90 protein-coding genes and 5 pseudogenes (2 of these 95 cut by a window edge) are annotated in these 115,343 nt (G+C 59.7%); 48 read left to right on the forward strand and 47 right to left on the reverse strand.

Going from position 1 to position 115,343, the window contains the following annotated elements:
- The 3 genes from RY113_RS14110 to RY113_RS14120 all read left to right on the forward strand — a co-directional run.
- On the forward strand, window positions 1–408 hold the final stretch of the coding sequence (locus tag RY113_RS14110; RefSeq protein ID WP_315915065.1) for a GNAT family N-acetyltransferase. The gene continues 2,268 nt to the left of window position 1, outside the view; only the last 408 of its 2,676 coding nucleotides appear in the window; its start codon lies off the left edge, out of view; the stop codon is at window positions 406–408.
- Window positions 409–485: 77 nt separating this feature from the next.
- The gene (locus RY113_RS14115) at window positions 486–1,166 is read left to right on the forward strand and encodes a DUF5998 family protein (RefSeq protein WP_315915066.1); all 681 of its coding nucleotides are present in this window, start codon (window positions 486–488) and stop codon (window positions 1,164–1,166) included.
- Window positions 1,102–2,406 (forward strand): alkaline phosphatase family protein, encoded by a 1,305-nt coding sequence (locus RY113_RS14120; RefSeq protein WP_315915068.1) that lies wholly within the window; start codon window positions 1,102–1,104, stop codon window positions 2,404–2,406. The genes RY113_RS14115 and RY113_RS14120 overlap by 65 nt, the downstream gene beginning before the upstream one ends.
- Before the next feature lie 371 nt (window positions 2,407–2,777).
- Here RY113_RS14120 and sepH read toward each other — a convergent pair whose 3' ends face one another.
- A complete protein-coding gene (gene sepH, locus RY113_RS14125) occupies window positions 2,778–4,112 on the reverse strand; it encodes a septation protein SepH (protein WP_315915070.1) in 1,335 nt (444 codons plus the stop codon).
- A gap of 259 nt (window positions 4,113–4,371) precedes the next feature.
- Between sepH and RY113_RS14130 the strand changes: the two genes are divergently transcribed.
- On the forward strand, window positions 4,372–4,632 hold the full coding sequence (locus tag RY113_RS14130) for a DUF4193 family protein (RefSeq protein WP_315915071.1): 261 nt from the start codon (window positions 4,372–4,374) through the stop codon (window positions 4,630–4,632).
- A gap of 69 nt (window positions 4,633–4,701) precedes the next feature.
- Here the strand turns inward: RY113_RS14130 and RY113_RS14135 are convergent, their stop codons facing one another.
- On the reverse strand, window positions 4,702–5,178 hold the full coding sequence (locus RY113_RS14135; RefSeq protein ID WP_315915072.1) for a DUF3093 domain-containing protein: 477 nt from the start codon (window positions 5,176–5,178) through the stop codon (window positions 4,702–4,704).
- A 95-nt stretch (window positions 5,179–5,273) separates the two neighbouring features.
- On the opposite strand from RY113_RS14135, the gene dut reads away from it, so the two are divergent.
- Genes dut through RY113_RS14155 form a run of 4 tightly spaced genes read left to right on the forward strand, consistent with a single transcriptional unit; the run spans window position 5,274 to window position 7,702 of the window.
- Window positions 5,274–5,792, forward strand: a complete 519-nt coding sequence (gene dut, locus RY113_RS14140; protein ID WP_315915073.1) for a dUTP diphosphatase — start codon at window positions 5,274–5,276, stop codon at window positions 5,790–5,792.
- Between the two features lie 45 nt (window positions 5,793–5,837).
- Entirely contained in the window at window positions 5,838–6,647 is an 810-nt protein-coding gene (locus RY113_RS14145; protein WP_315915074.1) for a DUF3710 domain-containing protein, read from the forward strand.
- 2 nt (window positions 6,648–6,649) lie between these two features.
- A complete protein-coding gene (locus RY113_RS14150; protein ID WP_315915076.1) occupies window positions 6,650–6,988 on the forward strand; it encodes a hypothetical protein in 339 nt (112 codons plus the stop codon).
- A 27-nt stretch (window positions 6,989–7,015) separates the two neighbouring features.
- A complete protein-coding gene (locus tag RY113_RS14155; protein ID WP_315915157.1) occupies window positions 7,016–7,702 on the forward strand; it encodes a DUF3159 domain-containing protein in 687 nt (228 codons plus the stop codon).
- A gap of 37 nt (window positions 7,703–7,739) precedes the next feature.
- On the opposite strand, the gene RY113_RS14160 is transcribed toward RY113_RS14155, so the two are convergent.
- The gene (locus RY113_RS14160; protein WP_110106097.1) at window positions 7,740–8,399 is read right to left on the reverse strand and encodes a TrkA family potassium uptake protein; all 660 of its coding nucleotides are present in this window, start codon (window positions 8,397–8,399) and stop codon (window positions 7,740–7,742) included.
- 1 nt (window position 8,400) lies between these two features.
- Entirely contained in the window at window positions 8,401–9,072 is a 672-nt protein-coding gene (locus RY113_RS14165; protein WP_315915077.1) for a TrkA family potassium uptake protein, read from the reverse strand.
- A 223-nt stretch (window positions 9,073–9,295) separates the two neighbouring features.
- Between RY113_RS14165 and RY113_RS14170 the strand changes: the two genes are divergently transcribed.
- The 8 genes from RY113_RS14170 to RY113_RS14205 all read left to right on the forward strand — a co-directional run bounded on the left by RY113_RS14170 (window position 9,296) and on the right by RY113_RS14205 (window position 22,850).
- Window positions 9,296–11,266 (forward strand): APC family permease, encoded by a 1,971-nt coding sequence (locus RY113_RS14170; protein WP_315915079.1) that lies wholly within the window; start codon window positions 9,296–9,298, stop codon window positions 11,264–11,266.
- A gap of 15 nt (window positions 11,267–11,281) precedes the next feature.
- Window positions 11,282–12,718, forward strand: a complete 1,437-nt coding sequence (locus RY113_RS14175; protein WP_315915082.1) for a TRAM domain-containing protein — start codon at window positions 11,282–11,284, stop codon at window positions 12,716–12,718.
- 8 nt (window positions 12,719–12,726) lie between these two features.
- On the forward strand, window positions 12,727–15,345 hold the full coding sequence (locus RY113_RS14180) for an HAD-IC family P-type ATPase (protein WP_315915084.1): 2,619 nt from the start codon (window positions 12,727–12,729) through the stop codon (window positions 15,343–15,345).
- A gap of 68 nt (window positions 15,346–15,413) precedes the next feature.
- Window positions 15,414–18,239 carry an aconitate hydratase gene (locus RY113_RS14185; protein ID WP_315915085.1) on the forward strand — a complete coding sequence of 942 codons (2,826 nt, stop codon included), beginning with the start codon at window positions 15,414–15,416 and terminating at the stop codon, window positions 18,237–18,239.
- A 237-nt stretch (window positions 18,240–18,476) separates the two neighbouring features.
- Window positions 18,477–20,468: a 1-deoxy-D-xylulose-5-phosphate synthase gene (gene dxs / locus RY113_RS14190; protein WP_315915087.1), complete on the forward strand. Its 1,992-nt coding sequence runs from the start codon at window positions 18,477–18,479 to the stop codon at window positions 20,466–20,468.
- Window positions 20,465–21,046: a DUF402 domain-containing protein gene (locus RY113_RS14195; RefSeq protein ID WP_315915089.1), complete on the forward strand. Its 582-nt coding sequence runs from the start codon at window positions 20,465–20,467 to the stop codon at window positions 21,044–21,046. The genes dxs and RY113_RS14195 overlap by 4 nt, the downstream gene beginning before the upstream one ends.
- Entirely contained in the window at window positions 21,043–21,711 is a 669-nt protein-coding gene (locus RY113_RS14200) for a hypothetical protein (protein ID WP_315915090.1), read from the forward strand. Before RY113_RS14195 ends, RY113_RS14200 begins: the two co-directional genes overlap by 4 nt.
- Window positions 21,712–21,860: 149 nt before the next feature.
- Entirely contained in the window at window positions 21,861–22,850 is a 990-nt protein-coding gene (locus tag RY113_RS14205; protein WP_315915091.1) for an aldo/keto reductase, read from the forward strand.
- A gap of 69 nt (window positions 22,851–22,919) precedes the next feature.
- Here RY113_RS14205 and RY113_RS14210 read toward each other — a convergent pair whose 3' ends face one another.
- From RY113_RS14210 to RY113_RS14255, 10 genes are all read right to left on the reverse strand, one after another.
- Entirely contained in the window at window positions 22,920–23,372 is a 453-nt protein-coding gene (locus tag RY113_RS14210) for a Rieske (2Fe-2S) protein (protein WP_315915092.1), read from the reverse strand.
- 232 nt (window positions 23,373–23,604) lie between these two features.
- On the reverse strand, window positions 23,605–25,749 hold the full coding sequence (locus RY113_RS14215) for a 3-hydroxyacyl-CoA dehydrogenase NAD-binding domain-containing protein (RefSeq protein WP_315915093.1): 2,145 nt from the start codon (window positions 25,747–25,749) through the stop codon (window positions 23,605–23,607).
- On the reverse strand, window positions 25,746–26,987 hold the full coding sequence (locus RY113_RS14220) for an acetyl-CoA C-acyltransferase (protein WP_315915094.1): 1,242 nt from the start codon (window positions 26,985–26,987) through the stop codon (window positions 25,746–25,748). Before RY113_RS14220 ends, RY113_RS14215 begins: the two co-directional genes overlap by 4 nt.
- A 268-nt stretch (window positions 26,988–27,255) precedes the next feature.
- Window positions 27,256–28,614, reverse strand: a complete 1,359-nt coding sequence (locus RY113_RS14225) for an HRDC domain-containing protein (protein WP_396334249.1) — start codon at window positions 28,612–28,614, stop codon at window positions 27,256–27,258.
- Between the two features lie 210 nt (window positions 28,615–28,824).
- The gene (locus RY113_RS14230) at window positions 28,825–29,403 is read right to left on the reverse strand and encodes a DUF3000 domain-containing protein (RefSeq protein ID WP_315915096.1); all 579 of its coding nucleotides are present in this window, start codon (window positions 29,401–29,403) and stop codon (window positions 28,825–28,827) included.
- Window positions 29,404–29,510: 107 nt separating this feature from the next.
- The gene (locus tag RY113_RS14235) at window positions 29,511–30,590 is read right to left on the reverse strand and encodes a low specificity L-threonine aldolase (protein WP_315915097.1); all 1,080 of its coding nucleotides are present in this window, start codon (window positions 30,588–30,590) and stop codon (window positions 29,511–29,513) included.
- Window positions 30,591–30,606: 16 nt separating this feature from the next.
- The gene (locus tag RY113_RS14240) at window positions 30,607–31,332 is read right to left on the reverse strand and encodes an SDR family oxidoreductase (RefSeq protein WP_315915098.1); all 726 of its coding nucleotides are present in this window, start codon (window positions 31,330–31,332) and stop codon (window positions 30,607–30,609) included.
- 18 nt (window positions 31,333–31,350) lie between these two features.
- Window positions 31,351–32,751 carry a DUF6421 family protein gene (locus RY113_RS14245; protein WP_315915099.1) on the reverse strand — a complete coding sequence of 467 codons (1,401 nt, stop codon included), beginning with the start codon at window positions 32,749–32,751 and terminating at the stop codon, window positions 31,351–31,353.
- A 214-nt stretch (window positions 32,752–32,965) separates the two neighbouring features.
- Entirely contained in the window at window positions 32,966–33,391 is a 426-nt protein-coding gene (gene msrB, locus RY113_RS14250) for a peptide-methionine (R)-S-oxide reductase MsrB (protein ID WP_110106109.1), read from the reverse strand.
- Window positions 33,392–33,405: 14 nt separating this feature from the next.
- Window positions 33,406–33,897, reverse strand: coding sequence for a hypothetical protein (locus RY113_RS14255; protein WP_315915100.1), 492 nt, complete (start codon window positions 33,895–33,897; stop codon window positions 33,406–33,408).
- Window positions 33,898–34,017: 120 nt separating this feature from the next.
- On the opposite strand from RY113_RS14255, the gene RY113_RS14260 reads away from it, so the two are divergent.
- Window positions 34,018–35,235 (forward strand): S9 family peptidase, encoded by a 1,218-nt coding sequence (locus RY113_RS14260; protein WP_110106111.1) that lies wholly within the window; start codon window positions 34,018–34,020, stop codon window positions 35,233–35,235.
- A 130-nt stretch (window positions 35,236–35,365) separates the two neighbouring features.
- Here the strand turns inward: RY113_RS14260 and RY113_RS14265 are convergent, their stop codons facing one another.
- The 12 genes and pseudogenes from RY113_RS14265 to RY113_RS14315 all read right to left on the reverse strand — a co-directional run bounded on the left by RY113_RS14265 (window position 35,366) and on the right by RY113_RS14315 (window position 47,427).
- Window positions 35,366–36,412 (reverse strand): DUF2252 domain-containing protein, encoded by a 1,047-nt coding sequence (locus RY113_RS14265; RefSeq protein ID WP_110106112.1) that lies wholly within the window; start codon window positions 36,410–36,412, stop codon window positions 35,366–35,368.
- Window positions 36,413–36,431: 19 nt separating this feature from the next.
- Window positions 36,432–36,578: pseudogene (locus RY113_RS18525) on the reverse strand (DUF2252 family protein); the annotation flags it as partial.
- Window positions 36,579–37,222: 644 nt separating this feature from the next.
- Window positions 37,223–37,495 carry a hypothetical protein gene (locus RY113_RS14270; protein WP_245932179.1) on the reverse strand — a complete coding sequence of 91 codons (273 nt, stop codon included), beginning with the start codon at window positions 37,493–37,495 and terminating at the stop codon, window positions 37,223–37,225.
- Window positions 37,496–37,868: 373 nt separating this feature from the next.
- Window positions 37,869–38,687, reverse strand: coding sequence for an aconitase family protein (locus tag RY113_RS14275; protein ID WP_315915101.1), 819 nt, complete (start codon window positions 38,685–38,687; stop codon window positions 37,869–37,871).
- Window positions 38,688–38,720: 33 nt separating this feature from the next.
- Window positions 38,721–38,894, reverse strand: coding sequence for a hypothetical protein (locus RY113_RS14280; protein ID WP_315915102.1), 174 nt, complete (start codon window positions 38,892–38,894; stop codon window positions 38,721–38,723).
- 43 nt (window positions 38,895–38,937) lie between these two features.
- Window positions 38,938–39,159, reverse strand: coding sequence for a hypothetical protein (locus tag RY113_RS14285; RefSeq protein WP_315915103.1), 222 nt, complete (start codon window positions 39,157–39,159; stop codon window positions 38,938–38,940).
- 108 nt (window positions 39,160–39,267) lie between these two features.
- Entirely contained in the window at window positions 39,268–40,017 is a 750-nt protein-coding gene (locus tag RY113_RS14290) for a succinate dehydrogenase/fumarate reductase iron-sulfur subunit (RefSeq protein ID WP_315915104.1), read from the reverse strand.
- Window positions 40,014–41,954 (reverse strand): fumarate reductase/succinate dehydrogenase flavoprotein subunit, encoded by a 1,941-nt coding sequence (locus RY113_RS14295; RefSeq protein WP_396334247.1) that lies wholly within the window; start codon window positions 41,952–41,954, stop codon window positions 40,014–40,016. Before RY113_RS14295 ends, RY113_RS14290 begins: the two co-directional genes overlap by 4 nt.
- Window positions 41,954–42,673 carry a succinate dehydrogenase cytochrome b subunit gene (locus RY113_RS14300; protein ID WP_179442403.1) on the reverse strand — a complete coding sequence of 240 codons (720 nt, stop codon included), beginning with the start codon at window positions 42,671–42,673 and terminating at the stop codon, window positions 41,954–41,956. Before RY113_RS14300 ends, RY113_RS14295 begins: the two co-directional genes overlap by 1 nt.
- Before the next feature lie 67 nt (window positions 42,674–42,740).
- Window positions 42,741–43,997: an FAD-dependent oxidoreductase gene (locus tag RY113_RS14305; protein WP_315915106.1), complete on the reverse strand. Its 1,257-nt coding sequence runs from the start codon at window positions 43,995–43,997 to the stop codon at window positions 42,741–42,743.
- A 36-nt stretch (window positions 43,998–44,033) separates the two neighbouring features.
- On the reverse strand, window positions 44,034–45,872 hold the full coding sequence (locus RY113_RS14310) for a molybdopterin-dependent oxidoreductase (RefSeq protein WP_315915107.1): 1,839 nt from the start codon (window positions 45,870–45,872) through the stop codon (window positions 44,034–44,036).
- Between the two features lie 91 nt (window positions 45,873–45,963).
- Window positions 45,964–47,427 (reverse strand): sugar porter family MFS transporter, encoded by a 1,464-nt coding sequence (locus RY113_RS14315; protein WP_315915108.1) that lies wholly within the window; start codon window positions 47,425–47,427, stop codon window positions 45,964–45,966.
- A gap of 338 nt (window positions 47,428–47,765) precedes the next feature.
- Here RY113_RS14315 and RY113_RS14320 point away from each other — a divergent pair, with 338 nt between their 5' ends.
- The 7 genes from RY113_RS14320 (at window position 47,766) to mgtA (ending at window position 56,239) form a co-directional block, all read left to right on the forward strand.
- A complete protein-coding gene (locus RY113_RS14320) occupies window positions 47,766–49,643 on the forward strand; it encodes a transketolase (protein ID WP_315915109.1) in 1,878 nt (625 codons plus the stop codon).
- Window positions 49,644–49,674: 31 nt separating this feature from the next.
- Window positions 49,675–50,736 (forward strand): transaldolase, encoded by a 1,062-nt coding sequence (gene tal, locus RY113_RS14325; protein WP_110106122.1) that lies wholly within the window; start codon window positions 49,675–49,677, stop codon window positions 50,734–50,736.
- An 85-nt stretch (window positions 50,737–50,821) separates the two neighbouring features.
- Window positions 50,822–51,310, forward strand: coding sequence for a PRC-barrel domain-containing protein (locus tag RY113_RS14330; RefSeq protein WP_110106123.1), 489 nt, complete (start codon window positions 50,822–50,824; stop codon window positions 51,308–51,310).
- A gap of 464 nt (window positions 51,311–51,774) precedes the next feature.
- Entirely contained in the window at window positions 51,775–52,044 is a 270-nt protein-coding gene (locus tag RY113_RS18530; RefSeq protein ID WP_354211997.1) for a hypothetical protein, read from the forward strand.
- Window positions 52,045–52,076: 32 nt separating this feature from the next.
- Complete coding sequence (locus RY113_RS14340; RefSeq protein ID WP_245932155.1) at window positions 52,077–52,838, forward strand: diacylglycerol kinase family protein; 762 nt, start codon at window positions 52,077–52,079, stop codon at window positions 52,836–52,838.
- Window positions 52,839–53,100: 262 nt separating this feature from the next.
- The gene (locus RY113_RS14345; protein ID WP_315915110.1) at window positions 53,101–53,610 is read left to right on the forward strand and encodes a universal stress protein; all 510 of its coding nucleotides are present in this window, start codon (window positions 53,101–53,103) and stop codon (window positions 53,608–53,610) included.
- Window positions 53,588–56,239 carry a magnesium-translocating P-type ATPase gene (mgtA, locus tag RY113_RS14350; protein WP_315915111.1) on the forward strand — a complete coding sequence of 884 codons (2,652 nt, stop codon included), beginning with the start codon at window positions 53,588–53,590 and terminating at the stop codon, window positions 56,237–56,239. Before RY113_RS14345 ends, mgtA begins: the two co-directional genes overlap by 23 nt.
- Before the next feature lie 1,013 nt (window positions 56,240–57,252).
- Here mgtA and RY113_RS14355 read toward each other — a convergent pair.
- The gene (locus RY113_RS14355; protein WP_110106127.1) at window positions 57,253–58,899 is read right to left on the reverse strand and encodes an AarF/ABC1/UbiB kinase family protein; all 1,647 of its coding nucleotides are present in this window, start codon (window positions 58,897–58,899) and stop codon (window positions 57,253–57,255) included.
- A gap of 429 nt (window positions 58,900–59,328) precedes the next feature.
- Here RY113_RS14355 and RY113_RS14360 point away from each other — a divergent pair, with 429 nt between their 5' ends.
- The 3 genes from RY113_RS14360 to RY113_RS14370 are packed head-to-tail and all read left to right on the forward strand — an operon-like array spanning window position 59,329 to window position 64,679.
- Window positions 59,329–59,877, forward strand: a complete 549-nt coding sequence (locus RY113_RS14360) for a hypothetical protein (protein ID WP_315915112.1) — start codon at window positions 59,329–59,331, stop codon at window positions 59,875–59,877.
- Window positions 59,819–62,164, forward strand: coding sequence for a phosphoketolase family protein (locus tag RY113_RS14365; protein ID WP_315915158.1), 2,346 nt, complete (start codon window positions 59,819–59,821; stop codon window positions 62,162–62,164). The genes RY113_RS14360 and RY113_RS14365 overlap by 59 nt, the downstream gene beginning before the upstream one ends.
- Window positions 62,154–64,679 (forward strand): plasma-membrane proton-efflux P-type ATPase, encoded by a 2,526-nt coding sequence (locus RY113_RS14370; protein WP_315915113.1) that lies wholly within the window; start codon window positions 62,154–62,156, stop codon window positions 64,677–64,679. The genes RY113_RS14365 and RY113_RS14370 overlap by 11 nt, the downstream gene beginning before the upstream one ends.
- Window positions 64,680–64,812: 133 nt before the next feature.
- Here RY113_RS14370 and RY113_RS14375 read toward each other — a convergent pair whose 3' ends face one another.
- The 4 genes from RY113_RS14375 to RY113_RS14390 all read right to left on the reverse strand — a co-directional run bounded on the left by RY113_RS14375 (window position 64,813) and on the right by RY113_RS14390 (window position 69,818).
- Complete coding sequence (locus RY113_RS14375) at window positions 64,813–66,090, reverse strand: beta-phosphoglucomutase family hydrolase (protein ID WP_315915114.1); 1,278 nt, start codon at window positions 66,088–66,090, stop codon at window positions 64,813–64,815.
- Window positions 66,087–68,477 (reverse strand): glycosyl hydrolase family 65 protein, encoded by a 2,391-nt coding sequence (locus tag RY113_RS14380; protein ID WP_315915115.1) that lies wholly within the window; start codon window positions 68,475–68,477, stop codon window positions 66,087–66,089. Before RY113_RS14380 ends, RY113_RS14375 begins: the two co-directional genes overlap by 4 nt.
- Entirely contained in the window at window positions 68,474–68,782 is a 309-nt protein-coding gene (locus RY113_RS14385; protein ID WP_315915116.1) for a DUF488 family protein, read from the reverse strand. Before RY113_RS14385 ends, RY113_RS14380 begins: the two co-directional genes overlap by 4 nt.
- An 871-nt stretch (window positions 68,783–69,653) precedes the next feature.
- The gene (locus RY113_RS14390; protein WP_315915117.1) at window positions 69,654–69,818 is read right to left on the reverse strand and encodes a hypothetical protein; all 165 of its coding nucleotides are present in this window, start codon (window positions 69,816–69,818) and stop codon (window positions 69,654–69,656) included.
- 384 nt (window positions 69,819–70,202) lie between these two features.
- On the opposite strand from RY113_RS14390, the gene RY113_RS14395 reads away from it, so the two are divergent.
- The 10 genes from RY113_RS14395 (at window position 70,203) to RY113_RS14440 (ending at window position 79,251) form a co-directional block, all read left to right on the forward strand.
- Window positions 70,203–71,183, forward strand: coding sequence for a 1-phosphofructokinase family hexose kinase (locus tag RY113_RS14395; RefSeq protein ID WP_315915159.1), 981 nt, complete (start codon window positions 70,203–70,205; stop codon window positions 71,181–71,183).
- 307 nt (window positions 71,184–71,490) lie between these two features.
- Window positions 71,491–71,991: a hypothetical protein gene (locus RY113_RS14400; RefSeq protein ID WP_315915118.1), complete on the forward strand. Its 501-nt coding sequence runs from the start codon at window positions 71,491–71,493 to the stop codon at window positions 71,989–71,991.
- Window positions 71,991–72,917 carry a hypothetical protein gene (locus RY113_RS14405; protein ID WP_315915119.1) on the forward strand — a complete coding sequence of 309 codons (927 nt, stop codon included), beginning with the start codon at window positions 71,991–71,993 and terminating at the stop codon, window positions 72,915–72,917. Before RY113_RS14400 ends, RY113_RS14405 begins: the two co-directional genes overlap by 1 nt.
- Entirely contained in the window at window positions 72,904–74,223 is a 1,320-nt protein-coding gene (locus RY113_RS14410) for a V-type ATPase 116kDa subunit family protein (RefSeq protein ID WP_315915120.1), read from the forward strand. Before RY113_RS14405 ends, RY113_RS14410 begins: the two co-directional genes overlap by 14 nt.
- Window positions 74,220–74,663 carry an ATP synthase subunit C gene (locus RY113_RS14415; RefSeq protein WP_315915121.1) on the forward strand — a complete coding sequence of 148 codons (444 nt, stop codon included), beginning with the start codon at window positions 74,220–74,222 and terminating at the stop codon, window positions 74,661–74,663. The genes RY113_RS14410 and RY113_RS14415 overlap by 4 nt, the downstream gene beginning before the upstream one ends.
- Window positions 74,660–74,950, forward strand: coding sequence for a hypothetical protein (locus RY113_RS14420; RefSeq protein WP_146213032.1), 291 nt, complete (start codon window positions 74,660–74,662; stop codon window positions 74,948–74,950). Before RY113_RS14415 ends, RY113_RS14420 begins: the two co-directional genes overlap by 4 nt.
- Window positions 74,947–75,468: a V-type ATP synthase subunit E family protein gene (locus RY113_RS14425; protein WP_315915122.1), complete on the forward strand. Its 522-nt coding sequence runs from the start codon at window positions 74,947–74,949 to the stop codon at window positions 75,466–75,468. The genes RY113_RS14420 and RY113_RS14425 overlap by 4 nt, the downstream gene beginning before the upstream one ends.
- Window positions 75,456–77,204 carry a V-type ATP synthase subunit A gene (locus RY113_RS14430; protein ID WP_315915123.1) on the forward strand — a complete coding sequence of 583 codons (1,749 nt, stop codon included), beginning with the start codon at window positions 75,456–75,458 and terminating at the stop codon, window positions 77,202–77,204. The genes RY113_RS14425 and RY113_RS14430 overlap by 13 nt, the downstream gene beginning before the upstream one ends.
- The gene (locus RY113_RS14435; protein ID WP_315915124.1) at window positions 77,201–78,649 is read left to right on the forward strand and encodes a V-type ATP synthase subunit B; all 1,449 of its coding nucleotides are present in this window, start codon (window positions 77,201–77,203) and stop codon (window positions 78,647–78,649) included. Before RY113_RS14430 ends, RY113_RS14435 begins: the two co-directional genes overlap by 4 nt.
- A 2-nt stretch (window positions 78,650–78,651) precedes the next feature.
- On the forward strand, window positions 78,652–79,251 hold the full coding sequence (locus tag RY113_RS14440; protein WP_315915125.1) for a V-type ATP synthase subunit D: 600 nt from the start codon (window positions 78,652–78,654) through the stop codon (window positions 79,249–79,251).
- A 196-nt stretch (window positions 79,252–79,447) separates the two neighbouring features.
- Here the strand turns inward: RY113_RS14440 and RY113_RS14445 are convergent, their stop codons facing one another.
- Window positions 79,448–79,987: a flavodoxin family protein gene (locus RY113_RS14445; protein WP_110106142.1), complete on the reverse strand. Its 540-nt coding sequence runs from the start codon at window positions 79,985–79,987 to the stop codon at window positions 79,448–79,450.
- A 1,003-nt stretch (window positions 79,988–80,990) separates the two neighbouring features.
- On the opposite strand from RY113_RS14445, the gene RY113_RS14450 reads away from it, so the two are divergent.
- Window positions 80,991–81,443: a universal stress protein gene (locus RY113_RS14450; protein ID WP_110106143.1), complete on the forward strand. Its 453-nt coding sequence runs from the start codon at window positions 80,991–80,993 to the stop codon at window positions 81,441–81,443.
- Window positions 81,444–81,564: 121 nt separating this feature from the next.
- Here the strand turns inward: RY113_RS14450 and RY113_RS14455 are convergent, their stop codons facing one another.
- Complete coding sequence (locus tag RY113_RS14455; RefSeq protein ID WP_110106245.1) at window positions 81,565–82,035, reverse strand: pyridoxamine 5'-phosphate oxidase family protein; 471 nt, start codon at window positions 82,033–82,035, stop codon at window positions 81,565–81,567.
- 829 nt (window positions 82,036–82,864) lie between these two features.
- Here RY113_RS14455 and ppsA point away from each other — a divergent pair.
- Window positions 82,865–85,285, forward strand: coding sequence for a phosphoenolpyruvate synthase (gene ppsA, locus RY113_RS14460; protein ID WP_315915126.1), 2,421 nt, complete (start codon window positions 82,865–82,867; stop codon window positions 85,283–85,285).
- A gap of 525 nt (window positions 85,286–85,810) precedes the next feature.
- Here the strand turns inward: ppsA and RY113_RS14465 are convergent.
- A complete protein-coding gene (locus tag RY113_RS14465) occupies window positions 85,811–86,041 on the reverse strand; it encodes a hypothetical protein (RefSeq protein ID WP_315915127.1) in 231 nt (76 codons plus the stop codon).
- A gap of 1,111 nt (window positions 86,042–87,152) precedes the next feature.
- Window positions 87,153–87,814: pseudogene (locus tag RY113_RS14470) on the reverse strand (VIT family protein).
- 658 nt (window positions 87,815–88,472) lie between these two features.
- Between RY113_RS14470 and RY113_RS14475 the strand changes: the two are divergent.
- Window positions 88,473–89,018, forward strand: a complete 546-nt coding sequence (locus RY113_RS14475) for a universal stress protein (protein ID WP_245932159.1) — start codon at window positions 88,473–88,475, stop codon at window positions 89,016–89,018.
- Between the two features lie 113 nt (window positions 89,019–89,131).
- Here the strand turns inward: RY113_RS14475 and RY113_RS14480 are convergent.
- Window positions 89,132–89,386, reverse strand: a pseudogene (locus tag RY113_RS14480) (hypothetical protein); the annotation flags it as partial.
- Between the two features lie 987 nt (window positions 89,387–90,373).
- On the opposite strand from RY113_RS14480, the gene RY113_RS14485 reads away from it, so the two are divergent.
- Together RY113_RS14485 and RY113_RS14490 are read left to right on the forward strand one after the other, a co-directional pair.
- Entirely contained in the window at window positions 90,374–90,814 is a 441-nt protein-coding gene (locus tag RY113_RS14485; protein ID WP_315915128.1) for a hypothetical protein, read from the forward strand.
- 44 nt (window positions 90,815–90,858) lie between these two features.
- On the forward strand, window positions 90,859–91,254 hold the full coding sequence (locus RY113_RS14490; RefSeq protein WP_211315119.1) for a cytotoxic translational repressor of toxin-antitoxin stability system: 396 nt from the start codon (window positions 90,859–90,861) through the stop codon (window positions 91,252–91,254).
- 481 nt (window positions 91,255–91,735) lie between these two features.
- Here RY113_RS14490 and RY113_RS14495 read toward each other — a convergent pair whose 3' ends face one another.
- From RY113_RS14495 to RY113_RS14505, 3 genes and pseudogenes are all read right to left on the reverse strand, one after another.
- Window positions 91,736–91,957 carry a helix-turn-helix domain-containing protein gene (locus tag RY113_RS14495; RefSeq protein WP_110106147.1) on the reverse strand — a complete coding sequence of 74 codons (222 nt, stop codon included), beginning with the start codon at window positions 91,955–91,957 and terminating at the stop codon, window positions 91,736–91,738.
- Between the two features lie 405 nt (window positions 91,958–92,362).
- Window positions 92,363–93,166 carry a heliorhodopsin HeR gene (gene heR / locus RY113_RS14500; RefSeq protein ID WP_315915129.1) on the reverse strand — a complete coding sequence of 268 codons (804 nt, stop codon included), beginning with the start codon at window positions 93,164–93,166 and terminating at the stop codon, window positions 92,363–92,365.
- A gap of 229 nt (window positions 93,167–93,395) precedes the next feature.
- A pseudogene (locus RY113_RS14505) lies at window positions 93,396–93,638 on the reverse strand (DUF4158 domain-containing protein); the annotation flags it as partial.
- Between the two features lie 1,648 nt (window positions 93,639–95,286).
- Here RY113_RS14505 and RY113_RS14510 point away from each other — a divergent pair.
- Both RY113_RS14510 and RY113_RS14515 read left to right on the forward strand, forming a co-directional pair.
- Window positions 95,287–95,955 carry a hypothetical protein gene (locus tag RY113_RS14510; RefSeq protein WP_315915131.1) on the forward strand — a complete coding sequence of 223 codons (669 nt, stop codon included), beginning with the start codon at window positions 95,287–95,289 and terminating at the stop codon, window positions 95,953–95,955.
- A 205-nt stretch (window positions 95,956–96,160) separates the two neighbouring features.
- On the forward strand, window positions 96,161–96,913 hold the full coding sequence (locus RY113_RS14515) for a hypothetical protein (RefSeq protein WP_315915132.1): 753 nt from the start codon (window positions 96,161–96,163) through the stop codon (window positions 96,911–96,913).
- A gap of 604 nt (window positions 96,914–97,517) precedes the next feature.
- On the opposite strand, the gene RY113_RS14520 is transcribed toward RY113_RS14515, so the two are convergent.
- From RY113_RS14520 to RY113_RS14540, 5 genes are all read right to left on the reverse strand, one after another.
- Window positions 97,518–98,063, reverse strand: coding sequence for a hypothetical protein (locus RY113_RS14520; RefSeq protein ID WP_315915133.1), 546 nt, complete (start codon window positions 98,061–98,063; stop codon window positions 97,518–97,520).
- Window positions 98,064–98,765: 702 nt separating this feature from the next.
- On the reverse strand, window positions 98,766–99,068 hold the full coding sequence (locus tag RY113_RS14525; protein ID WP_315915134.1) for a hypothetical protein: 303 nt from the start codon (window positions 99,066–99,068) through the stop codon (window positions 98,766–98,768).
- 4 nt (window positions 99,069–99,072) lie between these two features.
- On the reverse strand, window positions 99,073–99,822 hold the full coding sequence (locus RY113_RS14530; RefSeq protein WP_315915135.1) for a cell wall-binding repeat-containing protein: 750 nt from the start codon (window positions 99,820–99,822) through the stop codon (window positions 99,073–99,075).
- 107 nt (window positions 99,823–99,929) lie between these two features.
- A complete protein-coding gene (locus RY113_RS14535; RefSeq protein ID WP_315915136.1) occupies window positions 99,930–100,808 on the reverse strand; it encodes a hypothetical protein in 879 nt (292 codons plus the stop codon).
- Window positions 100,809–101,698: 890 nt separating this feature from the next.
- Window positions 101,699–105,022 (reverse strand): ATP-binding protein, encoded by a 3,324-nt coding sequence (locus tag RY113_RS14540; RefSeq protein ID WP_315915137.1) that lies wholly within the window; start codon window positions 105,020–105,022, stop codon window positions 101,699–101,701.
- A gap of 1,605 nt (window positions 105,023–106,627) precedes the next feature.
- Here RY113_RS14540 and RY113_RS14545 point away from each other — a divergent pair.
- On the forward strand, window positions 106,628–107,299 hold the full coding sequence (locus RY113_RS14545) for a hypothetical protein (RefSeq protein ID WP_315915138.1): 672 nt from the start codon (window positions 106,628–106,630) through the stop codon (window positions 107,297–107,299).
- 184 nt (window positions 107,300–107,483) lie between these two features.
- Here the strand turns inward: RY113_RS14545 and RY113_RS14550 are convergent, their stop codons facing one another.
- A complete protein-coding gene (locus RY113_RS14550; RefSeq protein WP_315915139.1) occupies window positions 107,484–108,527 on the reverse strand; it encodes a DUF4238 domain-containing protein in 1,044 nt (347 codons plus the stop codon).
- A 277-nt stretch (window positions 108,528–108,804) separates the two neighbouring features.
- On the opposite strand from RY113_RS14550, the gene RY113_RS14555 reads away from it, so the two are divergent.
- Window positions 108,805–109,311, forward strand: coding sequence for a GNAT family N-acetyltransferase (locus tag RY113_RS14555; protein WP_315915140.1), 507 nt, complete (start codon window positions 108,805–108,807; stop codon window positions 109,309–109,311).
- Window positions 109,312–110,286: 975 nt separating this feature from the next.
- Here the strand turns inward: RY113_RS14555 and RY113_RS14560 are convergent.
- Window positions 110,287–111,651, reverse strand: a complete 1,365-nt coding sequence (locus tag RY113_RS14560) for a hypothetical protein (RefSeq protein WP_315915141.1) — start codon at window positions 111,649–111,651, stop codon at window positions 110,287–110,289.
- Between the two features lie 130 nt (window positions 111,652–111,781).
- Here RY113_RS14560 and RY113_RS18535 point away from each other — a divergent pair.
- Window positions 111,782–111,970: pseudogene (locus tag RY113_RS18535) on the forward strand (zinc-ribbon domain-containing protein); the annotation flags it as partial.
- 42 nt (window positions 111,971–112,012) lie between these two features.
- Entirely contained in the window at window positions 112,013–113,305 is a 1,293-nt protein-coding gene (locus tag RY113_RS14565; RefSeq protein WP_315915142.1) for a zinc-ribbon domain-containing protein, read from the forward strand.
- Window positions 113,306–113,619: 314 nt separating this feature from the next.
- On the opposite strand, the gene RY113_RS14570 is transcribed toward RY113_RS14565, so the two are convergent.
- Window positions 113,620–115,343: the 3' portion of a DUF262 domain-containing protein gene (locus tag RY113_RS14570; RefSeq protein ID WP_315915143.1), read on the reverse strand. Its footprint extends 124 nt past the window's final position; 1,724 of the gene's 1,848 nt are visible here — the last part of the coding sequence; its start codon lies beyond the right edge, outside the window; its stop codon occupies window positions 113,620–113,622.

A 115,343-nucleotide genomic window follows, 5' to 3' on the forward strand; every position in this document is an offset into this window, starting at 1 on the left:
CAGAGCATGGCAGAAGTGGGGCAGTCATGCACACTGCGCGCCATTGAAGATCCATTGTTGGGACCGGTGGTTTCCTTCGGCTTGTCCGGGGACGCCGTCAACCTCCTCGATGACTGGGCGCACAGGGTGCCGCCCCTTTCCGCCTGTGACTCGGCGGACCTGATCCGCTCGCCCAGGGCCGCCGTGAAACTTTTCGGCTATGAGGGGCTGCCAGCAGGAAATATTTCTGCCTTGGAAGACTTGGTGGCGCGTGTTGCCATGCTCAAGGATGAACATCCAGAAGTGGCGCTCATAGAATTCAAACCCATCCTTGTGGGACCCACCACGGTGACCGTGTTGGCCGTGGACGTGCGGATCGGAAACTCCGCCCAACGCACTGACAGTGCCAGACGCGCCATGAGGTCCTAGGTGGTTAATTCCACGGTGTTGAGCAGTTTCACGGCGTCAGTTCGCAACGCTCCGTGCAAAGTGCGAAAATAAGGACCATGAACAGCTTTGGAGCAGGTGTACCGGCCAACATCAAGGGCCGCGATTTGGAATCAGCGTTACAGCGCTCTGGTTTTTATCCCCGGCTGGTTGCCGACGTGGTCAATGATGCTTTGGATAATCAGGAGCCGCTGTCCCACCTGGTACATCTGGAAACCCACTTTGACCGTACTGAAGTGCACCGGCACATTACCGTTTTGGTACTGACCCCAGAAATGTTGGTGATCACGCACGTTGATGATCACCAGCTAGATGACTCTGGAGAGCAGATGGTGGCACAGGTCTCCACGGAGTCGGTTCCCGTCAGCCAGATCAAATCGGTGGTACTGAGCTACATTTACGCTCAACCTCAGGATTACAGAAGCTCCGATCAGGCCCGTGAGCTGACCTTGTCAATTGCCTGGTCCGGGGGCCAGCGGGTGGAAATGGGACCGGCGTCGTGCGGGGACGCCGAATGCGATGCCGACCATGGCTACTCGGGAAGCATCGCCCAGGAAGACATCGCCTTGCGCATCAGCGCCGAGGCTGAGGGCCTGCAGGCCGTGGCGGATGCCAAAGCCTTCGCCCGCGCCCTGCGTGCCGTGAACACCAGGACCGGTACGCCAGCTCATCTCGATGCGGGACCCGGCCGGTTCCCTGCCTTCGGCGCACGATTGGCTCGCTCCCATCACCGCCGATAACGCCGTGGGTGTCCCCGAGACCACGCTCACCAGCAAATCCCTCCTTGCCAGCCAGCCAACATTGCCGGCCGCACCCGAGTACGGCAAAGCCAGCATTGGTGATGTCCTGACCAGTGCCGCTGCCGTGCTTGGCGCGGAGTCCTACAACAACGTGTTGAGACTGCCCACTGCCCGGCGGATCTGCGTGGTCTTGGTCGATGGGTTGGGGAAGTCACTGCTAAAGAAGCGCGCCTCCCATGCGCCGTTCCTCCGCGGGGTCATGGCCGCCGATTCCGGTGGCGAACACCCCCGTACCCTTCACGCTGCATTTCCCAGCACCACAGCCACCTCGTTGACGGCACTGGGTACGGGGGCAGTACCGGGTCAACACGGCATGGTGGGGTATGACGTCCTTGATCCACGCCAGGACAAGGTGGTGAATCTGCTGGGCAACTGGGACGGTGGCGTAGACCCGCTGCTGTGGCAACCAATTCCAACAGTCTTTCATACACTGCCACAAGACGTACCAGCCACCACCGTCAGCCTGCCCAAGTTTGCCGACTCAGCCATGACACGCGCGGCCCTGCGAGGAAGCAACTTCAAGGGCGCCACCTCCACCCACGCGAGAGTGGAAGCGGCGGCCGCGGCATTGGCGGCCACACCCAAAGCACTCGTCTATCTCTACTGGAGCGAACTAGATAAGGCAGGGCACGCCTACGGCGCAGACTCGCCCCAGTGGGAGAGGCAATTGGAAGAGCTCGACGCCGGCATGAAACGTCTAGCGGCAACGGCGCCTTCGGACACCCTGATCCTGTTGACGGCCGATCACGGGATGATTGACATCCCCTACTCAGACCGGATTGACTATTCTGTTTTCCCGGACTTGGTGGAGAACGTCCGTCACACCGCCGGGGAACCCCGGATGGTCCACTTGTACCTTGAACCCGAAACAACCGAGGAAAGCCGGGACCGGCTCGTGGCTGCCTGGCTGGAACACTTCCGGAACAAAGCATGGGTACTGACCAAGGAACAAGCCATCACGGCAGGTTACTTTGGCACAGTGAGCGAGAGCGTCAGCGCACGCATTGGTGACGTGCTGGTCCTGGCCCGTGAATCAGTGGCATTCTATGATCTGCGCCGCGTTCGCGTCCAAGCCATGGGAGTGGTTGGCCAGCACGGCTCCATCACCAAAGCCGAAAGGGAAGTGCCGCTACTGCGGATCCCGGTCACAGAGAAAAAGGCCAAGGGCAAACGCCGCTAGTCCCCACGCCCTCCCACTGTTCGCAAGCTCGCAGCGGGTCCCTCGGGCGCGTGGCCCCACCCACACCCCGTCCGCCAACCCGTCACGCGCAAGCTCGCAGCGGGTCCCTCGGGCGCGTGGCCCCACCCACACCCTCTCCGCCACTACACTGTTCGCAAGCTCGCAGCGGGTCCCTCGGGCGCGTGGCCCCACCCACACCCTCTCCGCCACTACACTGTTCGCAAGCTCGCAGCGGGTCCCTCGGGCGCGTGGCCCCACCCACACCCTCTCCGCCAACCCGTCACGCGCAAGCTCGCAGCGGGCGCAGCAACGCAAAACCGCCCCCGGCCGCCAGGAGTTCGGCAGCCGGGAGCGGTTCGGTGGATCAGGATTCAGTCACCCTTGGTGCCAAAGACAATCTCGTCCCAGCTGGGCACGCTGGACCGTTTGGGTTTGGCCGCAGCCTTGCGTTCCAGGCGTGCGGCAACTTCGCTATCGCTGGGCCCACTCTCAGCGGCTTCGAGAGGCCCAGCGGAGGGAGCCCTGTACTCAGACGACTCGGGGGCTGCCGGCTCCTGGAGCGGCTTCAGACGGGCCAACGGCTCGCCGGAAAGGACAATCTCCCGGGTCTCAGTACTGACCTCGGCAACACTGCCAACGTGCGTGTCCTCAACCAATCGGGGTGCCAATTGCAAAAAAGGCATCTTCTTCACTTGATCGCTGGGGGAGTCCGTGCCCTGGGTGGTGCTGGCGGGCTCCTGCGTATCCGTGGTTAGAGAGTAACGGGCTTCATCGCGAGGGTGAGCGCCAGGAACGTGGGTTCCCAGCATGGCTGCGAGTTCGTCGTCGCCGTCCTCGTCAATGCCCAAACGAACACCCCTGCGGGAACGGAGCATGTCCAAGAAACCGTGCCCGGAGTAGCCGGTACTGGAGTCCTGTTCCTTGACGACGGCTTCGGAGGAGGCGTCGGGGGAGTGCTCGGGTTCGGCGCCATCGCCGCCGTCAAAGCACTCTGGCGAGTGCGGATCCGCAACGGCCTCCGCCTCAACATCGAACGGTTTGTCGGCAACGGCACTGAGCCGGCGCTCCGGCACAGGGCTGTCCAACGGCTCAAGTTCACTGAGCTGCTGTGCCCAGCGGTTGGCGTTCTTCAAGGACTTGCGTCCGGCGTGGAAGCTCCACAAGGCGGGAGGGGCTTGGCCAATGCTGCTGGCAGCCCATTCGGTGCCTGGCTCAAAGTCTGCGCTGATGGTCCAGGCACCGGCGTGGTCACGCCAAGCATCCCATCGCAGCGAGGCCTTCTCGATGCCGAAAGCGGAGAGACGGTGAAGAACCATCTCCTCGAGCGTGGTGGGTTCCTGAGCCATGGAGGAGGAGTAGTTTTCCGTGTGCTGCGTGGAAGTTGCTACAGAAACAGCTCGGGCCTGGTTGGCAATGTACTCACGTTCCGCCAAGACGGGACCTTCATAGCGGCGCACCTGTTCAAGCGTCAGCCCCGACTGGTCAGCGACGTCGCTGGCGTTGGATCCGGCACGGATCAGTGACTGGATTTCGCGCGGAGTCATGCGAGCACCGGGCTGGTTAAGCCTGGGTGCGCGTTGGCTGGTCCGGCCCACGGCTGTGCGCAGTGCCTCATCCAGGGGGAGTAGGTAATTGTCCCCATCAGGACCACTGAGCAGCAGATGTTCGCCGTCGTCGTGGACACCCACCAGCCGTAAATCAGCCATGCCGTCCTCCAAAAATTTCTTATTAGTTCAGTTCAAGACTTTGCCACCGATGCGTGGCAAATCCTACTACCGCGCTAGGCGTGGCGTGAGATGGCTACGATTTTGGTCAAGTTTTTCCCGCTAGCGCATTCATAGAGGGTCAAACTTAAGCCTGCTGCGAACTCGGCAGCTCTGTTGGGCAGTAGAGCCGCTGCCTTCCTTTAGGGTGTTTGCTGTATTAATCCAGAGTTGCATCTGGCCACAGAGTGAGGGAACAGACATGAACACCGGCACCCGCCAGCACCACAGGGCCCCCCGCGCCACCGCTTCGCCGGTAGCGGTGATCGACCTGAGCGAGAGTGAGCTTGCCGAAAGTTACGAACTGCCCGGTGGCGAGCACGCTCCTGACGACCAAGCCCTGGAGATCCTGACCGAACAGGCAGACGAGTTTACCTGTAGCAGCTGTTTTTTTATCAGGCACCGCTCCCAGCTGGCCAAGGAAAGCAAGAACCTCATGTACTGCCGGGACTGCGAAGGATAGGCCGCGTTATGGCAGAAAAATACCCCGGGAGAATGCTCAACGCGCAGTTTTCCCGGGGTATTTCTCTAGTTAGCGGCCAGCTCGCAGCGCCGCCGCCAGGTGTTCAGGGTTGCGAGAGGACGCCAACCAGTAGGGGGTCCTGTCATTCGGGTCCGTGATTTCAATCTTCACCACGGGCTTGATCCAGCCGCGGATGCACAGATACGCCAAGCCGTTGAGTTTGATGCCGCGCTGATCGGTGGCGTCGTCGCCGAAGTAGACGCTGACTTCTCCCACAAATTGCCGCTCAATCTGTGCCCGGCCTACCTGCAGGGTCTCCGGTGTGACGGCGATGGTGGGGGTGGTTGTCACCAGCACCAGCGTCTGCAGGGCCAGCAACACGACAAATGCCACGAAGCCCGCCGTGGGGCTGATGGGAATGAAGATCAGGATTCCTGCACACGAGAGACCCAGCACAATCACCCAACCCCAGAAATTTGGCCAGAGCTTTTCGGTGTAGTTTGCCGTGGCTGCGTAGGTGGAGCTTTGTGGCGATTGAGATGACATGGGTCAAGCTTTTCATCTTTCGCCCCGTAATTCACCTTGAGGTGCCCTTATTGCCCGCAGGCGGGAGCCACGGCTTCAAGATAGAGTGTTCTGTTGTGACCCATGAGACTTTTGATGCCAACCCCGCCACCGATCTTCAGAGCTCCGTAGTTCAAGTGCAGTTGCACATGCTCGACGCCGGGATTGAACCTCCCAGCTACGCCCACCCGGGCGATGCTGGAGCGGACCTGCGCAGCCGCATTGATCTGGTGCTGGCCCCGGGGGAGCGTGTGCTTGTCCCAACAGGAGTGAGCATCGCGTTGCCCTTTGGTTTTGTTGCCTTGATCCACCCACGTTCCGGGTTGGCTGCCAAACATGGCCTGACCATTGTCAACAGTCCTGGAACTGTTGACGCAGGGTACCGCGGAGAGATTTCCGTGACCCTGCTGAACACCGATGCGCATCATTCCATCTCCCTGTCACGGGGCGATAGAATTGCACAAATGGTGATTCAACGCGTGGAAACCGCCCAGTTCATTGCCGTGAACGAACTCGCCGATTCGGTGCGAGGCACCGGTGGCTTCGGCTCAACCGGCGGTTTTTCCCCGTCCACGAATCCACCAGCACCCAACTAACTGCTGATCCGCAGTTTCCATCCTTGACAAGGAGTCTTAATTCCCATGGCTTTTGGGTTTGGTAAGAAAAATAAGAGCAGTTCCGAGGCTCCGGTGCCTTTTGTCTCCGAAGCTGACACACAGGACGCCGAGAACGCTGGCACAGAAATAGCAGATGCAGAAGTAGCACAGCCATCGGCTGATGCTGTTGCGCTGCCTCCGGACCCGGCAGACACGGTGTACGAGAGAGATCTCCATGGCCCCCTCGATGCTGACGAGATCGAGACCACGGACGGTTACGTGGATCTGGGCGCATTGATGGTGACCCCGTTGGAGGGCCTCTCGCTTCGCCTTGAAGTTGAAGAGAACACCCAGCGCGTTATTGCGGTCACCTTGGATTTGAACGGTTCCAGCCTGCAGCTCCAGGCGTTTGCGGCCTCACGTTCGGAGCCCCTGTGGCGAGACATTCGTGAGCAGATTGGCCTCTCGGTGGGTGCACAGGGCGGCGAAATTGAGATTCTCGACGGTACCTTCGGTAAGGAAGTGTTGGCGAAGGTACCTGCCCAGAGTGATGATGGCAGCCGGGGATTCCGGGTTGCCCGCTTCATTGGTGTTGACGGCCCGCGCTGGTTCCTCCGCGGCGTCTTGGGCGGTGCTGCAGCTGTTGATAGCCAAGCTGCGCTGCCTTTGGAAGACTTGTTCCGTGGCGTGGTTGTAGTCCGCGGCGAGGTGCCCTTGCCTCCGCGCGATCTCTTGCTCCTGCGCCTTCCCAAGGACGCCATGGCCTCCGCACCCGCTACCAGCGGCCCGGACATGGGCTCTGCTCAAGGTGGTTCCCCGCTGGAGCGCGGTCCGGAAATCACCACGATCGGTTAGCCTTGGCCACTACTGAGCAAGGTGACTGGCCGGCAGCAATCCCCATTGCGGAACTGCCGGCCCGCGGCAGGGCGGTGTGCGGGGGAATCATCGACGCCGTTACGATCCCCCCGGCCACAGCCACACCCGCTTTCACGGCGATTCTCAGCGATACGGATTTTCACCGCGCGGCCCAAGGTCCAGGCAACCACCGTCTGCGGATCGTGTGGCTAGGACGACGGCGTGTCCCCGGCATTAGCGCCGGCGTTCGGCTCCGTGTTGAGGGTATGGTCTCCCTGCGCGAGGGACTGCCCACCATGTACAACCCACGCTACGAGATCATTGGAATTCAGGAGAGCTAGTTGAGTCAGCAGAGCCCCGAAGAAAATATGCCAGATCCCAAGCCGAGTGGCGGATTTGCCGAGATTGCCCAGGAAATGGCGGCGAAAAGTACACTGGTCCGTAAGGAAAACGGCCACATAGATCTCCTCGCCGCAGCCGGTGGCATCAGAGGCATTGCCGAAAGTGTCTTGCCGGGGCTGGTGTTCTTGGTGGCTTTCACCGTGACCCGGGATTTGACTATTGCCCTGGTGGGATCGGTGGCCATGGCTGCCGTGTTCCTGGTGACCCGGCTGATCCAGCGCACTCCCTTGACACAGGCGCTGGCCGGAATTGCCGGCGTCGCGCTATCAGCTTTTTTGGCAATGAAAACCGGCAAGGCCGAGAATTTCTATACTGTGGGTTTCTACACCAACGCCGCCTACATCGCCGCCATGGTGGTCTCCATCGCAGTCCGCTGGCCGGTTCTTGGACTATTGTTCGGCTACGCCCGCAATGAGGGTGTGCGCTGGCGGACGCAACCAGAACGGCTCCGCGCCTACCGTGTGGCCACGTGGATTATTGTGGCTGTCATGGGTGCCCGGCTTCTGGTGCAACTGCCGCTGTACTTTGCCGGGCAAGTGGATGCGCTCGGAGCCATGCGCTTGATCATGGGTGTGCCACTTTATGCCTTCGGGCTGTGGATCGCCTGGCTGGTCAGCCGCCCCGTCACCGAGAACAAGTCCACAGAACTCTAGAGACAAGTCCGGGCGCCGGGGCAGGGCAGCAGCGCAGTTAGCGGGCTACCAGCAGGGTTCGTAGTTCATTTTCGGCCGCAATGGTGGTGATGAAGAACAGCTCATCTCCGGCTTCCACCACATCATCCGGGCTGGGCGTGATGGGGGCTTCATCGCGCAAAATAGCCACGAGCGAGGAATCGTGTGGCCACATGATGGCTCCCACGGTTGAGCCAATCACGTGCGAGTCACCAGGAACCGTGAACTCCACCAGAGATGCCACACCGGTTTGCAACGTCAGTAGCCGGACCAGGTCTCCGATCTCCACGGCCTCTTCTACGAGTGCTGTCATCAGGCGCGGAGTGTTGACGGCCACGTCCACACCCCAGGAATCATCGAACATCCAGTCATTCTTGGGATTGTTGACCCGGCCCACTGTGCGGCCCACACCAAATTCAGATTTGGCAAGCAGTGAAACCACCAGGTTGACTTTGTCATCACCGGTGGCCGAAACCACCACATCAGCCTCTTCCAACTTCGCTTCACGTAGGGTGCTGATTTCGCAGGCGTCGCCCACCAGCCAGCGGGCGCCGCGCAGCCCGCTCTTGCCAATCACTTCAGGTTTGGGATCGATCAGTAGGGTCTCATGACCGTGGGACAGCAGTTCCTTGGCAATGGAACAGCCCACGCTGCCGGCACCGACAATGACAACAAGCATATTAAAACTCCTTCACGGGTGCTGCTGCCAGGATGCGCGCAACTTCTGTTACGCGGGCGCTGGCCACCATGGCATGGACGGTGTCGCCCTGTTGGTAGCTGGTATCAGGGCCGGGCAAAATGCCCTCCCCGAAGCGGGTCAAGTAGGCTACCCGAACGTTCGCGGCTTTCTCCATATCCACAAGGTGACAGCCAATCCACTGCGCGTTTGGCGAGAGCTCACACAGCAGCAGGCGCCCGGACGGTTCACGGAAGTCGCCCTTGATGGCAGTCTCCGGCAGGATGCGCCGCAGCACCTGATCTGCACTCCACCGCACGGCAGCCACCGTGGGGATGCCTAGGCGCTGGTATATCTCGGCCCGGCCGGGATCGTAGATCCTTGCCACCACGTGTTCCACATGGAAAGTTTCCCTGGCCACGCGAGTAGCGAGAATATTTGAGTTATCGCCACTGGAAACAGCGGCAAAAGCGTAGGCTTCCTCAATGCCGGCCTGCTTGAGGGTGTCTTGGTCAAAACCGACACCTGTGATCTTTCGGCCACCAAAACCGGTGCGTAGACGCCGGAACGCTCGTTCATCCTGGTCAATAATTGCCACCGAATGGCCCGAGTCCTCTAATGTATGGGCCAAGGTTGCACCCACTCGTCCGCAACCCATGATCACGAAATGTGCCATTGACGCTCCCTGATGTGGCGGGCCCGGAATTTTTTTCCAGGTTCCGCTTGTATGCATGGCTTTTCTAAGCCTTGCGGATAACAATTTCATGCTCTGCAGGGCCCCGCGGTCAAGTCCGGCTCGAAGCCGATGGCGCATCCTGGCGTGTCACTAGTGTGTCATGGTGGCGACCCGGCACCCGGATAGGGGCGCTGGTGCCGTCACTGGTGCTAGCGTTACCCGCGTGCTGAATTTTTTCAACGCGTTCAAGCGGGTTCTTGTGGGCCGCCCGTTCCGCAGCGATACGCTGCATCACACGCTGTTGCCCAAACGTATTGCCCTGCCGGTTTTTGCCTCCGACGCATTGTCCTCTGTGGCGTATGCCCCGGATGAAATATTGCTGACCCTGGCACTGGCGGGGGTGGCGGCCGTGGCGCTTTCTCCCTGGGTGGGCTTGGCCGTCATGGTGGTGCTGCTAACGGTGGTTGCCTCCTACCGCCAGAACGTTCACGCATACCCCTCAGGCGGTGGTGACTATGAGATCGCCACCGTCAACTTGGGAAAGAATGCCGGCCTCACAGTGGCCTCCGCGCTCATGGTGGATTATGTGCTGACCGTGGCCGTGTCCATGTCATCGGCCGCTAACTACCTAGCCACCGCCATTCCTGGCTGGCATGGAACCCAAACGGTGATCGCCGTGGTGGGTGTCATCATCTTGGCACTGGTGAATCTGCGCGGCATTCGCGAAGCGGGCTCGGTCTTTGCCGTGCCCACCTACATTTTCATGTTCTGCATCTTCGCCATGACCGCGGCGGGTCTGTTTCAGGCGGCTACGGGCACGCTGGGCCGGGCGCCGTCGGCCGATTTTGAGATTGTTCCCGAAGCCGCCTTCAACCAGGGTCTGGTGGGACTGGCCGGTGCCTTCTTGCTCCTGCGAGCCTTCTCCTCCGGCGCCGCAGCTCTTACAGGTGTTGAAGCCATCAGCAATGGGGTGCCCAATTTCCGCAAGCCCAAGAGTAAAAATGCTGCCACCACCCTGCTGCTGCTCGGGGCCATCGCTGCGGGCATGATGGCTAGCATCTTGTTCCTGGCCAACGCCACGGGCGTTCATATTGTGGCTGATCCGCACACCGAATTCTTAGTCAATGGAGTAGCTCCACCTGCTGACTATGTTCAAAACCCTTCCATTAGCCAGATTGCGGCCACCATATTCGGTGCCGGGTCCATCCCGTTTTTCATCATTGTGGCTGCCACAGGCACCATCTTGGTGTTCGCCTCCAACACGGCGTTCAACGGGTTCCCAGTGCTTGCTTCCATCCTCGCCAAGGACGGCTACCTGCCCCGCCAGCTGCGCACCCGCGGAGACAGGCTTGCGTTCAGCAACGGCGTGCTGCTGCTAGCTGTTGGCGCACTGGTTCTCATTATTGCCTTCAACGCCGATGTGACCCGGCTGATTCAGCTCTACATTGTGGGCGTTTTCATCTCCTTCACGGCCAGCCAGTTGGGCATGGTGCGGCACTGGAGCCGAGAATTGCTCAAGGTCAAGGACAAGACCATACGGTTCAAAATGATGCGTTCACGGGTCATTAACTCTCTTGGTTTCTGTATGACGTTGACGGTGCTGATCATTGTTCTGATCACCAAGTTTGAACAGGGAGCCTGGATTGCGCTACTCGCCATGGCGGCCCTGTTTGCTGTCATGGCAAGCATCCGCAAGCATTATGACAACGTGGCCCGTGAGCTGGCGGTGGAGACAGACTCCGCCACTAAGGCGCTCCCAGCCCGGATTCACGCTGTGATTTTAGTCTCGCACGTGCGCAAGCCTGTCATGCGTGCTATTGCTTTTGCCCGTGCTTCCCGGCCCTCCACGCTGGAAGCGATCACGGTGGATCTGGACCCCGCAGAGACGGAAGCGACCATTGCGGATTGGGAGCGGCTGCGCATCCCGGTACCGTTGACTGTGTTAGCGAGCCCGTACCGGGAAACGCTAACGCCGCTGATCAACCACATCAAGGCCATGCGCAGGGATTCCCCGCGCGATTTGATTGTGGTGTACATCCCGGAATACGTGGTGGGCAAATGGTGGGAGCAGCTGGTGCATAACCAGACTGCCCTGCGTATTAAGACGCGGTTGCATTTTGAACCCGGCGTGGTGGTGGCCAGTGTGCCTTGGCAGCTGAAGTCCTCCACTGACGCGAAGAAGTACCAAGAGTAGAAGAGCGTAGAGCACATGAGTGAGCCCACCAGCAGTCCCCGACTGAGCGTTACCGTAGGGCCAGTGGCCCATGGCGGCCATTGCGTCGCCCGGCATGAGGGTCGCGTCATTTTTGTGCGCCACGGAATTCCCGGCGAAACCGTTGAGATCACGCTGACTGAGAACGAACCCGACGCCAAATTCTGGCGCGCCGACGTCACCAATGTTGTGGTGGCCTCACCCGATCGCGTAGCCCACTTTTGGCCCGAAGCTGACTCCTTGCGGGCTGGCGCGCGCTCCACAGCGCCCGTGGGGGGAGCCGAATTTGGCCATATTTCACGGTCCGGCCAGCTTGCCCTCAAAACCGCTGTGGTGCGCGAACAGCTCGAACGCTTGGGCGGGATCGCCACGGAGCAGCTCGATTCATTGTTCAGCGCCGGGGTGGAAGATGTCGATGCGGACGGCACTGCTGATCAGCGCTCCGGCCTGGGCTGGCGGACCCGCACAGGATTCGCTGTGACCCGCTCCGGCAAGCTGGGCATGCACGCGCACCGCTCGAACACCATTGTGCCCATCCATGACATGCCACTGGCCCTGCCTGCCATCAACGAGCTCCGTCTGTGGGAACTGGACTTCACCGGCATTGAGCGGATAGAAGTTGCCGCTCCCGCTAATGGCTCAGGCGTACTGGTTTTGCTGGCACCGGAGCCCACCTTGAGCGAAAAGGCTGCCGGGGCCGCTGTCAAACGGGTCGCACGCGCCTTGGCTGCCCTTGAAAACGCGCCCTCGGTGGCCCGTTGGAACCCGGAAAACAGTGCCATTGAGGTGCTCAATGGGCGCGGCTGGGTCAAGGAAACCACAGACGACCACGAATTCCGGGTCACGGGCGACGGCTTCTGGCAGATTCACCGCCGTGCCCCCAAAGTTCTCACGGATGCCGCTCTGGGCGCCTTGCTGCAAGGCGGATACTTAGATGATGGCGCCGATGTAGCGGACCTCTACGCAGGAGCAGGCCTGTTCACGGCACCCCTGGCTGATGCTGTGGGCCCGGAGGGCAGCGTGCTTTCCGTGGAAGGATCCGCCGGCACAAGCCGCGACGCACGCAAGAACCTGCACGCCAGCGAGCAGGTAGAGATTTCGCAGGGCCGGGTGGAGCGAATCCTGGGCACCTCCTCCAGGGGTTCACATACCCCAGCAGGACAGCGCCGCCGGTTTGACGCCGTGGTGCTTGACCCGCCCCGTGCAGGTGCCGGAAAAGCTGTGGTCCGGGCACTGGTTGCCACCTCGCCGCGAGCCATTGCCTACGTGGCGTGCGATCCGGCCGCGTTTGCCCGCGACGTCAAGTACTTTGCCAATGCCGGATGGGCGCTGGCATCCTTGCGGGCCTTTGACCTGTACCCGCACACGCACCACGTTGAAACTGTGGCCCTATTGGTGCCAGTGAAGAGCCTCCCTCAACCGTCAGACGCCTAGGAACCCACGTGAAGCAGCAGGCCCGCAAGGAAATGGCGGCCCAGCAGGTCAAGGTTGTACAGAACCACAAGCTGGCCCGCCGGGACCTGACCCGCAACAAACCCAAAGGTACGTTGATTGCCGAACGGCGTGAGGCACACCGCCGCGCCGCCATGGCAGCGGCGCGCGCTGCTCTGGCTCCGGTTGACCCCGCACGCCTGGCCACGAATGGTCTGGACGCGGCTCAGGTCCGGGAACGTCGGCTGGCTGAGCTCAGCAATGCTGTGGCGCATGAGAGCAGCCGCAGCATTTGGGCCATTGTGCGGGCCAATGTCTTCACTTTGTTCAATACGGTGTTGGGCAGCGCTCTGTTTCTCGTGTTACTGGTGGGGGACCCGCGGGATGCGTTGTTTGGGTTCATTGTGGTGGCCAATGCCGCCATCGGAGTGGTGCAGGAGTACCGGGCCAAACGCACGCTGGACAGGCTCGCCGTCCTGCACGCCCCGCGGGCTCGAGTACTCCGGGACGGGGCGGAGGTTGCCATTGCCGTAGCTGACGTGGTTCATGATGATGTGCTGTTGTTGCGCACGGGGGATCAAGTCCCGGCGGATGCCACCATCCTGGCGGCAGACGCCTTAGAAATTGATGAATCGCTGCTGACGGGGGAGGCAGATCCCGTCATCAAAATTTCTGGTGACACAGCATTGTCCGGCTCGGCTGTTGTGGCCGGGTACGCCAGTGCACGCGTCCACGGGGTGGGCGCCGAGTCCTACGCTTCGGTGTTGACCGCCGAGGCGCGGCGTTTCTCGCTGGTGAACTCTGAGATCCGCAACTCCATCAACCGCATCATCTTGTACATTGCGTGGGCCTTGATCCCTATCATTTTGCTCGTCATCAATGGTCAGATGAGTGCCCATGGTGGTTGGACCCAGGCCATAGCGTCGGGCCAATGGCGCATAGCCGTGGTCAGCGCAGTGGCAAGCATTGTGGCCATGATCCCTGAAGGGCTGGTGCTGTTGACCAGCATCTCCTTCGGCATGGCCGCCGTGAGTCTGGCCCGGCGCCAAGTGCTGGTCCAGGAGTTGCCGGCGGTGGAAGGACTGGCCCGTGTGGACATGGTGTGCCTAGACAAAACCGGGACCCTGACCGAAGGGCACATGGAACTGGCCAGCACCACTGTCTTTTCCGCCGTTCCCGGCTGGGAAAAAGTCCTGGCCTGGCAAAGTGTCCACCCCAACGCGAATGCCACGGCCCTGGCCCTTGCTGGCAGCTACCGGGACGGGCTGGCGCAGCTTCCCCTCTCCGAGGTGCATTTCAGCAGTGCCCGCAAGTTCAGCGCCGTCACCTTTGGGGCCGGCCCTGCGGCGGGAGAATGGGTGCTGGGCGCCCCGGAGGTGGTCCTGGCAGCCGGGCTCCACCGGGAGGCGTTAGCGGCCGCAGATGAAGCGTCTGGCAGTGGGCTGCGCGCTGTCATCCTTGCCCACCGGGATGTGAAGGAGCCGGCCCACCGGGAGGTACAGGAGCAGGCGGCCCATCCGGCGTCGGACGCTTCCTTCAGCCTTGCGGACCTGACGCCTGTGGCGCTGCTGGTGTTCCGTGAACGGGTCCGCCCCGATGCCGGGGCCACGCTGGAGTACTTCCGGGAGCAGGGTGTGGAGCTGAAAATCATCTCAGGAGATAACCCTCGAACGGTTGCCGCGGTGGCCCGAGATGTTGGGTTTAGCTTCGAGGGTGACGGATATGACGCACGGCAGCTCCCGGATGACGTGGATGCCATGTCCCTGGTTCTGGAGCGTGAAAGCGTCTTTGGCCGGGTCACTCCGGAGCAGAAAAAGGCCATTGTGCTGGCTCTGCAGAGCCGCGGGCACGTGGTGGCCATGACCGGCGACGGCGTCAATGACGCCCTCGCGTTGAAGCACGCCGACATTGGGATCGCCATGGGCAGCGGCGCTGCCGCCACCAAGGCCGTGTCCCGGCTGGTGCTCCTGGATGGGCAGTTCTCGCACCTTCCCTCGGTGGTTGCAGAAGGCCGGCGGGTGATTGCCAATGTGGAGCGAGTGGCCAATTTGTTCCTCACAAAAACCACCTATGCGATCATCATTTCCATCACGATTGGCATCTTGATGTGGCGGTATCCTTTCCTGCCGCGCCAGCTGTCCATTGTGAGCTCCATGACCATTGGCATCCCCGCGTTCTTCCTGGCTCTACTGCCCAATGCCCGGCGCTATCAGCCTGGATTTCTCCGGCGAACACTCATGTTCGCGATTCCCTCCGGCACTATTGTGGCCGCCTGCATCATGGCCGTGTACTGGTACGCGAGTGCCTTCCCGAATTCGGCATTGAGCGGGGAACACCTGATTCGCGAGGCACAAACCGCTGCCACCATGACGGTGCTGGTGGTGGCGCTTTGGGTGTTGGGGGCGCTGGCCCGGCCCTTCGATAAATGGCGGGCATTGTTGGTGGCCGCCCTGGTGGTGGGGCTTGTGTTGATCATGGCAGTGCCGTTCGCCCGCAACTTCTTCGCCCTCGATATCCCAAGTGGTGGGCTGTTAGCGGCTACTATTGCGGTAACTGCCGCAGGATGCGTAGCTGTTGAACTGCTCTACCGTTTTTTGAAGAAGCGTGGAGCAGTTTCAGAGCGTGAGTAAGGGGTGCCTAACTGGCATCCTGTCCTGTGCGTGACAAAGATAAAAGTAGTGGCGAGAGGAGTCCATCGATGACTAATGTGGACAGCTTCGGTTCAAAAGGCGTACTTAATGTAGGCGGAACCGATTACGAGATTTTCCGACTGAACTCGGTAGAAGGCGCCAAGAGCCTTCCGTTCAGCCTCAAGGTATTGCTGGAAAACCTGCTTCGTACCGAAGACGGTGCAAACATCACAGCCGAGCACGTTCGTGCGTTGGCAGGTTGGGATCCGAACTCGGAGCCCGATACCGAAATCCAGTTCACCCCGGCCCGCGTCATCATGCAGGACTTCACAGGAGTTCCTTGCATTGTTGATTTGGCCACCATGCGTGAAGCAGTCAAGGACCTCGGCGGCGATCCCAGCCGAGTCAACCCGTTGGCTCCGGCCGAGATGGTCATTGACCACTCCGTGCAGATTGACGTCTTCGGCAACTCAGGTGCTGTTGAGCGCAACATGGACATTGAATACCAGCGCAACGGTGAGCGTTACCAGTTCCTGCGCTGGGGACAGACCGCTTTTGAAGACTTCAAGGTTGTTCCCCCGGGCATGGGTATTGTGCACCAGGTCAACATTGAGTACTTGGCCCGCACCGTGATGACCCGCGAGGTGGACGGCGTCTTGCGCGCCTACCCGGACACGCTGGTTGGCACCGACTCACACACCACCATGGTCAATGGCCTGGGTGTGCTGGGTTGGGGTGTTGGTGGCATTGAAGCCGAGGCGGCCATGTTGGGACAGCCCGTCTCCATGCTGATCCCGCGCGTTGTAGGTTTCAAGCTGACCGGTGAAATCCCGGCCGGTGCCACCGCAACTGATGTGGTTTTGACCATCACCGAGCAGCTGCGTAAGCACGGCGTTGTTGGCAAGTTCGTGGAGTTCTACGGTGAAGGTGTTGCGGCTGTGCCGTTGGCCAACCGCGCAACCATTGGCAATATGAGCCCGGAGTTCGGTTCCACGGCTGCCATGTTCCCCATTGACAGCGTCACTGTTGATTACCTGCGCCTGACCGGCCGCAGCGAAGAGCAGCTTGCTCTCGTTGAGGCTTACGCCAAGGAGCAGGGCCTCTGGCACGATCCTTCAGTTGAGATCGCGTTCTCCGAGTACCTCGAGCTGGATTTGTCCACGGTGGTTCCCTCCATCTCTGGCCCCAAGCGCCCGCAGGACCGCATTGAGCTGACCAACGCCAAGGTTCAGTTCCGCTCGGATCTGAACAACTACGTTGCTGCTGATGCACATGCTGAAGGCAACACAGTTGATGAGTCCTTGGAAGAGTCCTTCCCAGCCTCGGACGCCCCGTCCTTCACTCACCCGGACACGCACCAGCATGACACCGAGCGCACGCTCGTTTCCGCTGCTAGCGGTGCTAACGGCCGTCAGTCCAGCCCGATTCACGTCAAGAACGAATCAGGCGTTGAATTCGAGCTGGATCACGGTGCAGTCTCAATCGCCTCGATCACCTCTTGCACCAACACCTCCAACCCTTCAGTGATGCTCGCTGCCGCCGTATTGGCTCGCAACGCCGTCAACAAGGGCCTGGTGTCCAAGCCGTGGGTCAAGACCAGCGTTGCCCCGGGCTCAAAGGTTGTCACCGACTACTACGAGAAGTCAGGTCTGGTGCCGTACCTGGAGAAGCTGGGCTTCTTCACAGTGGGCTACGGCTGCGCAACCTGCATTGGTAACTCCGGTCCGTTGGACACAGAAGTTTCGGCAGCCATTGCCGAAAACGATCTGTCCGTGACCGCTGTTCTCTCGGGTAACCGCAACTTTGAAGGCCGCATCAACCCGGACGTGAAGATGAACTACTTGGCTTCACCGCCATTGGTCATCGCGTACGCACTGGCCGGCACCATGGACTTCGACTTTGAAGCCGATGCCTTGGGTCAGGACGCCGAGGGCAACGATGTCTTCCTGAAGGACATCTGGCCCAACCCGGTTGAGGTCCAGGAAGTCATGGATGCCTCCATTGACCGTGAGATGTTCACGAACTCCTACGCCACCATCTTCGACGGTGACGATCGCTGGAAGGCCCTGGAAACTCCTGAAGGCAACGTCTTCGAATGGGATCCCAAGTCAACCTACGTTCGCAAGCCACCGTACTTTGATGGCATGAAGGCAGAAGCTGATCCGGTAGAAGATATCACCGGGGCACGCGTGCTGCTCAAGCTGGGCGATTCCGTCACCACGGACCACATCAGCCCCGCAGGTTCCTTCAAGTCCGAGACCCCGGCTGGCCAGTACCTGTTGGCCAACGGGGTGGAGCGCAAGGACTTCAACTCCTACGGTTCACGCCGTGGCAACCATGAGGTCATGATCCGCGGTACCTTCGCGAACATCCGCATCCGCAACCAGATCCTGGACAACGTTGAGGGTGGCTTTACCCGCGACTTTACCCAGGCTGATGGCCCGCAGGCTTACGTCTACGATGCCTCCGTTAACTACCAGGCCGCCGGCACACCGCTGGTTGTTCTGGCTGGTAAGGAATACGGCTCCGGGTCCTCACGTGACTGGGCAGCCAAGGGCACCGCGCTCTTGGGCGTCAAGGCTGTTGTTGCCGAGAGCTACGAGCGCATCCACCGCTCCAACCTCATTGGCATGGGTGTCCTGCCGTTGCAGTACCCGGCCGGGCAGAACGCTGCTTCCCTGGGCCTGAACGGTACGGAAACCTTCTCCGTAGCAGGCGTGACGGAGCTGAACAACGGCACCACGCCTAAGACGCTCAAGGTCACTGCTGTGAGCGAAGACGGCACCACCGTAAGCTTCGATGCCGTATTGCGGATCGACACTCCCGGTGAAGCAGACTACTACCGCAATGGTGGAATTCTGCAGTACGTGCTGCGCCAGATCACGGCAAGCTAGTAAGAGTGAGCAGTTGGTACTAAGGATTAATTGGTACTTACAGTGAGCTAGCGTTCAAGGGGCGGGCAGCCGGGAAACCGGAGGCCCGCCCCTTCGTGTTTTTGGCTTCCAATCCGATCATTTCGGTGCAGAATATAGTGCCTGGAACATTCATCCCGGAGTTCGTCCGGGCCACGCACACGTAAACCAGTCAGACGCGATATTGTTAGATGTTATCTGTGCACCGAGGAGGTACCCATGGGACTTTTAGAAACCATCACGCATCCGCGTGACCTGAGCCGGCTCAGTGAGCATCAAATGGAGGAGCTGGCCCAGGAGATCCGGGGCTTCCTCATTGCGAACGTGTCCCAAACAGGCGGCCATCTTGGCCCCAACTTGGGTGTTGTTGAGCTGACCCTTGCCATCCACAGGATCTTCGATTCACCCCGTGACAGCATTATTTTTGACACGGGCCACCAGTCGTATGTGCATAAACTACTGACGGGTCGGCAGAATTTCTCCACCTTGCGCCAGCAGGGCGGGCTGTCCGGGTATCCGGACCGGGGCGAATCTGAGCATGACATCGTAGAAAGCTCCCACGCCTCCTCATCCTTGTCCTGGGCCGATGGAATTGCCCGGGCCCACCAGCTCAAGGGTGAAAACGATCGCTACGTAGTGGCCGTCATTGGTGACGGGGCACTCACAGGCGGCATGACCTGGGAAGCCATTAACAACATTGCCGCAGATAAGGACCGCAAGGTTGTCATAGTGGTCAATGACAACGGCCGCTCCTATGCGCCCACCGTTGGCGGGGTCGCCGATTACCTGGCCTCACTTCGCCCCGCCATTGACCAGGTGCGTACCCACAAGAAGTATGAAGCGTCCATGGACTGGGGTAAGAAGCGTTTGCAGGACGGCAACGCTGCCGGCCGTTTCGTTTACAAGAGCCTGCACGCTGCCAAAAAAGGCGTCAAGGATTGGTGGGCCCCTCAGGGCCTCTTCGATGATCTCGGCATGAAGTATGTGGGTCCGGTGGATGGCCACGATGAAAAAGCCATGGAAGCTGCGCTGCAGCTGGCCAAGAACTATGCAGGGCCCGTCATTGTGCACGCCTTCACGGAGAAGGGCCGCGGCTACGCACCGGCCCGTGCCGATGTCAACGATCAATTCCACGCCGTGGGCGTCATCAATCCGGAAACAGGGGCCTCTGTAGAGCAATCCAGTGGAAAGTCCTGGACGGGTGTGTTTGGCGAGGAAATCACCAAGATCGCCGAGGAACGCGAAGACATTGTGGCCATAACAGGCGCCATGCTGCTCCCCGTTGGCTTCGCCGCGTTAGCTGCAAAGTTTCCCGAACGTGTCATCGATGTTGGTATCGCAGAACAACATGCACTGACCATGGCCGCCGGCATGGCCTTTGGTGGACTGCACCCGGTGGTAGCCATTTACGCTACGTTCTTGAACCGGGCCTTTGACCAGCTCCTGATGGACGTTGCCCTGCACAAGGCCGGTGTCACAATTGTGCTGGACCGGGCCGGTGTCACAGGCCCTGACGGTCCCAGTCACCATGGCATGTGGGATTTGTCCATGCTGCAGATAGTGCCAGGTCTCCACCTTGCCGCCCCCCGGGATGCGCAACGTCTCCGGGAAGAACTTCGTGAGGCGGTAGCCATTTCGGATGCACCCAGCGTGGTGCGTTATTCCAAGGGTAAGGTGGGCCCGGAAGTTGCGGCCATTGAGCGTTTGTACGACGGCGTTGATGTCCTGTCCCGCTCACAACACGAGATGCCAGGTGCCGCCAAAGAACCCCAGGCAGATGTCCTGATAGTCAGTGTTGGCTCTATGAGCGAACTCTCCCTTGATGTCGCCGCACGGATTGGTGCCCAAGGAATTAGCTCCACTGTGGTTGATCCACGCTGGGTTCTGCCCGTGCCGCGCTCCATTGTGCAGCTGGCCTCACAGCACAGAATAGTCATTGTGGTTGAAGACGGGGTCCGTGCTGGTGGTGTCGGTTCCCGCATCCGCCAAGAATTACGTGCCGCAGGGATAGACACCGCCCTGAATGAGGTGGGTCTGCCGGTGGAATTTTTGGCACACGGTTCGCGCGAGCAAGTCCTAGAACGTGTGGGACTGACGGCACAGCGGGTGGCCCAGGACGTCGTCGAACAGGTCCTTGGCACGAAGGTGCCCTTTGCGCGGCCGCTGCCCGGTGAAGTTGCTCCCCGCACGGGACAGATGCCGATCCTGTGACGGAAGCCTTTCACACTACGCTCCAGGGCCCGGATGTACCCGTGCCTGGGGACTTAGTGGTTGCCCGTAACCGCAAATATGACGGCACAGCCCACTGGGTTGTCCCGGGACGCCACCTTGGCACGGATGAGCATGGGCACTGGATTTTCCAAGGCACGCATGAATTCATTTCCCGGCCCGGTGCTGCCCTGTACACCGAATCGGATGCCATTTTTTTGATCCCGCATACCGGGGATTGGGTGGCCACCTTCTTCGATGACGGGCACCCAAACGGCGTGGAACTGTACATTGATTTGGCACTGGATCTGCAGTGGCACCGCATTCGCCCCTCCGTTATTGAGTTCCACATGATTGACATGGACCTTGACGTGGTGCGCACCAAGGGCCGCGGATTGTTTGTTGATGACCGCGACGAATTTGCCCAACACACTGTGAAGTTTTCCTATCCGCAGGAACTCTGCACACGTATGGAGACCGCCACGGGCGCACTTACGGACGCCGTGGCGGCCTGCCACGCCCCATTCGATGGCCGCGACGCGGCCTGGTTCACCCTTGGAAGGACGCTGCAACCAGCATGAGCGAGACTATGAACACCGAGCAGCACAATGAGACCATTTTGGCGGGCCTTGACCCCAACATTGTGCGTATGTACAAACGCGACGACGCCGGAACGCTGATTTTCCGTGAGGCGTGGGTTGACGCTGGGGGAGCCGAGGAGACTGACGCCGCGGAGGGTAGCGAGCACGGCGCATTCTTCGTTGTCAACCATGGCACCGTGGGTCATGTCAGCACGTCCAAGGAGGCCGCTGTTAACTCCTTGGAAGAGGCCGAAGCCATGCTCGCGGCTTTTTCCGAGCAGTGCACCGAAGACGGCTATGCTGTCCTTTCCCGTGAAGAGCAGGTGCTGGTGGTGGCGCAGTTCGCGCTCAAGAGTGACAAGGTCAGTGATCGTGATAAGCACCTGGCTCACCGGGCCAAGGACGCTCTGACGCCACACTTGGCGTGGCGCGGCAGTGGTGTCTTGGAGAAGCTGGAGTTCACGGCGGCAGGGCACGGCTTGGGCAAGCTGAACATTTACATTGTGGCTCCCGACGCTGCACGCGCCGTAGCTAACATCAAGGTGTGCATCCGTGAAGAAAAGCTTGACTTCACGAAGCTGACAGTGGCCACCGGCCCCATTGATGACCCCTCGGCGCTGCGTGCCAAGCACAGCGCCACAGGAGGAACAGCCTTCTCGCTATAACCGCTACCCCGCCAGCCAACGGTCGGTTAGTTTAGGGGCGTTTATTCTGGACGCTCCCTCACCTTCTTGAGGGAGCGTCCTTTTTGGGTGCGGAAGATCAACCGAGCGTTGCCTGTGGTGGTGGGTGTTGCTTTGACTATTGTTGAAGCATGAGTGAAAATCACAATGAATACCGCCAAGTAGGACGCTCCGGGCTGACAGTTTCCACCGTGGGCTTGGGCTGCAACAATTTGGGCCGAGGGGGAACAGCGACGCAGACGCAGGAGGGTAGTGACGCCGTCGTGCATGCAGCACTGGAGGCAGGCATAACCCATTTTGACGTAGCGGACGTCTACGGGATGACGGCCGGGCTCAGCGAAACAATGCTCGGCAGAGCACTCGGCCGGCGCCGGGGTGAGGTGGTTGTGGCCACTAAATTTGGTATGGATGCCCAGGGCGCCAACGGTTTCGGAGGGGGTGCGCGCGGTTCGCGGAAGTACATCGCGCAGGCGGTGGAAGCCTCGCTGCGGCGCTTGAACACCGACTATATCGATCTGTTTTATTACCATACCCCCGATGGACTCACCCCGATGGCTGAAACACTCTCAGCGCTGGATGACCTGATCCATGCCGGAAAAGTTCGCTACATTGGCCACTCCAACCTGGCCGGTTGGCAGATCGCCGATGCCGAATACACTGCCCGTGTGGCTGGCACACAGCGTTTTGTGGCTAGTCAGAATCACTACAATCTCCTTGACCGCCGGGCAGAGCAGGAAGTGACCCCGGCCGCCGAGGCTTACGGGCTCGGTGTCATGCCCTACTTCCCGCTTGCGAATGGGCTGCTGACTGGAAAATACAAGGGCGGCGCGGTGCCGCAGGGCAGCCGGCTCTCGCACACACGCCAGCACATGGTGGCAGAGGCAGAGACGTCCCAATTCCAGGCGTTCAGCGACTTTGCGGCTGCCCGGGACCTGACGGAAGTACAGGTCGCATTCTCCTGGCTGGCAGCACAGGCATCGGTTGCCAGTGTGATTGCAGGGGCCACGAAGCCCGAGCAGGTACAGGAGAACGCGCGTGCCGCATCGTGGAAACCAACCGTGCAGGATCTCGCCGAACTCGATCTAATCTTCCCGAAAACGCCCAAGGTGGCACTCTTCTAGGGCGCATGGGGGTGTGCAGCTCTAGGCGTAGCGAGTGGGCGCGACGCCTCAGCCGGGCGTCCGTGGCCTCTAGACAGAAACAGTGATCCATTCACCGTCAATGCTGGCAGCGTACCGGGGCAGCGGGGCCTTCGCCGGGCCGGAGACAACCGTGCCGTCACTTCCCTTAAAGATGCTTCCATGGCAGGGGCATTTGAAGTCCTCGCCACTGGGAGCCACTTTGCAGCCTGCATGAGTGCAGATATCGGAGTAGGCAAGGACGGTGGCCTCGTCGGGGCGGAACAGCATTACCTCCACCTCACCGGCCGTTGCCGCCGCGGAGCCGCCAACAGGCAATTCGGCAATTTTTCCCACCTCGTAGGGTGTGCCGCCCGTGGGAATCTCTTCCGGGGCCTGGCCCTTGCCCTTGGTGTTGCTGACAGAGGGTGCGCAGCCAGCAAGGGCCAGTGCGCAGGCGGCGCCGGTGACGGCAGTGGTAGCTCGCAAAGTGGAGCGGCGGGTCAGGGAAGGCTCAACAGTCATAGAGTCATTCTTTCAGGCCGCGCTGTGAGAATGCCAAACGGCCACAGTTATCAGGTAGGGGTTCCCCGAGGGAACGGCGAATACCTCTCCGTTCGGGAGAAAACACGTCAAGTGGTTTGACAATGGTTCCTTCTTTCTAGGGACGGCTCCGGTCCCTCACCTTGGCAAGGTGAGGGACCGGAGCCGTACTGGGTAGAAGCTGTGCTGGTGAGTGAGGCAAGCAACCGGTGAGTTACACCACCGGGTGGAACGGCTTCCCGTTGACCCGCTGGGAGGCGCCCACCCGGTCTAGGTACGGGGTGATCCCGCCCAGGTGCATGGGCCAGCCAGCGCCGAGGATCATGCACAAATCAATATCCTCCGGCCCGGCCACCACGCCTTCGGCGAGCATGAGCCCGATTTCTTCGGCCAAAGCGTCCTGGGTTTTGCGCAGCAACTCGTCCCCCGAAGAAGGGGAATTGCCGAAGCTCAACAGGGCCAGGGTCTGGGCCGGGATGGCGAGAGAACCATCCTCATTCTTAACCCAGAGCGCCTTGATACCCGCATCGATCAGGGCCTGCTGGTTGGCGGAGACGTGGAAGCGGTCCCCGAAGGCGGCATGCAATGACTCCGTGACGTGCTGCGCCACCGGAATGCCCACCATGGCTAGCAGCGTGAACGGGGTCATGGGCAGTCCCATGGGCCGCAGCGCGGTATCAGCCGTGTGCGCGTCGGTACCTTCGTCGAAGGCTTTGGACACCTCAGCCATGAGGCGCAGCAGTACGCGGTTGACCACAAACGCAGCGGCGTCCTTGACCAGCACCGCACTCTTTCGCAGCGCCTTGGCGGTGGCGAACGCAGTGGCGAGGACGGCGTCGTCAGTTTTGGGTGCGCGCACAATCTCCAGCAGCGGCATGAGCGCCACGGGGTTGAAGAAATGGAAGCCCACCAGACGCTCTGGGTGCAACAGGTCCGCAGCCATGGCTGTGACGGAGAGGGAGGAGGTGTTGGTGGCCAGGATGCACTCGGGGGAGACAACCGCCTCCACCTGCGCGAATACGGCCTTCTTCACTGACAGCTCTTCGAAGACTGCCTCAATGACAAAGTCGGCGTCAAAGAAGGCTTCCTTGCTGGCGGATCCGGTCACGAGCGCCTTGGTCCGGTTTGCAGCGTCCTGGCTGATACGGCCCTTGGCGAGCAACTTATCCACCTCGCCGTGCACGTACGCCACGCCCTTGTCCACGCGCTCCTGATCAATGTCTGTCATGACCACGGGCACCTTGAGTTGGCGGGCGAACAGCAACGCAAATTGGCCAGCCATGAGCCCGGCGCCTACCACGCCCACCTTCGTTACGGGGCGTGCCAGCTTGGGATCCGGGGCTCCAGCCGGCTTCTTGGCACGCTTTTGGACCAGGTCCAGGAACGCGTACACAGTGTCGCGGAACTGCGGGGTGCCCATGAGCTCGGCCAGCGCCGCATCCTCGGCCGCGAAGGACTCCGCCTTGGTGAAGTGCTTACCCTTCTCCAAGAGTTCAATGACCTTCGCCGGGGCCGGTGCGGCGTTGGAGGTCTTGGCTTCCACAAATGCCTTGGCACGCACGACGGCGGCGTCCCACGCAGCGCTGTTCTCCTCGCTCAGCGGTTCGCTCACCGCATTGGGGCGGCTGACGCTTTCGGCGCCGGCGAGCACGCGGGCAGCCCAGATCAGTGATTGTTCCAGGAAGTCGGCGGGCTCAAAGAGCGCGTCAGCAATGCCCAACTTATAAGCAGCCGGACCGCTGAGGGTGCGGTTGTTGGAGAGGGAGCTTTCAATCATGACTGTGACGGCGTTAGCAGGACCAATGAGGCGGGGGAGCAAGTACACGCCACCCCAGCCGGGCACCAGGCCCAGGAATGCCTCAGGCAGGGCCAGCGCTCCGGCCCCGGTGGAGACGGTGCGGTAGTTAGCGTTGAGGGCAATTTCGAGCCCGCCACCCAGTGCCACGCCGTTGATGAACACGAAGCTGGGCACGCCCAACGCGTTGAGGGTGGAGTAGACGTCGTGGCCCAGCTGGGCCATCCACAGTGCCGCCTCGGGATCCTTGAGGCTCTTGACAGCGGAAAGATCAGCGCCGGCGGCCAGGAAGAACGGTTTGCCGGTGACGCCCACGCCCACAATTTCGCCGCGGGCTGCCCGCTCGCGCTGGGCTTCTAGGACGGTGCCCAGCTCCACCAGGGTGTTGGGGCCCAGTGTTGTGGGGCGGCGGTGGTCCAGTCCGTTATCGAGCGTGATCAGCGCAAAAGTGCCGGCGCTCGGTGCTCCGTCCACACCGGGCAAGGCAATGTCTTGGACAAAGGAGTGAGTCACAACCTCGTCAGGGAACAAGACGGCGAGTTTGTTGAAGTCTTGGGCGCTCATGCTGCGCTCCCTTCCGTGGTTGTTGCGGTGTCCGTACCGGTATTGAAGTGCGGGTTTTCCCAGATGACGGTGGCACCCATGCCCAAGCCGATGCACATGGTGGTGATGCCGTAGCGGACGCTGTGGTCCTCCTCGAATTGGCGGGCTAGTTGGTTCATGAGCCGGACGCCGGAGGAGGCCAGGGGGTGTCCCACCGCGATGGCGCCGCCGTAGCGGTTCACGCGCGGGTCATCATCGGCAATGCCAAAGTGATCCAAGAAGGAAAGCACCTGAACGGCGAAGGCCTCGTTGATTTCAAAGAGCCCGATGTCCTCGATGCTCAGCCCGGCCAGGCGCAGCGCCTTTTCTGTGGCAGGAACCGGGCCAATGCCCATGACTTCAGGGGCCACGCCAGCAAATGCGTAGGTAACTAGGCGCATCTTGACGGGCAGGCCCAGCTCGGCGGCAGCATCGGCAGAAGCCAAAAGTGCCGCCGTAGCGCCGTCGTTCAGGCCAGCTGCATTTCCGGCACTGACCCGGCCGTGCGCGCGGAACGGGGTACGCAAGCTGGCAAGATCTTCCACGGTGGTGCCGGGGCGTGGCGGCTCATCGGCGGTGTTCACGGTCCAGCCTGCGCCGGGCTTCATGGTGGCCACAGGCACTAGGTCGGGCGCAATGGCATTTTCGGCCAGCGCTGCGGCAAATTTGTTCTGGCTGGCCACGGCGTAAGCGTCGGTGCGTTCCTTGGTGATGGCCGGGAAGCGGTCATGCAAGTTTTCCGCCGTGTTGCCCATGTTCAGTGCGGCCGGATCCACAATGCGTTCGGACATGAAGCGCGGGTTCGGATCGGCCCCGGCGCCCATCGGATGGTGCCCCATGTGCTCCACGCCGCCGGCAATGACCACGTCGTAGGCGCCAAAGCCAATGCCCGACGCCGTCGTTGTCACCGCGGTCATGGCGCCAGCGCACATCCGGTCAATGGCGAATCCCGGCACGGACTGCGGCAGGCCGGCCAACAGTGCCGCGGTGCGGCCGATCGTCAGGCCCTGGTCCCCGGTCTGAGTCGTGGCTGCGATGGCAACGTCGTCAATGCGCTCAGGGGGCAGTTGCGGATTGCGACGCATGAGTTCGCGAATGCATTTGACCACCAGGTCATCGGCGCGGGTGTTGGCATAAATGCCCTTTTCCCCGGCGCGTCCAAACGGTGTGCGGACGCCGTCAACAAAGACCACGTCCCTAATTTGCCGATTATGGCTCACGTCTATCTCCTTGGTCGCAAACAACGGATACTGCCCAGCCTAAACGTCAGGGCAGCGGTTGTGGTGCACATCATGTTACTCGCCAGTAACTTATGCTCCAAATCGTATGAACTTCGTCAATGCACACTCTCGTCCCGATATAGATCAGCAACGCTATCCCAGCAATGGGGCTTAAACGCCGAACGCTATCGCAGTTCAGTGCGATAGCGTTCGCAAAAATCCAACCATTGGTGGGATAGCGTCGGGGTTGGCCGGGGTGGCGGCTTGGTTAGAGATGCTCGTCGTCGTGCTTGGGCTTTTTTAGCTCCAGCGGCTCAGGATGCAAGAAGGCATTGCTGAGCATGCTCGCCGTTGTCGCAATCTGCCAGGGCCGGGCGCCAAGGTCTGCCAGCGCCTCAGACACGGACGCAACAGTGATCTGTGCGGGGGGACGCCAGCACACGCGGCGGAGGTGGTCCGGGGTGAGAATGTTCTCGGCCGGTATGTTCATGGACTCGGAGATCTCAGCCATGCGGTTGCGGGCCGTAGCAAAGCGCGCTGCCGCTTCGGGGTCGCGTTCTGCCCACACGCGCGGCGGTGGCGGGGTGTTGTTGGAGACCTGAAGCGGGGGCAGGTCGGTGCTGTTTTTGGCACTCTGAATCGCGTGGAGCCACTTGGGTGCGTCGCGCTTGGCGGAGCGGCCATGGAACCCGGCGAGGGCCAGCAGCGCGGGAACGGTGGCAGGCATACCCTTCGCTGCGGCGATGATGGCCGAATCCGGGATGAGGCGGCCCGGTGCGATGTCGCGGTGCTCAGCCAGTTTCTCACGGGTTTGCCACAATTCGCGGACCGCAGCGAGTTGCACCCGGCTGCGTACGGTGTGTGATCCCGAAGTACGCCGCCAGGGATCCACCCGCGGTTCGGGTACTCCGGCGTCAAGGAGGTGCTGGAATTCCTGGGCGGCAAAGTCTAGTTTGCCACCTTCTTCCAGTAGTGTTTGGAGTTCCTCTTCCAGATCTACCAGGACTTCCACATCCAGTGCAGCGTAGCGTAGCCACGGCTCGGGAAGGGGACGGGTGGACCAGTCTGCGGCGGAGTGCTCCTTGGCCAAGTGGAAACCCAGGAGTGATTCAACCACGGCACCTAGCCCCACGCGGGGTAGTCCGGCGATCCGGGCTGCCAGTTCCGTGTCAAATAACTTATCTGGCCACATGCCCACTCCCGCCAGGCAGGGCAGGTCTTGACTGGCTGCGTGCAGAATCCATTCCACGCCGCGCAGTGCCTCGTCGATGACCTTCAGATCAGGGAAAGCTTCCGGATCAATGAGCCAAGTACCGGCGCCTTCGCGGCGGATCTGCACGAGCATGGCTCGCTGGCCGTAGCGGAATCCGGAGGCGCGCTCGGTGTCCACGGCGGCGGGTCCGGTACCGCCTGCCAAGGCTGCTGCACACCGGCGCAGGGCAGGTTCTGTTTCCACAACGGCGGGAATGCCGTCCCGGGGCATGTCCAGATTCACCAGCTCAGGGAGTTCGCCCAGTTCAACCTGCAAGCCGTCAATTAGCACAGAGGTGAGAAGTTCTGGTGCCAGATCGGTACTTATCCCCGTGGCTGCGCCGCCGGTGGAAGCGTTCTGGTGCGTTGGTGCGATGGCGCCGCGGCTGTGATGTGTTGTGGACATTTTGGCCCTGGCGCGGCTGTGTGCGTTTGAATCTGCATTGGTCATGATGGCCTTAGTCTACCGAATGGAGACCCGGAGCGTTCGATCGGCCCGGATTAAAGGGTTATTGCTTCCGTCCGAACCCACCAGATCACCCTTGCGAATAACCCGCAGCGCCCAGGTGGAGCAGATGAGTTTGCCTTAGCGATCAGGCCGGTTCTGCCGCGGTGCCAGCAGCGTGACGCCGTCTGGCACCGGTGGTACACCCGCGAAGGTGCATAGGATGTTGGCCCACGCCTCAAGATGCTCTTTCATGGAGGTTCCAACCGGCGTCCAGGAGGCTCGCAGTTCAAGGTCTATCGCGTCGGGGCGCGTGGCCAAGGTGCCGTAGCTTTCGGACAGGATGCGGGTGGCTGTCCCGCCCACATGGGTGTAGGTGACACCTTGTTCCTCCAATGCCTCCACCAACCAAGCCCACGCCACGTTACCGAGCAGGGAGTCGTTGCCCATCTCGGATTCCAGCTGCGCACGGATATAGGTCACAACCCTGAATGTGCCGCCCCACAGATCAGAGCCGTTCGGGTCATGGAGGAGAATGAAACGTCCCTTAGCGAGTTCTTCGTTATTGCAGAGAATTTCCGCGCCCAAAGCTACTCCGAACGGGGCCAGCCTGGCCGGGGCAGGAACCTCGGCGAGTTTTAGTTCGCTGCGATACCGGGCAGCACGCAACGAGGTCAATGCGCTCAGAAACTCTGGCGGCAGTGCTGGAGAGGGGCTCACACACGAACATTATGATGCGCTCGTCACAAAGTTCCGCAGGCGCGCCGGAACCGGTCTCATTAACCGGGCCCGCCGCTACCTGGCGCGCACTATGGAACAGCGCCGCTTTAGGCCTGTGGCACAAGCTCCAAGGCAGTCTCGAGTGCTGCGGCGAAGGCGTCAACGTCCTGCTCAGACGTATCAAAGGAACACATCCAGCGCACCTCCCGGGCGCTCTCATCCCAGTCGTAGAAGCGGAAGCTTTCCCGCAGGAGCTCTGCCACACCGGCTGGCAGAACGGCAAAGACGCCGTTTGATTGGGTTGCCTGGGTGCATGTGACGCCGGGCAGGGATTCAACGGCGGTGCGCAGGCGCGCGGCCATTGCATTGGCATGTGTGGCTGAGCGGAGCCATAAATCGTCCGCCAGCATGGCCAGGAATTGTGCCGAGATGAAGCGCATCTTGGAGGAGAGCTGCATATCCATTTTGCGCAGGTAGATCAGCCCATCGCACGCCGACGGGTTCAACGCCACTACCACTTCGCCGTACAGCATGCCGTTTTTGGTCCCGCCAAAGGAGAGCACATCAACGCCAGCGTCCGAGGTGAATTCACGCAGCGGCACGCCTAGGAAGGCGGCTGCATTGGCAAGCCGGGCACCGTCCATGTGCACCTTCATGCCCAGCGAATGTGCATGATCACAAATGGCGCGCACCTCGGCCGGGGTGTAGCAGGTGCCCAGTTCAGTGGTCTGGGTGATGGAGACGGCCAACGGCTGGGCGCGGTGCTCATCGCCAAAGCCCCAGGCTTCCTTATCGATCAGCTCCGGCGTCAGCTTCCCATCCGGTGTGGGAACAGAGAGCAGCTTCATGCCGCCCACCCGCTCCGGAGCGCCGTTTTCATCCATGTTGATGTGGGCGGTGGAAGCACACACCACAGCACCCCACCGCGGCAGCAGTGACGAGAGTCCCACCACGTTGGCCCCGGTGCCATTGAACACCGGGAACACCTCAACCTCACGGCCAAATAGTGCGGTCATCTGCCTCTGAAGTTCGGCCGTGTACACGTCCCCGCCGTAAGCCACCTGGTGGCCGCCATTGGCGCCAGTCAGTGCCGCCAGCACCTCGGGGTGAAATCCCGAATAATTATCCGAGGCGAAGCCCTTCAGGTCTCTCTGGTGCAGCGGGATGGATTCCTTGCCAATGCTCACTATGTGCCTTTTTCTCTTATGAATGTGGTGCCAAGACCAACCGGGCACCATTGATGTCCGCGGCCGGCGTGGTGAAAAGTCCCGCAACAGTTTGACCCAGCTGGTCTACATCTGTGAAACCGGGGAACGTTCGTTCAGGGGAGCGCGCGCGCATAGTGGCATCCACCAGGGCCTTCACCACCAGCACGACGGCGGCCGCGGCACCTTCCGCCGGAGCTGCACCTTCCGCGGGAGGGGCAGCGAATCCGGCGGCCACGGAACGCACCCACGTTTCAGCTGCTGCCTTCACCGCCGCGTAGTTGGCGTCACCGGCGGAGGGGTTGGTGACCGTGGTGGAGGAGACTATTGCCAGCCGGCCCACGGGTGAGGCAGCGAGGTCGTCATAAAAGGCCTTGCTGGTATTCCGTAACGTGGTCAAGACCGTTGTGTGCAGGAAGTCCCAGTCGCTATCGCTTTGGCCAGTGATTCCCGTGCCGCCGCGCCACCCGCCAACCAGGTGGATCAGGCCGTCAATGCGGCCATAGCCGGTTCGAAGATCGGCCGCCAGCTCGGCCACGTCCTCTGGGTCAGCCAAGTTGCACACGAGAGGGACTGCGCCCTCGGTGAGTTTGGCGGCGGCACTGATGCGCCCGGCGTCGGACCCTACAGTGAGCACACGCATGCCAGCGCCGAGGAGGGCGCCGGCTACAGCAATTCCGGCGGCACTGCTGCCACCGGCGATCAAAACGAGGGGACTGTTCATGCTTTCAACAGTACCCACCTAAGCTGCGCTCGTGCCGGTTATGCCAGCGGTGGATTCAATGACGTCCCGCATTTTCTTGTTCAGGGCCTCGTAGAACATGGAGTGGGGGAACTCATCATCCATGACGGCGTCGGTCATTTCACGCAGCGGCGCCGTCAATGGCAGGGCGTCCGGACCCTTGGCCCAGAGTGAGGCCGGGTGGGGTGTCAACGTGGCGGAGACCAGCTGGTAGGCGGCGAGCCAGTGCGCCACCTTGGGCCTGTCAATGGAGCGCCAGTACAGTTCCTCAATCTCGTGGCCCAAGGCAATCACCACGGCGGGCACTTCTGCCCAGTCAATGCTCAGCTTGGTGTCGGTCCAGTGCAGCACGTGGTGCTGGTGCAGCCAGGCGAAGAGCAGCTGCCCGCCCAGTCCGTCGTAGTTGCGCACCCGGGAGCCTGTGATGGCGAAGCGGAAAATCCTGTCAAAAATGACGGCATACTGAACAAGTTTTGCGTGTTTGCGAGCCTCAGGAGAGGCGTTCTCATCCGCTTCCACGGCCACGGATTCGCGGTACGCGGTAAGGTCGCAGCGTAACTCTTCCAACGAATACAGGAAGTACGGCATGCGCTGCTTGATCATGAACGGATCAAAGGGCAGGTCCCCGCGCATGTGTGTCCTGTCATGGATGAGGTCCCACATGATGAAGGTTTCCTGCGTCAGTTCCTGATTCTCTAAAAGTTCCAGAGCATCTGCCGGCAATTCCAGGCGGGTCACTTGTGCTGCCTCCCGGACCACCCGGCGGAAGCGGGCGGCTTCGCGGTCCTGGAAGATGGCGCCCCACGTGAACGCGGGAGTTTCGCGGACGGCGACGCTTTCGGGAAAGAGGACGGCGGAGTTGCTGTTGTAGCCGGGGGTGAAGTCAATGAACCGCAGGGGAACAAAAAGTTTGTTGGAATAGTCCCCGGCTTCCAGTTCGCTAATGAATTCAGGCCACAGCGTTTCTACGAGTACGGCCTCCACCAGGCGGGACGTTGAACCGTTTTGGGTGTACATGGGGAACACCACCAGATGCCCCAAGCCGTTGACGCGGTGGTCTTGAGGGCAGAAGGCCAGCAGAGAATCAAGGAAATCCGGCACGCCCAGCCCTTGTGCGAGCCACTTGGTGAAATCATCCACCAGCAGGTGCAGGTACTCGCCGTCGTGGGGGAAATAAGGTGCCAGGGCAGTAATGGCAGCTGTGATGGCCTCAATCAGCTCCGCCGCAACGGGGTGGTTGGCTTCCTCCGGCACGGAGCCGTCCTTGACCTGGAGTTCCGCCAGTGCCGTGGCAGCCTGTTTCAGGGCCAGCCACGCAGGGTGATGGGCCACCTCAGAGTAATCGAAGGAACTGGCGTCAAAGAAATTGGCGTTATTGATGGTTTCCAGCGTCAGACTCATGGCCGTCTCCTAGGCTCGTCGGTGGCCGGAGGTGTTCCAGACCGGTTAATTCCGAGCGTAGCAATGGAATAGAAGATCTAATGTCAAAAGAGCCTGAGCATAAGAAACTCTCTGGCTCAGAGTGTTGTGAACAATTCAGGCGACAGTTCTCTTGAGCCTTTTGGCGGGGGACTTCCCGTGAGCTCCCCGCAGAGCCCAGCTCCCCGCAGGGCCTTTAGGCTGGGTCAGCAGGGCGAAGGGTCAGGCAGATGGAATTGATGCAGAAGCGTTCGTCCGTGGGGGTGTCGTACCCTTCACCCTTGAAGAGGTGGCCTAAGTGAGAATCGCACGCGGTGCAGCGCACTTCGATGCGTTCCATACCGAGTGTTTTATCATGCAGGTACCGCACGGTGCCTTCTGCCAGCGGTGCAAAGAAGGAAGGCCAGCCGCAGTGTGAGGAGAACTTCTCCTTGGAAGTGAAAAGCTCGGCACCGCAGGCGCGGCATTCGTACACGCCCTCCTGCATGGAGTCCCAGTACTCGCCGGTAAAGGGGCGCTCTGTGCCAGCCTTGCGCAGGACCTTATACTCGGCAGGGGAAAGTTCTTCGCGCCACTGAGAATCGCTCTTGGTAACGGTGGGGGAGTTCTCAAAGCTGTTCATACTGTTGCCAACGTTTAAGAGTCACCAATAAATCCCGAATCAGAGTACAAATGCAAAACGGGGAGCCCCAGCTTGCGTTGTGCCTGATGCGCCCAGTCCTGCCGGAAGGTGTCTGCCACGGCGTGCGGGCGGGTGACCACCACGGCCTGCCGAGCGCCGGATTCGGTGACTTTGGCAACCAGGGAGGCAACGGCGTCGCCCTCGGCAACAGTGCCAGTGGCCTTGGCCCCGGCTTCGGCAAGCGAGGACAAGGAGGCCGCCAAGATGTCCGCAGCCTCTGCCCTGACAGTGCTAACGTCAGGCTTTTCGCGGAATTCCCGCAGGGCGCCGGGCAGATCCAGCATGGTCAGTTGATCAACCACGTCCACCAGTAGATTGCGCCGAGTATCTGCCGGCACTACCAGGACCAACTCCACATCATCCTCAGGCCCGTAGAGCTCCGTGATGTTTCCCGCGTCAATGGACGTCAGTGCTTCTTCTGTCAAAATGATGATTGCCTCGCTCATGGCACCAGCATATGCGTCCTGAGAAGAAAACAATGAACAAGCACAGAGAAGTGCGAAGAAAGTTACGAAAGCTCCGGTGCGCCGCTCGACGCGCGCCGGGGCAGTGGGCACAATGGTGGCATGGCATCCTCTTCTCAGCCCTCGCGTCCATGGCTCAAGTGGGGCGCCCTCGGTGCCGCAGCGGCGGGGACCGGGGCAGCCGTTGTGGTGACGGCAACCTCTGGCCTTGCCGCCTACTTTGCCCGCCGCGTAGTGACCCCGGAAAAGCAGCGAGTGGACGATGTTGCAATTCTCGCCGTCATTGCCGACGGCCCGGCGTTGCAGATCGTGCTCGAGGCCACACCCGACACCACCATTGATGGCAGCTACGGGCTGTTCTTCAACAACAGCCGCGCCCACGCCGTGATTGGCAAAATCATCTCCTATGTTCCGCGCGAAGGCAGCGTCACGCGTGAAGTACTTGCCGTGCACGGTGGGGATTTGCGCACCGCCACGGCCGGCTGGTGGTCCGGCAACCTCCACGCACACCCCGAAGAGATGGGGCTGCTCAGTGAGGACATCACCTTGAACCTTCCCGTGGGCCCAGCACCTGCCTGGCTGCTGCCGGCCCCCGATCCCGGAGCGAGCTGGGCCATCATGGTCCATGGGCGCGGAGCCACCCGCAATGAGGGGCTGCGGGCCGTTCCCACAGCGCACCGTCTGGGTATGAATGCGCTCCTGATGTCCTATAGGAACGACGGCGATGCCCCCGCAGCGCCAGACGGACGGTATGGGCTGGGGGTCACCGAATGGGCCGATGTGGAAGTCGCCATTGACTTTGCCATCTCCCGTGGGGCCAAGGACGTGGTGCTCTTTGGCAATTCCATGGGTGGGACCATCAGCCTGCAGACGGCCGATCTGGCCCGCAACCGCAAACACGTCTTGGCGTTGGTGCTAGATGCTCCCGTCATCAACTGGGTTAACGTGCTAGCGCACCAGGCACAGCTGAACCGGATCCCCAACTTCATTGGCCAATACGCAGAGGTCATGCTGACCCACCCACTGGGCCGGCGCATTACGGGCCTGGCTGGGCCCGTAAACCTCAAGAGTATGGACTGGGTTTCGCGCGCCGTTGAATTGCGGACACCGTCACTGATTCTGCACAGCATTGATGATGACTTTGTGCCCTATGAGCCCACGGCGGAACTGGCCCGGCGCAATCCAGAGATGGTCACGTTCGAGCCGTTCAGCAAGGCCCGGCACACCAAGGAATGGAACGTGGACCCGGAACGGTGGGAAAACGTGGTGGAAGCCTGGCTGCGGCCCCGGTTGGGCTGCTACGGCCTGCCACGGAGCTAAGTTCCAAGCCTCACGGTTTGTAGGTATCTACCTTTCGTGGGTGCCAAGACGGGCAACAGCTTAGGCGGGCATCAGCTAGGACCGGCCGTGCTCAGCCAGCAGCTGCAACGGTCAACTTCGGCATCCAAGATCACGCGCCTAGAGTCCGGTCACCGGCTCGGGCATGGGCCCGGGCCAGCGTCTGCCCGCACACTGACGCGTAGAATTTTGCACCGCGAGGGCGGATGTCGTCAACGTTCACGGAACCCTTCCAATCGTGGAGTTGCCGTAGGTAAAAGTCCCTGATGATCCCGTCCACTCCCTCCGCGGACTGCCACCCGAGGAAGATGTCCCCCGATGCCTGAAGCAGACGCTGACCCTCAACCACCCGTTGCCCGTGGCTGGGATACTGGCTGGGCCCAAGGTATCGCTCAAGTACCGATTCCTGGGCCTCCTTGGCCTGAAGGACCAGAGGGTCGTTTGCGTCCCTGCCCGTCAGGAGCAGAATCCAGGCCCGGGTGCCAACGCTTCCTACACCAACGACCTTGCGAGCCATATGTACAAATGAGAACTCCTTGACCGGATGGTTCTTGAAAGCCAGAGTGGCCGCGTACTCGTGCAGGAGCATTCGCATCGAATCCTCGAGCCGGTTGCGTGCTCCAGCATCGCCAATCAGGTCCTCGATGGGTTCAATGAGCGGGGGATCCGCCTGAATCCGCAGCTCGCCGTCGATCTCCCGCACAAGTTTGGAAAATACAGCTGCACTGTCCTTAGTACGCGCCTTGGCCACAATTGCTTGGGTCTTCTTTACCTGGCGCTTGCCGGCCCGCTTAGCTTCTTTCTCTGACCGGACCCATGAAAGTATGCGGTCCGCGTCCAGCCGGTCGTACCAGGCGTCCAGCACGCGCGCCTTGGCAGCCCCACGCATTTGCTTGCGGTAGCCCTCTGCAACGGCCAGCGTTGTCTTCCGCCGTTGTTGTGCTGTGAATCCGGCATTGCGGGTGCCGACCTCAAAGCTTGCCGCCAGACGTTTGAGGTCCCACTCCCACGGCCCTGGCAGGGTTTCATCGAAATCGTTGATATCGAACGTTAACTTGCGCTCTGCGGTTCCGAAAACACCGAAATTCGAGAGGTGGGCGTCGCCACAGAGTTGTGTCATGATGCCTGAGTTTGGTGTGGTCGATAGATCCGCGGCCATGAGAAGCGCCGCCCCCCCGAAAAAAGGTAAACGGCGAGACCATCATCCGCCCGTAACGAATGGGCACGAGCTCGGGGACACGCAGGACCGATTGTCCCTCAAGAAGAGTGACGGGATCCGGCCGGTCAGGTGCGGATCCCACGGTGCGTGGCTTGATCTGGGGCATTCTTTCCTTGCCGTCCGGCCGCCGCTGCGCCGTTCCTCGGCGGTTAATTTAGGCATGACATTCCTCCACATCCTCGCAGGCGATGCCCCTGTCTGAATAGGCAAGGAGGGTCTCATAAAGCTTGATCTGGCGTACAGGAAGCGAGTCCGCCCGCCTTCACCATCAGTATGTCAGCAGCTTGGGGTGGGGGCTAGAGGCCGACGAGAAACGATTCACGCCCTCAAGGGGCGGTTAGCACCGTGGACGGTGCCCAGTTTGGAGACGCACGGGCCGCCTTGACACTATCTGGGAATAGGCAATAGATCTCTCCGCTTGGTGGCCGCCTATAGATAGTCTTGTCCCTGAAAAATTCGGAATACCGCATCGTGGTGCCCTCCAAGCATCTAGGGCGTCTAGCTGACCGTCCAGATCGCTGTGGGTTGAAATGATCGGGAGAATCTTGTTAGAGAGGCCTACCCTTAAATTACTCGCCCATGGCTGTAGACGTCAGCCGAGATCATTGTTGGGATGTTGCAGGTGTTGCCCGTGAGGAGAGAGTTTCTGGCTGTGTAAAGCCCACTCCGTGCCTCACGTTTGTCCAGTCCGCACGAGGACAATCAGAAAGGTTTTCAAATCGCCAAAGAAGGCTGAGGCAAATTTCGTGTTTAGAACGCCAGGACCGGGGTGGGCTTAGGCCGCCAGAAGCTGGCGCAGGACGTTGTGGAGGATCCCGCCGTTTTGGAAATATGCGGCCTTGGCGGGGTGTCGATCCGCACGATTGCTTTGATGTCTCGGGACTCTCCATCCTGTTGAACCCGCACCAAGACTTGTTTTGGGATGTCGGCGGCGCCGGCTAGCCCCATGATGGAGTACTCCTCTTCACCGCTGAGCCCAAGCGTCTCTGCGTTCTCGCCGGGGCTGAACTGTAGCGGGAGCACGCCCAGTCCCTGGAGGAGCCCGAGCCGTATTCAGCCCCGGCGATAACAATCAATGGGACGTTGTCTTAGAGATATTTCCGTGACGCCTCGAAGATGCTCAGCTGTTCGCCGTCTGGCAGATGGCGAGTGAATCCCCACCCCCTCGGTGCCGGGCACCATCTTATTGCGCAGTCTGAGGTTGACGAACGTGCCCCGGATCATAACTTCATGGGTGCCGCAGCGAGATCCGTAGGAGTTGAAGTCGACGCGCTGTACGCCGTGCTACAGCAGATAACGGCCGGCGAACATCCGTCGAAGCATCATCCCAGGCGTACATGTCGGCGGTGGGAATTTGAAGATTTTGCCAGTTGTGATCCCCATCGAAGACGTTAGCTTAGCCGGGCGCAAACAGCTTGTCATGAACTGCTTCGCCAACCACTTCCTGGATTTTTTGGCTGGAGGGCCAGATATCGCGCAGGTAGACGGGCTCACCCGACGCGCCCTCGCCCAGTGAATCCGTGAGCAGGTCAATGTTCATGGTGCCGGCCAGCGCATAGGCGACCACGAGCGGTGGTGAGGCAAGAACATTCATTTGGGTCTGGGGGTGGATCCTGCCCTCGAAGTCGCGGTTCCCGCTGAGCACCGAACTGACAGTGAGATCGTTGGCTGTCACGGCCTGTGGTGCCTGCGGAATTAGCGGACCGGAGTTGCCGATGCAGGTGGTGACGACGCGCGGCCCGGGGGCCAGTGAGGTCTTCACCCACGGCTGTGATCTCAAGCCGTGCTCTACCGCTTTCTTGGCCGGCAGCCCGGCGCCGATCATTACGGAGGGGTTGGACGCGTTGGTGCAGCTGGTGATCGAGGCGATGACGACGTGGCCGTGCTCGACAATAACCGGCGTTGTGCCCGGCAATGTTACTTGAGCCGGATTCGACGGGTACTGTGAGGTCGCTCCGTCACCGCCACCGTCTCCGTCGCTGCCACGGTCCACGGGCCGGTCGCCTGGGCGATCCCTGTCGCAGGCCAGCGGGATGCGATCCTGCGGGCGCTTGGGACTGTCGATGAATGGTTCCACCCCGGCCAGCTCGAACTCGACAGACTGGGAATGGCTCGCTCCGTGCCCGGCGTCATGCCAGAGACCCTGTTCCTTGACGCAGGCCACCACCAGCTGAATTTGCTGTTCCGGCCATTCGGTCAGACGAAGATAATCCAAGGTGATCGCGCCGATCGGGAAAATTGCGCAAGTTCAACCATATTCCGGGCTCATATTTCCAAGGGTGGCGCGATTGGCCAGTGGAATGGCAACCACACCCGGACCGTAAAAACCGACACCCCAGCCCAACACGCCGAGACCCTTGACCACGGGCGTGTGGGTGTCGGTGCTGTCCGGGCTATCCGGATATGCCTGGCGCAGCGCCACGCCATTAACGCTGCCGGGTCCTTTGCAGCCTCCCGGGTGAAGATCACGCGGGAGAGGTACTCAAGGTTGATCTGGTGACAGATGCCTGTATCGGGGGGCGGACCAGGAAGTCGGAGAAGGCCTGCTGCGCCCAGCGCAGCAGTTCAAGTTGGTAGCGTTCCTTGTTGCGGAAGAATTCCAGCTTTGCGTTGGCCGCAAATGCGCACGAAGTGCCGAAAACATAAGCGATGACAGAGTGGTCAATCACCAGTTCCGAGGGGATCAACGGGTTGATCTTCTGAGGATCACCGCCCAGCCGGCCGGCTTCATTGCTTTCATTGCCGACCGTCAGCGTAGTGCGGGCTCCGAAACTGTTCCACAGCGGGGCCTAGGATCAGGTGTTTTCTTTGGGCAATGCGGACAGGACATCGGCATTGAGGAAGGAGATCATGTCCAGTGGGATTCCCACCGGGCACACGGCGGTGCATTCGCCGATCTGTGTGCAGCCGCCGAATCCTTCGGCGTCGTGTTGGTTGACCATGGCCAGTGCCCGCTCTTGGCGTTCGGGCTGGCCTTGGGGGAGAACGCCCAGGTGGTTGGCCTTGGCTCCGGTGAAGAGCATTCCTGATCCGTTGGGGCAGGCTGCGATGCAGGCTCCGCAGCCGATGCACACGGCGGCGTCGAAAGCTCGGTCAGCGTCTTTTTTGGGCATGAGGGTTGCCGCGGCGTCCGGGGCTGATCCTGTGGGGGCGCTGATATAGCCGCCCGCCTGGATGATCCTGTCCAAGGCGCTTCGGTCCACGATGAGGTCCCGCAGGATCGGGAAGGAAGCAGAGCGCCACGGTTCAATGTCTATGGTGTCGCCGTCGTTGAAGTGGCGCATGTATAGCTGGCAGGTGGTGGTGAGCGCCTCGGGGCCGTGGGCGATCCCGTTGATGACAAGGCTGCACATGCCGCAGATGCCTTCGCGGCAGTCGTGGTCAAAGGCCACCGGATCGTCTCCGGCAGCAGTGAGCTGGTCGTTGAGTACGTCGAGCATTTCCAGAAAAGACATGTCGGGGGAGACTCCGTCCACCCGGTAGCTGACCATCTGGCCGGCGGCGGTTTGGTCGTGTTGGCGCCAGATGCGCACGGTGATGTTCATTTGTAGCTCCTCTGCGCCAGTTCCACGTTGTGATACTCGAGGTTCTCCTTGCGCAACCGCGGAGGGGCGCCTTCGCGGGTGAATTCCCACGCCGCAACATAGGCGAAGGCAGCATCGTTGCGCAACGCCTCGCCGTCGCCGGTTTGGCTTTCGGTGCGGAAATGGCTGCCGCAGGATTCACCACGGTGGAGCGCATCGATGCACATGAGCTCGGCCAATTCGAAGAAGTCTGCGACCCGGCCTGCACGTTCAAGCGTCTGGTTCAGTTCCTCGTTCATGCCGGTGACCTTGACGTCCAACCAAAACTCCGCCTTGAGCGCACGAATCAGACCAACAGCATGTTCAAGGCCCTCGGCGTTGCGTTCCATTCCGCAGTACTCCCACACGATGGCTCCGAGCTCCTTGTGGAAGGAGTCAACGGTCCGGTTGCCGTCAATGGACAGGAAGCGGTTGAGGCGTTCGCGGACCGTTTCCAGCGCTTTCACTGCCTCTGGGTGGGAGGAATCTGCGGTGCCAACAGGGTTTTTGGCGAGGTAGTCGTTGATGGTGTTGGGCAGGATGAAGTACCCGTCAGCCAAACCCTGCATCAGTGCGCTGGCACCCAGCCTGTTGGCGCCGTGGTCGGAGTAGTTGGCCTCACCGATAACGAACAACCCGGGGATGGTGCTCTCCAGGTCGTAGTCAACCCACAGCCCGCCCATGGTGTAATGCACGGCCGGGTAGATGCGCATCGGGGACCGGTATGGGTCCTCGTCGGTGATCTTTTGGTACATGTCCAGGAGGTTGCCGTATTTCTCCTCGATCGCGTCCCTGCCCAGACGGGTGATGGCATCCGCCAAATCAAGATATACCCCGCGCCCGCCAGGCCCCACACCGCGGCCGGCGTCGCACTGGTTCTTGGCGGCACGGGAGGCGACGTCCCTGGGGACGAGGTTGCCGAAGGCTGGATATTGGCGCTCGAGGTAGTAGTCCCGTTCGTCCTTGGGAATATCCCCGGGTGCCCGGGTGTCCCCGGCCTGCACAGGCACCCAGATGCGCCCGTCGTTGCGCAACGATTCGCTCATCAGTGTCAGCTTTGATTGGTGTTCGCCGCTGACAGGGATGCACGTCGGGTGGATTTGGGTGAAGCAAGGATTGGCGAACAAAGCACCCTTGCGGTGGGCCCGCCACGTGGCACTGGTGTTGCACCCCATGGCGTTGGTGGAGAGGTGGTAGACGTTGCCGTAGCCTCCTGTGGCAAGGACGACGGCGTCCGCCAGGTGGGTCTCCAGCGTCCCGTCCACGAGGTCCCGGACCACAACCCCGCGTGCCAAGCCGTCGATGACGATGAGTTCGAGCATTTCGTGGCGGGTGTGCACTTCCACCGTACCTGCGCTGACCTGGCGCTCAAGGGCTTGATAAGCGCCCAGCAGCAGTTGCTGGCCTGTCTGCCCGCGTGCGTAGAACGTCCTGGACACCTGTACCCCGCCAAAGGAGCGCGTGTCCAGCAGACCGCCGTAGTCTCGGGCGAAGGGAACCCCCTGGGCAACGCACTGGTCGATGATGGCGGAACTGACCTCCGCGAGCCGGTAAACATTTGACTCCCTTGACCGGTAGTCCCCGCCCTTGACGGTGTCGTAAAAAAGACGGCGGATGCTGTCGCCGTCATTGCGGTAGTTTTTGGCTGCGTTGATTCCGCCCTGGGCTGCAATGCTGTGGGCGCGCCGGGGGCTGTCCTGGTAGCAGAAACTCTTGACGTGGTAGCCGGCTTCGCCCAAGGTGGCCGCAGCCGAGGAGCCAGCCAGCCCGGTGCCGACAATGATGACGGAGAGCTTGCGCCGGTTGGCAGGGTTGATCAGCTTGGCACCGAAACGGCGGGTCTCCCACTGGTCCTGAAGCGGCCCGGCGGGGGCCTTCGCATCCTGAATCGGTTCTCCCACCGTGAATAACGGCTCCATCAGCTCACCCATCCTGTGAAGATTGCCAGCGGTGGAACGAGAAAGCCCACCAGAATGATCAGCATGACAACGGTTGCCAGCTGATTGAGGAAACGCCGTGTGGCGACGGATTTGTTGGCGCCCAGGGAAGCGAAAGCGCTCCAGATTCCATGGCGCAGATGGAAGCCGAGGGCAATGAGGGCGATCACGTAAGAGAGCACAACCCACCAGATTTGGAACCCGTTGACCATTCTTTGGTAGGGGCTGTCAGAGGCACCACCGGGTGCAATGACATCCGCGGAGAGGTGCAGCAGGTGGTAGATCACGAAGAGGCCTATGATCACCCCGCCCCAGCGCATGGTGAACGAGGAGTAGCTTCGTTGGACGCCGCGCCGGTTCTTGGTGGTCTCGTATCGCCAACCGCCTTTGCCTGCCGTGGCCCGGCGCGAGCGGTGCCACAGGGTGAACGCGGAAAAGATGTGGAGCAGGACACTGACCAGCAAAATTACCCGCAGGATCCACAACGCGCCCGCATACGGCAGCAGTGGCTGGCCGATCTCCCGCAAATATCCGGCATAACTGTCAAAGCCCTGTTGGCCCTCGAAGACCTTCAGGTTGCCATACATGTGGGCTAACAAAAAAAGGATCATGATCAGCCCGCTGATCGCCATTGCCGCGTGTAGCGCCACAGATGAACGCGCTGCGGTAGAGCGCACACCGGCCACATTGCCCGTTCTCATGCGCCCACCCTAGGCTCCGTTCCGCCAACACGCCAGCAGGGGCAGGCGCTTTGAAGGGCACCGCCAACTACCCGTCCCCGGCCCTAGCCTCAGCCAGGACTCTCTCCAACGGGATTTTCGAATCTGCTAACCGTGCCACATCGACTTGCCGGCCGCAGCGCACCAGGGCCTTGATGGTCTCGGTCTGGTTCCAGATGTTCACGTTCATACCTGCCAGCACCCGGCGGTCCTTGAGCCAGAACGTCATGAATGTCAGAGCTGCCGGGTCGCCGCGGAATATGATCTCGTCGTAGCCGCCAGGGGCCACATAGCCGGAATACTCCATCCCCAACTCGTACTGGTCGCTGTAGAAATAAGGCAGCTCCGCATAGACTGCGTCCTGCCCCAACATGGACCGGGCCGCCACGGCCGGCTGGCTCAGAGCGTTATACCAGTGCTCACTGCGGATGTGTTTGCCCAGCAGCGGGTGGAAGGCGTTGGCAACGTCCCCGGCAGCGTAGATATCGGGATCTGAGGAGCGCAGGTGCTTATCAACCATGACACCATTCTCAAGCTCCAGTCCGGCTGCCTGCGCCAGCAAGGTGTTGGGTACGGCGCCAATGCCTGCCACTACAAGGTCCACACCGAGCTGCGAACCGTCGCTTAGCGCCACGCCGGTGGGCTGCCGGGGATCATCGCCAATGATCCGGGTCCCCTGGACGCCGCAACGCAGGTCCACGCCATGGTCGCGGTGTATCTTGGCAAATATTTCGGCCGGTGCGGTGCCTAGAATTCGTTGGAGCGGAAGCTCTCCCCGTTCCAGCACAGTCACTTCCAGACCCGCCGCGCGTGCGGCTGCGGCGACTTCGAGCCCAATCCATCCGGCGCCGAGGATTGCCACACGTGATGAAACTGAGAGCGCAAATTTTAGTTGTTGGCTATCTTCGATGCGGCGCAGGTAATACACCCGATGTCTGTCGCTGCCGGGGACCGAAAGCTGACGTGGTGACGCGCCGGTGGCCAGCAACAATTTGTCGTAGCTGACAGGTCCGCCTCGGGCACAGTCCACCCTGTGTGCTGAACGATCAATCCCTGTGACCTTGGTGCTGGTGCGAAGCTCGACGTTGTGCTCGGCATACCAAGACTGGGCATGAACAAAGATCTTTTCCCGCTCTGATTTTCCCTGCAGAAAATCCTTGGACAGCGGCGGCCGCTCATAGGGACGCTCGGGCTCCTGTCCAAGAAGCACTATGCGCCCGGCAAAGCCCTCCTCACGCAGTGCCTGGGCAGTCTTTGCCCCGGCCAACCCGGCTCCAACAATGACGAAAGTCTCTTGGGCTCCCATGCTCTCTTCCTCTGTGCGGACTGAGCCGCTATTGATTTAGATCGATTGGCTGTAACCAAAGAATTCGTGATCGTTGTTGTAACCGCCTTGGCCACCGCCAACTTCGGAGAAGTCCTCAACGAATTCGATGCCCTTGATCCACTTGACCATTTTGAAACCGAGCTGGACCTCATTACGCAGCCGCAGAGGGGCGCCATGGCCGTAGGACAGGGCTTGATCGTTCATATCGTAAGCGAGCATAGTCAGCTCATAATGCATTTGCTCGATGGGTTGGGCATCGTAATACAGGCCCTTGTCGGAGCCCTCGGCGAAGGAGTAGAAAACAACCCATTTGGCTTCCGGGGCTGGTTTGACCAGGTCCATGATGGTTTGCAGTGAGACGCCTCCCCATTTTGCAACCCCTGACCAGCCCTGGATACAAAAGTGCTGGGTGATCTGCTCATGCTGGGGTAGGGCACGCAACGCCATTAGATCCAGGTGCACAGGGTTCGCTACCAGCCCGCTGACCTGCAACTTATAGTTGGCGAAGTCGCCATCCATGAGGTCTTTATATTCCTGTGATTCGGGATATTTGCCGTTGTGCCAGAAATAGGGAGAGATGTCCTTCTCCGTGTACTGCCCCGGCTTGGAATCGATATGTTCGAATAAACGTTGTGCGGGGCCAATCAAGGCATACCCGACCCGTTGTACCTTCCGAGGGTAACGGTACGTCAGCGGGGTCGCTGCTACCCAGGCGACCACCACGATGACCATAGACGCGGCAAAGATCCAGAACCCGGTCCAGGATTCGCTCTCCTGCGCGGCATACATGTGATTGAGGTTGGCTAAAGCACCCGTCGTCAGGACCAAGGTGACATGGATGACGATGAACAAACAGAAATAGCACATGACTAAAAAGTGCAGGGACCGGGCCACCTGAATACTGAAAATGCTACTGATCCACCTGAATTTTGTGGACAGTGCTGGCGACATGCCCAAGCCCGTGATCAGTGCCAGCGGAGCTGCGATGAAGACGGTCAGGAAATACGCGATCAGCTGCAGGCTGTTGTAGTTGGTCCAGCCTGTTTCAACGGGCCAGTTCAAGGACAAGTATTGGATGGCGACTGAGATGGAGTTGGGGATGACGTCCCAGTGCAGCGGCACCAGACGCAGCCACTGCCCTGTGGAGAAGAGCAGAACATAGAAAATGAGGCCATTGAGCAGCCACAGCGTGTCGATGCCCAAGTGCCACCAACGTGCCAGCCCGATGGTGTGGCGCCGGCCCGGCAAGCCGACTCCGGCGGGCAACGTGATGGAGTCTTCTTTTGCGGTGTACAGCGGATTGGTGGGAACAGGTTTTTGCATCCGGAACCAGCCCCTGCCCGGGGTGCTGTGGCGGGTCCAGTACAGCCGGGGATGATCAGCTAAGATCTGCCAACCTGAGCGGATGATGAAGAGCATGAAGAACAGGTTCAAGAAATGCTGCCAGCCCAGCCACGCAGGGAAGCCTACAGGGGCATCGGCGCGAAGGCTTGATGTTCCGGGATACTCGGCCATGAAAGCCGCCACCCCAGGGAGCCCGCGGATACCCTTGGCCACCGTGATCCCGATGACCACCACTACGAAGCCGATCGGAATCAGCCACAGCAGGTTAAACCACTTGCTGGCACCGATCCGTACCCGGGGAGCCACTCCGTATTGTGCCGGAATCGAGCCAGCCCACTCGGGGTCGATGACGTCGTCGTCCTTGTGAGTGAGTTCTGAGCGGAAGCTCTTGTAGGTGGGTGGACCCTCATCCGTTGCGGGCACCGGAGGCAGCTGGGAGTGTGCGCCTTGGGCAGGGACGGATGAGGTTTCTGATGGAGGATCCAGATTATCGTCTGGGTGACGTGCCATATTTTTGAGCCTACCCCCACTGGTGTGGATCTGCCAGGGTGCCAAGCTGACCACTGTCGATGGATGAATCCCAGCGTGGCGGTTGCGCCGGCTATGTCCTTGGTGGTGTCTTGTGGCGTATCAGTTTGCTCTTGTCCTCAAGTTCTAGACCGCTGACCTCAGGCAGCAGTGCCTTGACGAACCAGAAGGACAAGACGGCAAAGAACGCAAACCCGGCGTAGACGAAGCCAAGGCCGACGGCGGCACTCATGATCGGGAAGAGCAGTGTCACGATGAAGTTGAAGATCCAGTTGAATGCTGTGGCGATGCCTAGGGCCAGTCCACGGATCTTGTTCGGGAAGACCTCTCCTAAGACCACCCACATCACAGGCCCCCACGTGGCGGCAAAGAAGATGACGAACAAGTTGGCACCGACTAAGGCGATCGGCCCCCAGGGTGCCGCGAGAGTGAGGGAGTCCCCTGAACCAGTCGCTTGGGAGAACGAGATGGCGGCCGCAATAAGCCCCACGAACATGCCCACCGAACCCACCAGCAGCAGGCGCTTGCGCCCCACTCTGTCGACGAAGAAGATGGCCACAAACGTCAATAGAACGTTAATGGTGGCCGTGATGACGGAGGTTGTAAAAGAGTCTTGTTGGCTGAACCCCACAGACTGCCACAACGTGGTGGAGTAATAGAAGATTGCGTTAATACCCACCAGCTGTTGAAAGGCGGCCATGCCGATGCCGATCCACAGGATGGGTTGGAGCCCCAGTGCGGGCCCGCGCAAGTCGCGGTAGGTGGAGCGCTTTTCGTTTTCCAAGCTGTCTTGAATTTCTTTCAGGCGCTGCTCCGGGTTCGCTGGATTGGCGACGCGCACAATCACCGCGAGCGCTTCCTTACTGCGGCCCTTGCGGATTAGAAAATGGGGAGATTCGGGGATGGTCAGGGATAACAAACCATAGACGACGGCGGGAATGACACCAACCAGCAGCATCCACCGCCAGGCAGGCATGCCCCACCACAGTTCGTTGCTGGCGCCGCCTGCAGCCCCGGCCAGACCGGCGTCGGAGAGCAGTGCCAAAAAGATGCCCAGGGTGATGGCTAATTGCTGGAGCGAGCTCAGCGCGCCACGCATGCGGGCAGGGGCCATCTCACCAATGTAGGCAGGGGCTATGACCGAGGCGATGCCAATGGCGAGTCCACCAATTAGCCGCCACGTCATCAGGTCCCACACGGCGAAGGCGTATCCCGAGCCGATAGAGCTGGCAACGAACAAGAGCGCGGCCAAGACCATGACGGGCTTGCGTCCCCAGATATCTGCAAGTTGTCCGGCAAACCATGCGCCGACGGCACAGCCGATCAAGGTGATGGCGACGGTGAACCCGATGGCTGCGGAACCGAGGTTGAAGTCGGACTGGATTGAATTGACGGCGCCGTTGATCACCGATGTGTCAAAACCGAAGAGCAGACCACCCAACGCGGCCGCGAGGGTGATGACGATGATTCTTCCCTTATGGGGAATGGATTCGCCCCCGGGACGCGGGACGGCCTCTTCTGTTGGACTTGTTCCCACGTGGCACCGCGATCCTGGCCCTCTTGGATGGTCACTAGCGAAGCTGGGCCTGTTCTTGGGCTGTGGCCGTCGGCTGCCATGCGGCTCGGCAACCTTGTGAGGAAATCTATCACTTTGCCCACAAACGCAACAGAGCAGGCAACGGTGCAACAGCAGCCACATCCGTACCCCTGAGGGCGGCTGTCTGGCTGTGTTCTGTGCTCTGGTAATTAGGGGCTCTGGTGGCTGTGGATCCACGGGTGTAGCTTGATTAAAGGTGCCGCCCAGACCCTGCAGTTCACTGTCTTGATCACTCATGGAAGATTTCCACGAGAACCCCCGGTGGCAGGAGCCCCACCATGCATGAAGAACATCTTGCTATCAACCGCAGACTAGCTGCACAGTTGCGGGTGGACTCTATCCGTTGCAGCACCAGTGCCGGTTCAGGCCACCCCACCTCGTCCTTGTCCGCGGCAGATCTGATGGCGGTCCTTTTGACGGGACATCTGCGTTACAACTGGGATCAACCCGATTCCCCGGTCAATGACCATCTGATCTTCTCCAAGGGCCATGCGTCCCCGCTGTTGTACTCCATGTACAGGGCTGTCGGGGTGGTCGATGAGGACGAGCTCATCAATACCTACCGCCGCTTGGGGGCGCGCCTGGCCGGGCACCCCACCCCGACAATTCCATGGGTTGATGTGGCAACAGGTTCCTTAGGCCAGGGCCTGCCCGACGCCGTCGGGATCGCCTTGGCCGGGAAGTACCTAGACAAGTTGTCCTTCCACGTGTGGGTGTTGTGCGGGGACAGCGAGACGGCTGAGGGCTCCATCTGGGAGGCGTTGGACAAGGCCAGCTATTACCAGTTGGGGAACTTGACCGCGATTGTGGACATCAACAGGCTGGGCCAGCGCGGCCCCACTGAACTTCAATGGGATGTACAGCGATATGTTGCCCGTGTTGAAGCTTTTGGGGCCCGTGCCATCGTCATTGACGGTCACGACCTAGCTGCCATCGATACGGCACTGCGCCAAGCTCGCTCCGATACAGATACGCCCACAGTGATCCTAGCCAGGACCATCAAGGCCAAGGGCGTGACGGAGTTGGAGGACAAGAATGGCTGGCACGGCTTGGCTCTCCCGCCGGAGATGGCGGAACGGGCCATCAGTGCGCTGGGTGGACCCACCCATTTGGTCATCAAAACACTTTCACCAACCCAGGGCCACGCAGTCCCGGCCATCAAAGCCAACCCGGGTGCCGCCGTCGTACTTCCCAGCTATGAACTGGGCGAGAAGGTGGCCACCAGGGTAGCCTTCGGAGCTGCCATCGCCGCACTGGCGGCCCGCCCCGAGGTCGTCGTCCTTGACGGGGAGGTCGGGAACTCAACGCACGCCGAAGAGTTCGCCAAAGTGTGCCCAGAACGGTACTTTGAAATGTTCATCGCAGAGCAACAGCTGGTCGCATCGGCCGTGGGCTTCGCGGTGCGCGGATACATCCCGTTCGTCTCCACGTTCGCGGTATTCTTCTCCCGCGCCTTTGACTTCATCCGTATGGCAGGGATCTCACAGGTCAACATCCGATTGGTAGGCTCCCACGCCGGAGTTGAGATCGGGGAGGACGGACCATCCCAGATGGCGCTGGAAGACCTAGCCGCCCTGCGCGCTGTATACGGTTCGGTCATTTTGTACCCCGCTGATGCCACCTGCGCTGCCAAGCTCACCCTGACGATGGCCGACACCGAAGGCATTGTTTACCTGCGCACCACAAGGGGCGCTTACCCGGTGATCTATCCCGCTGCCGAAGCGTTCCCTGTTGGCGGCTCGAAACTCCACCGCGCCGGGCCCGAGGACCAGGTGGCCCTGATCGGCGCCGGCGTGACGCTCCATGAGTGCCTGTCTGCTGCCGAGGAACTTGCGAAGTTGGGCATCATGGCCCGGGTCATTGACGCCTACTCGGTCAAACCCATCGACAGGGCGGCCCTGATTGAGGCCTGCAACGTCACCGGCAGCCGTCTGGTCGTGGTGGAGGACCACTATCCTGAAGGGGGATTGGGCAGCGCGGTGCTGGAAGCCTTGGCCGATGCCCCCGTGCCCGCACTGAGAATTGCGCACTTGGCCGTCCGCGGACTGCCCACTTCAGGCAAGCCCTCCGAGCTCCTGGACGCCGCTGGCATATCTTCCCGGCACATTGTGACGGCCGCACGCGAACTAGCCGGGCGCGGACACAGCGATGACTGACACAGCGGGCACTGAAACAGAAGGAAACACGATGAAACCAACACAGCAACTGCACGAGTTCGGTCAGAGCCTCTGGTTGGACAACATCACCCGGAACCTGCTCGATTCCGGCACGCTCGAGCGTTACATTACCGAGGACTCCATCACCGGGTTAACGTCCAATCCGAGTATTTTTGACAAGGCTATTGCAGCCGGAACTGACTATGACCAGGACATTGCCGGCGGCAAGGTGGCAGGGGGCTCCGATGAGGAAGTCTTCTTCGACCTGGCACTGGCTGACCTGCGGCGGGCCGCCGACCTTTTCGCCCCGGTCCATGCACGCACCGACGGGGTGGACGGCTGGGTCTCCTTGGAAGTCTCCCCTTTGCTGGCCCGGGACACGAACGCCACCGTGGAACAGGCAAAGGCGCTGCACGCAAAAACGGAGCGTCCGAACATCTTTATCAAGATCCCAGGAACGGCCGAGGGCCTGCCGGCCATCGAGGAGTGCATCTTTGCAGGGGTGCCCATCAATGTGACACTGCTTTTCTCGGCCAAACAATACCAAGATGCCGCCGAGGCATACCTACGCGGCATCGAGCGGCGGGTGGCTGCCGGGTGGAACCCCGTTGTTCCCTCCGTAGCCTCGCTGTTCGTGAGCAGGTGGGACAAAGCTGTCGCCGGACGGGTTCCAGACCACCTTGAGAACCGGCTGGGCATCGCTGTCTCGACGCTTGCCTACAAGGGGTACCGAACGCTGCTGGAGTCCGCGAGGTGGGGCCGGCTGGCCAACGAGGGAGCCAGGGCTCAGCGCTTGCTGTGGGCGAGTACCTCCACAAAGAACCCGGCCGCGCCGGATATTTTGTACGTCCAAGCGTTGGCCGCGCCCTTCACCATCAATACGATGCCTGAGGCCACGCTGTCCGCCTTCGGCGATCATGGGGAGGTGGGAGACCTACCAGTGGCGAAGGCCCAAGCCGCGAAGCAGACCCTGTCATCCTTCGCTGAGGTCGGCATCGACCACCAGAAGCTTGCCGGAGAACTCCAACACGAAGGCACCGAATCCTTCGACGCATCATGGAAGAACCTGTTGGAGAGTATCCGCTCCAAGTGATAAATGGTGACAGCAAGCAGCCGCTAATACCGAGTCTGCCGGGAATGCAGGGGACGCCGGCACAGCACCTGCGAAAGGATGAACCATGGCAACAAACGAGGCACCAAACGAGAACAGCAACAGCACGCTCATGAAACTTAGTGACATGGGTGCCAGCATTAAACTAGGCGATGAGGATGTCCGTAAATATTCCGTGAAAGACAAGGACGGCCACGACATCGGGAAAGTCCATGACCTGCTGATCGATCCGCGCGAAAAAAAAGTCCGGTTTTTGGTGGTGGAATCCGGCGGGTTCCTAGGGATGGGCGAGAAGAAGTCATTCATCCCCGTTGACGCCATCACCGGCATCACCCCGGGCGAGGTTCACATCGACCAAACCCGTGAGCGGGTAGCAGGGGCGCCGCCGTACGACCCAGAGCTGGTCACCACACGGTCCTACCACCAAGACTCCTACGGCTACTATGGCTACTCGCCTTACTGGATGGGTGGCTATTCATACCCGGTTTTCCCCTTCCACTTTTTAGGACCAGACAAGGAGCCAGAACCACCTTCCGATTCCACTTCTTCACCCTGAGGTGCTGCGCCATGTCACTTCTAAGAACAAAACTCGTGAAGAAGGAAAAAGCAGCCGAAGGGACCATGCTGTTCCAGTTTGAAAAGCCTGAAGGATTCACGTACACAGCCGGTCAATTCGCGGACTACACCCTGCTTGAGCCTTCAGAGACCGATGCGGAGGCAAACACCCGGGGATTCACGCTTGCCAGCGCCCCCTATGAGCCGAACCTGATGTGCACAACCCGCATGCGTGACACCGCATTCAAGCGTGTACTCAAGAACATGCCTTTGGGCACCGACGTGGAGCTGGATGCCCCCTACGGTTCTTTTACCCTGCACAGCAAGCTGGACAGGCCCGCGGTTTTTCTGACCGGCGGAATCGAAAATCACGCCTGTGCGCAGCATCATCTTGCAATCGGTCCACGACAAGACTGGGCACATGATTATGTTGTTCTACTCCAACAAGCGTCCCGAGGATGCAGCATTCCTGGACGAGCTGAACCATGTGGCAGATGCCGAAGCCAACGTCACCGTCGTGCCCACTATGACGGGGCCGGAAAATCCCGGCATGGCTGGACCGGGGAAACCGGGTACGTCGATGCAGCGATGCTGGCCAGGCATATCCAGGACCTGAGCGCGCCGATCTACTATCTTTGCGGGCCAGCCAGGATGGTGACCGCCATGCGCAGCCTCCTCAACGGTGCAGGGGTAGACGACGACGATATCCGCACCGAAGAGTTTACCGGCTACTAGAAGCCGGCGGCCAGCCCCGTTTCTCAAGGATCGTGGTGATCTTCGAACCGAACCCGGAGAAGGTCGCGCCCTATCTGAGCCGTCAGCTGTGCACGGAGTTGGCCGTACGCATGCCGGAGATCCTTATCGAGCAGCTGCCCACCAGCCATGCCGGGCACGGGCGTGAGTTGGCCAGGGCCGCTGCACAGCAGTCCTTGGCGTCCTGCTCTGGTGGCGAGGGTTCGGGTGGATTGCCACTGCTGATCGTGTCCGTCAGCGGAGACGGTGGTTTCAACGACGTGGTCAATGGCGTCATGGACGTCCCCAACAGCACCACGATCTGCGCCGTTTTGGCGGCTGGGAACGCCAATGACCATCGGCGCAGCATCGCGACCATGACCGTCGTGGACGCGATCGTTGCCGGGCCCATCCGCCAGATGGACCTGTTGAAGTTGACTGTCCGTGACAATGGTGGCCTAACCAAAGAGCGATTTGTGCATTCCTATGTTGGTTTCGGACTCACTGCGGCCATGGCCCGCGGGATCGAAAACTCTGGCAAGGGGCGGGTGCCTGAACTGTTTGGCGTGGTACTAACGCTTCCCAGGTTGCGGTCCTTCGAAATAGTGCGGCCCGACGGGGCCCGGGCCCGGTTCGACAGCCTAGTTCTTGCCAACGTCAACGGAATGGCAAAGTACGGAACTGTGAGCGACTCAAGGATTCCTGCCGACGGGCAGTTCGAGGTCATCTCCCTGCCGCACACCACGCGTGGGGCTCGGTCACCAGAGAAGCGTTTCCCGTTACGAATTCAGTACTGAGGTCCCTTTGCCAGGCCAATTCGATGGTGAGATCTTCGACGTTCCAGCTGGTGCCTCCGTTCTGGTGGAAAGCGCCCACCGTGCTCTGCGAACGCTCGGATAGCAGCTCGCCATGAAGACCCTCAACGGGCCCGCAGAAAGGGCTGGGGATGGTGGAAACGCCCATTGGTAGAGATAGCCGGTGCGGCCAGATAGAGACTTTGGACCCTGTGCACGGCTCCCGCCGGGAGTCAGTATGAGAACTAAAAGGACGGTTCATGCCATGAAAGAATCGACACGCCCAGAAGGCTCGCCAGTTGTGGTGGGAGTCGACGGTTCACCGGAATCAATTCTTGCTTTGAAATGGGCAAACACGTTGGCACCAACCCTCGGGGCCACCATCACAGCGGTTATCGCATGGCATCTTGAGTCGATGTACGGCCCCTTCGCATCTTCTGACTGGGATCCTGAATACACGGCACAGCAGGTCATCGAAACAGCGCTGGTTCACGCATTCGGGGACAAACCGCCTGACGGCATTGGCAGCAAAATTGTCCGCGGCCAGCCAGCGAAGGTTTTGCTGGACCTGGCTGAATCGGCGCAGCTTCTCGTTCTCGGCTCACGTGGACACGGCGGATTCGCAGGCTTGTTGCTGGGCTCTGTCAGCTCGGCCTGCGCCGCACACGCCACCTGCCCGGTGCTGGTTGTGCACACTGAAACGAAGCAAGAGAGATTGACCAGCCCTGCCCAAGGATTCCAAGGCGGTGACGATGAGCCTGCTGGCAAAGCATGACGTCAACGGCCTACCGATAAAGTTGCTGTCCATCGCAGATGCGGCCCAGAACACGCCCGAGCAGGTGCTGGCTGAACTTGACTCGAGCGCTCTGGGACTTTCCAGCCGTGAAGCGCAGGATCGCCTGGCTGCCGTGGGACCCAACGCGCTGCGCAGTCACAAGGCCAGCCCATGGTCAGTGCTGGGCCGGCAGCTGGGCAGTCCCATTCTGATCCTTTTGATTGTCACTGCCAGCCTGTCCCTGTTTCTCGGGGATGCGACGAATTCGATTGTCATTGGGGTCATCCTGCTGGTCAGTGTGGGCTTGGGCTTCAGCAACGAATTCCGGGCCGAACGCGCGGCCGAGGCACTGCATTCCCGCGTCACTCACACGGTTGTTGTCCTCCGGGACGGCACTGCCTGCCAAATTGACGTGGTGGGTTTGGTGCCCGGGGACGTGGTGCGGCTGGCCTTGGGTGCCATCATCCCGGCGGACATCCGGCTGCTGACCAGCGAGGAGATGTTATGCGATGAAAGCATCCTCACGGGGGAGTCCCTGCCTGCGGAAAAGACCACTTCAGCCATCGTCGGGGAGGCGGCACTGGCGGACCTTTCCTGCTGCTTGTTCATGGGAACCGTCGTCCAGAGTGGAAGCTGCGCGGGAGTTGTCGTCGCCACCGGAGGCCGGGCCGAGTTTGGTCGAATTGCCATGGGTCTGGGGGAGCGTCAGCCGCAAACCGAATTCCAGCGGGGCCTGAAACGCTTCTCCTTTCTGCTGCTGCAAGTGGCCGTCGGCCTGACAACACTGATCTTCATTGCAAACCTCCTGCTGGGCCGCCCCCTGCTGGAGTCCCTGCTGTTCTCCCTGGCCATCGCCGTCGGCATCACCCCGCAGCTGCTGCCCGCTGTCGTTAGTACCTGCCTCGCAGCAGGAACCCGGGCCTTGGCCAAGCGGCAGGTGTTGGTCAAGAGGCTCATCTGCATCGAGGATCTTGGCGACATGGATGTACTGGTCACGGACAAAACCGGGACCCTAACCGAGGGGCGTATCAGCTTCCAGGCGGCCCTGCCCATCCTGCCCGAGGTTTCCGAGCAGGGGCTCTTCACGCTGGGACTTGTCGCCACTGAAGCTGACTACACGCACGGCACAGTCTCCACTGTGGGCCAAAACCCCCTTGACGCCGCTCTCTGGGAATCGCCGCAGGCCAACGACTTTGATGCTGGGCGCCACCGCAGACTCGGCATCATACCGTTCGATCACAGGCGCCGAATGACCAGCGTTCTGGTGGTGGATGCGGCCGGTGCCCAAAGGATTGTCACGAAGGGCTCACCCGAGGATGTCATGGAGCTGTGCTCCAATATCCCGCCGCATGCGCTGGCGCAGTTGGATAAACAGTACGACGCCGGGGCACGGGTCATCGCCGTCGCTACCCGCACCGTCGTGGGCATGACCGCGATCAAGCCAGCGGATGAGAACAGTCTGACCCTGGCCGGTTTCCTCATTTTCCTGGACAAGCCCAAGGCCAACGCCAAGGACTCCCTGGTGGAGTTGGCTTCCTTGGGCATCGCTGTCAAGATTGCCACGGGAGACAACGCCAAGGTTGCCGAAAAAGTGTGCCGGGACCTGGGCTTGGTGTCCGGCGGGACGCTGACGGGCGTCCAAGTTCAGGCGCTGACGGATCCGGAACTGGCCACGGCCGTCCGGGACATAACTATTTTCGCCCGGGTCTCACCCGAACAGAAGGCGCGCATCATCCGTATGTTGCGCCAGGACGGCCGCGCTGTCGCCTTTCTGGGTGACGGCGTCAACGACGCCCTGGCGCTGCACCACGCCGACGTCGGCATATCCGTGGACAGTGCCACCGACGTGGCCAAGGATGCGGCCGACATTGTGCTGATGGACAAGGACCTTGGTGTCCTGGCCGAAGGAGTGCGGGAAGGGCGCCGAATTTTCGCCAACACGATCAAGTACGTCCTCATGGGAACTTCGAGCAACTTCGGAAACATGTTCAGCGCCGCAACCGCCTCCGTTGTGCTCAGCTTCTTGCCCATGCTCCCTGGCCAAATCCTGCTCAACAACCTACTCTACGACACCGGCCAGCTTGCCATTCCCGGGGACAAGGTCGATGCGGAGCAGCTGCTGGCCCCCTCTCATTGGGACATTGCGTCCATCCGCCGGTTCATGCTCTTGTTCGGCCCGATCAGCTCACTGTTCGACTTTGCCACGTTCGGCCTCATGCTGTTCGTCTTCACGGCGGCACCGGGGGAGTTCCGGGCCGGCTGGTTCATCGAGTCCATCGCCACCCAAACCCTGATCATCTTTGCCATTAGGACCCGGCGCGTGCCGTTTCTGCGCAGCCGCCCCTCCGCCGGACTGCTCTGGGCTTCTCTGGGTGTTGTGGCGGTCGGCATCTATTTGCCGCTTTCACCCTGGGGCGCCATCTTGGGCTTTGATCCGCTGCCCGTGCCCTTCTTTCTGGCGTTACTGGCGATGACGGTGGTGTATCTGGTGCTGGTGGAATTTGCCAAGAGATGGTTCTTTTCCCGCCCATCCCAAGGACGGCCGGTGGCGCGCGGCCGCGGACGCGCCCACCACATTCACCGGCGTGCGGCAAGATTTAGTGTGGCCGCTGCGCTGAAATCGCCGTGAAGCCGCGAAACAGGTCAAGCAGTGAAACTGTGAAGCCGTGCTGCGGGAAATCAGCGGCCAGTTAGGGCTTCTTTCGGAACAGGCCCAGTCGCGGGGACGTGTACGCTGCTGCGCCGAGGGGAGGTGCATCCAGAACTGGACCAGCCGCCAGCCGATCACCCCCAGAAGTGCTACTCCTGCCGGTGTGCCGAAGCCAATTCGCGGCTGCGAGCAGTATATCCAGGCCCACCCTGCGGGGCTCTTGACGAGGTGGAGGAGTCGTTCGGCCATCGTGCCAAGGAAGGTCTCGATCCAGTCCTCATTCACCGGCGGGATACGCCGCGCGATGGACCGCGGCCACTTATTAATTGTCCGCGGTGTGTGGCGGGTCAGGAACCACATTCCGACGCCCGAGGCAAGGAGAGCAACAAGTGCGAGGACGGAGTCAGTTCGGTAGTACATATTGGCAGAGATGGTGGTGAGGGACAGTAGCAGTCCCGCGGCAAAGAGTGTCGCCAACACGAGATTGGAACCGGAAATTTGGATGGCCGCAGCGCTCAGGGCTTTTTCCGGGGGACTCCTGCGCGTTGCAACAAGCGGTACCGGACTGCCGCCGCCCCGCCCCGGGCACCACATGGCTGACGCCAACGTCGGATGAATCGATGCGAAGAAGGGTGAAGTAGCTCGGGCGTCCGGCGCCCAGGACGGAGGCGCTGAGTGCGGAATAGGCAAGAAAGGAGGCAAGCTCAAGACCGACCGCCAGTAGTACCAGATACACGGATAGCTGTTCAAGGGAACCCAGTGTCGGCACGGCATTGGAATATTGCGGCAGGATGATCCACCACACGGAAGCGCCATGGATGATGACGGACGCAGTCACCAAAAGCCACCGGGGGATGCGACCGTGAACCACTGCCGGGGGTGTGGGGGCCCCGCGTGTGGGAAGTCTAGGTTCCTCGGAACCCTCTACAACCGGTTCAGGCCGCCCGTCGGAAGGACTCAAGCCGGTGTCAGGGTAGGGAAATCGAGAATCATCATCTTCGTCCACCGCCCCGTCGGTGCCGCCCCGTCCATGCCAAATAGGTGCTCAACGCCCCCACTGCACCAACAGCGCCGGCAAGGAGCGGTTTCCCCCACTTTGTCAACCGCTCGCTATCCGCCGTTGCCACATCCCCGATGCCTCGGATGAAAGCGGCGGCAACCATCCCGGCAACCAGTCGGTTGCCAATCTGTTCAACACGGGCCACCATCGGCTCCAACTCGGAGGCACGCAGACGGACTTCGACGCCGTCGTCCATGCGTCCAGCCAGCCGCTCCAATTTCTCCGGCAGGTCCAGGCCGAGCTCGGCCACCGTCAACCCCAACCGGGAGAATGCCTGGGCCAGATTCCGGGGTTCAAAACGCTCCAGTGCCATGTGCTTGGCATAGGGCTTCAGGACGTTGCCGAGGCTGAAGTCAGGATTTAAGCGGGCCCCCATGCCCTCCGTCATGAGCAGCATCTTGGCCAGCAAGGCCATTTCACGAGGCAGCTGAAGACGGTGGTTGCGCAAGATCGCCAGCAGCTGGACCACCAGCGGGCCGATTTCGAGCTCACCTAATTTTTTGTCTTGGTACATCTGGACAAATACGGTTGCGTCGTAGCGTAGCGCAGCCCGGTCTGCGGTGGGCGGAGCAGTGGAAAGGTTCAGCAGCGCACTGCTGATCCGGTCGGGGTTGTTGGTGGTGAGTGCCTGCAGTAGTTTGGCCAACTGCTCACGCAGAGGTGCACGCACTTCCCCGACCATGCCAAAATCAATGAGCCCAATGGTGCCCGACGTTTCGACAAACAAATTGCCGGGGTGCGGGTCCGCGTGAAAGAAGCCATCTTCAAAGATCATTTTGGCAGCGGCCCGGGCTGCCCGGTCGGCAAGGTCATGCGTGTCGATCCCCGCCTCAATCAGCCCTTCGACGTCGTCGACCTTGATGCCGCGGATCCTCTCAATGGTGAGTACCCGAGAACTCGTTGTCTCCCAAAAGATCCTGGGAATGTGGATGCCCGGGTCAGCAGCAAAATTCGCCGCAAAACGTTCCGCGTTGCGGCCTTCTTGCAGGTAGTCAAGTTCAGCGCGCAGGGTGGCTGCGAAGTCAGCCGCGATGCCGCTGAAATTGAAGTCAGCAGCAGCCGGCCACGTACGGTTCGCGTAGGTGGCTAGGTTCTGTAATATCTCCAGGTCCTCGTTGATCCGTGCCACAACACCCGGGCGGCGAACCTTGACAACAACTTCGGTGCCGTCGAAAAGTCTCGCCGCATGGGCTTGGCCGATCGAAGCGCTGGCCAAGGGTGCGTCGTCGAACGTGGCGAACAGTTGTTCCGGCGCGGCGCCCAATTCCTGCTGGATGACAGCGCGGACAGCGTCCACTGCCACAGGTGGTGCACCGTCTTGAAGTTTGGAGAGCTCGGTGAGGTAGCCCGGGGGCAGCAGATCCGGGCGGGTGGAGAGCATCTGACCGAGCTTGATGAACACGGGGCCGAGCTCTTCCAATGCAAGCCTGATGCGGTGGGGGTTCGTGATTTGGGGTTTTGAGCCCACGGCCTGTGCCACCCGCCAACGGTCCACCCCGGTGGCGGCCACGAGGGATCCTAGTCCGTGGCGACCCAGTATCTCTGCGACCTGGGCCAATCGCTCAAGGTGGGTGTTCATGCCCGTGGCTGCGCATCATCGGCGCCACCGTGGCAATTAGTGTTGTCTGCAGGTCTGCTCATACCCCTCAGTATGGGCAGTAGGGCGGGAAGTTGCCAATGGCGCCACACGGTAAAACTATCTTCTCGCAGGTGCGTCACACGGGCGTAGGATGAACCGTATCGACGGTATTTTGAACGCGAACAGTCATGATCGCGACGCCGTCGATTCGGATGCAAGTGGACGGTTTTTCAGCCGAGACGGGAGCGCTGACCAAGACGCAGCACATGGCTGAACCGGCTCCGACCGATCCACACACGCCAACCGTGAACCGGTTCCAAGTCTCTCTGAGCATTGACCGCCGGCCCCAGCTGACCCGGATCTGCCAGCGAACTTAACACTTTACGGCTTGGTTCCTTGAGAATTGAGCCCAATTCCTAGGGAGTTGTCATGACTGTCATTGTGGCCCATATTATGGTGGTCGTGATACTGGCGCTGATTGCGCTCAAACTCTCGATCCGTGTTCTCACAGGGTACGAGATGGGTGTGTTGTTCCGGCCCGACAGGATGCCCAAGGTCCGTTGGCGGACCATCACTATGCCGATCCAGTTGCAGGGCATCACCTGTGAGAACGTCAGCGTGGACATTCGAGAGAGCCTCGACGTCAGGACAGTGGATTGGGGTGTGGAGGTCACCGGCGTGGAGCTCAAAGACCTCCAGCTGGCGGACAGCATGAAGCGCGTAATGGCTCACCCGCTTGCGTTGCAGTTGCGCAACCTGCAATCCCTGATCGAAATCGGCGTCGACAAGAACACGACAGTGCTCTTCCCGCCCTGCGCACCCAACAATGACAAGGGATCAAGCCATGACCAACAACACCGATGTCTGCGAAACCGCCCCGCTTCCGGGGCCCCCGTTGAGTCAGGAACTGCTGCACCGCATGGATGCCTATTGGAGGGCGGCGAACTACCTGTCGGTCGGACAGCTCTATCTCTATGACAATCCGCTGCTCAAGCGCCCGCTGGCGCTCTCGGATGTGAAACCGCTGGTGGTGGGGCATTGGGGCACCACACCAGGACAGAACTTCATCTATGTGCATTTGAACCGGGCGATCGTGAAGTACGGGTTGGACATGTTCTACGTTTCCGGGCCCGGGCATGGCGGACCGGCCTTGGTGGCCAACACCTATCTGGAGGGCAGCTATTCGGAGATCTACCCTGACGTCAGCCAGGACGAGGCTGGTATGAAGAAACTGTTCAAGCAGTTCTCGTTCCCGGGAGGCATTTCAAGCCACGTGGCACCGACCACTCCGGGCTCGATCCATGAGGGAGGGGAGCTGGGCTACTCGCTCAGCCATGCGTTCGGGGCCGTGTTCGATAATCCGAGTCTGGTGGTCGCGTGCGTTGTTGGCGACGGGGAGGCCGAAACAGGGCCGTTGGCCACATCGTGGCAGTCCACGAAGTTCCTTAACCCTGTCAGCGACGGGGCAGTTCTGCCCATCCTGCACCTGAACGGATACAAGATCAGCAACCCCACCGTGCTGGCCCGGATCGAGCACGAGGAACTTGATGCGTTCCTGCATGGCTGCGGGTGGGACCCGCGCTATGTCGAAGGCAGCGATCCGGAGCAGATGCACCAGCGGATGGCCACCGTGCTGGATTCGGCCATTGAGGACATTCTTACCATTCAAGCCGACGCCCGTACCGGTGGCAGTACCACCAGGCCGCGCTGGCCCATGATTGTGCTGCGATCCCCCAAAGGGTGGACAGGGCCCAAGGTGGTTGACGGCCTGAAGATCGAGGGCACGTTCCGCTCGCACCAAGTGCCGTTGCTTGTGGACGATGGCCACCCAGGTCACGTCAGCCAGTTGGAGGCGTGGATGCGCAGCTACAAGCCCGAGGAACTGTTCGACGCGGACGGGCGGCTGCTGCCCGAACTGGAGGCGCTGGCCCCGTCCGGGGAACGGCGGATGGGTTCGAACCCGCACACCAACGGCGGGCTGCTGCTGCGGGACCTGCGTATGCCCGACTTCCGCACGCACGCCGTCGCCGTGGCCGCACCCGGAGCCGTCGAGGCCAAGGACACTCTTGTGCTGGGGAATTTCCTGCGTGAGGTGATCGCACTGAATGCGGAACGGCGCAACTTCCGTCTCTTCGGTCCGGATGAGACATTGTCCAACCAGCTGGGCGCCGTATTCGAGGTCACCGACCGCCAATGGGAGGCCCGCACGATCGAGGGCGATGAGTTTTTGGCCCCGTCCGGTTTGGTGCTGGACTCGATGCTCTCTGAGCATCAGTGCCAGGGCTGGCTGGAAGGCTATCTGCTGACGGGCCGCCACGGCTTGTTCAACTGCTATGAGGCCTTCATTCACATTGTCGACTCAATGTTCAACCAGCATGCCAAATGGCTGAAAATCACCAAGGGACTGCCGTGGCGCCGTGACATCGCCTCGTTGAACTACCTGCTTGCCTCCCACGTGTGGCAGCAGGACCACAACGGTTTCACCCATCAGGATCCCGGCTTCCTTGACCATGTGGTGAACAAGAAGGCGGACATTGTCCGGGTGTACCTCCCACCGGATGCGAATTGCCTCCTCACCGTCGCCGACCACTGCCTGCGAAGCCGCCACTACGTCAACGTCATCGTCGCTGGCAAACGCGATATGCCCCAATGGCTTTCCATGGACGATGCCGAGATCCACTGCACCCAGGGAATCGGGATCTGGGAGTGGGCCGGCAACGACCGTGGCGCCGAGCCCGACGTCGTCATGGCCTGCTGCGGTGACACCCCTACCCTTGAGGTGCTGGCCGCCGTCTCGATCCTGCGCGAGCACCTGCCCGAGCTTAAGGTCAGGGTGGTCAATGTGGTGGACCTGATGAAGCTCCAATCAGCCAGCGAACACCCCCACGGGCTCTCCGACGCAGACTACGACTCGTTGTTCACCCGCGACAAGCACATCATCTTCGCGTTCCACGGATACCCATCCCTGATCCACCGCCTGACGTACCGGCGCAGAAACCACAACCTGCACGTGCGCGGCTACAACGAGGAAGGCACCATCACCACGCCCTTTGACATGCGCGTGCAAAACCGGCTCGACCGCTTCCACCTGGTCCAAGACGTCATCGACAGGCTGCCCCAGCTCGGGGCTAAAGCGGACTACCTCAAGCAAGAGATGGCCAACAAGCTCATCGAGCACAACCTTTACATCAACCAACACGGTGCGGATCTGCCAGAAATCCGCACCTGGACCTGGGACCCGGACGGGGCATGTCATGGCCAGTAAGAAACCGGCGGCCGCCAATCCGGGGAGACCTGTCCCCGGGAGCGATGCCGCGACCGCGGAGAGCTTGAAGACGCTGCCCATGCAGGAAGTGCAGCACCAGCTGGGAACATCGCCGGATGGGCTGGGCCAGGTGGAAGCTGCGAAGCGGCTGATTCAGTACGGTCCAAACGAGATCGCCGAGCACCACGCGAATGCGCTGCTGAAGTTTTTGTCATACTTCTGGGGCCCGATTCCCTGGATGATCGAGGCCGCCGTCATCCTGTCTGCTGTGGTGGGGCACTGGCCGGACTTCTTCATCATCTTGGTGTTATTGCTGGCTAACGCCCTTGTGGGCTGGAGTGAGGAGCGCCAGGCTGGCAATGCCATCGAGGCATTGCGGGCGAAGCTGGCAGTCACAGCGCGCGTCCGACGCGACGGAACGTGGATCACCCCGGCAGCCCGGGAGCTAGTTCCGGGAGACGTCATCAGGCTTCGGCTCGGCGATATCATTCCCGCCGATGCGCGCCTTTTCGCAGGTGATGAGATTGAGGTTGACCAATCCGCACTGACCGGGGAATCGCTGCCGCTCACCTGTGCCCCTGGCGATCCAGTGTATTCCGGCTCGATTGTCCGCCGCGGCGAGATTGACGGTTTGGTCTATGCAACGGGCGCCAACACCTACTTCGGCGCCACAGCTGAACTGGTACAGGGTGCGCACACGGTCAGCCACTTCCAAAAGGCCGTGCTAAAAATCGGCAACTACCTCATCATTCTCGCTGCCGTGTTCGTTGCCGTGATAGTTCTCGTGTCGCTGCTGCGCCATGACCCGCTGCTGACCACGCTGCAGTTCGCCCTGGTGCTGACGATTGCGGCGATCCCTGTCGCCATGCCCACGGTGCTGTCAGTAACCATGGCTGTTGGTGCCCGGATCCTCGCCACGAAACAAGCCGTCGTCTCCAGGCTTGTGGCGATTGAGGAACTCGCCGGCGTCGACGTTCTCTGCTCCGACAAGACAGGAACGCTGACCCAAAACTCACTGACACTGGGGGACCCGTTCTGCGCCGATGGTGTCACGGCCGCAGAGGTGATCATTGCCGGGGCGTTGGCCTCCCGCGCAGACAACGACGACCCCATAGATCTCGCTATCCTCGGCGGGCTCAGCGACCCTGACGCACTGCACGGATACACCGTGACGGGCTACCAGCCCTTCGACCCGGTCAGCAAGCGCACCGAGGCCACCGTCACGGAAAAAGGGGCCGGTACAGGAACAGAGCAGCCCACGTTCAAGGTCAGCAAGGGGGCGCCGCAGGTGATGCTGGCCCTGGCTACTGACGCATCCGCCGTGAAATCCGCCGTCGATGCGGCGGTCAACGATTTCGCCACCCGCGGGTACCGTTCCCTCGGCGTGGCCCGCACCGGTCCGACGGGTGACTGGCGCTTTCTGGGCGTCCTGCCGCTGTTTGATCCTCCGCGTGAGGATGCTGCGGCCACCATTACCACCGCCCGTGAAATGGGTGTGGAAGTGAAGATGGTGACCGGGGATGCGTTGGCAATCGCCAGGGAAACCGCCGTCAAGGTCGGTTTGGGTGCGAACATTCTCGACGCCGCCGGCCTGGGGGAGGTGCAGAAGACGGAAAGCGCCACAACTGCCGAGTCTATTGAAAGGGCCGACGGTTTCGCCCAAGTCTTCCCGGAACACAAATACCACATTGTCGAGGTCCTGCAGCAGCGCGGCCACATCGTCGGCATGACAGGCGACGGGGTCAACGACGCCCCGGCCCTCAAGAAGGCGGACTGTGGCATTGCGGTGTCCGGTGCCACCGATGCCGCCCGTGCTGCGGCCGCGATTGTGCTGCTCACCCCGGGCCTGTCGGTGATCATCGATGCGATCAAGATCAGCCGGCGGATTTTTCAGCGGATGAATTCCTACGCCATGTACCGCATTGCCGAGACGCTGCGCGTGTTGCTCTTCGTCACCCTCACCATACTTGTGTTCAACTTCTACCCGGTCACCGCCATCATGATCGTGATGCTCGCACTGCTAAACGACGGCGCGATCCTCTCGATCGCCTACGACAACGTCCGCTATCGCAGCCAGCCAGAAGCGTGGAATATGCGCGTGGTGCTGGGGATAGCGACAGTGCTGGGTGTGCTCGGCCCGATCGCCGCCTTTGGCCTGTTCTACCTAGGCGATCGGGTCTTCGGCATCGGCCGTCCCCAGCTGCAGACCATGATGTATCTGATGCTGTCGGTGGCCGGTCACCTAACCATTTTCCTGACTCGCACACGCGGCCCGTTCTGGTCCATCCGGCCGGCCCGCATCCTGCTGTTCGCCGTGTTGGGGACCCAAGTAATTGCCACGCTCATTGCCGTGTTCGGACTGTTTATGACACAGCTGGGATGGGGGTGGGCGGCCTTCGTCTGGGGTTACGCCATCCTATGGGCGTTGCTCAGCGACCGTGTCAAGCTCCTCGCGTACAAGGTGCTTGATCCTGCCGTTGCACTAGCTGCTGGGGGCGGTCACAAGATCCGGTGAGAGCTCGCTGGTGCTGCAAGAAAACTCGAACCGGTCCCCACCTAGAACACTGTCCCCACCTAGAACACTGGCTCCACCTGGAACACGGAGCGCACATTAGATCCTTGCGTATGGCGTCGTCGTGTGTTCGGGGTTAGTTGTAAAGCCGGCTGTCGAACACGGAACGGGGCTGTTGCTGTGGGCTAGGGTGGGCGATGACCACGCGAGTGCCGTCCGGGTCGTGGCCCTCAACGAACGTCACCCCTGCGCTGGTATGCGTGTAGGTGTAGGCGCCGCGGTCCTTTAATACCTGCTCGAAGTGCGTCAGAGCCTGGGCACTATCGGTGGCCCACATCAGGTGTTGCTCGCCAATGCCACCCGTGGGGTGTCCCTTGCGGCTACCTTTGGCCACCAGATAAATCTCGAAACCATCCGGAGATAATATCAGCGCTCCGTTGCCGTGGCGCAGGGCGAGAGTGCAGCCGAAGACGTCCTGATAAAAACTCAGAGAGCGTTCCAATTCGGCGACGACGATGACGGCGGATGCAACCTTCGCTGTGTAGTCCATTACTCCATTCTTGCCCCGTCCAACCGGTCTGGCTAGAGCGGGTTTCTCGCCGTCTTTGACCGGAGCTGCATCCGGATCAAGCAGTAGATCGGCCAGATCAGCAAGGACAACATCGGCACCGTGTCGCCGTAATTGGTCGGCATAGTCGTGGGTGCCGTCGGTGTCGTGATGATTGACTCCAATCACCAGAGCAAAGTGGCCGGCTTTGCCTGCCTCTACCCCCGCCAAGGCGTCTTCGATGACCACGGCCTTGGCAGGATCCACACCCAGCAACCTGGCACCTTCGAGGTAACTGTCCGGTGCGGGCTTGCCTGCCAGATTGCGTTCCTTGACCACCTGGCCGTCAACACGGGCGTTGAAAAGTTCGGCTATCCCCGCAGCGTCAAGCGCCGCTGCTGTGTTCTCACTGGCGGAGACCACAGCAGTGGGTGTTCCTTGGGCATGCAGGGCCTTCACCAGCGCCACGGCGCCGGCGTAACTTTCGATGCCACTGGTTTTAAGGGCGTGCAGAAGCAGCACGTTCTTACGGTTTCCGAGGCCTATGACCGTGTGGGCGTCAGCAGCATCCCCATCCGTTCCTTCGGCCAGGGTGATACCTCGTGCGGCTAAGAAATTTCGCACCCCGTCGGCGCGTGGTTCTCCGTCAACGTAGCGCTGGTAGTCAGCGCCCGGATCGAACGGGCTGAAGGACTTTCCGAGCCGGGCACCCTCTTCGTGGAGGAATTCGTCAAAAGCCTGCTTCCAGGCAGCGGCGTGCACCGAAGCGGTCTTCGTCAGAACACCGTCGAGGTCAAAGAGCCAAGCGTCATAGGCGGCAATGTCCACAGCAGGGTGTCCGCCACCGGGGTGGTGCAGGTTACTCATGGTAAGTCCTTCGCTGTGCGGATCCTGCGGCGTCCACTGCGCAGGAGAGGTTCGCGACCCGCCGGCTGGGTGGGCCGTTTGGCTTCTTCTGGTGCCAGCACCAACGCCGGTGTGGGGCACGACGTCGGCTCTTTTTTCACGATGACGGGCTCACCAAAATGGAATATCTCCAAGGCTGTACCTTCCAACAGCTGGTAAATCGTGCAGCCAGGGATGGTTTCGACCTGCAGGCACCGCCCCTGAAACAGGACGCGAAAGCACACCCGAGTCAGGCCCTCGGGTAGGCGCGGGGCAAAACGTAGCGTGCCACCTCGTTCACGCATACCGCCCAGACCGGCAACCAGGGCAATCCACGTGCCAGCCAGCGATGCGATGTGCACGCCGTCGCGAGTGTTGTGTTCAAGATTTTCCAGATCCATCAAAGCTGCCTCGGCAAGATAGTCATAGGCCAAGCTCAAATGACCTACTTCGGCGGCCATCACGGATTGAGTACATGCGGACAGCGAAGAGTCGCGCACGGTGAGGCGTTCGTAATAGCGGAAGTTCGCGGCCTTTTGTTCCGCGGTAAAGGCATCCCCGCGCAGGTGCATGGCAAGGACCAGGTCTGCCTGTTTCACCACCTGCTTGCGGTAGAGGTCGAAATACGGGAAGTGCAGCAGCAGCGGGTATTCTTCGGCGCTGGTACCGGCAAAATCCCACTCCTGGTGCGCCGTGAAGCCATCTGCTTGCGGATGCACCCCGAGGACGTCGTCGTAGGGGACCATCATGTCCCGCGCGGCATCGCCCCACGCGGCCATCTCCTCCTCGTCAATGCCCAGTTCACGGGCCCGGTCCGGATTTCTCTTGGCAACCTCGACGGCGGAGACCAGATTGTGCTGGGCCATCAAGTTGGTATAGATGTTGTTATCCGCGACGGCACTGTACTCATCGGGACCGGTGACCCCGTCGATGCAGAATCGGCCTTGGGCATCGTGGTGGCCTAGGGATTGCCAGAACCGTGCGGTCTGCATCAGCAATTCCAAACCAATCTTCGCCTCGAAGTCAGTGTCACCGGTGGCGTTCATATAACGGACGAGCGCGTCGGCAATGTCGGCACCCACGTGGAAGGCTGCAGTTCCCGCCGGCCAGTAGCTGGAGCATTCCGCTCCTGTGATGGTGCGCCAGGGAAAAGCTGCCCCTTTCATACCGAGCTGGGCTGCCCTATCCAACGCGGGCTGCAGGGTCGAATGCCTCCATGCCAAGGCATAAGCAGCAGCTGTGGGGACGGTGTATGTCAGGACAGGAAGAACAAAAGTCTCCGTGTCCCAAAAGGCGTGCCCACCGTAACCGGTCCCTGTCAGGCCCTTGGCGGGGATAGCCCGGCGCTCGGCCCGGGCCCCTGCCTGCAAGACGTGGAACAACGCGAACCGGACAGCCTGTTGGATCTCGGCATCGCCATCCACTTCGACGTCGGCCCGGGCCCAGAAATCATCCAGATAGGTCCGCTGTTCGGCCAGTAGTCCCTCCCAACCGCTCTGGTGTGCCCCCGTCAGGGCGGCGTCCACCTGGTCGCCAAGCTCTTGGCGGGTTCGTTCCGCGGACCAGCCATAAGTGACGAATTTGACGAACCGCAGCCGCTGCCCCGGCTCCAAAATGACCGTCATGCTGACCCTGCCCATATCGGTGAAGCTCTCGCTCAGCACCTGCATGGAGTCTGGCCCATCCACCAGATGATCCATGGCTGCAGCCACCAAAAGGTTGCTGAGCTCGGTCCTGTGTACCAGCTCTACTCGCATGCCGTCGCTGGCGTGCATCTGCGAGCGCAACGGTGACTCCAGCACGGCCGCTGCACGGGGGTCTTCACTGCCGGGAGGCAACGGCTCGTTGACGACCAACTCTGACTGGATCACCAAGCGAACCGGGCCGTCGACTGCCTCAATTTGATACTCGATGGCAGCGACGGAACGTTGGACCAGTGACACGAGCCGGGTTGATGATACGTGGACGGTCCGCCCTGCTGGTGAGGTCCAAAGCGCATTGCGCCGCAGTACACCGGCAGCAAAGTCAAGGACTCGTTCGTGGCTGTGGAGCGTGCCGTAACGCACATCGAAGGGTTCATCGTCCACCAAAAGCCGGATCAGCTTGCCGTTGGCCACATTAATCATGGTCTGGCCGGACTCTGGGTAACCGTAGCCGGCCTCCGCATAGGGCAGTGGGCGTAACTCGTGGACACCGTTGAGGTAGGAACCCGGCAGCTCGTACGGTGCACCCTCATCCAAGTTGCCCCGCCAGCCGATATGGCCGTTGGAGAGCGCAAACAAGGATTCGCTCTGCGCCAGCACGTCCAGATCCAGATCCGTCTCACGCAGGCACCATGCCTCGCAACTGAACGCTGGATGCGAAATCACGCGGACGCCGGATTGTTTTGGACCAGATCAGCCAAGGCCCGCAGGTGTTCAAGGGACCCGGCGCCTTGAGGCTCTTCACTTTCGCTCCGGTACCGGCGGCCGAAGTCTTCGAGGCGTTCCGGATCGTGGCCGTACCACTTGCACAACCGTGTTGAGAAAAACACCGTCTTGCACCACTCATCTAGATTCGCTTTTTCCCTGCTCAGGCCGTGTGACCAGATACGGTCTACCAGCACCCGGGAACCCTCCCCGTGCGCCCTGCCTTCGTAGATGCGGCCCGCCCTCACCTTGTGTATGTCCGCCATGACCCGGCATTCCTCTCCTCGGCACCAGTCTCGCAGTTCCGGTTACCCGTGGCTAGGACGTATGTGTCAAAAGCATTATTTCCTTGGCCCGTATCAACTACGAACCATAAGAGGGTCGTATTCGTTGCGATGGAACGAACATTTCCGGTGTGGTGGTGGAGAAGGATGCGCTGACCGTGTGCCGTGCGAAGTGGGGCACCTGCGGGGTCGGGTAGCAACGGCTTTCCGGGCACGAGAAGCTTCCTCACAAGATCCTGCGCCGGGCACTGCACCAAGCGAGAAACGGTAACCACCACATACAAATGGTCGATGACCTCATGCACACACTCGCCGGCACAGCCCACATCAGTGACTGACCACACGTTAAGCCCCCGCTAATCACATCAGGAACCGTAGCCGACGCCGCAACAGTCCTGTTTCGCCGACTCCGATTGGGTGTCCGGGATGACGAAGGCCGCCAGACAAAGACGCAATGACAAGATCCAAAAGTGGCTACCCAGAATCCATCAGACTGCTAATCGCATGAGGGCTCCGCTGGCAGCGTCCCAACCTGCAGACCCTGGAGTATCAGCAAAGGAGCCGCGCAACGATGCCTCAAGGAACAGCCAGCCACTCACGTCGCCAAGATCTCAAGGTCACAGCGAACCGACTCGGCGGTTGTTAGAGTCTCAATCGTCACCCCATCCCCGGATGCCAGGGCGTTGGAAACGTTAGAACATGCAATGGCTGGCACCCTTTCCCCAATAGGGCAAAGGTAGCTGGCTGGCGGACAGCGATCCGCGCCGCCCTTGCCTTATGCCGGAACGCTGGTCAAACCGCTAACTCGCCGGATTCTGGAAGCACTTCGACGGTCCATGTGGTTCGCTTCGAATCACGTCGTCTCATTCTTAGCACGGGCGCGGTCCCGAGTAGCGACGATGTCCACGGGCTGGCCCGTGGACTGGGCTTCACGCTGGTTGAGGCGTTCCTCGACGCTCTCCTTGGTCAGGCTGGCGGCTATCCTTGATAGGCAGGCCTCGGGATTGCTGTGAGGCATGGCTGCTGCAATCACGTGCCTACGCGGATTTCTCGGTATAACCATCCGGTGTTTCACCAGGCTGCCTTCGGAAGTGGAAGTCTAGTGGCAATCCTTGCGCCGAGGGCTGGTGTGGACGTCCAGGCGTCGCCGTATTCGTCTTCCTGAGGTTGGCTATTGGACAAGACGTCATCTCTGCGAAACATGCGCTGCTCGTTGCCAGCCCAGATGAAGGCGCTGGAACACGCATGGACGTCATTGCTTTAGTGTCCTATGCTTCTATCCACTAAGCAGAGCTGTCTTTTGCGCAGTCCGGGCCTGCAACGCAGTAGGACGGAAACGAATCCTGGGGGTACCAGTTAAGCCATGGAATCGGTCGATTCACAGTTGGTCAGCTCGCCAAGGATGGGACTCACGGAAGCCTCTTCCTTGTGGAGCTCCAAACCAATCCTCACTCTCACCATGAACCCCGCACTGGACGTTAGCACTTCAACAGACCTCGTCTACAGTGGTCACAAGCTCCGGTGCGGCCGTAGCAGCCTCGATCCGGGAGGTGGTGGGGCAAACGTAGCCCGGGTGATACAACGGCTTGGCGGTCAAGCCTTGGCTGTGTTCACCGCAGGCGGTACCACCGGAGACACCTATCGCCGGTTGATGGAAGCTGAAGGGATCCCTGTTTTGGTGGCAGCAGTCGGTGGGATAACCCGGCAAGACGTCACGGTTGATGAGAACTCGACGGGGAATCAATTCCGATTCGTCTTGGAAGGTCCCGAGCTCAGTGAAGGGGAGTGGCGCACCTGCCTGAAGATTGTTGGCCGGTCCATCCGAGCAGGTGGATATGTGGTTGCCAGCGGTAGTCTGCCGCCGGGGGTACCGGAGGACTTTTATGCCCGAGTCGCGCGGCTGGCACGAGAGGCCGATGTGCGGTGCGTGGTGGACACCTCTGGGCCGGCACTTACAGAAGCCCTCGCTGAAGGAGTCTTCCTGGTCAAACCCAGCCGGCGGGAACTGGCTGAACATGTCGGCGCGGCCCTTGACAGCGAACAGAGCCAAATCGACGCGGCTTCATCACTGATTGCAGAAGGGCGCGCAGACTACGCCGCGCTGACACTCGGAGAAGCCGGGGCCGTGCTTGCCTCCAAGGCCAGCGTCATCCGGTTACCGACGCCGTCGGTGAAGGTGGTCAGCACCGTCGGAGCCGGGGACAGCTTTCTGGCCGCATTTGTTCTGCGGCTCGCACAGGGAAACACGGCTGAGGCGGCATTGAGAACAGCAGTCGCCGCGGGAAGTGCCGCGGTGATGTCACCGGCAACAGAACTGTGTTGCCGGGACGACGTCGAGCGCCTCGAAGCGGAAATGGTTGCCAGAGCACTCGCAACTAATTGAGGTGACTGACGGTTGAGCCAGATTCGCGTATCTGCCAAGGGGGAGTCTCCAACACGGCGTCGGTGTCCGGCCTCGCACGTTCACAACTCTCAGGCCAGCGCTGGGAGTCGAACTGGTAGCCTTCCCAGGATGGTCTAACGGGCGGAATCGCTACGGCTAAGTTCAGCGCAGTAGATAGCCAAAGGACCCGAGAAACGTGACCCACCTTTCGATTCATTGTCCTGCAGCGTCCACGGCCAGGCCGCTGCAGCACAGGAACGGTCCAAGACCAGTAATCGGGGCACAACAGTGTGGGCATTGAGAGGCCATGACAGCAGTGCGCTGGACCGAAATGGCGCCTACACTGGGCCCCAGAGACATTCCGATGGAGGTCGTCGTGGCGCGATTGAGTATTCTTGACCGTTTCAGGCCTGTGGGTGCGCCAGGCCCGACTGGCCCGTCAGGTGTCCCAGCCGTTGACGACCAGGGCCCCGCGATGGAATTGACGCCTGTGTTCGCAGCCTTGGCCGCCGATGTCAAAGCGGGTGAATTGCTGGTCGAGGAGGCTCGTCGCCAAGCCGAACATGACGTAGCGGCGGCACGGACCCAAGCAGCGGCCATGGTGTCCCAAGCTCGACTCGATGCCAGTGCGGCACGCGCCGAAGCGGCCGCCCAGGTTCAACGTGAGGCCCAGGAGAGGGATTCGCGGGCTATGGACCAGGCTGCCCTGGAGGCCAATGCTCTGGAAGAGTCCGGATTAGCCAGGATTCCCGCCGTCGTCGCCAAGGTCATCGACACCCTGCTCAGCCCACGGAAAGCTGGACGGTAATGGAGGCGGGCTGGGTTGCGGCATCCGTTCGGGCCCGATCCATGGCGCAGCGCCGTGTGGGGGCTGGTACCAGCCGTACACTGGCCACAGAACCTACCTTGGATGCTGCACTCTCCTCACTGCAAGAGTCAAGCTATGCGGAACGACTCCACGGCGTGTCAAGTCTTTTCGTCGCTGAACGCGCCGTTCAGGAGGCCTGCTTGTGGCAGCTTCGAGTGCTTGCTGGCTGGCTTCCAGCCTCCGGCACCGCACTCGCCCGGGCCGCGGCGGGCATTTTTGAAATTGAGAACATTGTGGCTTTAGCCCACCAGCTCGACGGCGGCCCACCAGCTCCTGAGCCCTATCGTCTGGGTACGCTGGCGACCGCCTGGCATCGCCTCAGTTCGGCTGGTTCACGTGAGGAACTCGCCACAATCCTGCGCACCTCGCCTTGGAAGGGTGCCGATGGCGGTGGGCGGGGACCGCTACGGCCCGCGTTGACCGTGGCCTGGGTGCGCAGGCTGGCCGTCATCGCACCCCCGGCGCAGCCGTGGTGCGGCGCCGTGTGTGTCCTTACTGCTGCACGGAGTCTTACGGTTGACGGCGTTCTTCCGGAACGAGCGCTTCTGAACTTGTTACGCCCTGTTCTTGGCCGGTCATGGGAAAGCGCAGACAGCATCAGCAACTTTCGCACAGCGCTGCCGCCGTCGCTGCAAAAAATAGTCGGCGATATTGACTCGCCGGTTGAACTTTGGCGCGCGGAGGCCCGTGCGCATACCGCTGTGGAGTCGGATGGATTCCGGCTCCTGCGCCACTCCAGACCCGGACCTGACGTTGTGCTGGGGGCTATTGCTGTCCTGTCGATGGATGCGTGGCGCGTGCGGGCCGCCCTCGCAGCGGCTGCCGCCGGTGCCGGCTCAAGCGAGGTGCTTGATGAGGCCGCGTGAATCGCTGGCGCCAGCCCGAATGCAGCGGGTAGCCCTAGTGGTGGCGGAACAGGACAGGGCGAGCATGCTCATGGAAATTGCCCGCAACGCGCAGGTGGAACTGGACCTACCCTACGAGCCCGGCAATGGCAGCGGGGAAGTGGACAAGGCCGCGGCGGCCGCCGTCGTCAACGGGCCCACGGCAGCGTTGGTGGGCTGGACTCCGCAACACGGGATTCCCGCACTCACCGAAGCACTAGCCCCGCTGGGTGCCGCAGTTGTTCCGCTGCCCGGGCCGAGGTGGATCCAACCTCCCACGTTGTTCGGTGGAAGCAGCCGTGAAGGAATGTCTCGGACACTCGTGGACACGTACGGGACAGTGCCGTACGCGGACCTTGACCCTTCACGCCTCGCGGCACTGGCCTATGTCCTGATGTTCGGAATAATGTTCGGCGACGTCGGACATGGGGCGATGTTGCTGGCCTGCGGTTTAGTGTTGCGCAGCGGGCGCATCAAAAAACTTGCTTCCCTAAAAAGGGCCTGGCTTTTTGTGAGTGCCTCCGGGATGGCCGCCATGGTTTTCGGAGCACTATACGGGGAGGCCTTCGGTCCCACAGGACTGGTTCCTGTGCTGTGGCTGGAACCTCTAGCCAACCCGGTGCCACTTCTGTTGGCAGGCCTGGGTGTCGGGGCTTTCCTGCTTGCCGGAGCTTACGCCGTCGGCACCATCAACCGTGTACGGGAGGGAGGCTGGGGCTTGGCGCTCTATGCCCGCTCCGGTGCTGCAGGTTCACTGTTGTTCCTATCCGTGGGGCTCCTCGTTTGGGGGCTCGCCGCGGGCATCGGAATCTTGACCGCCACCTCAATCGTGCTTAGTTCTGGCTCACTCGTCTTCATTTTCATTGGCCTGTACGTTGAAGCCGGAGGCGGGGGTACCGCCGTCGTCCAAGCATTCATCGAACTCATGGACACGATCATCCGGCTGGGTTCCAACATTGTCTCCTTTGCCCGGCTCGCCGCGTTTGGGTTGACTCACGCCGCCCTGTTGATGGTGGTCTGGAACGGTACGACGGCGTTGTGGGTGCCAGGGTGGCGCGCAGGCGCTGCGGTACTGCTGTTCCTGGTGGGGAACATTGTTACCTTTGCGCTGGAAGCCCTGGTCGCAGGAATTCAGGCACTGCGGTTGGAGTATTACGAGTTGTTCTCACGCATTTTTCAAACAGAGGGGCGCCCCTTCAAACCGTGGGCGCCGGAAGCAACCACCGTCGGCAACCCGGCCACCACAACGGCCGATACAGGCATCCCAGCTGAAAGGCAACTACCGTGAATCTCTGGCTCGTCACCATTCCCGTGTTCCTGATCGCCACCACGGGAGCAATTCTCCTCGTCAAACGCTGGCGAAAATCGGCGTTCAAATTTCTGCTGGCCATCAATATCGCGGTGATGGTAGGAGCCCTAGCGTTGCTCGTTGGGGCTTTGAGCTCCGGTCCGGCTGCCGCGGCCGGTGGAGTGGAACCAGCTGTCGCAGCCGCAGCCGCAGCCGCGCCGCACGGTGCCGGCGGCGCGGCCTTGATAGCAGCAGCCATCGCCGTAGCAGGTTCCTCGATCGGCGCTGCCTTTGCCGTGGCTTACACCGGATCGGCTGCTTTGGCCGCGATGAGTGAGCGTCCTGAGATCTTCGGCCGGGCAATGGTTGTAGTTGGCCTGGCCGAAGGAATTGCCATCTACGGCCTCATAATTGCCATCATTTTGATAGGCAAAGCGTGAGTACGCCACGCGCATCGACCCCTGAAAATTTGTTGTCCAGTTCCAGCGCGCCCAACACCATCGCACCCGATAGGATTGCCGCGATCGGTGAACAGGCCCTCTTGGCCGGGTTCCAACTCGCCGGCGTAACCCTCCACGCGTGTGAAAACGAGGCAGAAACCCTCCACGCATGGTCTGCACTGCCAGTTGAAACAGCACTGGTGATCCTCACACCTCGTTCAGCACGGGCCTTGGGGCCGGCGCTCTCGGACTCGCGCTCACCCATGACGTTGGTGCTTCCATCATGAACGGGCTGACGCCGGTGTCTGAGGCCGCCTTGGCGCCGGTGCGGCAGACGCTGCGGGCATCGGCCGAAAGCCAGGTCGCCGAGTTCCGCAATGGCGCTCTCCAGGAAGTGTCGGCCATACTGGCTTCAGCGCAGGCAGAGGCTGCCCAGATTGTCACTGACGCCGCAGCGGCGGGGGCCGCATCGGCCCGGACCGAGGCAGCACTGCGCTCATCCCGGGTGCGCAGGGAGGCGCACGAGCTGGTGCTCGCGCGGCAGAGTTCAGTGATAGAAGAACTCCGCCACCAGCTGGCGGGGACTGCATCAAAATTGCAAAGCGACCCTCGATACCCGGAGTTGTTGGCAAGGTTGCGGGAAAACTGTCAAGACTTGCTGGGACCTGAAGTGAGTGTTTCCTCGAGCAGCGACGGCGGTATCATCGCTGTTGCAGGTTCGCGCCGGTTGGATCTTTCCCTTCCCGTTCTTGCCGAGATGACATTGGACTCCCTGCCCGAGGCGCGTGAGTTGTGGAACCGGTAGCAGAGGGGAAGGATGGGCAAGTGGTCCGGGTCAGTGGTCCACTCGTGGAGATCGAAGGTGTGGAGAGGCTGTCCATGCTTGAGCTGATGACGCTCGGCCCGCAGAGGATTGCTGCAGAAACCGTGGCCATCGCGGGCACCAAGGCAACGTTGCAGGCTTATGAGTATACGGGCGGGTTGAAGGTTGGCGATGTTGCCGCAGCGACCGGTGCGGAGTTGTCCTCTCTCATGGGGCCGGGCCTGCTGGGTCAGGTGTTCGACGGACTCATGCGGCCCCTGTCTTCGGCGCCGATGTGGCTGACACCTGCGCGTTCGCAATCCACGGCAGATCCGGTGGTTCTGGCGCGCGAGTGGACCTTTGTTCCCACTGCTGTGCCCGGTACGAACGTTTCCGCAGGCGACGTCCTCGGCACCGTGCCAGAGTCTGGATCGGTGGTCCACCGCGTGCTGGTTCCTGCCGGCGTTTATGGCGTGCTCAGCTGGGTGGCCCCGGAAGGCAAGGTTCGCGTGCTTGATCCGATCGCTGTAGTGGCTGATCACGTTGTGTCGCTGGCCGAGCGTGTCCCGATTCGTCGTGCTCGTCCCTTTCTGGCTCGGCACACCGCAGCCGTTCCATTGCACACCGGCCAGCGGGTCCTGGACTTGGTTTTCCCGCTAGCACGTGGTGCCGCGGCGACTGTTCCGGGCGGCTTCGGAACGGGCAAGACGATGATGCTGCAACAGGTAGCCAAATGGAGCGATGCCGACGTCATTGTCTATGTGGGTTGCGGGGAACGTGGCAATGAAATGGCCGACGTCCTCGACGGACTCTCACAGCTCGAAGATGCAAGGACTGGGGACAGGTTGATTGATCGTACGGTCATCATCGCCAACACCTCCAACATGCCCATGATGGCACGAGAGGCCAGTATCTTCACCGGGATCACTGTGGCGGAGTACTACCGCGACATGGGATACGACGTCGTCGTCATTGCCGACTCCACCTCGAGGTGGGCTGAAGCCCTGCGTGAATTCGCCAACCGCAACGGCGATCTACCTGCTGAGGAAGGCTATCCGGCCAACCTCTCCTCCGAGCTGGCCTCCTTCTACGAGCGGGCAGGACGGGTGACGACACTGGGTGGGCAAAGTGCTTCGGTAACAGTGATAGGGGCTGTCTCTCCGCCCGGTGGTGATATGAGTGAACCTGTCACCACTGATTCCCAACGCTTTGTCCGGTCGTTGTGGATGTTGGACCGGGACCTGGCCTACTCCCGCCACTATCCCGCGGTCAGTTGGACGGGTTCATTTGCTAGGGACGCCGAAGAGTTGGGCAACTGGCATGCGGCCAACGGGCAGCCCGGTTGGGCGATCCGCCGGGCACGCACCGTCGCCCTTCTGGCCGAGTCGGACCGGTTAGCTGAACTCGCGGAAATCATCGGACGGTCCTCGCTGCCCGGGCATGAGCAAGTCCTGCTGCTGGGAGGGCGACTGCTGCGCGACGGGGTGCTGATGCAAAACGCCCTCAGCAACAACGACGGCTACTGCTCACTGGAGAAAGGTGCTGCGCTACTGGACCTGGTGTTCGACGTCGTTGACGCTTGCCAGCGGCTTGTGGAGCGTGGTGTGGCAGTGGCCAGCATTGAGGAAGCCGATTTTGGACCGGTACTGAGGGCCCGCGAGGAATTCGGGCCCTCCGACGATGCCTCGGTGCGGGCCCGAAGTGCAGAAGTGCTTGTGGCTTTAGAGGCACTGCAATGAAGGACTCGACCGGACCGGCCAAAGAGCCTATTGAAGGCACGGACCCCGCGCCGCTGTCTGATCGCTTCGGCGCGCAGATCTCCCATGGCGACATCCGGGAAGTTCGGGGGCCACTGCTTGTAGTGGGCGGGGCTGGCGGTGTTGGGTGGGACGAATTCGCCACCATTGACCTAGCCGGAGGGGAAAGCCGTCATGGGTTGGTGCTGGAGGTGGACCGGGATCTGGCAACCTTGCAGGTGCTGGAAAGTACCGATGGTATGTCCCTGGGCGGAATCGGGGTCCGGTTTGACGGCCGTCCTCTGCATGTCCAAGTCGGCACCCAGTGGCTTGGCAGGGTCTGCAACGGTCGTGGGGAACCGCTCGACGGCGGGCCACCGGTGACGGGCACGGCAACACTGCCTGTTAGCGGGTGGCCGCTGAATCCGGTTTACAGGGAGCCTCCACAGGAGCCAGTTCTGACCGGCATCTCAGTGATCGATGGGTTAATGACCCTTGTCAGAGGACAAAAGCTGCCTATCTTCTCGGTGCCGGGATTACCTCACCTGACGCTGGCCACCCAGATAGCGGCACAGGCCACCTCCAGCGGCCAGTCGTTTCGGGTGGTATTTGCTGCCATGGGGTTGACCCATGCGGACATCGCCTTTGTCCGGGATCGTCTTGAAGAACGCTCTGCAGAGAAGGAACTGATCCTGCTACTGAACGCTGCCGACGATCCGGTCATAGAACGCATCCTCACCCCGCGGATTGCGCTAACGATCGCCGAACACTTGGCCTATACCGAAGGTCACGATGTTTTGGTGGTCATGTCCGACATGACCAGCTACGCCGAAGCCGTACGTGAGGTGTCCGCCGCCCGGCGCGAAATCCCGGCCCGGCGTGGTTACCCAGGCTATCTGTACAGCGATCTTGCGACCCTTTACGAACGCTGCGGGAGGGTCAAGGGACACGATGGTTCTGTGACGATTGTGCCGGTGCTGACGATGCCGGCAGGCGACATCACTCATCCGGTGCCGGATCTGACCGGATATATCACGGAAGGTCAGATCGTCCTTGCCCCCGACATAGCCGCGCGCGGCATCTATCCTCCGGTGGATGTCCTGTCCTCGCTTTCTCGGCTAATGCGCAGTGGCGCAGGCAAGGGTCGGACCCGGGAAGACCACCCCGATGTGGCGGCACAGGTGTTGGCCGCCTTGGCGCGCGCGCGGCAGGCCACCGAGCTGGCCGAGCTGGTGGGTGAAGCTGCTTTGAGCGAAACAGACCGCAGCTACATTTTGTACCGAACCTTGGTGGAGAAGGGACTTTTTGATCAAGCGCGGGATGAGAGCAGGACTTTGGAAGATACCTTGGGCCGGGCCTGGACGGCTTTGGCGGCACTTCCGGATAAAGAATTGACGATGCTGCCCAGGGTGTTCTTGGATCGATACCTGCCCAGAAGTGGCAGCTGAAAATGAGCGGCACGGGACGCGCGGCAAGGGTTCGGCTTGAACGTCGCCTTGAAACAGCGCGCCACGGTGCGCGCCTTTTAGACCGCAAACAGCGTATCTTGATGGATCAGATTGAACGGCTACACCTGCACATGGACCAGACCCGGGCGGAGTGGGAGGATCTCGCCGGGGAAGCTGCCGTGTGGCTGCGTCGCTCAGCCGCCCTGGACGGCAGCGCCCGGATAGCGGCGGCGGCGCCGTTGGCCGACGCTACAGTATTTTTCCGGTGGGGTAACGCGATGGGTATTACGTATCCCGAAGATGCGCAATGCGCTCTTCCTGCGTTGCTAGCGCAGTCGGGAAGTTCGGCTCTATCCTACGCTGCTTCTGTCCATCGCAGCGCGCTCGTTGCTGGAGCCCGCCATGCCTCTATCCAGCGCGCTGAGCTGCTGCTGGCTACTGAACTTCTGGCAACCCGGACGCGTCAGCGAGCTGTTGAGAGCCGGTGGATTCCCAAGCTGGAGGACGAGCTGGCGAACATTCGAAGGCAGCTCGACGCTCAGGAGCTTGAAGAGAGCCTGCGCCTTCGCTGGGCCGCCGACAGGAAGTCTGGTGACGGATGAGTGCCCGATTCTGTTGGTGCGCATGCGGGGCGACGATGTTCTAGGGACAGGCCCTGAGAGTTCGCCAACTTGTGAGCTACGGCGAGCACTTTTTCCTTTGCATCGCACGCCCATTCCAACGAGCAGGGTGACGACGCAGTTAGCGCATGTTAGCAACCCTCCATCACTGTGCGACGCCGGTGGCAGGCAGCCAAGTTTAGTGGTGAATGAACTGTTCCATGGCTTTTCCTACGCTGACGCCCCAGTCTCGAGCTCGGTCCAGCTCACCTTCTTCGAGGGTGTTGTCCCTGGACACGAGGAAGCTCTCTGGCGAAATGACGGTGCGCGAGCCGCGTTTCGTGAGCGCGTGTTCGATGTGCCCTGACGCTGCTCCTGTCAGAATGTGCGCCTTGTCCGCTCGCGTGTCGAAGGCTGCGCACAGAGCAGGAACCAGATCAAGATCCTTGATCCATTCACGTACCCCCATGCCCGGCGTTGAGGGTTCGAGTGACAGATGCTTGGAGGCGTCGCTGGCCCACGTTATTGCTTCTTTGCGCGATTCCGGTCTTGTCATGCCATGGACATGGGTTGGTCCGCCCAGAACCAACAAGTCGGCCGAACGCGTGGCCTCTTTAGCTCGCGGATCGTTGACGTTTGCCGTGACCACCACGCCAAAGGGAGCCAGCCCTTCAGCGACCGCCAAAGCGACGGCGCGTGTGTTGCCAAACATGGATTCATAAACGACGACGACACTCATCTGGATTGCCTTTCTTGTGGATCAAGAGTTAGGGGTTTCTGTTTCAAGACTTACTGGTCCCGGTCCAGTGCACTAGTGCCGAACGTCCCACTGCTCTGGAGGGGGAGCTGACGGCTGTGGGGGACTAGGAGGCGTCGCTCAACGCCATCGTGACTGTCAGGGGGCCGCTGCACTACTACTCATGGTCATTTACCTCTTGTGGGGTGAAATTCAACACGGATAACCTGGGGGTTTTCCCTCTAAGGGCTCCTTGGGGTCGAGGTTGGCCATATGGGGGAGCATCGAAGGAGTGTGCCGGCCGTCCTCGCCTGGAGTGATTCAGCCACCATGGATGCAGCAGGGGAAAGGGCTATGGCCTCGTGGCCGTGTTCCCTTCAGGTTTCGCCAACGCCGGCTTTAACCGGGACATTGGGCCGAGGATACGATGACGGGTGGCCAGCAAGGTGATTACGGAACCGTGCCATCGGCAACGGCTGAGGCAAATTCACCCAAGTGCAGGCGATGCACACACCGTGATTTAGGAGTCTATGCATGGCAATACCGGACATGCCGTGGTGGCCGTGGGCAGGGAACCCCAGTCTGCTCAAGTGCTGCCCGTGAAGGCATATGCGAATGGATGTGGTCCTTCGGCGGGACACGTGACCAGGCTGTCGTCTGCGGTATCTAGCATGACTCGGCATCTTTGCCGACAGGCCGTGCGTTTACACGCGTTGGTCGGCCTCTAGGCAGTAATGGGTTCTCCACGCTGGATACTGCGGGAATTTCCCCCTTCACCGGCAAAGATACGGGTTTGTTGCCACAGGAAGAGACTCTGGCATAGGTCTTCAGCCATGTTGTGCACAAGGTGCTTCCGACGCAGTGGGAGGCACCTCGGTCCCGTGTTCCGTAGCTGAGTAGGGTTGTCGTCATAAAGAGGACTGGTGACGTTGGACCCTAGACGGCGCTGACCTAGGGCGTCAGTATTGATCACAGAAGACAGCTCAACCAACGGAAGGCTTGCACCATGGGTAAAGAGAAGGAAACTGGCCGTATTGTCGTCGGAATCGATGGGTCCGCAGAGTCCATAGTAGCCCTCAGGGAAGCCGAACGTGTCGCAAAGGCAACTGGTTCATGGCTCGATGTGGTGACATGCTGGAGCGATTCAACATTCGCAGCCGGGCAGTCTTCAACGAGTGCTTCGGATCTTGAAAACAGGGCCCGCCAACTCCTCCAAGACAGCGTCTCGAACACCTTCGGGACACCATTGCCGGATAGAGTCTCCACGAGTTTGGTCCGGGGCCAGCCGCGACAGAAACTGATTGAGCTCAGTGATGGTGCGGACATGTTAGTGGTTGGGCGGCGGGGGCATGGCGGGTTTTCCGGCCTTCTTTTGGGCTCAGTCAGCCAGGCGTGCGTGGCCCATGCGCACTGTCCAGTGCTGGTCGTTAATATGGGCCACGATGGTGAGAGCCTTTAGCGCGATCAGTAGTGAGACATCAGTAATGAAACATGTCGACTCCGATGACCGGCATGCCGGGACGTCGTGTTGCCGAACATGGAGTGACTGAAATACCCGCCAAGGGGCCGCTTCAGGTGTCCTACTCGAGCCCGGCCCGGATCGTGTCATCCAAGGGAACATTCCACGTCATGGAAGCATCAAGGGTGAAGCGTCTGCCCGTCACTTCCTCAGCGACGATGCGTACGAGTTGGTCTTTTCCAACTCCCTGCCACGGAAACATGCCTTTGCTTGCCGTGTTAAGAACCTGGCTGTCTGAGGCGGTGATTTCGGTATGGCCCTTGACGACCACGCTCCACGCTACGCCGAACTCTCCACTCACGGCGTCGGCCTCTAACGCAACCCATGCTTCGTGGCGGAGTGCATCGAGCTTTCTGCCGCCACCTGTTCGAAAGATGAGGGACTGCCCGTCTACCTTGTAGTTCACAGGGAAGACGTCGGGGCGTCCGTCCACGATGACGGCGAGCCGTCCAATGGACGTTTCAGAAAGTACCTTCCAGCATTGCCCGGGGGTAAGATTTTCTACTTTTGGTGCCAACGGATTTGCTCTCATGCAGATCATATTACGTCTGCTCCACCCTAGGGGAATAGGGTCCAAAGTCCCCGATGCCAGTACTGGATGGCCCATGGCTGGACGTGAACACGGACTAGGGTGTGATGGGGCGCCGTTGGATGCTATATCGATTCAATTCCCTCAGCGGGTACCAAACGTAAGATTGTGCTGGGAACCTCAAAGAGATTCCTCTTGAGCAGTGCAGGTGGACAAGGGCGAATGGTTCTTGGGTTCCATGGCGTTGTGGTTCCAACATTCGATGGGCGCTGTGGACTTTTAGGGATAAGCGGGTTCTGGCAGCGGCGCAGAGTCTTTGTCACGGACCCACTCTGCAAAGCGGGGGGCAGATCTTGCAGTGGCGGCAGGTCTGCCGCAGCTCATGCACCATCCGCACAACTTCGTACCTGGGACAACACGCTGGCGCCGAGGCGCCTGCTCGCCCTCGCCCTAGTGAAGATCCATGCGAAAAATCTGCGGCTTCGAACACTGAGTAGCAACTAGTCGCCCTCCGGCTACGGATCTGCCTGTTCCTCAGGGAAAGTCGACTCGAAGACAGGAGGCACGGTTCCTTTAAGGACCGTGCAGGCACAAATAGCTCCTTCGCTGGTTGCAGTCGGGTCCTAATCTAAGTGAGTGCGGGACTATTCCTTGCCAGTAGAGCAGAGGTCCCTTCGTCCCGAAGTGGCCCCCACGTGGAAAGCTTGTCGGACAGTGGGACTTTGGCCCCTACCCGGACTTGACCCAAGGGAGTTGACTCGTGACGTGGGCACCTAGCTTGGGAATGCCCCACGGAGCAGAACAGCGAAGATGCGAAGGAAACCTGATTACTGTGGATAAAGAGAGTGTTGTTTGGCTTGAGGACGTCGGCATCAAGGACGTTGCCTACGTTGGCGGAAAGAATGCCTCACTGGGAGAGATGATCCGATCCCTGGCTGCCGACGGTGTCAGGGTGCCCGGCGGTTTTGCCCTCACAGCTGCCGCGTACCGGACGTACATCGCGGAAAACGACATGGCGCCACGGCTGGAGCAGATCCTCGCCACGAAAGACTCTGCAGGCACCAATTGGCGATCGATCGGGAACCAGGTGCGTGAACTGATCCTTGCTGGTGAGTTCCCGCCCGAGACAACCACGCAAATCCGTTCTTTCTACCGCGAGCTGGCCGTGCGCACCGGGCACGAAGATCCCGCCGTCGCAGTTCGCAGCAGCGCCACTGCCGAGGACCTGCCTGACGCCAGCTTCGCCGGACAGCAGGAAACCTTCCTGAACGTCAGGGGTGAGGAACAGCTGCTCGATGCCTGCCGACGTTGTTACGCATCGCTCTTCACCGACCGTGCCATCAGCTACCGGGAGATCATGAAGTACGGGCACCTGGACGTGGCGCTGTCAGTGGGAGTCCAGCTCATGGTTCGCTCGGACCTAGGGGCTGCCGGCGTCATGTTCTCCCTCGATACCGAATCCGGCTTCCCTCGAGCCGCTGTCCTTAGCGCCAACTGGGGACTCGGTGAGACAGTGGTCCTAGGCATGGTGAACCCGGACAAGTACGTTGTCTTCAAACCGATTCTGGGCATGCCAGCGTTCTCGCCCGTGATCGAAAAGTTACTTGGTTCAAAAGGGTGCAAACTTGTTTACTCCTCCGACGGCGGCGCGGGAACGCGCATGGTCGACACCACCGATGCTGAACGGACTTCGTTTTGCCTGAACGACGACGAGATCCTCCAACTGGGCAGGTGGGCCGTCCAGGTCGAGAACCATTATGGACGACCCATGGACATGGAATGGGCGAAGGATGGGATGAGCGGGGAATTGTTCATTGTCCAGGCCAGGCCAGAAACCGTCCAGGCGCGCAAGAGCGGTACCGTGATGAGCACGCACCGGCTGACGGAAGAAGGGCGGCTGCTGGTAGAAGGCGCTGCGGTGGGCGATTCCATAGCCTCTGGCATCGCCTGCGTGATCAAGAGTGCTGCGGACATCGGCAATTTCGTGGACGGCGCTGTCCTGGTCGCCGAACAAACAGATCCGGACTGGGTCCCGGTCATGAAGCGTGCCAAGGCCATCGTCACTGACAAGGGTGGGGCAACCAGCCATGCGGCGATCGTCAGCCGCGAACTGGGGATTACAGCCGTCGTCGGGACAACTGATGCCACCAAAGTGGTTGTGGATGGGCAGTCCATCACGGTGTCCTGCGCGGACGGGGACACAGGCCACGTTTATGAGGGACTTTTGGCGAGTGCCCAGGACGATGTGGACCTCGGCGAATTACCAGTCACGCGGACGTCCGTCATGCTCAATCTTGCCAGCCCTTCTTCGGCGTTCAAATGGTGGCGCCTGCCCGCAAAGGGCATCGGGCTGGCACGCATGGAGTTTGTCATTAATGACATGGTCCAGGTGCACCCGATGGCACTGGCATACCCTGAACGGGTCACGGATCCGGCGGATCGGGCCAAGATCAAGGAACTGACGCGCGGTTTTGCCGACTCCTCAGACTACTTTGTGCAAACCCTTGCGCGCGGCCTTGCCAAGTTAGCCGCACCGTTCCATCCCGCGCCGGTAGTCGTACGGTTCAGCGATTTCAAAACGAACGAGTACGCCCACTTGATCGGTGGCTCAGTCTTTGAAGGGGAGGAATCCAACCCGATGATCGGATTCCGTGGAGCATCGCGCTACTATGATCCGCATTACCGGGCCGGTTTTGACTTGGAATGCCGGGCCATCCTCCGCCTTCGTAACCAGTGCGGCTTCATGAACGTCATAGTGATGGTGCCGTTCTGCCGGACACTTGCTGAAGCGGACCGGGTCCTGGCCGTAATGGCCGAAAACGGACTTGTTCGTGGTCAGGACGGGCTCAAGGTCTACATGATGTGTGAAATCCCTTCCAACGTCATTCTGGCGCCAAAGTTTGCCGCCAAGTTCGACGGCTTCTCCATCGGCTCAAACGATCTCACCCAGCTTGTTCTCGGTGTAGATCGGGACTCGGCCATACTCGCCCCGCTCTTTGACGAACAGGACGAGGCCGTCAAGACCATGATTAGTCAGGCGATAGCCGGAGCCCATGCCGCAGGCATCCGGATCGGGATATGCGGGCAGGCACCCAGCAATCACCCTGAGTTCGCTCAATTCGTGGTTGCGGAAGGCATCGATTCCATCTCGCTGAACCCCGACAGCTTTCTGCGTACCGTCCCGGTCATCGCAGCAGCAGAAGCGGCGCAGAAGCAAAACCCGATTGCGGCGGCTAAATCATCCAGGTTTTAACGGATGGTGTTGGTGCTTTGAAAGAAAAAAATTCAATGGCAGTGTCGAACAAGTGTCCAGATGAGCTTCCTCAGAAGGCGGCCCCTCCTGTGATGAATGGGCAGAACAAGCCTTCAGACCGGCGTGGTGCGGCTACCCGTATGCGTGCGCAGATGGGAACACCGGCGGAGATCGACCGCTCCTGAGAACCAACACTTGCAGTTTGCCCCGCCAACCTATTTCGCGGCTAAAGCCCGTTCGGAATCTAAACGGCAGATAAGTGATGCTGTAATTATTGCGGAGATTACCCAGTCCACCGGAAAAACTAAGGTGGCTTTGATGCTAGGAAAGTCCATTTTGCTCTGAATGGTGGGGGCCACACGATGGCACGGGGCCTCGTGGAGCGCTCGATGAACGGTCTGGACTGAACGATGCACTCCGGGCGAAGGGACCCCGCATCTGGAGCGTAGTCGCAGAGACCGGAACGGGAAGGATATCGCAACCTATCACGAGGGTGATCAGCGGCAGCTGGTGTGAAACCCACCATCAAATTTCGGCTGGCTGACGGCTATTGCCGTGGCGCCCCGGACCAAGACGCCGGCTCGTATGCGAACCAGAGATTACCAGATGCGCGGGCCGTGATCCGTATACTCCTCGTGACGCAAACTTGCAGCGCAGGATCAGGGCCGGCAGCTGCTGTTCAGTAATTTTGTTCTGATCCCCAATGGTGCCGAAGGCGAGCCCAACAATTTCAAGAACAAGACGATGCTTGCCCATGCCGCCACCTAGCCATTGTCTGGATACTCATTGTCAGGTGGCCGCTGCTGCGCGGGGCCCAGGGTATCCGCATTGCCGATGTGCATATAGACCACCTCGGCGGTCGTGTCCGCAGTGACGGGTACCGTGGCCGGGCGTCAAGATTTTTGCAGGGTCAAGGTGGGCCAGACACCAGAATCTTATATATTGGGCGAGTCTAACACCGTCGTCAACAGCATCGCACTGCCTCTTGGAGAGGCGCAGCCGCGTGAGTCAATGAGGCGGCAAAGGCCCGTCCCACATGTGTCGTGAAACGTGAGACGCTTGCTCGTGTGGCGCGCATTGCCTCCTGCTGCTGCGCCATAGTTCCGATCAGCACGATCGGAGCGGGAACCTGGAAAATGACCCGTTTTGTTTTCCCGCCATTGCGCGCAGCAGATGATGGAAGTCGAAGGAGATGCCTGTCTCGCCCGCATCGTGACCAACGCTGGCACAGACCTTTTCGCTGTTGGTGTCGTTCAGGTGGGCGGTTACACGGCCGGTGGGTCAGACCGCTGAACTACCGTGTGCACCCGTCTGGCGCGTTGGAGAAAGGAGTCCACCCAGATGTGGGCGTGGGCCACATGCTTCATCCGAGGAATGCGTTTTGGTGGCTATAGCAAAATTGCTCAGCTATTTGGCAGGGGAGCCCGCCAGACAATGTGGGCCGTGCATGGTGGGCATGACTGCCATCATCCGGAAGGGTACTGTCTGGTTCGCTGGAATTGCATTGAAGATATTCTCGGACGGCTGTAAGGCGCACTTTGCCGGTGCCTTCACTAGAAAAGTCAGGAGGACAGCTTGAGGGAAACGCTCCCTATTTTACTGGTTCAGGTGTGAAGGGTGTGGGCTTGCGCCGAACTCTTACCTGCCGGGCGGGCGGCAATGACTGGCGCTATCCTCTCGCCAAACAGTCCTGCAACGGTGGCCGTTCAAACGTCACGATAAGTCCCGAGGACGTTGATACCGTCGGGGAGGAGGTCAACCGGTGTTCCTAGCGTCGATGAGCTTGTCATCACAACAGGGCAACAACTGAAGCCAGGCATCCCCTTCATCCTGGTGACGGAGTCCGTATTGTGATTCTTGGTGGCGGCTAAATTAAACCGCTTGCACCGAGGACGCTGCCGATGCCACAGTTCGCCGCTAGTGCTAGAGCACCGCCAATGACCAGACGAGGCGCCGAAGTAATTTTGGAGCTGCCCCCAATGGCGGCGCTAAGAGTACCCGTGAGGGCCAAAGCCAGCAGGACAGCTATGAACGTCACAGGGATCCGCAGCTCGGTTGGCGGCAGCAAAATAGCGAGCAAGGGCAAAACCGCGCCGACGGTAAACGCTACCGCCGAGGCATATGCGGCCTGCCACGGATTGGCTACCTCGTTTTGGCTAATATTGAGTTCTTCAGATAGGTGCGCGGACAGGGCATCGTGGGCCGTCAGCTCAACGGCCACTTGCGCCGCTGTGGCGGGACTGAGACCTTTAGCCCGATAGAGCCCCGTAGGTTCAGCCAATTCTGCGTCCGGGTCCTCGACGCGTTCGCTCAGCTCCTTCTCGATCATGCCCGCTGACCTTCGCGTTGGCTGCTAACGGAAACATATTCACCCAAAGCCATCGAAATGGCGCCACCAACTAGCGCAGCGACTCCCGCGACAAGAATCGGGGTTGACGAGTTCGCCACACCCGCGACTCCAACGACCGTCGCGGCGACGGAGACGATACCGTCGTTGGCGCCGAGCACCCCTGCCCGAAGCCAGTTCAGGCGCCTTCGAGGGCGCCTTGTGCCGTTTGATTCTCACTACTTCTTTGAAGAAGCAGCCCCGCCAGTGCCAGGACCAACATCTGGTACATGATGTGTGGCATCTGTGCTGGCGCCAATCAGTATGGGCCGGGGGTGATCCGCTCACGAGCTGGGATGTGAGGCTCCTTGGCTTGCCCAATCCAAATGCAGTCTCAACTGCATCATCGAGGTTCTTTTGTGAAGCCCCATCAAAATCGAATTTTCCCACTGCGTAGGGCACTATGTAGGCGTTTGGATACTTCCAGAACATCAAGGCTTTCACCTGTGCGAGGAGATATTTTGCCAACCATACGGCTTCGCTCAGAGCCCTAATGGACGAGGTGCGTCCGTCGCCTCCGATGATGATGGTGGGTTTTCAAGGTTGTCCTCCCGTCCTCACGGGGTGGATCTGATCCCGAGTTACGGGATCTAAAACGTAGAAAAGGCTCCTCCGTTGTCCCAAGGGTGGCACTATCGTGAATCGAACGTTAGGGACTTTTGACCCTGTGCAGCTGCCTTCGCCGGCGTTGATCATTAAAGTGGGTCGGGCAGCGAAGTGGAAAGTCTGAGCGGATCAAGCCCCTTCTGGGAGGTGCCTCGCGGCCGGAACTGCAGGAATCAAACGTGAAAGAGTCGAAAGATGGTTGAAGCCATGGAAGAAGAGAGAGTCCACGAGCGTGCGCGCATTGTGGTGGGTGTAGACGGGTCTCCCGAGTCGGTCTTGGCACTGAAGTGGGCACAGACGCTGGCGCATTCACTTGACGCCACGATTACAGCTGTCACCGCATGGCATGTGGAGACCATGTTCGGCACGTACATCAGTCCGGACTGGGACCCGAACGAGGATGCGCGCCGGATTCTGAGGATCGCCACGCACGAGGCATTCGGAGACAACCCGCCGAAAGGATTTACTGGAGTATCCGTTCGTGGAAGACCAGCCCAAGCCTTGCTCGAGTCCGCCCAATCTGCGCAGATGCTCATAGTTGGCTCGCGTGGTCGCGGTGGATTCACAGGAATGTTGTTGGGCTCCGTGAGTTCTGCCTGCGCCGAACACGCAAGTTGTCCGGTCTTGGTAGTACACGGTACAGCGGATATAGCGGAGGCGCAGGCAGCCTTGGATGTAAGCCATGAGGTCACCGAAGCGACCAGCCCGTCAGCTGCGCTGCGGCGCGAAACGACTTCGTAAGATCGTACGGTTGAAGAATGTCCATGGTTTCTCCGTCAGACTTCTTACAGAGCCTCTTCCTGATTTGGTGCTACTAGACACCGACATCAAACCCCAGGAAGAGGCTCCCTCCGTTAAGAACACGGCGATGCTAGAAAATAAGAGTGGGCAGTTTCATGGCCACCATTCGGCAGTTTTTCATGGCCGCCAACAATGGTCGGCAAGGTGTTGGGGAAAGTCCTATGGCAAGACCTTTGCGCCCTTCCCGAGGGTTCTTGAACCATGGCTTGCAGGAGTCGGTAGAAGATCATGCCGGGGGCGTGTGAGTGTCTGCGGTTGAACCAAAAGGCGAACTCGTCAAGGAAGGTGCTCAGGTGTTCTGGCTGGATGCCGACTAGCGTCACGAATTTGAAGTCATGTCGAGGAGGCTGCGTGACGGCGTTCGTCAAATTGGCGTCCGTGGCGAACGTTAGGATTTGGACGGCTTTACGTCTAGTCGTGAGTCACGAATACGGGAACGGTCGAGCATTCACAGGATGTCGGGTTTCTCAAGGCCTGTGCAGTCAATTGGACACCATTCAATTTGTGGCAAGGCTGGTGGGCTTGAAGCGGGATCCGGACGCTACGCTGTGCTGCTGGCAAGGGGAATCGGGAGCTGGTGTCATGACATCGGCCGGTGGCTCGGATGCCTAGAGGGCTGGTGATAGACGATGAAAATGGTAGAATTCTAACTCAAAAACGTGAGCAGAAATCGAGCCTAGTTCCGCCCCAAATCATGCCAAAAACGTGAGCAACTTTTCGTTCAAAAACGTGAGTAAACCGTGACCTGGGTCCTTTTTGGCCTCAAACCACTCTGACCTGCTGAACCTAACCGCAGGTCACCAGGACCATGTTGGTACTCCGGGCCGGACTCGAACCGGCGGTCAAGAGAATCTAACCTCATGAGTATGGCGGGCTGTCGTTGACCCTCAAAAACATTGAGTTCTAGCGAATTTTGGGTGATTTCAAAGGCGATGGTATGCCGTAGATGGCGGTTGTTTTGGTTTAAAAAGGGGGAGTAATAAGGGGAGTGCCTCTTGCGCTCGCTTTCACGTCAACTGGATTTCGGCTGCGACTATCGGCGTGGACAGGTTCGCCGGTGATTGGCCGTCGTGCTCTGTCCATGCCAACTTCTGTGCTGCCTATTTTACGCCTGGCGCCGGAAGCGGGCACTTCGTTGGTTGCAGATGGGTGGCCTTTGGGCCGTTTCAATACTGCTGACACCCGACTTCAAATGGTCGGTGGTCGAGGATGACCTCAAGTCCAGGCGTCCTGGACTTGACCATTCTTCGCCTACGTACTTGACGTACGTGATGTACATATGGATGATGGGCTGTATGAGTACCCCTACACATGAGAGCGCCGGCGGACGCGTTTACGGTTTTACCCAGGCGCGGGAGTCATTGAAGGCGATCCTAGATTCCAGCGAAAGGGGTGGATTGTCTACGATCAGCCGTCCGGATCGAGCTCCGGCAGCTGTGGTCAATGGTGAGAGCTTGCGTCGCTTTTTGGCGTTAACGGTCGCGCCGAACGTTCAGGTCGTGAATGAGGACGGGGCGTGGGCTGTTTTCATGTCTGGGCAGCCGTTTGCCGCCGAAGCCACGGAGCTAGGTGAGGCCCTAGAAGACTTCGTGGACGCACTGCGGGACTATGCAGAAGATTGGGAAGACCACCTGTATGCCGCCCCAAACCATCGGGAGAATTGGGCGCTGGTCCAGCTCGTTGATCTATCCACGGATGAACAGTTGACCACCTGGCTTACTGGTTCCGTGGCGTGAGCGTCCGTCGGCTCGGTGGTCGGGATGACCACGAGAAATTCTGTGTGACCGAAAAGTGGGAATTGGTGGTGAATGCCCGCGGGAAGCCCGTGCGACACCACACAACATACCGACTTGCGCTGAAGGACGGGCGGATCCTGCGAACGCGTATTTCACGCCCGGTGGACCGGACAACGTACTCAGCGTCGATCTGGAACCACGTTCTCCAAGACCAGCTCACGGTCGAAGACGATTTGTTTTGGGCCTGCGTTGAGGATGGGGTGTTACCTGCGCGCGGTACTGCGTCCGTACCCGAGTCGGCGATTCCCCTGGCGCTGGTCTGGCAACTCACTCGCACTGCTGGTATTGATGAAGCAGTCGTTGCGCGAATGACGAAGGAGCAGGCTGTCCAGGCGATCAATGACTATTGGATGTCCCAAGGGAACCAAACCGGCGACTGACGGCTCAGCCCCCGGGCAGCAGGGCTTTTTCGCCATGGCGGGGTGCGGATTCAAAATGGCCAGCACCTGATTGGCAGGTTACGCCGACCTGTATGTTTCGCCGACGGAGGACATCCAGTTGCTCAGAATCTGTTTTGCGCGGCTTCGAATCCATCAAATTACGCTCATCGACAGAGAAAAGTAAAGACCGGCACTGGACCCCTAGGGGCGGAACCGGTCGTGTTGGTCAAAAATTACCACATGTGTCGCCTCGATTCGTCGACTTGACGCCCAGCCGCGTGGCACCTCTGCCCGGAAGCGGCTAGCAAAATTGGCTGGGCAACCCGCGCGTAAGGTCTCAGCCTTTGGCCCAGAGGCGCCCCAAGCTTCGTACCTGCGCACGACACCGTCGAAGGAGCGAAACGTGGCGCGGGCACGCCAAATATTGGGTTTGAGCTGCATGCGGGTGATCTGACCCCACGTGCCCAACGGCAGGCGTGCTCTAGGCAAAGTGATCTTCCGTCGTTGCGAGCCACTCATTGAGGTCGCTGCGGCTGATACGCAGGTGCCGGCCAATGCGGTGAGCTCGTGGACCAAGGTGCTTGACCCGCCACTGGTAGAAGGTCTGCTCCGGAATTTGAAGTTCCTTGCAGATGTCCCGTGGGCTCAGCCATTCCTCAGCGACTGCTGCGGTGGACGGGACATGGCTAATTTGCTCGCTCATCAGATGCTCCTGTTCAACATGGACGTTCCCCTTTCCATGGCGCAAAGACACTGAAACCACATGACCGCCGTTGGCATGCCGGAAGAACGACGACGGTGAGCTCGCTTACCGCTGTCCCCGAGCGGGGACTCTACTATTTGGGTTGACGTCGGGCCGCTGATAATAATGCCAGCGTTGTGCGGCAAGGCGCGCGTGCTGGCTAGCCATGTCATCGGCTCCAACGTGGTGAACCACCAAGTCCCGTCGGGCTGGACCGGACCGTGCGTGGACGGAAATGGGGGAGGGCGGTCATGCGGCATAACGTTTTTCTCGGCATAATCGGTATTCCAAGACAGTTGCCCCGAAATCGACCAAGCCTCGACAAGGACGAGGAGGCACAGGGTGTTGGCGATTCAGGCAGACGAGTCAGCCAGTGAATGCGGGAACGATGGCTCCCGAGAACACCTGCCACGCGAGGGCCGACTTGGCCACCAGGCTCAGGGTGATATAGGTGCGCTCGCCCTGCAGGTAACTCTTCCACTTGCCGACCTGCTTGTACTGCAGCCACTGATTGACGGCGAAGGTGTTGAAGAAGAGGAACAATGAAATCACAATGCCCACGACGAAGCTGGGCGCGGCAACGTCGCTTTCGCTTCCGGGACGCAGGAAATAGATCAGAACAATGATCCAGGGCACGCTCCCGACCATCGAGCCGAAGATGAAGGGCAGCATCCCCCCGGAGCCAGGTTTCTCGTACTTCTCCTGCAGGGCGCCGAGGAGGATCATCGCGGCATTCACTGTGAAGACCGCGAACAAGGCTGCGATATCGGTGACCCCGTTGATGGCCAGGATCAGCCAGATCATGATCGATGAGCTGAGTGCGTACTCGGTCCAGCGGAAATAGTTGTGGTTCTGCTTGAGTCCATTCTTGTAGCGGCCGAAGAACCACGGGCTGGAGACCAGGAAGTGGAAGACGGTACTGAGTGCGAGGAAAACGACGACCCCGACACCGATGTTGATCTCGAACACTGTCACGCGTTCCGGCGGTATGGGGGCACCGGGTGGGCCGGCCAGGTAATCCGCCGTGACGGGGAACAGAACCTGGGTGCTCAGCATGGTGAGAATGATCGTGAAGGCGATGGCCTGCAACAGGTGCAGGCTACCCGCGACGACGTTGTAGATGCGAAGCCGAGCGTTCTGCTGCTCGCCAGAGTATTTCTTCTTCGCCATGACCGTACTCCTCTGTCTCATGTGGGTTCAACGCTAACATCGACTCACAGGTGAGGACACCCTTCTGCATGCGTGGGATTGCGGAGGAGCCGAAGCGGCGCGCACGGCTTGACCCGGCTGACAGTCAGTGCTCCGAAGTCGTGATCAGAAAATCGATCAGCAGCGGTGCGAGCGCATCGGCACATGCCTCGTGGGTCTGGTCCGGCAGGGTCCTGTATGTTCCCTGAGGCACGGCACGTGCGGTGACTTTGGCTGTCTTCACGCGCTCGGTGGATGGCTTGACCACTGAGGGATCCGCGATCCCGAGCTGCGCCGCAACGTAATCGACCACAGCCCATGGCACATCGAGCGGGTCGGCAAGAAGCGCCCGCAAGAACCGGGCCGTCCCGACCTGCACGGCAAACCCAATCCGGCTGTGCTCACCCCTGTGCCTGCGGATCAACTCCAAATCGTTCTGCGAAGGTTCTCCCACGAACCGCCCGAACGCGGCGGTCTACGCATCACTCAAAAAATTCAACTGGCACAACTGTGAGAGAGGCTGAACGGATATGAGTTGCTTGAGGCCGTGGGAATAGAGACGACCTTTGAAGTTGAGAGTGTTGATTTTCTCGAGCAAATCGCTGAAGAGTCTGAATACAGCAATCAATAGCTGTAAGCGTGTTCTGGGCCACAGATTGGCAAGTGACAATTCCAACCGACCCTCAACAAACTCTCCAGAATCAACGCAAACTGGAGAGTGTTTAGTAGCTGCCATTGTTCCGCATCTTCCCCGGAAGCGCAGGTCAATACTGGGTAGTGACAAGGGATAGTAGGTTGATGCTTGGAAAGCGGCGATGCCAGGCGCCAGCCACTGTTTGACGGTTTTGGGCTGCACAGCATTCTTATGGACCGGCCAGCAGCGAGGAGGCCTGCCCACCGGGAATCCGGCGAGCGGCGCATTCCTAAGCGTATGTCTGATCATTAGCGTGTGTATCCGCCCCCGTCTGCCTGCGTTTGAGGACCCTTGGGCTTCGGGGCAACCCGTGTCGCGTGTAAAGGGAGAGTCCACTTGGCTGAAAAGGGGGAGTGATTTCTGAAGAAAGTTTTGTTGAATTGGGGGAGTAAAGGGGGAGTTGGGCCGTTTTTGGCCTTTAACGACTCTGACCTGCAGAATGAAACCGCAGGTCAGAGGCACTTTTTGGTGCCCCGGGCGGGAATTGAACCGACGGCCAAGAGAATCTAAGGAGTCTCATGTCAACAGTCGTCATTCACCGCCAAGAACCGCTCGTTTCCGGGGGAGTAGGTGCCGTTTGGGGTCCCTTGATATGTCATGATGTGTGGTCGTTTGTCGTTCAAAAACGTGAGTAAAACGTGACGAGGCTGTGTAACGCAGCGTCGGGGCCGCTGTTGGATGGCCGTTTGCAGGTTCATGGACACGGTGGACGGCATGTCACTGGTTGTCGACTACGGGCTGTTGCGTGCCAACAAGCATTGTTGTCCAGAGCGCCGATTCGCACCATGCAGCAAACCGTCCCAGCATGGTCTCAAAACTGCATGGCGGTGACGTTCTCAGGACAGAAATGAGCATGAATATTAGCGATACAGGGAGTAGCAGCTTCTGGACAGTCCCCGACTAGCCGATCTGACTGACCCGGAAAAGCAACTATTTCGTGAGCCATACTGCGAGCAGGTAAAGAGGTTGGTGCGCAGAATAATTTGCGATCACTCACCCAGCCCCAGGGCACATTTTTTGTCAGAAGGTTATGTTTGATATAGTCCTCGAGCGGTACGTCCTGTGTGTCGTCTATCCGTGGTTGGTACAACGTCGATGTTGCTTTGGTTGAAGCATGGATGTCGCGTTTGGAAGAGGAATTCTATGCGCAGGTGGTCGCTACCTGGGAGCTGTTGCTCGTGCGGACTGGGAACTATCAGCAAAGGACTCGTTGCCAAGTTTTCCCGGACACTTGAGATAGGCATGCTCGAACCCGACATTGGTTCACGACTTCCCGGACCAATGACGTCCCAGCAAGCCGGCTCAGTGGGTTCTTCGAAAAGTAGCAGACCTGGATCATTGGGATATGGGAGGGAATGGGTCAGGATATAAACATTGGCCCAATGGCGGCCGTGGCCGTGCTCTTGGCATGGCCAGCCTTGACGGAATTCTTGGGAAGAAGACGATGAGCGGGATCGATGATCTCTTGGCAGAGTCCAATGACCGTTGGTCGCGGGCTAAGAGAAATGCCGACGATGTCGAAGACCTCGGCTTGAGCCAAGCCCTAAGGACCTATTACACCCGGTACTTTCCTGCCGGCGTGCTCGTTTTGGTAGTGGCCGGAACCGGGGTCGGTCTGCTAATTTTCGGCGGCATGCTCTCTGACTGGACATCGTATGTGGCCTTCGGGTTCGTTCTGGCCGCGGTCGGAGCCACCATTGGCGGGCTGATCTACAACGCCAAGAAAGTGGCTCCCGCAGCACGTCTGCCTCGGACAGACATTCTGTATCCGTTGGAGACCGAAGAGCGGAAACAAATCAACCGCCAGATCGCAGGAAAGTCACCCGTCGATAGAGCACACCTTTCAGTAGCCCGGGCGGGCGCCATACAGCAACGCAAGAGCCTGGTCAGACAACTTCTTCTGTTGCCAAGCAACTTATTCTTGTTCACGTCGTTAGCGGCAAACTGGGCCCGCCGGGGAGATCCCCTGGTTTGGGTCATGCTGATCGCCGTGGCCCTCTCGATCGCCGGCAACTTTTTTCTGGTTCGCGATTTTCGGCGCACGAGCAGATTTCTGGCATCCACATCCGAAGAATGATCCGCTCTCAAAACAACTATTGCCGCCAGCCCAAGACCACTCCCTCTGTGCCGCGATCAGGCAGCCGGACCCGTCCCGTAGAGGTTCCGTAATCCGTAATCGGACGGAGTAAAGAGCCGATGGCCATCAACCGCGCTTGAGTGCAAATCCAAGAGAAACCTGCGAGGAAGTCGACAAATGCGGAGCCAAGTGCTGACATGTAGTTATGCAGCCTTCAGCGCGGGACAAACGGATACGAACCAGTGCCGGGCTGGCCATCATGGCCTTGGGACTCTTGTCGGTTTTCATGGTCTTTGCCTCCGGTCATGACCGTTGGGCTGATATTCCGTTGGCAGTCTTATATGGCCTCCAAGCCCTATTCACGTTGAGCGCAGGCATCTACCTAGCCCACGGCCGAGGCAAGGCAGGGGGCATGGTGCTGCTTCCTGGCCGGTGGCGGCGCATAGGTTTAGCCGTCATAGCCGCGTTCGGAGCTGCCGCCGTCGTCTTCGGATTTACGGCCGGGCCAGAAGCCCTTGTGACAACTGCTCTGTGGCCCAACATGGTTGGACTGTGGATTCTGCTGCAGTTCCGAACCCTTGGGGAGCGGTTCAAGAACTCGGAACAATGGACTACCGGTTTGCCCATCGCCGTCGCTCTTGATTCGCTTAGCCGAGAGCTCCATCAGCCGGGGCTCAGCACAACGACGGATGGCCAAGACGTGTGGGTCAAGATCGGGCGAGACTGGACAGGTGGAGCCTGGTTCCACAAGGATGCTGCTCGTTACCTGAAATCCGTGACCGGCGTCCACTTTCGTGCCGATGAAATCGACGGCGGGACCAGAATCACCGCCAACAGTGGAGACCGGACAGTTGAAGGCATGTACGACGTTCTCAAGCTATCGGACGAAATGAGCGCGACGGCCGTGGAACTCGCTAGAAAGGTAACCACGCATCATCCCGACGGCATGCATTCTTAAAACATGTCCCGTTCACCATTCTCCTTGTAGGCCATCCAGTGTCCACTGGAGAATATGAGCTTTGGAGAACATTTTGAAAGCATGGAAAATTGGCTTCGGATGCTTAGCAACTCTCAGCATGGTGATGATCTTCATCGGAAGTGGCGCACTCGTTAGAGGCATTTACGCCGCCCTATTTGTCGTATGCCTTATCGTCATGGCCCTCGTGTCAAGGAAAGATCCTTCACGCAAATGACATCGGGGTAAAAATGGCACCCTACGAATCGGATGACCTCACGCTATACCCACTGTCCCGGTTGGGGTTCCGGTTGTGGCCACGGCGCTGAGAATCGTTCAGGTAGCGGCCACCAGCTAGTCGATTTTCTTCACTGTTACCGGGCTACGGCGATTAGTTCTAGTTTGACGCAGACCGCGGCCTCCGCGTCTATTCAGATGCTGTCATCGAAGGCCGAAACGCCTGCGCGTAGCGACGAGGGAACTCAACGTGTGAGGGCATAATCCGCGGGTGGCCTACGAGCAAAACTAGTGGTTTCCACCAGTCATAAACGCACCATGAATTGAGTCGACCAAACGTTAGGTGGTCTTCCGTTGACAATTCCGGGTTTTATCTGTGCGCTGTTGCCTCGGGTTCACTTAGCCGCGTTCTCAACTCCTCGATCTGACTTGGCAACCCTGCTAACTCCCAGAGCCCACGATTAGTAACAACCCGCACGATATGTAGCTGAGGATTCATAGACCAAATATTGCGCAGACGCGGCCGTCGCCCCGTGTCCTCGCCGAGCTCGCTGACTTCCAATTCAACCGGGGCACCGCTGGGTATGCGCACCTGCCAGAAGTAAGGCTGGAAACTCAGCTGACCGTAGCCAACTGTAATACGACCATGCCGCCATTTGCCATCCTGCTCACGAAGGGCCGCCTCGAACCGGTCTCCAACCAGCCGCCTCCCAATGACTTTCCTCGATAAAAGCGTAAAAGAAGCGACCACCAGCGTGACAACGACGACGAGCAGTAACAATCCAGGCGTGACCTCACGACCATTCCCGAAAATCGCCGGCACAACAAGCACCACAAGGATCCCGATGAGCATGCCGCCGACAATGCTGAAAATGAGGAAAGACTGTTCACGAAGAGGACCGCGATTGCGAGGCATTGACGACCTCCATGATGGATTGATAACGAATTGCGAAAGAAGAGTACAAATTATCCCGAGCATAATCTGCGACTACGCAGCCGTATAGAGCCACGTTGCCAGGGACGCGCTCAGATCCGACGTACGTTACCGCCAACGCGGAGAAGAATGCATCGCCTCCATGTCCCGTAAGGGGGTTCCCCTTGCGGGACCTTGAGCTGATAGGAGCCTGGCTAGCTGGAAGGCAATCGCGTTGGAATGGGCCGGTTCTCGCCCATCTTTCGGCGAGTGGTCCAGGGCCATGTTGTCGAATCAGCCGCGCTGGTCTAAATGTATGTCATATGGGAGGGCGTCACCCAGTGAGAGACGTCCGTGCCGAGAGCATATTGCTCTAGCTCGGAAGTACACCTGTGAATTGTTCAGTCGCGTTGGCAGCATTGGTGCGGAATCTGGCTTCGCGCAATAGACGGTGGCCACAGTTGTCGCCGGTTGCCCACTCTTCTAGGTTTCCGTCGTCATTTATCCCATCGGTAAGTTCTGCAGAAACAAAATCATCAGACGTACCAGGCCGGCACTCTGGGCATGGTTGGTTGTTTGTAAAACGGATTCGATATCCAGACATGTGTCTAGCCCCTTTGAGGTTGGCTTTATATTTACAGGCGGTCATGTTGTTCACACCGGTGCCGAGTGCGCTGGCGCCTCCGAGGAGGTGCCCTAGGAGGTTTAGGAGGTGTTGTTGCTGGCTAGGATGCCGTTCGGATTGACCACATACAAGGGTTCCATCTTGGCTCTTGCGATGGCAGAGCCGGTCAGCGCATCGGGGCAGCCGAATTCGGTGGCCGAACAAACCCTGTTAGCAGCCTTAGCTAAACCGGGGTTGAGATTTGGGCTGGTCGCGAGCAGGCAGGAAGGGCCAAGCGCTTTCAGGGACTTTTCCACTCCGGTCGAGGCCACGCCAGTTCCGTCGGCAATCACCGTTCTCTTCACGCGCAGGCCGATCGGCAGGGAAGTGGTTGCCGCATCCAATGATTTAGCTGAACTGTAAACGGGCACGACCGGGGCACCGGCGGGGACCGAATGCAGACAACGCGTCAGGATAGTCCACGCCAGTGGCGATGCAAGCTGTCGCCGAGAACGCGCGAGTGACGACGGCGCGAGAGGTCGCGCAACGGTTGGTCCCGGAGCAGCTGACCGTGTTCGGCACGATCTGCCTAATCGCGGTGAATACGGTGTTGGACGCCGCATAGGTGCCGCCGACGGCGAACTTGGCTGGGTTGAGCCGCTCGATCTTATCCCCAGTCGCTGCCGGCAGTACACCGGGCGGGGTCAGTAGCAGCGGTCCTACTTCCATCGCCGCAACCGGGGCATCGGGGCAGTTCGTGCCAGTGGCAAGGTAGACAACCCTGTCCGGGCATGGATAGCCGGAGCGAGAACCATTCACGGCGGTGGTGTACCGGCCGGGAGCAGCAAGCCGATCCACGGCCTTGCCGTTCGAAGCCGGCGAAAGCACCACGGGCAGCAGCGATGGCGGGTTGTTGTCGCTGTTGACACCGCCAGCATTGCCGGAAATGCCACGTCCCTGGCAATCGCCCTCGGTGCTGTCTCTGCCGCCGCCGGGAACCCCTCCAGTCCCGGCCGGGAAACAGATTTCTGATCCGTTGCCACCGACGTCAGGGACATAGCCAGGTCCGCAGTTGACTGTGGCTTGGGTCGTACCGGCACCGCCGAGAGTCAGGGCAGCGGCTATGGCCGCTAGTTTTTTCTTGAACAAAGTGGTCATCCCCAAGGAAAAGGTCCGAGATACTGCAATGTTTGAGCCGGTTTGCGGCGGCTATGCGGCTTCAATGTAGTCCATGCAGCTGAATCTATGGTCGTAGTGGATCATACCTAAGGCAGTGGAACTTCCATCCTCAGAAGGTGCGTGAAGGGCTCGGAAACGTTGGCTCCCGTCCCAGGCGGGAACGCCACACAGTCACCAAACGAAAATTTTTGAGACCCAAACGCGAGAGTTTCTACCCCGTTTTCGAATCGTCGGCGGACGCTGTTTAGGATCTGCTGCTGGATTGCCAATCGATCAAGTAGTCGCGCCCGAGCATTTACCGTGCCGTCAGCGGCGTCGATCTTTACGACTAGGAACAAATCGACAGGATGGGGGAGCCACTTAGGTTCGGCGAGGAAACCTTCAAGGTTGTAGGTTCCAGCTTCTACAAAGTAGGACCACTGAAGAGCGTCGTGTCCGTCATCTGGGGCCTCCAGCCAGTCCATTCGCATCTTTACTTGGCAACCGAACGCCTTGAAAGGACTGTCCAAAAGCTGTTTAAACGTTTCAGGGAGAGTAGTGCAAAAATGGCGCCAGAAACCAATGTCGAGACCATCTCTATGCACGAATAGATCAACGTCGCTTATGGTCCCGTGACCGCGCGCCTTTTTGCCACGAGTCTGGTCCCATGCACTGAACACTCGCAAATCCTCGCCGCACTGACCTGCGGTTTTACTCCGAACGGCTTTAAAATAATCAGTATAGTTTGGCTTCCAATTGAACCCGTCAGAGGGCGAAAACATTAGGGCCGTTATTGTTTCGGCTAACCCACCGGGCCACGCTGCGTTGCTTGCGAGCCTAAAGAATTGGCCACCTTCGGCCACGTGCTTCATCTGCATTCTTGAACCGATCGCAAGATGCAGAACTAGGCCTTCAGCAGGTGTCATTGTGCCATTGAGAAAGCTTTTGGCAGCCGCTGCAGCGGCTGGTTCCAGTTTGAAAGTCATGAAGTGACTCTATCCAAAATTCGGATCGAATTTGTGCGCTTTCGAGACGACTGGCCGACTTGAATTTGCGCGCAAGAGGCCTAGGCCGTTTTTGCCTCTAAAGTGGCTCTGACCCGCGGAACATAACCGCAGGTAAGCGGCCCTTTTTGTGCCCCGGGCCGGACTCGAACCGGCGGCCAAGAGAAACTCAGGACTCTCATGCCAACAACATCCATTAACCCAAATACACTGTGTTTCCGGGGGAGTGCGGAACAACGGAGCCCCTTTGACATACCAAGGATTGCCATGGGTTCTCGTTGAAAAACGTGAGTATAACGTGACCAAGCGCTGAAGCGTCGGGGTGGAGTTGCTGTTTGATGGCCGTTTGCAGGTTCATCGACATCGTCGACGGTATGTCACTGGTTGTCAAGTGCGGGACCTAGCATGCCAATATACTTTGCGTCTCAAGGGATCGATTTGTCTCGGGTGTTCAATCTTCCCGATGTGGCCTGAGAACTGCTTCATCGTGACGTTTCCAAGGCGACCCATTAATGCCAGTGATCCGAATGCGTAACAGCTTCCGTGCGGCCCCTGATTTGCTATTTTGACGGACTCGAAATTGGATCGATTTCGTGAACCAAACTGCGAACGGTTAAAAAGGTTGATGCACAGAATAGGCTGCGACCGCTCACGTGCCTGCAGGTTTTCTACCAGCCGAGACGCCGCTCCTGCTTCTCCCTCGCACGTGCGGCCCCGAGTTGTCTGCCTAGTACTTCAGATGCCAATGCACAGACTTCGTCAAGCGCGGGCTGTTGCTCGCGCAGCTTTGCGAAGAACTCGAGATCACTGAGAATCGCATCCGACTCGTTCCCGGTCCAGCTGCTATTTCCAAGGGCGGCAGCGACGATGCGTTATGGAGAAACTTGTGCAGCCATGAGAGCCGGCGCGAGAGCTATGACGGTGTGATCGCGATAGCCTGACATCGTTCTGAGAAGGTCCTCTCCATCCACAACGCCCTCCGCCAGCAAATCACTGGCAAGCTTCGTGTCGGTACCAAGGACGTCTCCTGCGTAACCACTGCGGATCAGCGTCTCGGCATCAAGCGTCGTGACGATCCGCCGCTTTTGATCCTGCGGAAGGTTCCTCAACGCATCAGGAAATGACTTCACCAGTCGGCGCGCACGCGAAGAAAACCCAGTCGTTTCCGCGTTTGCGATGAACCAGTCCGCGCAGAGCTCGGGATCAGTGGTCAAGGCGTGCTTAAGTATCTCGCCGAGGCGCCAACTTGAGTGCTGTGGCAGCTGGTCGGGAGCTGCCCCGACCAGCGCCGTCCGCCAGACGGGCCTGAGATCCTCGGGCACCTCCGGTCCACGACCCCGTGTTCCCTCTCCGAAGGCGACGGCAGCTAAGGCACGTACTGATGTGCGTGTGTGTATGAGTAGTTCACGCAGGATTGGGGTCACGGACTCATGGATCCACAAGTCGCCGATAAGCGGGACGTCATCGTCGGTTAGACCGTCGATGACAGTGTGCGCTAGATCATCCAGTTCGCAGTCTTCGTGCGTGATTGCGCGCAGAGCCTCGGGCCGTAGCTCGGGGACCTCGATCGCCGACATAACCAAATCATCGATATCAGCACCACCTGCGCGGGCCTTGGTGATCAACGGGGCAACGAGGGGGCGGGCGATTGCCTTAATAGCGGCTTCCAGCCATGCGCCAGCGTTGGCCACCTGCTCGGCGAGAGTGCTCGCGAACGCAGCTCCCTCATTGTTGCCATCGAGAACTGATGCCTCAACCACAAGCCTTTGGTATTCAGTGACGCCTTCGGCAGCAGTTAGCTTATCCAGGTCTCGTGCCAGGGACGTCAACTGCTTCCGACGGTCGGCCATCCAACCGTCGATGTCGTCGTCAGGTTCTCGCACTCCTACGAAGCGGCCAAGATGATCGTCGTCGACCGGGAGCTCCTCCAGCGTTGTGGGCCCGCCGTTCCAGACAGAGACGAGGGCGAGTCGTCTATTAACCCGAATCGGCACCGCCGTGAAGCGTCTGGCTAGCACCGTCAGGGTGCTGAGCACCAGCTCGGCTCCCCTAGCGCCGGCAGTTCTATGCTCGGGTGAGGCATCGCCCGCATGGTTCGTGATGCCTACGGCAATCGCCGACCATGAATCAAAGATTTCGCAGAGTTGTACCACTGCACTATGAGTGATGCTTGAAGCTGCCTGCCCCCGGACTCTGGAATCGATCTTGCTCCAGTGTTCGAGTAATGATTCCATGGCCGCCGACGACATCATGCCCTGTGACATGGTGAGGCTGAGGTGGCTACTTGGATCAGCCCAGTTGCCGTCAACGCGGGGGTCGAAGACATAATGTGTGACCTCTGCGAGCACCTGCCACCGGGTCACGTTGGGATTTTCATCGAACCACTCGACGACATATTCCAAGATGCGGTCGCGCAAGGTATCAACGGGCCCTTGATCAGGGTCTAAGTAGTGTGCCATGTCCTGGATAACCCGCATCGGGTGGTCGGGGTGCTGGTGTCGAGGCCGGTCGTCGCTGACTGCGAGGTCGAGCAGCCCGTGAGTGGCCTCGCGAGAACATGAACGGCGGAAAGCGGTGCGAAGGATTTTCTCTGCAGCAGCGCCGGAGGGGTCGTAGGTCACACCACCGTATAGGGTCTGAGGCTCACGAGGCGAGTCAAGGACAGCGCGGGCGAGGACGGCAGCGCGGTCAGCTGAAGTCTCGTCGATGCCACTGTAGACCTCGATCAAGGCAAGTGGAATCTCGTCGATCTCCTTTGCCGATGTGTTGTAGAACCATGCATCGGCCATTGCCCTGACGCCTGTATCTGGTACATCGTTGGCCACATTGAGGACTGCACTGTCCAAGCGCTCATCACGTGGGAATTTGATGGCGAAGGAGGCCCAACTCCTTCGCTTTCGTACCCCGAAGAAGGTTGATGCGACGATGAGTGAGCGGAGCGGAGCGAGCACAGACCACTTGTCACTTGTCCGCTCCACGAGACCTCCTTGAGCGGTGACCTCTAGCCAGGCGATCAAGTCGGCGAACGGGACACAAGCATGGCTTGCAATAATCTCGATGTCCTCAAGAGAGGCTGCTCCAAGCGCGGCGATGCAGGCCAACGCGTCATTGAGTACGGCGCTGCCTGCAATAGTAGTAGCGAGGCCCGCCACTTGGTCAAGAAGCGACTGACCGGTTGCCAGATCGTCGCCTGCACCGTTGACGACCAAACGAGAAAGGATGGCCGCCCAGCCTGGTCGCCCATCGGACTGCTCGAGTACCAGCGTGCGCGCGTGGACGCCGTGGACTCCGAGCGCTTGGATCATCTGATCGAGTGCGGCTCGCGGTAGGCGGTCCACGTCGACTCGCGTCGGCTTGTTGAGCAGAGCCTCTACCGGCGCCTCGGTTCCTGGCCACGCCGCGGCGACTATGGTGAAGCTGAACCGTTCCCTGCTGCGAATGCTAACCAGCTGCTCAAGGAGCTCCTGATGAAGGTGGGCATCGTCTAGCACTACGGTCGTGGGATCTATGGCGAACAGGTCGTCGGCAAGGTGGTCGCGGGCAAGGCGGTCGATGAAGTGGACACTACCTTCGAGCTCCGCCAGCATACGGCTCTTGCCAACCCCTGGAACGCCTACTAAAGCGACATCGGTCGTCCGCGCTACCGCGGCGCGCAGGTGATCCAACTCCTCGTCGCGCCCGAACAGGTCTGTGAACGTCGACGAAGGCTCGGGTGCCTTCGTCGTCAGTGCTTCAAGACGACCCTGGATTCCCGTCAGCTCAACGCGGAGATCCGAGTCTCGGCGCAGAGACTCAACAAGCCACTGCCTTGCATAGATGCGCGGCACCGGGAAGTTATTGGTTCTACAGTAGGCCTCGATGTTGCGGCGTTTGGTATCCGAAAGACTCTTGGACGTAATCATCACAAGCAGATCCAGTCGGAATGTCTCGCCCGCATCCCAGAATTTTTTCCACGTTTTATGGCTGCTTTTGAGATTACTCAGGGAGTCGCCTGTCGTTACCAAAATCCGCCCGCGAGAGTCCGGATCGTCAGCAATGGGAGCAATGATGTCGCCGTCACGACCGCCATCACTGCCGCCTTCAATACCAACCACATTCTCGTAGTGGTTCGCCATCAGGGCCACGGCACACCGCTCAAACACGTCGGCGTCAATGCCTGCGTCGAGTTTGCCCGTGATGCGTTCGTTCAGATTCATAGACTAAGTCTGCCAGTAACTCCCGGTGGTGGCCCGCGCGCTAAGGATCCTCGTGCAGGGCAAGCTGAGAGTCGTGTCGGCCGCAGGCTAAATGCGCTGGAATGGACCCACCGTAGTCCATGGTTGGGTTGGTGGTTCACGGCAGTACTGCCGACTGACGAGAGTAGAAAGATTGAGTCGTCTGGGCCGGGCCGCCAGCAGTCTCGAGGGAAGTTATTGACCAACGGACCGTACTTTGTGCCGGGAAACTGCGATCGGAGGCCCAATATTTGGGAGTCGCCGGCTGAAACAACGTGGACTCGGAAAGTCGCGGATTCTAGGGGTTTTTCTGTCCCGCAAGTTGAAAAATGTGACAACAAGTATGGATTAATCGGACCTCGGTAGGGCAAAAACGTGATCAACTTTTCGTTCAAAAACGTGAGTAGAACGTGATTTAGTACTTCCGGGCACCTGACAAAAACAGTAAAACCGCAGGTCAGAGGTACTTTTTGTGCCCCGGACTGGAATCGAACCAGCGACCAAGAGAAACTCAGGACCCTTATGCCAACAGTCGTCATTCACCGCCAAGAACCGCTAGTTTCCGGGGAAGTAGGTGCCGATTGGGGCCCCTTGATATGTCATGATTTGTGGTCGGTTGTCGGTCAAAAACGTGAGTAAATCGTGACGAGGCTGCGTAACGCAGGACCGGAGCTGTTGATTGAAAGCCGTTTGCAGGTTCATCGACACGGTGGACGGTATATCACCGGTTGTCGAGATCAGGATATTGCGTGCCAACAAGCTGTGTTGTTCGGAATGCTGATTTGGACAAAGCTCGAACCCGTCCCAGCGGGGCCAAAAAGGCTATCTGGAGGTGCCGATTTCACAGCAAGAATGGACGTGAATTGTGTCGTTCCTAGATGGAAAGCACTCATTCAGTCATCGATTTGCGGTTCTGGCTGGCCTGAAATGGGATCAGTTTCGTGAGTCAAAATGCGAACGGATAGTAGACCGTGTGCAGAATAAGTTGCGATCGCCCGGCCGGATGCAGGCTCGATTTTTGGCCTGAAGCCTGCTTGATCTTGCCCTCGAGTTGCAGATCCGGCATGTTCCGCTCCGATAGTGGTGAGGGGGTGTCTGCAAAGTCGTTCAGCTGACTGTGAGGCCAGCTCGCTTGTGGGCTCGGGCCGGGGTAGCTTTGGCAAGGATTCGCTCGCCTTTCAAGCGCTGGACCGTGATCAAGCTATTTCGTAGGGATGCCAGGAATCGAGGCGCAGTGCCTCGCCTGATCTGACATTTCTACCGTCGTCTCGTCATGTCCCTTTTCCATGGCAAGCCGTATTAGACGCTTCAACAGCCGCGCCACTTGGAAGCTATGAGCACCTGTTTCCTCAGCGCGGAGGCCAGCGAGGTGACGGTTTACACGGTCTGCGGTGAAGAACCGTTTCCCGGGCGTTGAATTCACGTGTGCTATTACCGATTGAATCGGAAATTACGACGATAATTTCCAGTATGACTATCGAAACATCACTTCGATCAATACGCGCCACGTACGCCGATCTAGACGGGTGGCAGGAGCGAGCTCGACGAATGCCGCCCGAGCAACCTGAGCGAGGTAGCCCACTCGCAGTGGACGACACCGTGTACCCGTGGCACGCCATAAGCGAGGCGGCCCGACTTTCATTGATGACATCGGGCGAGCATCTGCGACTAGCCCGAACCTCGATCGAGGCTGGTCAGGTCTATCCCAGCGCGCACTTCACCGTGCTTCGTGGTGCACTGGTGGGGGCAGCGCAAGCAGTATGGATTCTGGCAGCGGAAGAACCAGCGAAGCGTCAAGAACGCGGACTCACATTGATTGATGAGATGTATCGGCAACTGCAGACGTACTATGGGGAGCTGGCGGCCTCTCAGTTGACCGCGGAAGAACGAGCAGCTCTCAAGGGCCAAGTCGATTGGTGCATGGACCGGCGGGGGCAAGTCGCGAAGGTTCGTCGAACGAATACAAAGCTCATTCAAACCGACATCATCAAGTGGGCCCTGCATCATCGCTTCCCAGATGATCAACGACGCAGCGCGGGGAGATTACTCTGGCGGCAGGTGAGTGCTGACGCACACGTCTTAGGATGGTCCATGTTCCAGCGCGGGAATGTGGTGACTTCTGACCGTCGCTCCGGCTTGGGAGTGAGCGAGTCCGGCGGGGACCTGTCACAAATCGCCGAACCGTTCGTGGCTATTCATCTCCTCCTAAAGGAGGGCTGGTCTTTATTTGACCGCCTCTGTGAGTCCCCAGCACTATGATTTCCTGACGAATGGACCGACGCTCGCTGAGGATCCTTTGCTGAAACTGCAAGGGGTGAAAGTCGTGACTCACGCTAATGCCGATGCTAAGGACGGGCGTGCTTTCCGAATGCGGGTTCGCATCGACCGGCCGAAACTCGTATTGCCTTGCCAAGAAGCGGCCCTCCGCTTCGCCATGTAGCGGCTAGCGACTGCCATAGGTACGTTTGGCATGCTCCAAGTGCTCTGACATCTGGCGCACCGCATCGAGAGGATTGACCACCGGGCTTGGTTCCGCAGGCAGGTCCTCATCATCCCACGTATGGAGGTCCAGCCATCGTCGTTCAATCCCCATATTTGGCGGCATCGCGTCGTAGTACATGATCGACTGGGAGGCCGTGGAGTCTCGGCGTTTCACCGTGTCCTGAATGATGGACTCGTGCATCTTCAACCGTGGATCATGTTCCGGGTGGAAGAAGATGTGGCGATGGGCGGTCGCAATAATGAGATCGTTGAGCGCCATCGCCAGCCCACCGGGGAGATTGATCCTGTGGTCTCGTCTCAGTCGAGGCTGGTCATCGTGCAACGCACCGGGCAGGTATAGGAACCGGTGCGGGTCTAGTGGGACATAGATGTCCCAGTAGCTTGCAGCGCGCAGTTGGTCCTCATCGTCCTGCCCATTGATGATTTGAACGGGAACGTCGGAAGTGAACAGACACAGGTTCGTAAACCCAATGCCCCATGGTCGTCGCGCCAGAAGAAAGGCGAGCGGTCCGATCTCTCGCGCAATGTACTCCAGGTGGGGATTGTTGCTTGCTAGCCGTGAGGGAAACGGCAGCGACTCGCCATCCAGTTTCCTTAGTCGTTCTCTTTGACGGGCTGTTCTGAGGATCTGTGCAGCGATCCACCATGCAATGGCATGCCGGGTTTCGTCCCGTGTCGGCCATTTTCCAGGCAGGGCACTATCAGCCGGTAGGCGCCCTTTATCGAGCACGAAACGAAATGCGGTGGCCGCTTCACCCTCTATGATCCCCAAGAGTTGCTCCATATGGTGATGGGGCACCCCTTCAGGATCGGTCCCCCAGTAGAAGCCCTTGGCGGACCCCACATTGCGGATGCCTTGCGTGAAGTCGGTTTGGGGCCTATCTGCAAGGGCCGCTTGTATAACCTGGGTGGTTGCCGCCTGCTTGGCAAAGCGTTTGAGGTACATCACCGGCACGATGTGGTCGTTCGTGCTACCTGGCTTCATCTTCCCTGCCCCTCCTTGAATTTCTCGCAGCTGTCCGGCGCATAGAGCGCAATACTGAATTGAATATATCCTTCCCGTCACTCTAGGCGCGTCTCCGCGCTATACACGGTGCACTGACGCTGGACGTCTAGGCAGATCTGATCCAAAACTTTGGGTGCCACTGGCACCGGTGAAGGATTCGCTTTCGGAACTCCTTGGCGGTCCTGTTGGACGTTCCGTTCGCGGGACATGGCCGGTGCTAACTGATCCAGAACTGCCGAAGTGTGATGCTAGTTCTGTGGACTTGAAAACAATCACCAATGCGCCAGCAATTGTCATTCGCCAGTATCGTCCCGCGGATGCTGCAGACACCATGGCGATATTCCTCGCTGACGTGACCGATACCGCTGCCGCCGACTACTCACCGGAGCAGATTCAGGCGTGGGCACGCCCAGAAACGCGCGAACTATCCACCTGGCACGCCGCGATGCATGCGAGGAACAGTTACGTCGCGATCGTCGATGGAGAGCCAGCAGGCTTCTCAGACGTAGACCGGCTTGGGTATATAGACATGATGTTCGTGGACCCTCGTTTCCTAGGACTTGGGGTAGCACGGCAACTGCTTGCCCATGTGGAGGCCTACGCACGTGCAGGACGCCTGACAGAGTTGACGGCCAATGTCAGCATCACGGCCAGACCCTTCTTCGAGCGCTACGGATTCACCGTCGAGGCGAAACAACATCCTGTGATGATCGGCGTAGAACTAACCAACTACGCAATGAAGAAGAACCTACTGAGCAACTGATCCACATCAAGAACGAAGTAGTTCCCAGCGGCAACATTCCCGCTAAAAGGTTCCTATTACCGGATAGTGAGTTGACACCTGGCCGATTGAATGAGCACCGCGTCGGAAATCTCTTGTCCCAAACCACCGTTAGGCTAGTGGTTCGAAGCTTACCGTCCGAGTCAGCGACGGGATCAGGACGATCGGAGGCCCAATAGTCAAGAGCCGCCGGCTGAAATAACGCTGACTCGGAAAAACCGCGGATTCCCGCGGTTTTTCTGCCCCGTAGGTTGAAAAACGTGACAACAGGCGCGGATTAATCGGACCTCAAGGGTCAAAAACGTGATCAACTTTTCGTTCAAAAACGTGAGTTGAACGTGATTTGGCCTTTCCGAGCGGCCGTCGAAAACAGTATAACCGCAGGTCAGAGGCCCTTTTTGTGCCCCGGACTGGAATCGAACCAGCGACCAAGAGAAACTCAGGACTCTCATGCCAACCGTTGCCATTCAACGCCGAAAACCGCCAATTTCCGGGGATCTTCAGGCCAGTGGAGTCCATCGATATGCCATGATCTGTGGTTGGTTTTCGTTCAAAAACGTGAGTAAAACGTGACGAGGCCCTGTAACGTAGCGCCGGAGCTGTTGCTTGATGGCCGTTTGCAGGTTCATCGGCATCATCGATGGCATGTCACTGGTTGTCGAGAGCGGGCCGTCGTGCGTTAACGACATGTGTTGTTCAGGGCGCCGTGTTAGTCCGGTCTGTCAGGCGGCCAGTTGCCCCTGCGAAAGATGCAACTTGGCGACTTTTTGTTGGGGGATTGAAGCATAAACTTACCTAATGTTACGTCTATTTGCTATCGATTTCGCCGTCCCGGCCGTCCTGAATCTGGAATAAATTGGTGAACCAAACTGCGAACCTGAACTGACTGGCGGAGACAAGAGAGTGCGAGCATTCCGCCTGCCGCGGGTTCAATAAATCGATGATCGAGAGGCCTAGTTAGCTGCTGATTCCCGTTTGTTGCTCTAGCCACTTCTGCCCGATCGTTATTCCCACGTCGGTGACCTTATCGGCGAGCTTCATGGTAAATGCTTTCAGGAACTGTTTTGCTTGGATTCGTCTGTTGGGCGGGGCGTTCGTATCTGCTAGTTCTTGGGTGGCTTCAGTCAGAGCTTGAGCTTCTTCATTGCCGAATCGTTGAATCAGGGACATGAGCTCGGCTGGGACAGCGTTGTTGGTGATGTTCCCACTGATGTGTTGGGCAACAACGCCTTCAACGTTGTTGAAGAATTGTTGGTTGATCTGTAGCGGCAGTTGATGTGGTTGCGATAAACGAGCGGGGAGCGGGATCACTTCAGGACTGGCCGGGATCAGCTGATCAAGCATCCTCTCTAGTAGGTCAGACGAGGCGTCAGAAGCGTACTCCAGCAAGTCAGATTCAAGGGCTTGCCGCGTCTGAAGCTGGTTCATTCTGAGGGAAGCATTTATCTTTTGGGTTACTTGTTCGCGTTCGTGTTTGGCGTCAAGTTGGATTCTTTTGAGTTTTTTGGAGTACGTGGAAACGAGCGCGGAAGCCATGACTTGATCGATACCTAGCCCTTGGATCATCGTGGTCGCGGCTGTGGTGTTGTCGATTATTGAGATGAACTGAGTGAACGTTTCTAATTCTTCCGACCAGGTGTGTTGCTGGGTGTTGTCTTCGGCGAAGAACTCGACTACGCGACCTTTGGCCGTTTGGTAGCCACCACGTCTGATGTTCCTGCCGCGTACTTGCAACAGCCAGTTATGGAACATGGAGAGGATTTCACTGGATTCTTCTTCGAATAATTTCCCGCTGGGGATGTAGATGCGAAACATCAAGTTGTTCTGGCTGTCGTCGAGGAAGTTGGAGGCCAGGGCGGATATGTCCAGATTTCGCTTGTAGGTTACGGGCCGAATGCCAGCCTCTGTAACCCGGTCGTTGACTCTGAGTCGCAGGGCTTCGTCGATATCCCCGAAGTGTTGTCTGGCTGCTGTGTCATTCCAGGTTACGCCGTCCCAAGATTCTTCATCACTTTCAGTCATCGAACGTGCTCCGCCGAGGACTGCTTCATGAATGAGAACAAGGTGAGGAACAGAGGAGACTTTTTCTAACAGCTTCGACGCTACAGACGCGTATTCCTCGGAGTCGATTTGCTCGTAGTTTTTGGCTGTCAGGGTAACAATGACCGCCATCAAATCGGGCTCTTGTAGAAGGTCAATGATTTTGCGCCAGTTGTCAGGCTTCGACTCGAGAAGTTTTCGATCATATGTCTTCTCTGCGGTTACGATCTTTGTCACCATCGCACTGGTGATACCGCCGATGATCAAATAGGGAGAACTCATGGCTACATTATGCGTGAGATTTGCTTATCGTGGTTGACACAAGCACCGCAACCATCGAGCGAGACTGTTGGTGTATGAGCATGCCCCAGCGGAGGGGCATGCTCGAAAAGGGCGTGTAGTGTCGATGGACATGATTAAGCGGCCATTCGTTAGCCTCTGCCAAGAGTTTCCCGCACTTGCCGAGGAGTGGCACCCGAACCTTAACGGGGACCTCACATCGGAGCAAGTGACTGGTGGATCTAAGAAAAAGGTGTGGTGGCTCGGTGCCTGTGGTCATCATTGGGACGCAGTCGTTTACAGTCGTGCCGCAGGCAGTGGCTGCCCATACTGCGGGAACAGGAGGGTAGGCTTCGGCAACGACTTGGAGACGCAGTTCCCCGAGGTCGCCGCGACCTGCCACCCTACTTTGAACGGCGCTCGAACGCCCGATCAGGTCGCGCCGCGCTCCAATTCGAAAGCATGGTGGCTGGGTGCATGCGGCCACCCATGGGAAGCGGTGGTGGCGAACCGCACGAACAAGATCCGCTCCGGATGCCCATACTGCGCTAACCAGAAGGTGGGCTATGGCAACGACCTCGCCACGCGTTTCCCCGAGCTGAGTAGAGAATGGCATCCCACGAAGAACGGAGACGTCACCCCAAGCCAGGTAACGTCTGGGGCCAGGAAAAACGTGTGGTGGACTTGCAGCAGCGGGCACGAGTGGCGGGCGATGGTGTTCAAGCGATCCAGTGGCGCCGCCTGCGAGAAGTGCAAGCTAGTGGGTCTTTCCGAACTCGAGATCGGCTTATACGCCGAGCTCAAGGCAGTCCTCGGAGAACACCTGGCCCCAGTCCAACACGACTGCAGGATCGCAACTGCCGGCGGGGTGAAGGTCCGGGTCGACGTTATTGTCGGCACTATCGCCGTCGAGTTCGACGGGTCGTACTGGCACGAAGGCAAGGAAGACCGCGACCAGGACAAGACCGGCCAGCTGCAGGAGCTTGGATACCGGGTCATCCGGGTGCGCGAGCACCCACTGAAGGCTCTCTCCCCTCAGGATGCTCTGGTGCGGCGGGCGCCTACAGGACATGAAGTCGCGACGGCAGCTCTCGAGAAGATGCTGGCATGTTGTCTAATTGAGGACGAGGCAGCAGAGTCCGCACGGCGTTACATCCTCTACGGAGTCGCCGTAGCTGAAACCGAAGCACGACGGATCATTGCCGCGCTACGGCTTCGGGAGTACGGGGAGCTGTCGCTAGCCGAAAAGTATCCCGCGGTGGCAGGCGAGTGGCACCCACAGTTAAACGGAGATCTAACGCCAGCCAACGTGATGGCGCACTCGGGGAAGTCGGCATGGTGGCTCTGCCCGGTCGGCCACGCTTACGAAGCAGTCATCGGGCAAAGGACGACAGGTGATGGCACCGGTTGCGGACGGTGCTCCGGGCGCTACGTGACCCCGGCAACGTCCCTTGCCGTCATCCGCCCCGACTTGGCCAGTCAATGGCATCCCACGCTCAACGGTGAGTTGACGCCGGAGGATGTTTTGCCACATTCTGGCGTGACCGGCTGGTGGCTATGCGCTAAAGGACACGCCACGCAGGACAAGGTGAGAGACCGGACCAATGGATTGGTCTGTCAGGAATGCCCGAATTCACGCCGCAGGGCAATGTATTAACGCGCGGCGGTTCCCGCTTGGGCCACGCGGTGGCACCTAGGCGTGCATGGCGAACTATCCCCAGTAACCTCCGTAGTTTCACCTAATCGGCCGTTCAGACCGGCTAATTTGTGCACCAGCGTCGTTGTTCAGAGTTGAACCGGGCCTCTTTGGAGGAGGCCCGATCTTTTTTAAGGAAAGTACGGGAATTGGCCATGTGACAGCCAGCCAATTAAAGTCCTGAATCAATCTATTCACGTGTGGGTCCCTTGTGTTGGAAGGCGGGTGACCCCCATCTGAGATGAATTGGTCTTTCATTCCATCGGGAAGGCTTGTTAGTCGGAATCGTCGCCTTCAGAAAGTTCCTCGTCAAGATCAACGAGTTCTGATGCGTTTGTATTTGATGGGTCTGGGGATTGGGATTTGAGCAAATTGTGGATGCGAGTAGTCAGTTTCGCACTTCGCTCGCCGAAGAATTTCCTGTACTCATCTACCGAGAGGGGGAGCGACAGGGGTAATGCGTTGCGCTCCAGGAAGGCACTGCGGTCGTGTGCTGACGGGTATTCCGCAGCCAGCCACTCCTCCGGTATTTTGGCCGACTTTCCGATGTTCTCAAGACCCGGGAGGAGTTCCAAATTCGGGAGACGGTCTCTCAGATCGAGTAGGTCATCGATCTCTTCAGGAGAGAATCTCGCCGTACCGTCCTCGTTTTTCTGTCGACGCAACACTTTTCTGTCAAGCAATGCGGCAGGGAAGACGTGGTCCACGTGGAACTGATGGCGCGTGTCAACATGTGGGAACAGCACAGCGAGTACGGCGAAGGTACGGGCCTTGCCGTACGACAGATTCAAGATGTCGTCGACTAGGGCGTCTGTAACAGCGAGTGGCTTGCCACGCAGAGACATCGCCCGCTCGATCTCAACAACTGGGAACGCGGAAGCGCCCTGCTTCTTGATGACCTCGCGGAGGTCACGGAGCAAAGTGTCCAAGCCGGAGCCCCAAATACCACGTACGATCAGCGATCTCAACACCCATGACCGGAGAGCTTCGCGGTCTTCCCGAGATTTCGGCGATTGACGGTAGGAGTGATCGAGCCCACGGTGGTGGACGTAGTAGGCTACCGGGATCAACACGCTATCTGCGGTGAGCGATCCATCTGATAGACCGAAATCACTGAGTAGGCCGACAGCGATCTGGAGTGATTTGCTCATGGCGTCCCAGTCAGCCTCGAGCTTTGACATGTTCGCCGTGGTGAAGTTCTTCACCTTGAAGCCGATATCACCGACGTCAGCCATCATCAGCCCTGACTTCAGAATCGTGTCTCTGGAGAAGTTGAATCCGTTCCCGGTCTGGTTGAGGGCATCTACCAGCCCGTGAACGGCGGCACGAGCATCACCTTCCCACTGTGCGGTGGCGATTGACAGAAGCAGGTCACTGTACGACAGAACGGTGCCTCCGGAATTGACCCGGACGAAGATGTCCAGCACCCGTTCAATATCCTGGTCGTCTTCTTCGTAAAAATGAAGACTGGCAGTCTTATGAACCGCCTCCCAGAGCTTGCTGACCAATGCTGAAGCTTTCGGGTCATTCCCGACTTCGTACTTCGCCAGCAGCTGTATCAACTTTGCCGTATCGGGTGCGTCAAAGATCTCGGAAACAGGCAACCATTTCTTACTGTCGTCGTCCGCCGACGCGTCAACGTCCTTTTTCGTCAGGAACTGAAAATGGTACTTAAGGCCAAGTTCGTTTTCCGGGGCCTCGCTGGCCAAGTTCAGATGCAGGCGGCGTTCCGGATAGGACCACGACTTATTCGCCCACCCGCCGTGGTTCTTGTAGGCGTATGTCCCGCGGAGCCCGATATTGAGAGAGGTTAATCGCTGCTGACCGTCAAGAATGGCGACTACCTCACGGTCGGTGGGAATATCGATGACCGGGTTATGGCGGTTGTCGAAGGCGCTGTACTCCGTCATAAATCCATAGAACTTGAATTGACTTACCGTCTCGGGCATCACCTTCCACGATAGAAAGCTGCCGACGGGGTACCCGCGCATTACAGAGT

It is taken from the genome of Arthrobacter sp. lap29 (assembly GCF_032458965.1).
GTDB classification, from domain to species: Bacteria; Actinomycetota; Actinomycetes; order Actinomycetales; family Micrococcaceae; genus Specibacter; species Specibacter psychrochitiniphilus.

Coding starts and splice junctions, on each gene's coding strand:
- RY113_RS14115 (WP_315915066.1), top strand. CDS start 486: ATGAACAGCTTTGGAGCAGGTGTACCGGCCAACATCAAGGGCCGCGAT.
- RY113_RS14120 (WP_315915068.1), top strand. CDS start 1,102: ATGCGGGACCCGGCCGGTTCCCTGCCTTCGGCGCACGATTGGCTCGCT.
- sepH (WP_315915070.1), bottom strand. CDS start 4,112: ATGGCTGATTTACGGCTGGTGGGTGTCCACGACGACGGCGAACATCTG.
- RY113_RS14130 (WP_315915071.1), top strand. CDS start 4,372: ATGAACACCGGCACCCGCCAGCACCACAGGGCCCCCCGCGCCACCGCT.
- RY113_RS14135 (WP_315915072.1), bottom strand. CDS start 5,178: ATGTCATCTCAATCGCCACAAAGCTCCACCTACGCAGCCACGGCAAAC.
- RY113_RS14145 (WP_315915074.1), top strand. CDS start 5,838: ATGGCTTTTGGGTTTGGTAAGAAAAATAAGAGCAGTTCCGAGGCTCCG.
- RY113_RS14155 (WP_315915157.1), top strand. CDS start 7,016: ATGCCAGATCCCAAGCCGAGTGGCGGATTTGCCGAGATTGCCCAGGAA.
- RY113_RS14160 (WP_110106097.1), bottom strand. CDS start 8,399: ATGCTTGTTGTCATTGTCGGTGCCGGCAGCGTGGGCTGTTCCATTGCC.
- RY113_RS14165 (WP_315915077.1), bottom strand. CDS start 9,072: ATGGCACATTTCGTGATCATGGGTTGCGGACGAGTGGGTGCAACCTTG.
- RY113_RS14175 (WP_315915082.1), top strand. CDS start 11,282: ATGAGTGAGCCCACCAGCAGTCCCCGACTGAGCGTTACCGTAGGGCCA.
- RY113_RS14185 (WP_315915085.1), top strand. CDS start 15,414: ATGACTAATGTGGACAGCTTCGGTTCAAAAGGCGTACTTAATGTAGGC.
- dxs (WP_315915087.1), top strand. CDS start 18,477: ATGGGACTTTTAGAAACCATCACGCATCCGCGTGACCTGAGCCGGCTC.
- RY113_RS14200 (WP_315915090.1), top strand. CDS start 21,043: ATGAGCGAGACTATGAACACCGAGCAGCACAATGAGACCATTTTGGCG.
- RY113_RS14205 (WP_315915091.1), top strand. CDS start 21,861: ATGAGTGAAAATCACAATGAATACCGCCAAGTAGGACGCTCCGGGCTG.
- RY113_RS14210 (WP_315915092.1), bottom strand. CDS start 23,372: ATGACTGTTGAGCCTTCCCTGACCCGCCGCTCCACTTTGCGAGCTACC.
- RY113_RS14215 (WP_315915093.1), bottom strand. CDS start 25,749: ATGAGCGCCCAAGACTTCAACAAACTCGCCGTCTTGTTCCCTGACGAG.
- RY113_RS14240 (WP_315915098.1), bottom strand. CDS start 31,332: ATGAACAGTCCCCTCGTTTTGATCGCCGGTGGCAGCAGTGCCGCCGGA.
- RY113_RS14245 (WP_315915099.1), bottom strand. CDS start 32,751: ATGAGTCTGACGCTGGAAACCATCAATAACGCCAATTTCTTTGACGCC.
- msrB (WP_110106109.1), bottom strand. CDS start 33,391: ATGAACAGCTTTGAGAACTCCCCCACCGTTACCAAGAGCGATTCTCAG.
- RY113_RS14255 (WP_315915100.1), bottom strand. CDS start 33,897: ATGAGCGAGGCAATCATCATTTTGACAGAAGAAGCACTGACGTCCATT.
- RY113_RS14260 (WP_110106111.1), top strand. CDS start 34,018: ATGGCATCCTCTTCTCAGCCCTCGCGTCCATGGCTCAAGTGGGGCGCC.
- RY113_RS14265 (WP_110106112.1), bottom strand. CDS start 36,412: ATGGCCGCGGATCTATCGACCACACCAAACTCAGGCATCATGACACAA.
- RY113_RS14290 (WP_315915104.1), bottom strand. CDS start 40,017: ATGAACATCACCGTGCGCATCTGGCGCCAACACGACCAAACCGCCGCC.
- RY113_RS14295 (WP_396334247.1), bottom strand. CDS start 41,954: ATGGAGCCGTTATTCACGGTGGGAGAACCGATTCAGGATGCGAAGGCC.
- RY113_RS14300 (WP_179442403.1), bottom strand. CDS start 42,673: ATGAGAACGGGCAATGTGGCCGGTGTGCGCTCTACCGCAGCGCGTTCA.
- RY113_RS14305 (WP_315915106.1), bottom strand. CDS start 43,997: ATGGGAGCCCAAGAGACTTTCGTCATTGTTGGAGCCGGGTTGGCCGGG.
- RY113_RS14310 (WP_315915107.1), bottom strand. CDS start 45,872: ATGGCACGTCACCCAGACGATAATCTGGATCCTCCATCAGAAACCTCA.
- RY113_RS14320 (WP_315915109.1), top strand. CDS start 47,766: ATGCATGAAGAACATCTTGCTATCAACCGCAGACTAGCTGCACAGTTG.
- tal (WP_110106122.1), top strand. CDS start 49,675: ATGAAACCAACACAGCAACTGCACGAGTTCGGTCAGAGCCTCTGGTTG.
- RY113_RS14330 (WP_110106123.1), top strand. CDS start 50,822: ATGGCAACAAACGAGGCACCAAACGAGAACAGCAACAGCACGCTCATG.
- RY113_RS14345 (WP_315915110.1), top strand. CDS start 53,101: ATGAAAGAATCGACACGCCCAGAAGGCTCGCCAGTTGTGGTGGGAGTC.
- mgtA (WP_315915111.1), top strand. CDS start 53,588: ATGAGCCTGCTGGCAAAGCATGACGTCAACGGCCTACCGATAAAGTTG.
- RY113_RS14355 (WP_110106127.1), bottom strand. CDS start 58,899: ATGAACACCCACCTTGAGCGATTGGCCCAGGTCGCAGAGATACTGGGT.
- RY113_RS14360 (WP_315915112.1), top strand. CDS start 59,329: ATGACTGTCATTGTGGCCCATATTATGGTGGTCGTGATACTGGCGCTG.
- RY113_RS14365 (WP_315915158.1), top strand. CDS start 59,819: ATGGATGCCTATTGGAGGGCGGCGAACTACCTGTCGGTCGGACAGCTC.
- RY113_RS14370 (WP_315915113.1), top strand. CDS start 62,154: ATGGCCAGTAAGAAACCGGCGGCCGCCAATCCGGGGAGACCTGTCCCC.
- RY113_RS14375 (WP_315915114.1), bottom strand. CDS start 66,090: ATGAGTAACCTGCACCACCCCGGTGGCGGACACCCTGCTGTGGACATT.
- RY113_RS14385 (WP_315915116.1), bottom strand. CDS start 68,782: ATGGCGGACATACACAAGGTGAGGGCGGGCCGCATCTACGAAGGCAGG.
- RY113_RS14390 (WP_315915117.1), bottom strand. CDS start 69,818: ATGCCTCACAGCAATCCCGAGGCCTGCCTATCAAGGATAGCCGCCAGC.
- RY113_RS14395 (WP_315915159.1), top strand. CDS start 70,203: ATGGGACTCACGGAAGCCTCTTCCTTGTGGAGCTCCAAACCAATCCTC.
- RY113_RS14400 (WP_315915118.1), top strand. CDS start 71,491: ATGACAGCAGTGCGCTGGACCGAAATGGCGCCTACACTGGGCCCCAGA.
- RY113_RS14405 (WP_315915119.1), top strand. CDS start 71,991: ATGGAGGCGGGCTGGGTTGCGGCATCCGTTCGGGCCCGATCCATGGCG.
- RY113_RS14410 (WP_315915120.1), top strand. CDS start 72,904: ATGAGGCCGCGTGAATCGCTGGCGCCAGCCCGAATGCAGCGGGTAGCC.
- RY113_RS14425 (WP_315915122.1), top strand. CDS start 74,947: ATGAACGGGCTGACGCCGGTGTCTGAGGCCGCCTTGGCGCCGGTGCGG.
- RY113_RS14435 (WP_315915124.1), top strand. CDS start 77,201: ATGAAGGACTCGACCGGACCGGCCAAAGAGCCTATTGAAGGCACGGAC.
- RY113_RS14440 (WP_315915125.1), top strand. CDS start 78,652: ATGAGCGGCACGGGACGCGCGGCAAGGGTTCGGCTTGAACGTCGCCTT.
- RY113_RS14445 (WP_110106142.1), bottom strand. CDS start 79,987: ATGAGTGTCGTCGTCGTTTATGAATCCATGTTTGGCAACACACGCGCC.
- RY113_RS14450 (WP_110106143.1), top strand. CDS start 80,991: ATGGGTAAAGAGAAGGAAACTGGCCGTATTGTCGTCGGAATCGATGGG.
- RY113_RS14455 (WP_110106245.1), bottom strand. CDS start 82,035: ATGAGAGCAAATCCGTTGGCACCAAAAGTAGAAAATCTTACCCCCGGG.
- RY113_RS14465 (WP_315915127.1), bottom strand. CDS start 86,041: ATGGGCAAGCATCGTCTTGTTCTTGAAATTGTTGGGCTCGCCTTCGGC.
- RY113_RS14475 (WP_245932159.1), top strand. CDS start 88,473: ATGGTTGAAGCCATGGAAGAAGAGAGAGTCCACGAGCGTGCGCGCATT.
- RY113_RS14485 (WP_315915128.1), top strand. CDS start 90,374: ATGAGTACCCCTACACATGAGAGCGCCGGCGGACGCGTTTACGGTTTT.
- RY113_RS14495 (WP_110106147.1), bottom strand. CDS start 91,957: ATGAGCGAGCAAATTAGCCATGTCCCGTCCACCGCAGCAGTCGCTGAG.
- heR (WP_315915129.1), bottom strand. CDS start 93,166: ATGGCGAAGAAGAAATACTCTGGCGAGCAGCAGAACGCTCGGCTTCGC.
- RY113_RS14510 (WP_315915131.1), top strand. CDS start 95,287: ATGGCCAGCCTTGACGGAATTCTTGGGAAGAAGACGATGAGCGGGATC.
- RY113_RS14515 (WP_315915132.1), top strand. CDS start 96,161: ATGCAGCCTTCAGCGCGGGACAAACGGATACGAACCAGTGCCGGGCTG.
- RY113_RS14520 (WP_315915133.1), bottom strand. CDS start 98,063: ATGCCTCGCAATCGCGGTCCTCTTCGTGAACAGTCTTTCCTCATTTTC.
- RY113_RS14530 (WP_315915135.1), bottom strand. CDS start 99,822: ATGACCACTTTGTTCAAGAAAAAACTAGCGGCCATAGCCGCTGCCCTG.
- RY113_RS14535 (WP_315915136.1), bottom strand. CDS start 100,808: ATGACTTTCAAACTGGAACCAGCCGCTGCAGCGGCTGCCAAAAGCTTT.
- RY113_RS14540 (WP_315915137.1), bottom strand. CDS start 105,022: ATGAATCTGAACGAACGCATCACGGGCAAACTCGACGCAGGCATTGAC.
- RY113_RS14550 (WP_315915139.1), bottom strand. CDS start 108,527: ATGAAGCCAGGTAGCACGAACGACCACATCGTGCCGGTGATGTACCTC.
- RY113_RS14560 (WP_315915141.1), bottom strand. CDS start 111,651: ATGAGTTCTCCCTATTTGATCATCGGCGGTATCACCAGTGCGATGGTG.